This window comes from Amycolatopsis sp. cmx-4-54 (assembly GCF_046548895.1).
In the GTDB taxonomy this organism is placed as follows: domain Bacteria; phylum Actinomycetota; class Actinomycetes; order Mycobacteriales; family Pseudonocardiaceae; genus Amycolatopsis.
Genome location: NZ_JAEBEJ010000011.1, coordinates 222,592 through 333,002, shown reverse-complemented (window position 1 = coordinate 333,002; position 110,411 = coordinate 222,592). Strand labels below are relative to the sequence as shown.

The 110,411-nt window shown below is 68.1% G+C and carries 119 protein-coding genes (2 of these 119 only partly in view); 62 read left to right on the top strand and 57 right to left on the bottom strand.

Features of this window, described 5'->3' with window-relative positions; all coding sequences use genetic code 11:
• The 3 genes in view from ACLJQ7_RS32715 to ACLJQ7_RS32705 are tightly spaced (at most 51 nt apart) and all read right to left on the bottom strand, a layout consistent with a single transcriptional unit that may run on beyond the window.
• On the bottom strand, positions 1-165 hold the start of the coding sequence (locus ACLJQ7_RS32715) for a PHP domain-containing protein (protein ID WP_410651993.1). It extends 699 nt beyond the left edge of the window; 165 of the gene's 864 nt are visible here — the first part of the coding sequence; it begins with the start codon at positions 163-165; its stop codon lies off the left edge, out of view.
• A gap of 51 nt (positions 166-216) precedes the next feature.
• The gene (locus ACLJQ7_RS32710) at positions 217-777 is read right to left on the bottom strand and encodes a PH domain-containing protein (protein WP_276366931.1); all 561 of its coding nucleotides are present in this window, start codon (positions 775-777) and stop codon (positions 217-219) included.
• 24 nt (positions 778-801) lie between these two features.
• On the bottom strand, positions 802-963 hold the full coding sequence (locus ACLJQ7_RS32705) for a hypothetical protein (RefSeq protein WP_005167589.1): 162 nt from the start codon (positions 961-963) through the stop codon (positions 802-804).
• A 186-nt stretch (positions 964-1,149) separates the two neighbouring features.
• On the opposite strand from ACLJQ7_RS32705, the gene ACLJQ7_RS32700 reads away from it, so the two are divergent.
• Entirely contained in the window at positions 1,150-1,578 is a 429-nt protein-coding gene (locus tag ACLJQ7_RS32700; protein WP_410651992.1) for an NUDIX hydrolase, read from the top strand.
• Positions 1,579-1,709: 131 nt separating this feature from the next.
• Here ACLJQ7_RS32700 and ACLJQ7_RS32695 read toward each other — a convergent pair whose 3' ends face one another.
• Together ACLJQ7_RS32695 and ACLJQ7_RS32690 are read right to left on the bottom strand one after the other, a co-directional pair.
• Positions 1,710-2,813, bottom strand: coding sequence for a DUF2332 domain-containing protein (locus ACLJQ7_RS32695; protein WP_410651991.1), 1,104 nt, complete (start codon positions 2,811-2,813; stop codon positions 1,710-1,712).
• A gap of 33 nt (positions 2,814-2,846) precedes the next feature.
• The gene (locus ACLJQ7_RS32690; protein ID WP_410651990.1) at positions 2,847-3,425 is read right to left on the bottom strand and encodes a MaoC family dehydratase; all 579 of its coding nucleotides are present in this window, start codon (positions 3,423-3,425) and stop codon (positions 2,847-2,849) included.
• A 249-nt stretch (positions 3,426-3,674) separates the two neighbouring features.
• On the opposite strand from ACLJQ7_RS32690, the gene corA reads away from it, so the two are divergent.
• From corA to ACLJQ7_RS32675, 3 genes are all read left to right on the top strand, one after another.
• A complete protein-coding gene (corA, locus tag ACLJQ7_RS32685; RefSeq protein WP_410651989.1) occupies positions 3,675-4,763 on the top strand; it encodes a magnesium/cobalt transporter CorA in 1,089 nt (362 codons plus the stop codon).
• Between the two features lie 177 nt (positions 4,764-4,940).
• On the top strand, positions 4,941-5,588 hold the full coding sequence (locus ACLJQ7_RS32680; protein WP_410651988.1) for a metallophosphoesterase family protein: 648 nt from the start codon (positions 4,941-4,943) through the stop codon (positions 5,586-5,588).
• On the top strand, positions 5,585-6,424 hold the full coding sequence (locus ACLJQ7_RS32675; protein WP_410651987.1) for a chromosome partitioning protein ParB: 840 nt from the start codon (positions 5,585-5,587) through the stop codon (positions 6,422-6,424). The genes ACLJQ7_RS32680 and ACLJQ7_RS32675 overlap by 4 nt, the downstream gene beginning before the upstream one ends.
• A 74-nt stretch (positions 6,425-6,498) precedes the next feature.
• Here ACLJQ7_RS32675 and ACLJQ7_RS32670 read toward each other — a convergent pair whose 3' ends face one another.
• Positions 6,499-8,022 (bottom strand): MFS transporter, encoded by a 1,524-nt coding sequence (locus ACLJQ7_RS32670; RefSeq protein WP_410651986.1) that lies wholly within the window; start codon positions 8,020-8,022, stop codon positions 6,499-6,501.
• Positions 8,023-8,144: 122 nt separating this feature from the next.
• On the opposite strand from ACLJQ7_RS32670, the gene ACLJQ7_RS32665 reads away from it, so the two are divergent.
• Positions 8,145-8,822, top strand: coding sequence for a TetR/AcrR family transcriptional regulator (locus ACLJQ7_RS32665; protein WP_410651985.1), 678 nt, complete (start codon positions 8,145-8,147; stop codon positions 8,820-8,822).
• Between the two features lie 67 nt (positions 8,823-8,889).
• Here ACLJQ7_RS32665 and ACLJQ7_RS32660 read toward each other — a convergent pair whose 3' ends face one another.
• The gene (locus tag ACLJQ7_RS32660) at positions 8,890-9,813 is read right to left on the bottom strand and encodes a hypothetical protein (protein WP_410651984.1); all 924 of its coding nucleotides are present in this window, start codon (positions 9,811-9,813) and stop codon (positions 8,890-8,892) included.
• Between the two features lie 199 nt (positions 9,814-10,012).
• On the opposite strand from ACLJQ7_RS32660, the gene ACLJQ7_RS32655 reads away from it, so the two are divergent.
• Complete coding sequence (locus tag ACLJQ7_RS32655) at positions 10,013-10,213, top strand: PspC domain-containing protein (RefSeq protein WP_034313416.1); 201 nt, start codon at positions 10,013-10,015, stop codon at positions 10,211-10,213.
• 7 nt (positions 10,214-10,220) lie between these two features.
• Here ACLJQ7_RS32655 and ACLJQ7_RS32650 read toward each other — a convergent pair whose 3' ends face one another.
• From ACLJQ7_RS32650 to ACLJQ7_RS32620, 7 genes are all read right to left on the bottom strand, one after another.
• Positions 10,221-10,982 (bottom strand): NPP1 family protein, encoded by a 762-nt coding sequence (locus ACLJQ7_RS32650; RefSeq protein ID WP_410651983.1) that lies wholly within the window; start codon positions 10,980-10,982, stop codon positions 10,221-10,223.
• Positions 10,983-11,302: 320 nt separating this feature from the next.
• The gene (locus ACLJQ7_RS32645; protein ID WP_410651982.1) at positions 11,303-12,481 is read right to left on the bottom strand and encodes an ABC transporter ATP-binding protein; all 1,179 of its coding nucleotides are present in this window, start codon (positions 12,479-12,481) and stop codon (positions 11,303-11,305) included.
• A gap of 3 nt (positions 12,482-12,484) precedes the next feature.
• On the bottom strand, positions 12,485-13,327 hold the full coding sequence (locus tag ACLJQ7_RS32640; RefSeq protein WP_410651981.1) for a carbohydrate ABC transporter permease: 843 nt from the start codon (positions 13,325-13,327) through the stop codon (positions 12,485-12,487).
• Positions 13,327-14,277: a carbohydrate ABC transporter permease gene (locus tag ACLJQ7_RS32635; protein WP_410651980.1), complete on the bottom strand. Its 951-nt coding sequence runs from the start codon at positions 14,275-14,277 to the stop codon at positions 13,327-13,329. Before ACLJQ7_RS32635 ends, ACLJQ7_RS32640 begins: the two co-directional genes overlap by 1 nt.
• Positions 14,274-15,596, bottom strand: a complete 1,323-nt coding sequence (locus tag ACLJQ7_RS32630) for an ABC transporter substrate-binding protein (RefSeq protein ID WP_410651979.1) — start codon at positions 15,594-15,596, stop codon at positions 14,274-14,276. Before ACLJQ7_RS32630 ends, ACLJQ7_RS32635 begins: the two co-directional genes overlap by 4 nt.
• 243 nt (positions 15,597-15,839) lie before the next feature.
• On the bottom strand, positions 15,840-16,355 hold the full coding sequence (locus ACLJQ7_RS32625) for a general stress protein (RefSeq protein WP_410651978.1): 516 nt from the start codon (positions 16,353-16,355) through the stop codon (positions 15,840-15,842).
• A gap of 60 nt (positions 16,356-16,415) precedes the next feature.
• The gene (locus ACLJQ7_RS32620; RefSeq protein ID WP_410651977.1) at positions 16,416-17,612 is read right to left on the bottom strand and encodes an acyl-CoA dehydrogenase family protein; all 1,197 of its coding nucleotides are present in this window, start codon (positions 17,610-17,612) and stop codon (positions 16,416-16,418) included.
• 184 nt (positions 17,613-17,796) lie between these two features.
• Here ACLJQ7_RS32620 and ACLJQ7_RS32615 point away from each other — a divergent pair, with 184 nt between their 5' ends.
• On the top strand, positions 17,797-18,186 hold the full coding sequence (locus ACLJQ7_RS32615; protein ID WP_410652031.1) for a DUF4190 domain-containing protein: 390 nt from the start codon (positions 17,797-17,799) through the stop codon (positions 18,184-18,186).
• 50 nt (positions 18,187-18,236) lie between these two features.
• A complete protein-coding gene (locus tag ACLJQ7_RS32610) occupies positions 18,237-18,881 on the top strand; it encodes a DUF4190 domain-containing protein (protein WP_410651976.1) in 645 nt (214 codons plus the stop codon).
• An 18-nt stretch (positions 18,882-18,899) separates the two neighbouring features.
• Here the strand turns inward: ACLJQ7_RS32610 and ACLJQ7_RS32605 are convergent, their stop codons facing one another.
• Together ACLJQ7_RS32605 and ACLJQ7_RS32600 are read right to left on the bottom strand one after the other, a co-directional pair.
• Positions 18,900-19,988, bottom strand: coding sequence for a hypothetical protein (locus ACLJQ7_RS32605; RefSeq protein ID WP_410651975.1), 1,089 nt, complete (start codon positions 19,986-19,988; stop codon positions 18,900-18,902).
• Positions 19,989-20,062: 74 nt separating this feature from the next.
• The gene (locus tag ACLJQ7_RS32600; protein WP_410651974.1) at positions 20,063-20,893 is read right to left on the bottom strand and encodes a slipin family protein; all 831 of its coding nucleotides are present in this window, start codon (positions 20,891-20,893) and stop codon (positions 20,063-20,065) included.
• Positions 20,894-20,981: 88 nt separating this feature from the next.
• Between ACLJQ7_RS32600 and ACLJQ7_RS32595 the strand changes: the two genes are divergently transcribed.
• The 4 genes from ACLJQ7_RS32595 to ACLJQ7_RS32580 are packed head-to-tail and all read left to right on the top strand — an operon-like array spanning position 20,982 to position 24,902.
• Positions 20,982-21,893, top strand: a complete 912-nt coding sequence (locus ACLJQ7_RS32595; protein ID WP_410651973.1) for an aminoglycoside phosphotransferase family protein — start codon at positions 20,982-20,984, stop codon at positions 21,891-21,893.
• Positions 21,894-21,937: 44 nt separating this feature from the next.
• Entirely contained in the window at positions 21,938-23,245 is a 1,308-nt protein-coding gene (locus tag ACLJQ7_RS32590) for a magnesium transporter MgtE N-terminal domain-containing protein (protein ID WP_410651972.1), read from the top strand.
• Entirely contained in the window at positions 23,238-23,747 is a 510-nt protein-coding gene (locus ACLJQ7_RS32585; RefSeq protein WP_410651971.1) for a DUF1003 domain-containing protein, read from the top strand. Before ACLJQ7_RS32590 ends, ACLJQ7_RS32585 begins: the two co-directional genes overlap by 8 nt.
• A gap of 9 nt (positions 23,748-23,756) precedes the next feature.
• Positions 23,757-24,902 (top strand): Mrp/NBP35 family ATP-binding protein, encoded by a 1,146-nt coding sequence (locus tag ACLJQ7_RS32580; protein ID WP_410651970.1) that lies wholly within the window; start codon positions 23,757-23,759, stop codon positions 24,900-24,902.
• An 88-nt stretch (positions 24,903-24,990) separates the two neighbouring features.
• Here ACLJQ7_RS32580 and tatB read toward each other — a convergent pair whose 3' ends face one another.
• Complete coding sequence (gene tatB / locus ACLJQ7_RS32575; protein ID WP_410651969.1) at positions 24,991-25,410, bottom strand: Sec-independent protein translocase protein TatB; 420 nt, start codon at positions 25,408-25,410, stop codon at positions 24,991-24,993.
• A 54-nt stretch (positions 25,411-25,464) separates the two neighbouring features.
• On the bottom strand, positions 25,465-27,006 hold the full coding sequence (locus ACLJQ7_RS32570; RefSeq protein ID WP_410651968.1) for a S1C family serine protease: 1,542 nt from the start codon (positions 27,004-27,006) through the stop codon (positions 25,465-25,467).
• Between the two features lie 161 nt (positions 27,007-27,167).
• On the opposite strand from ACLJQ7_RS32570, the gene ACLJQ7_RS32565 reads away from it, so the two are divergent.
• On the top strand, positions 27,168-27,836 hold the full coding sequence (locus ACLJQ7_RS32565; RefSeq protein WP_410651967.1) for a hypothetical protein: 669 nt from the start codon (positions 27,168-27,170) through the stop codon (positions 27,834-27,836).
• A 9-nt stretch (positions 27,837-27,845) separates the two neighbouring features.
• On the opposite strand, the gene ACLJQ7_RS32560 is transcribed toward ACLJQ7_RS32565, so the two are convergent.
• Positions 27,846-28,523, bottom strand: coding sequence for an anti-sigma factor family protein (locus ACLJQ7_RS32560; protein ID WP_410651966.1), 678 nt, complete (start codon positions 28,521-28,523; stop codon positions 27,846-27,848).
• Positions 28,520-29,140, bottom strand: a complete 621-nt coding sequence (gene sigE, locus ACLJQ7_RS32555) for an RNA polymerase sigma factor SigE (protein ID WP_034313360.1) — start codon at positions 29,138-29,140, stop codon at positions 28,520-28,522. Before sigE ends, ACLJQ7_RS32560 begins: the two co-directional genes overlap by 4 nt.
• A gap of 179 nt (positions 29,141-29,319) precedes the next feature.
• On the opposite strand from sigE, the gene ACLJQ7_RS32550 reads away from it, so the two are divergent.
• Complete coding sequence (locus tag ACLJQ7_RS32550) at positions 29,320-29,970, top strand: O-methyltransferase (protein WP_034313363.1); 651 nt, start codon at positions 29,320-29,322, stop codon at positions 29,968-29,970.
• 23 nt (positions 29,971-29,993) lie between these two features.
• On the opposite strand, the gene ACLJQ7_RS32545 is transcribed toward ACLJQ7_RS32550, so the two are convergent.
• Entirely contained in the window at positions 29,994-31,229 is a 1,236-nt protein-coding gene (locus tag ACLJQ7_RS32545) for an MFS transporter (RefSeq protein ID WP_410652030.1), read from the bottom strand.
• Between the two features lie 105 nt (positions 31,230-31,334).
• Between ACLJQ7_RS32545 and ACLJQ7_RS32540 the strand changes: the two genes are divergently transcribed.
• Together ACLJQ7_RS32540 and ACLJQ7_RS32535 are read left to right on the top strand one after the other, a co-directional pair.
• Positions 31,335-32,219 (top strand): LysR family transcriptional regulator, encoded by an 885-nt coding sequence (locus tag ACLJQ7_RS32540; protein ID WP_410652029.1) that lies wholly within the window; start codon positions 31,335-31,337, stop codon positions 32,217-32,219.
• A gap of 69 nt (positions 32,220-32,288) precedes the next feature.
• Complete coding sequence (locus ACLJQ7_RS32535) at positions 32,289-32,900, top strand: phosphatase PAP2 family protein (protein ID WP_410651965.1); 612 nt, start codon at positions 32,289-32,291, stop codon at positions 32,898-32,900.
• Between the two features lie 7 nt (positions 32,901-32,907).
• Here the strand turns inward: ACLJQ7_RS32535 and ACLJQ7_RS32530 are convergent, their stop codons facing one another.
• The gene (locus ACLJQ7_RS32530; protein ID WP_410651964.1) at positions 32,908-34,371 is read right to left on the bottom strand and encodes a leucyl aminopeptidase family protein; all 1,464 of its coding nucleotides are present in this window, start codon (positions 34,369-34,371) and stop codon (positions 32,908-32,910) included.
• Positions 34,372-34,461: 90 nt separating this feature from the next.
• Positions 34,462-34,629, bottom strand: a complete 168-nt coding sequence (locus ACLJQ7_RS32525) for a DUF3117 domain-containing protein (RefSeq protein ID WP_005155393.1) — start codon at positions 34,627-34,629, stop codon at positions 34,462-34,464.
• 196 nt (positions 34,630-34,825) lie between these two features.
• Between ACLJQ7_RS32525 and ACLJQ7_RS32520 the strand changes: the two genes are divergently transcribed.
• Together ACLJQ7_RS32520 and ACLJQ7_RS32515 are read left to right on the top strand one after the other, a co-directional pair.
• Positions 34,826-35,620, top strand: a complete 795-nt coding sequence (locus tag ACLJQ7_RS32520) for an enoyl-CoA hydratase/isomerase family protein (protein ID WP_410651963.1) — start codon at positions 34,826-34,828, stop codon at positions 35,618-35,620.
• 109 nt (positions 35,621-35,729) lie between these two features.
• Positions 35,730-36,215 carry a hypothetical protein gene (locus ACLJQ7_RS32515; RefSeq protein ID WP_410651962.1) on the top strand — a complete coding sequence of 162 codons (486 nt, stop codon included), beginning with the start codon at positions 35,730-35,732 and terminating at the stop codon, positions 36,213-36,215.
• Here the strand turns inward: ACLJQ7_RS32515 and ACLJQ7_RS32510 are convergent.
• From ACLJQ7_RS32510 to ACLJQ7_RS32480, 7 genes are read right to left on the bottom strand one after another with little or no spacing between them, the layout of a single operon-like run.
• The gene (locus tag ACLJQ7_RS32510) at positions 36,212-36,781 is read right to left on the bottom strand and encodes a DNA-3-methyladenine glycosylase I (RefSeq protein WP_410651961.1); all 570 of its coding nucleotides are present in this window, start codon (positions 36,779-36,781) and stop codon (positions 36,212-36,214) included. The two genes, ACLJQ7_RS32515 and ACLJQ7_RS32510, sit on opposite strands and share 4 nt — an antisense overlap.
• Complete coding sequence (locus tag ACLJQ7_RS32505) at positions 36,774-37,223, bottom strand: SRPBCC family protein (RefSeq protein ID WP_410651960.1); 450 nt, start codon at positions 37,221-37,223, stop codon at positions 36,774-36,776. The genes ACLJQ7_RS32510 and ACLJQ7_RS32505 overlap by 8 nt, the downstream gene beginning before the upstream one ends.
• Entirely contained in the window at positions 37,220-37,522 is a 303-nt protein-coding gene (locus ACLJQ7_RS32500) for a DivIVA domain-containing protein (protein ID WP_410651959.1), read from the bottom strand. The genes ACLJQ7_RS32505 and ACLJQ7_RS32500 overlap by 4 nt, the downstream gene beginning before the upstream one ends.
• On the bottom strand, positions 37,519-38,190 hold the full coding sequence (locus ACLJQ7_RS32495) for a permease prefix domain 1-containing protein (RefSeq protein WP_410651958.1): 672 nt from the start codon (positions 38,188-38,190) through the stop codon (positions 37,519-37,521). The genes ACLJQ7_RS32500 and ACLJQ7_RS32495 overlap by 4 nt, the downstream gene beginning before the upstream one ends.
• Complete coding sequence (locus ACLJQ7_RS32490; protein ID WP_410651957.1) at positions 38,187-38,837, bottom strand: permease prefix domain 1-containing protein; 651 nt, start codon at positions 38,835-38,837, stop codon at positions 38,187-38,189. The genes ACLJQ7_RS32495 and ACLJQ7_RS32490 overlap by 4 nt, the downstream gene beginning before the upstream one ends.
• Positions 38,834-39,499, bottom strand: coding sequence for a permease prefix domain 1-containing protein (locus tag ACLJQ7_RS32485; protein WP_410651956.1), 666 nt, complete (start codon positions 39,497-39,499; stop codon positions 38,834-38,836). The genes ACLJQ7_RS32490 and ACLJQ7_RS32485 overlap by 4 nt, the downstream gene beginning before the upstream one ends.
• Entirely contained in the window at positions 39,496-39,822 is a 327-nt protein-coding gene (locus tag ACLJQ7_RS32480; RefSeq protein ID WP_005155407.1) for a helix-turn-helix transcriptional regulator, read from the bottom strand. Before ACLJQ7_RS32480 ends, ACLJQ7_RS32485 begins: the two co-directional genes overlap by 4 nt.
• Before the next feature lie 140 nt (positions 39,823-39,962).
• Here ACLJQ7_RS32480 and ACLJQ7_RS32475 point away from each other — a divergent pair, with 140 nt between their 5' ends.
• The 4 genes from ACLJQ7_RS32475 (at position 39,963) to cydC (ending at position 45,432) form a co-directional block, all read left to right on the top strand.
• Positions 39,963-41,141, top strand: coding sequence for a cytochrome ubiquinol oxidase subunit I (locus ACLJQ7_RS32475; protein WP_410651955.1), 1,179 nt, complete (start codon positions 39,963-39,965; stop codon positions 41,139-41,141).
• 3 nt (positions 41,142-41,144) lie between these two features.
• Positions 41,145-42,137: a cytochrome d ubiquinol oxidase subunit II gene (locus ACLJQ7_RS32470; RefSeq protein ID WP_410651954.1), complete on the top strand. Its 993-nt coding sequence runs from the start codon at positions 41,145-41,147 to the stop codon at positions 42,135-42,137.
• A 9-nt stretch (positions 42,138-42,146) separates the two neighbouring features.
• The gene (gene cydD, locus ACLJQ7_RS32465; RefSeq protein ID WP_410651953.1) at positions 42,147-43,802 is read left to right on the top strand and encodes a thiol reductant ABC exporter subunit CydD; all 1,656 of its coding nucleotides are present in this window, start codon (positions 42,147-42,149) and stop codon (positions 43,800-43,802) included.
• A 76-nt stretch (positions 43,803-43,878) separates the two neighbouring features.
• A complete protein-coding gene (cydC, locus tag ACLJQ7_RS32460; RefSeq protein ID WP_410651952.1) occupies positions 43,879-45,432 on the top strand; it encodes a thiol reductant ABC exporter subunit CydC in 1,554 nt (517 codons plus the stop codon).
• Here cydC and ACLJQ7_RS32455 read toward each other — a convergent pair.
• Positions 45,418-46,323, bottom strand: a complete 906-nt coding sequence (locus tag ACLJQ7_RS32455; RefSeq protein ID WP_410651951.1) for a glucosyl-3-phosphoglycerate synthase — start codon at positions 46,321-46,323, stop codon at positions 45,418-45,420. The genes cydC and ACLJQ7_RS32455 overlap by 15 nt on opposite strands.
• A gap of 51 nt (positions 46,324-46,374) precedes the next feature.
• Here ACLJQ7_RS32455 and ACLJQ7_RS32450 point away from each other — a divergent pair, with 51 nt between their 5' ends.
• A complete protein-coding gene (locus ACLJQ7_RS32450) occupies positions 46,375-47,049 on the top strand; it encodes a lysophospholipid acyltransferase family protein (RefSeq protein ID WP_410651950.1) in 675 nt (224 codons plus the stop codon).
• Between the two features lie 252 nt (positions 47,050-47,301).
• Here ACLJQ7_RS32450 and ACLJQ7_RS32445 read toward each other — a convergent pair whose 3' ends face one another.
• The 3 genes from ACLJQ7_RS32445 to ACLJQ7_RS32435 form a co-directional block, all read right to left on the bottom strand.
• On the bottom strand, positions 47,302-47,880 hold the full coding sequence (locus tag ACLJQ7_RS32445) for a TIGR00730 family Rossman fold protein (protein WP_410652028.1): 579 nt from the start codon (positions 47,878-47,880) through the stop codon (positions 47,302-47,304).
• The gene (locus ACLJQ7_RS32440) at positions 47,880-48,665 is read right to left on the bottom strand and encodes a TIGR00730 family Rossman fold protein (RefSeq protein WP_410651949.1); all 786 of its coding nucleotides are present in this window, start codon (positions 48,663-48,665) and stop codon (positions 47,880-47,882) included. Before ACLJQ7_RS32440 ends, ACLJQ7_RS32445 begins: the two co-directional genes overlap by 1 nt.
• A 111-nt stretch (positions 48,666-48,776) precedes the next feature.
• On the bottom strand, positions 48,777-50,639 hold the full coding sequence (locus ACLJQ7_RS32435; RefSeq protein WP_410651948.1) for a glycoside hydrolase family 9 protein: 1,863 nt from the start codon (positions 50,637-50,639) through the stop codon (positions 48,777-48,779).
• A gap of 151 nt (positions 50,640-50,790) precedes the next feature.
• Here ACLJQ7_RS32435 and ACLJQ7_RS32430 point away from each other — a divergent pair, with 151 nt between their 5' ends.
• From ACLJQ7_RS32430 to ACLJQ7_RS32405, 6 genes are all read left to right on the top strand, one after another.
• Complete coding sequence (locus tag ACLJQ7_RS32430; RefSeq protein WP_410651947.1) at positions 50,791-52,104, top strand: tetratricopeptide repeat protein; 1,314 nt, start codon at positions 50,791-50,793, stop codon at positions 52,102-52,104.
• A gap of 277 nt (positions 52,105-52,381) precedes the next feature.
• Complete coding sequence (locus tag ACLJQ7_RS32425; protein WP_410651946.1) at positions 52,382-54,649, top strand: M4 family metallopeptidase; 2,268 nt, start codon at positions 52,382-52,384, stop codon at positions 54,647-54,649.
• Positions 54,650-54,792: 143 nt separating this feature from the next.
• Positions 54,793-56,382: a M28 family peptidase gene (locus tag ACLJQ7_RS32420; RefSeq protein ID WP_410651945.1), complete on the top strand. Its 1,590-nt coding sequence runs from the start codon at positions 54,793-54,795 to the stop codon at positions 56,380-56,382.
• 202 nt (positions 56,383-56,584) lie between these two features.
• Complete coding sequence (locus ACLJQ7_RS32415) at positions 56,585-57,640, top strand: chitinase (RefSeq protein WP_410651944.1); 1,056 nt, start codon at positions 56,585-56,587, stop codon at positions 57,638-57,640.
• Between the two features lie 112 nt (positions 57,641-57,752).
• Entirely contained in the window at positions 57,753-59,006 is a 1,254-nt protein-coding gene (locus tag ACLJQ7_RS32410) for a helix-turn-helix domain-containing protein (protein ID WP_410651943.1), read from the top strand.
• Entirely contained in the window at positions 59,003-59,890 is an 888-nt protein-coding gene (locus ACLJQ7_RS32405; RefSeq protein ID WP_410651942.1) for an aminoglycoside phosphotransferase family protein, read from the top strand. Before ACLJQ7_RS32410 ends, ACLJQ7_RS32405 begins: the two co-directional genes overlap by 4 nt.
• On the opposite strand, the gene dapE is transcribed toward ACLJQ7_RS32405, so the two are convergent.
• The gene (gene dapE / locus ACLJQ7_RS32400) at positions 59,883-60,956 is read right to left on the bottom strand and encodes a succinyl-diaminopimelate desuccinylase (protein WP_410651941.1); all 1,074 of its coding nucleotides are present in this window, start codon (positions 60,954-60,956) and stop codon (positions 59,883-59,885) included. The two genes, ACLJQ7_RS32405 and dapE, sit on opposite strands and share 8 nt — an antisense overlap.
• 42 nt (positions 60,957-60,998) lie before the next feature.
• On the opposite strand from dapE, the gene ACLJQ7_RS32395 reads away from it, so the two are divergent.
• From ACLJQ7_RS32395 to ACLJQ7_RS32385, 3 genes are all read left to right on the top strand, one after another.
• Complete coding sequence (locus ACLJQ7_RS32395; protein ID WP_410651940.1) at positions 60,999-61,394, top strand: hypothetical protein; 396 nt, start codon at positions 60,999-61,001, stop codon at positions 61,392-61,394.
• Between the two features lie 28 nt (positions 61,395-61,422).
• Positions 61,423-62,409, top strand: a complete 987-nt coding sequence (dapD, locus tag ACLJQ7_RS32390; protein ID WP_410651939.1) for a 2,3,4,5-tetrahydropyridine-2,6-dicarboxylate N-succinyltransferase — start codon at positions 61,423-61,425, stop codon at positions 62,407-62,409.
• A 293-nt stretch (positions 62,410-62,702) separates the two neighbouring features.
• Entirely contained in the window at positions 62,703-63,671 is a 969-nt protein-coding gene (locus ACLJQ7_RS32385) for a CHAD domain-containing protein (protein WP_410651938.1), read from the top strand.
• On the opposite strand, the gene ACLJQ7_RS32380 is transcribed toward ACLJQ7_RS32385, so the two are convergent.
• The gene (locus tag ACLJQ7_RS32380) at positions 63,647-65,050 is read right to left on the bottom strand and encodes an FAD-dependent monooxygenase (RefSeq protein WP_410651937.1); all 1,404 of its coding nucleotides are present in this window, start codon (positions 65,048-65,050) and stop codon (positions 63,647-63,649) included. The two genes, ACLJQ7_RS32385 and ACLJQ7_RS32380, sit on opposite strands and share 25 nt — an antisense overlap.
• A gap of 78 nt (positions 65,051-65,128) precedes the next feature.
• Here ACLJQ7_RS32380 and ACLJQ7_RS32375 point away from each other — a divergent pair, with 78 nt between their 5' ends.
• Positions 65,129-65,737: a TetR/AcrR family transcriptional regulator gene (locus ACLJQ7_RS32375; protein WP_410651936.1), complete on the top strand. Its 609-nt coding sequence runs from the start codon at positions 65,129-65,131 to the stop codon at positions 65,735-65,737.
• Positions 65,738-65,916: 179 nt separating this feature from the next.
• Here ACLJQ7_RS32375 and dapC read toward each other — a convergent pair whose 3' ends face one another.
• The 3 genes from dapC to ACLJQ7_RS32360 all read right to left on the bottom strand — a co-directional run bounded on the left by dapC (position 65,917) and on the right by ACLJQ7_RS32360 (position 67,646).
• A complete protein-coding gene (dapC, locus tag ACLJQ7_RS32370) occupies positions 65,917-67,008 on the bottom strand; it encodes a succinyldiaminopimelate transaminase (RefSeq protein WP_410651935.1) in 1,092 nt (363 codons plus the stop codon).
• Positions 67,005-67,325 (bottom strand): ferredoxin, encoded by a 321-nt coding sequence (fdxA, locus tag ACLJQ7_RS32365; protein ID WP_016331413.1) that lies wholly within the window; start codon positions 67,323-67,325, stop codon positions 67,005-67,007. Before fdxA ends, dapC begins: the two co-directional genes overlap by 4 nt.
• 111 nt (positions 67,326-67,436) lie before the next feature.
• Positions 67,437-67,646: a hypothetical protein gene (locus ACLJQ7_RS32360; RefSeq protein ID WP_410651934.1), complete on the bottom strand. Its 210-nt coding sequence runs from the start codon at positions 67,644-67,646 to the stop codon at positions 67,437-67,439.
• 53 nt (positions 67,647-67,699) lie between these two features.
• On the opposite strand from ACLJQ7_RS32360, the gene ACLJQ7_RS32355 reads away from it, so the two are divergent.
• The 8 genes from ACLJQ7_RS32355 to ACLJQ7_RS32320 all read left to right on the top strand — a co-directional run bounded on the left by ACLJQ7_RS32355 (position 67,700) and on the right by ACLJQ7_RS32320 (position 73,643).
• On the top strand, positions 67,700-68,434 hold the full coding sequence (locus tag ACLJQ7_RS32355) for a GNAT family N-acetyltransferase (protein WP_410652027.1): 735 nt from the start codon (positions 67,700-67,702) through the stop codon (positions 68,432-68,434).
• A complete protein-coding gene (gene cofD / locus ACLJQ7_RS32350) occupies positions 68,431-69,426 on the top strand; it encodes a 2-phospho-L-lactate transferase (RefSeq protein ID WP_410651933.1) in 996 nt (331 codons plus the stop codon). Before ACLJQ7_RS32355 ends, cofD begins: the two co-directional genes overlap by 4 nt.
• A gap of 37 nt (positions 69,427-69,463) precedes the next feature.
• On the top strand, positions 69,464-70,801 hold the full coding sequence (locus ACLJQ7_RS32345) for a coenzyme F420-0:L-glutamate ligase (RefSeq protein WP_410652026.1): 1,338 nt from the start codon (positions 69,464-69,466) through the stop codon (positions 70,799-70,801).
• Positions 70,798-71,343, top strand: coding sequence for an NUDIX hydrolase (locus ACLJQ7_RS32340; RefSeq protein ID WP_410651932.1), 546 nt, complete (start codon positions 70,798-70,800; stop codon positions 71,341-71,343). The genes ACLJQ7_RS32345 and ACLJQ7_RS32340 overlap by 4 nt, the downstream gene beginning before the upstream one ends.
• 31 nt (positions 71,344-71,374) lie before the next feature.
• Complete coding sequence (locus tag ACLJQ7_RS32335) at positions 71,375-72,040, top strand: hypothetical protein (protein ID WP_410651931.1); 666 nt, start codon at positions 71,375-71,377, stop codon at positions 72,038-72,040.
• Between the two features lie 65 nt (positions 72,041-72,105).
• Positions 72,106-72,900 carry a hypothetical protein gene (locus tag ACLJQ7_RS32330; RefSeq protein WP_410651930.1) on the top strand — a complete coding sequence of 265 codons (795 nt, stop codon included), beginning with the start codon at positions 72,106-72,108 and terminating at the stop codon, positions 72,898-72,900.
• A gap of 33 nt (positions 72,901-72,933) precedes the next feature.
• Complete coding sequence (locus ACLJQ7_RS32325) at positions 72,934-73,341, top strand: GntR family transcriptional regulator (protein WP_410651929.1); 408 nt, start codon at positions 72,934-72,936, stop codon at positions 73,339-73,341.
• Between the two features lie 101 nt (positions 73,342-73,442).
• Positions 73,443-73,643, top strand: a complete 201-nt coding sequence (locus tag ACLJQ7_RS32320; RefSeq protein ID WP_410651928.1) for a hypothetical protein — start codon at positions 73,443-73,445, stop codon at positions 73,641-73,643.
• A 544-nt stretch (positions 73,644-74,187) separates the two neighbouring features.
• Here the strand turns inward: ACLJQ7_RS32320 and ACLJQ7_RS32315 are convergent.
• Positions 74,188-75,084 (bottom strand): DNA-3-methyladenine glycosylase family protein, encoded by an 897-nt coding sequence (locus tag ACLJQ7_RS32315; protein ID WP_410651927.1) that lies wholly within the window; start codon positions 75,082-75,084, stop codon positions 74,188-74,190.
• A 75-nt stretch (positions 75,085-75,159) separates the two neighbouring features.
• Here ACLJQ7_RS32315 and ACLJQ7_RS32310 point away from each other — a divergent pair, with 75 nt between their 5' ends.
• Positions 75,160-75,612 (top strand): adenylyltransferase/cytidyltransferase family protein, encoded by a 453-nt coding sequence (locus ACLJQ7_RS32310; RefSeq protein ID WP_410651926.1) that lies wholly within the window; start codon positions 75,160-75,162, stop codon positions 75,610-75,612.
• A 200-nt stretch (positions 75,613-75,812) separates the two neighbouring features.
• Positions 75,813-76,250, top strand: a complete 438-nt coding sequence (locus ACLJQ7_RS32305) for a hypothetical protein (protein ID WP_410651925.1) — start codon at positions 75,813-75,815, stop codon at positions 76,248-76,250.
• A 67-nt stretch (positions 76,251-76,317) separates the two neighbouring features.
• Here ACLJQ7_RS32305 and ACLJQ7_RS32300 read toward each other — a convergent pair whose 3' ends face one another.
• From ACLJQ7_RS32300 to ACLJQ7_RS32285, 4 genes are all read right to left on the bottom strand, one after another.
• Positions 76,318-77,358, bottom strand: coding sequence for a serine hydrolase domain-containing protein (locus ACLJQ7_RS32300; RefSeq protein ID WP_410651924.1), 1,041 nt, complete (start codon positions 77,356-77,358; stop codon positions 76,318-76,320).
• 58 nt (positions 77,359-77,416) lie between these two features.
• The gene (locus ACLJQ7_RS32295) at positions 77,417-78,280 is read right to left on the bottom strand and encodes a glycosyltransferase family 2 protein (RefSeq protein WP_410651923.1); all 864 of its coding nucleotides are present in this window, start codon (positions 78,278-78,280) and stop codon (positions 77,417-77,419) included.
• A 47-nt stretch (positions 78,281-78,327) separates the two neighbouring features.
• Positions 78,328-79,464: a glycosyltransferase family 4 protein gene (locus ACLJQ7_RS32290; protein WP_410652025.1), complete on the bottom strand. Its 1,137-nt coding sequence runs from the start codon at positions 79,462-79,464 to the stop codon at positions 78,328-78,330.
• A 72-nt stretch (positions 79,465-79,536) separates the two neighbouring features.
• Positions 79,537-80,592: a glycosyltransferase family 4 protein gene (locus ACLJQ7_RS32285; protein WP_410652024.1), complete on the bottom strand. Its 1,056-nt coding sequence runs from the start codon at positions 80,590-80,592 to the stop codon at positions 79,537-79,539.
• 19 nt (positions 80,593-80,611) lie between these two features.
• Between ACLJQ7_RS32285 and ACLJQ7_RS32280 the strand changes: the two genes are divergently transcribed.
• From ACLJQ7_RS32280 to ACLJQ7_RS32270, 3 genes are read left to right on the top strand one after another with little or no spacing between them, the layout of a single operon-like run.
• Positions 80,612-81,523 (top strand): glycosyltransferase, encoded by a 912-nt coding sequence (locus ACLJQ7_RS32280; protein ID WP_410651922.1) that lies wholly within the window; start codon positions 80,612-80,614, stop codon positions 81,521-81,523.
• A 32-nt stretch (positions 81,524-81,555) separates the two neighbouring features.
• Positions 81,556-84,069: a glycosyltransferase gene (locus ACLJQ7_RS32275; RefSeq protein WP_410651921.1), complete on the top strand. Its 2,514-nt coding sequence runs from the start codon at positions 81,556-81,558 to the stop codon at positions 84,067-84,069.
• Positions 84,062-85,150, top strand: coding sequence for a glycosyltransferase family 4 protein (locus ACLJQ7_RS32270; protein WP_410651920.1), 1,089 nt, complete (start codon positions 84,062-84,064; stop codon positions 85,148-85,150). The genes ACLJQ7_RS32275 and ACLJQ7_RS32270 overlap by 8 nt, the downstream gene beginning before the upstream one ends.
• A 163-nt stretch (positions 85,151-85,313) precedes the next feature.
• On the opposite strand, the gene rfbD is transcribed toward ACLJQ7_RS32270, so the two are convergent.
• A complete protein-coding gene (gene rfbD / locus ACLJQ7_RS32265; protein WP_410651919.1) occupies positions 85,314-86,195 on the bottom strand; it encodes a dTDP-4-dehydrorhamnose reductase in 882 nt (293 codons plus the stop codon).
• Between the two features lie 4 nt (positions 86,196-86,199).
• Entirely contained in the window at positions 86,200-87,183 is a 984-nt protein-coding gene (gene rfbB / locus ACLJQ7_RS32260) for a dTDP-glucose 4,6-dehydratase (protein WP_410651918.1), read from the bottom strand.
• A gap of 149 nt (positions 87,184-87,332) precedes the next feature.
• Between rfbB and ACLJQ7_RS32255 the strand changes: the two genes are divergently transcribed.
• The 3 genes from ACLJQ7_RS32255 to ACLJQ7_RS32245 all read left to right on the top strand — a co-directional run bounded on the left by ACLJQ7_RS32255 (position 87,333) and on the right by ACLJQ7_RS32245 (position 90,995).
• On the top strand, positions 87,333-88,871 hold the full coding sequence (locus ACLJQ7_RS32255) for an LCP family protein (RefSeq protein WP_410651917.1): 1,539 nt from the start codon (positions 87,333-87,335) through the stop codon (positions 88,869-88,871).
• An 87-nt stretch (positions 88,872-88,958) separates the two neighbouring features.
• Positions 88,959-90,278 (top strand): LCP family protein, encoded by a 1,320-nt coding sequence (locus ACLJQ7_RS32250; protein WP_410651916.1) that lies wholly within the window; start codon positions 88,959-88,961, stop codon positions 90,276-90,278.
• Positions 90,279-90,287: 9 nt separating this feature from the next.
• Positions 90,288-90,995 carry a TIGR03089 family protein gene (locus tag ACLJQ7_RS32245; protein ID WP_410651915.1) on the top strand — a complete coding sequence of 236 codons (708 nt, stop codon included), beginning with the start codon at positions 90,288-90,290 and terminating at the stop codon, positions 90,993-90,995.
• A 64-nt stretch (positions 90,996-91,059) separates the two neighbouring features.
• Here ACLJQ7_RS32245 and ACLJQ7_RS32240 read toward each other — a convergent pair whose 3' ends face one another.
• On the bottom strand, positions 91,060-91,485 hold the full coding sequence (locus ACLJQ7_RS32240; protein ID WP_007031884.1) for a DoxX family protein: 426 nt from the start codon (positions 91,483-91,485) through the stop codon (positions 91,060-91,062).
• Positions 91,486-91,619: 134 nt separating this feature from the next.
• Between ACLJQ7_RS32240 and ACLJQ7_RS32235 the strand changes: the two genes are divergently transcribed.
• A complete protein-coding gene (locus ACLJQ7_RS32235) occupies positions 91,620-92,072 on the top strand; it encodes a hypothetical protein (RefSeq protein ID WP_410651914.1) in 453 nt (150 codons plus the stop codon).
• On the opposite strand, the gene ACLJQ7_RS32230 is transcribed toward ACLJQ7_RS32235, so the two are convergent.
• The 3 genes from ACLJQ7_RS32230 to ACLJQ7_RS32220 all read right to left on the bottom strand — a co-directional run bounded on the left by ACLJQ7_RS32230 (position 92,020) and on the right by ACLJQ7_RS32220 (position 95,227).
• A complete protein-coding gene (locus ACLJQ7_RS32230; RefSeq protein ID WP_125680198.1) occupies positions 92,020-92,448 on the bottom strand; it encodes a hypothetical protein in 429 nt (142 codons plus the stop codon). The genes ACLJQ7_RS32235 and ACLJQ7_RS32230 overlap by 53 nt on opposite strands.
• Before the next feature lie 946 nt (positions 92,449-93,394).
• Complete coding sequence (locus ACLJQ7_RS32225) at positions 93,395-94,261, bottom strand: SMODS domain-containing nucleotidyltransferase (RefSeq protein WP_410651913.1); 867 nt, start codon at positions 94,259-94,261, stop codon at positions 93,395-93,397.
• Positions 94,262-94,294: 33 nt separating this feature from the next.
• Positions 94,295-95,227: an S-4TM family putative pore-forming effector gene (locus ACLJQ7_RS32220; RefSeq protein ID WP_410651912.1), complete on the bottom strand. Its 933-nt coding sequence runs from the start codon at positions 95,225-95,227 to the stop codon at positions 94,295-94,297.
• Between the two features lie 359 nt (positions 95,228-95,586).
• Here ACLJQ7_RS32220 and ACLJQ7_RS32215 point away from each other — a divergent pair, with 359 nt between their 5' ends.
• The 11 genes from ACLJQ7_RS32215 (at position 95,587) to ACLJQ7_RS32165 (ending at position 104,384) form a co-directional block, all read left to right on the top strand.
• The gene (locus tag ACLJQ7_RS32215; protein WP_410651911.1) at positions 95,587-96,825 is read left to right on the top strand and encodes a helix-turn-helix domain-containing protein; all 1,239 of its coding nucleotides are present in this window, start codon (positions 95,587-95,589) and stop codon (positions 96,823-96,825) included.
• Between the two features lie 5 nt (positions 96,826-96,830).
• Positions 96,831-97,391 (top strand): flavoprotein, encoded by a 561-nt coding sequence (locus ACLJQ7_RS32210; protein WP_410651910.1) that lies wholly within the window; start codon positions 96,831-96,833, stop codon positions 97,389-97,391.
• Between the two features lie 105 nt (positions 97,392-97,496).
• A complete protein-coding gene (locus ACLJQ7_RS32205; protein ID WP_125798323.1) occupies positions 97,497-97,793 on the top strand; it encodes a hypothetical protein in 297 nt (98 codons plus the stop codon).
• A 23-nt stretch (positions 97,794-97,816) separates the two neighbouring features.
• On the top strand, positions 97,817-98,278 hold the full coding sequence (locus tag ACLJQ7_RS32200) for a hypothetical protein (protein WP_410605488.1): 462 nt from the start codon (positions 97,817-97,819) through the stop codon (positions 98,276-98,278).
• Between the two features lie 276 nt (positions 98,279-98,554).
• Positions 98,555-98,830 carry a hypothetical protein gene (locus ACLJQ7_RS32195; protein WP_410651909.1) on the top strand — a complete coding sequence of 92 codons (276 nt, stop codon included), beginning with the start codon at positions 98,555-98,557 and terminating at the stop codon, positions 98,828-98,830.
• Positions 98,808-99,062 (top strand): AMED_5909 family protein, encoded by a 255-nt coding sequence (locus ACLJQ7_RS32190; RefSeq protein WP_410651908.1) that lies wholly within the window; start codon positions 98,808-98,810, stop codon positions 99,060-99,062. Before ACLJQ7_RS32195 ends, ACLJQ7_RS32190 begins: the two co-directional genes overlap by 23 nt.
• A 308-nt stretch (positions 99,063-99,370) precedes the next feature.
• A complete protein-coding gene (locus ACLJQ7_RS32185; RefSeq protein ID WP_410651907.1) occupies positions 99,371-100,939 on the top strand; it encodes an FtsK/SpoIIIE domain-containing protein in 1,569 nt (522 codons plus the stop codon).
• Positions 100,936-101,322, top strand: coding sequence for a hypothetical protein (locus tag ACLJQ7_RS32180; protein WP_410651906.1), 387 nt, complete (start codon positions 100,936-100,938; stop codon positions 101,320-101,322). Before ACLJQ7_RS32185 ends, ACLJQ7_RS32180 begins: the two co-directional genes overlap by 4 nt.
• Complete coding sequence (locus ACLJQ7_RS32175; protein ID WP_410651905.1) at positions 101,322-102,932, top strand: replication initiator; 1,611 nt, start codon at positions 101,322-101,324, stop codon at positions 102,930-102,932. The genes ACLJQ7_RS32180 and ACLJQ7_RS32175 overlap by 1 nt, the downstream gene beginning before the upstream one ends.
• A 10-nt stretch (positions 102,933-102,942) precedes the next feature.
• Complete coding sequence (locus ACLJQ7_RS32170) at positions 102,943-103,134, top strand: helix-turn-helix transcriptional regulator (protein WP_044854561.1); 192 nt, start codon at positions 102,943-102,945, stop codon at positions 103,132-103,134.
• On the top strand, positions 103,134-104,384 hold the full coding sequence (locus tag ACLJQ7_RS32165) for a tyrosine-type recombinase/integrase (RefSeq protein WP_410651904.1): 1,251 nt from the start codon (positions 103,134-103,136) through the stop codon (positions 104,382-104,384). Before ACLJQ7_RS32170 ends, ACLJQ7_RS32165 begins: the two co-directional genes overlap by 1 nt.
• 44 nt (positions 104,385-104,428) lie before the next feature.
• Here the strand turns inward: ACLJQ7_RS32165 and ACLJQ7_RS32160 are convergent, their stop codons facing one another.
• Positions 104,429-105,601: an acyl-CoA dehydrogenase family protein gene (locus ACLJQ7_RS32160; RefSeq protein WP_410651903.1), complete on the bottom strand. Its 1,173-nt coding sequence runs from the start codon at positions 105,599-105,601 to the stop codon at positions 104,429-104,431.
• 105 nt (positions 105,602-105,706) lie between these two features.
• On the opposite strand from ACLJQ7_RS32160, the gene ACLJQ7_RS32155 reads away from it, so the two are divergent.
• The gene (locus ACLJQ7_RS32155) at positions 105,707-107,356 is read left to right on the top strand and encodes a class I adenylate-forming enzyme family protein (RefSeq protein WP_410651902.1); all 1,650 of its coding nucleotides are present in this window, start codon (positions 105,707-105,709) and stop codon (positions 107,354-107,356) included.
• A 72-nt stretch (positions 107,357-107,428) separates the two neighbouring features.
• Here ACLJQ7_RS32155 and ACLJQ7_RS32150 read toward each other — a convergent pair whose 3' ends face one another.
• From ACLJQ7_RS32150 to purE, 6 genes are all read right to left on the bottom strand, one after another.
• Positions 107,429-108,082 carry a DUF3558 domain-containing protein gene (locus ACLJQ7_RS32150; protein WP_410651901.1) on the bottom strand — a complete coding sequence of 218 codons (654 nt, stop codon included), beginning with the start codon at positions 108,080-108,082 and terminating at the stop codon, positions 107,429-107,431.
• Positions 108,066-108,779 carry a WXG100 family type VII secretion target gene (locus ACLJQ7_RS32145; RefSeq protein WP_410651900.1) on the bottom strand — a complete coding sequence of 238 codons (714 nt, stop codon included), beginning with the start codon at positions 108,777-108,779 and terminating at the stop codon, positions 108,066-108,068. The genes ACLJQ7_RS32150 and ACLJQ7_RS32145 overlap by 17 nt, the downstream gene beginning before the upstream one ends.
• Before the next feature lie 2 nt (positions 108,780-108,781).
• The gene (locus tag ACLJQ7_RS32140; protein ID WP_410651899.1) at positions 108,782-109,135 is read right to left on the bottom strand and encodes a hypothetical protein; all 354 of its coding nucleotides are present in this window, start codon (positions 109,133-109,135) and stop codon (positions 108,782-108,784) included.
• Entirely contained in the window at positions 109,132-109,440 is a 309-nt protein-coding gene (locus ACLJQ7_RS32135) for a YbaB/EbfC family nucleoid-associated protein (RefSeq protein ID WP_410651898.1), read from the bottom strand. Before ACLJQ7_RS32135 ends, ACLJQ7_RS32140 begins: the two co-directional genes overlap by 4 nt.
• The gene (locus ACLJQ7_RS32130; protein WP_410651897.1) at positions 109,437-109,877 is read right to left on the bottom strand and encodes a YbaB/EbfC family nucleoid-associated protein; all 441 of its coding nucleotides are present in this window, start codon (positions 109,875-109,877) and stop codon (positions 109,437-109,439) included. The genes ACLJQ7_RS32135 and ACLJQ7_RS32130 overlap by 4 nt, the downstream gene beginning before the upstream one ends.
• 138 nt (positions 109,878-110,015) lie before the next feature.
• Positions 110,016-110,411 carry the 3' portion of a 5-(carboxyamino)imidazole ribonucleotide mutase gene (gene purE, locus ACLJQ7_RS32125; protein ID WP_410651896.1) on the bottom strand. 102 nt of this gene lie beyond the right edge of the window, so the window shows 396 of its 498 coding nt (coding positions 103-498); the start codon falls outside the window, past its right edge; the stop codon is at positions 110,016-110,018.

Genomic DNA, 110,411 nt, shown 5'->3' with positions numbered 1-110,411 from the left:
CAGCCCCGGCGGAAGTGCCTCGGCGGCCGGGGCCCAGCCGGCCGTGGTGTCGTGATCGGTGATCGCGACTACGTCGAGGCCCGCCTTCGCGGCGGCGGCGACCAGCCCGGCAGGGCTGTCGGTGCCGTCGGAGGCGGTGGAGTGGGCGTGCAGGTCGATGCGCATCGCCGCTCAGTATCGACGATGCTCCAGGTCACAGCGACTCCGGGACCTGCGCTAACCGACCTTCTTCTTGCCACGCGCCGCACGCTGCGCCTTGATCATCGAAAAGCGCTCGGCCTGCTTCTGCTTGTCGCCGAAGACGAGCTCGGAAATCGTGTCGTAGAACTCTTCCGGCTTCGGCAGGTAGTCGATGCGGTTCAGCGCCTGGATCTGGCCGGCGGACTCGACCACCATGGTCCCGTACCCCATCATCCGGCCCCACGCCGAACGCTCGTAGGTGAGGTCGGTGACCTTGGTGATCGGCATCATCAGCACTTTCGTGGTGAAGACACCGGTGGTCATCACGAACCGCTTGTCCGTGACCACCAGACGCTCGACCCACCACTCCATCACCACGTACGCGAAGCGCAGGATGATGAGCAACGCGGCATACCAGAGGATGTTCTGGATGATCCACGCGGCGGGCGGCAACAGGTAGGAGACCAGGACGCAGACGGCCAGCAACGCGGCCGTCTCGAAGGTTTCCCACAACAGCACAGCCCAGTGCCGGCGGATCCTGATGACCCGCCGCTCGGTGTCGAGGAGATACTCGTCTGGATCGCGTGGGGCGAACATACCGATAGAGTATCCGCTCCCCCGCTAGCTGAAGACGTTGCTGACGAAGGTGATCACCGATTCGGCCGAGTCACGCAGGAAGCCGATGATGTTTCCCACGAGGCCCGCGGCCTGACCTGGCTGCGCGATCACGAAGAACAGCACCAACGCGATTCCTGCGAAAGTGAGGAGCTTTTTCGCGTTCACAGCGATCAATCCTGTCTCTTACGGTGACTGACTGCGGATACTGACCATTCATTTTGTACCGCACCTTCCACCGGCGCGGGAGGGAAGTCCCGCGCTTGGGTCAGCCGGCGAGGGGAAGTGTACCGTACGGCTACTCTCCGTGTACAGGACAGCCATTGTCAGGAAGCCCGCGTCTACCATTCGGGAATGAACACCGTTTCGGACAGTACGGTCCGCTGCGTCGGCGGCATCGTCCACGATGAACGCGGGCGGATTCTGCTGATCCGGCGCGCGAATGAACCCGGACGTGGCCTCTGGTCGGTCCCCGGCGGGCGGGTCGAACCCGGCGAAACGGACGAAGCGGCCGTTATTCGCGAGATGCGCGAAGAGACCGGGCTGGACGTGATGCCGGGCACACTCGTCGGCAACGTCCGCCGCGGCCGGTACGACATCCACGACTTCGCCTGCGCGGTCGCCGGCGGCACTCTCCGTGCCGGCGACGACGCCACCGACGCGCGGTGGATCGACGCCGGAACCTTGATCGAACTGGACAAAGACGGCCACTTGGCCGAACTGCTGTTCGTCACTCTCCGCGATTGGGGAGTGCTGCCAACCGGGGAGATCCCGCCGTCTTGACACCCGCTGTGCCCGATTCGGCAATAGGCGCGGGGATAAAGCAGTGCGAGAGGTGAAAATTAGCCTTCTCGACGCATTGCCGACATCTCGAAGAGCCGAATGGGGTAAACCGCCGACGGGCCGGCGCGGACCTAAACCGGCAGCCAGGTCATCCGCTGCCCGTGCGGGGCCGTCCTGGCCAGCGCTCGCACGTCCGGCACACCGGCGTCCCAGCGGACGAGCCCGAGCACGGCCTGGTCGAGGGGTTCGGCGAGATCCGTCCTGCCGGGCACCAGGAGTTCCAGCGCGGCGGCGTAGAACTCCTCGCTGACCCACCACAGCGGCCGGTCCGCGGCGAGATTCCGGAGCGCCTCGACGAAGTCGGCCCGGCGCTCGCCCAGGTACGCCAGCACGTGGCTGGTCAAGACCACGAGCGGAGCGTCGGCGGGCAGGGTGGCCGCCGCGGAGGCGAGATCGTCGACGGCGTCGCCCGCGATCAGCTCCGGGCGCTGCTTGCCCTGCGCCGCCGCGGCCGTGCGAAGGAGCCGGATCCGGTCCGGCTGGTCGGCCCAGACGCAGGCTTCGAGCCAGGCGAGTTCGTCCTCGTCGGCCAGGTCCACCGGCGCGCGGTCGAGGCCGGCGCGGGCGGTGATCGTCAGCTTCTTCGGCACCTTCGGCGTGACGGCGCCGGGCGCGAGGTTCAGTGCGCAGTGCAGGCCGACCGCGGTCTTCGCGGGCCCGGCGGTGAGCTGTTCGCCGCCGTCGCACTGGTAGCGGTAGGCGTATTTGTCCATGCCGAGCAGCAGGCCGGCGCTGCAGCCGACTTCGAGCAGCGCGATCTTGCCGCCCGCCTCCTTCGCCGCCGCCGTCATCGCGGGGTAGAGCAGCGCGGCGCGGCGAACCTCGTTGGTCTGCGTGTACCGCGAGGAGATGATCGCCCGGGCCTTGTCCGCCCGTTCCAGCAGGAACGAGCGGAACAGCGGCCACGTCTCCGAGTCCACGCCGTCGAAACCGCCGACGGACGGGTAGTACCGCGACAACGGGTGGATGGGGTCGGCCTGGATGAGCCGGTGCGCCGTCGCCATGAGGAGCGTTCCGCGCGCTTCACCGCCGCGGGCGTCGGTCAGGAGGCCGGCGACGTCGTCGTCCTCGGACGCCTTCGTCGCCAGGTGCTCGTACAGCGGCGAGACTCCGGCCGCTTCGACCGTCGCGAACTTCCGCAGACGGCTCTTGATCTCATCCAGCCCGATGGGCATCGACGCGCTCCCTCTTCCCGTTCGTGACACCCATTATTCGTGCGGGACAGGACGACCGGGCTGTTCACCGCCCCTGGTGTCACCGTACGACCGCTTCGGCACCATCACCTTGCGACGGAAGACACACACGATCGTGCCGTCCTGCTTGTAGCCGCGGGTCTCGACATAGACGACACCGCGGTCGTCCTTCGACTTCGACGGCGTCTTGTCCAGCACCTCGGTCTCGCCGTAGATGGTGTCGCCGTGGAAGGTCGGCTTCACGTGCTTCAGCGACTCGACCTCGAGGTTCGCGATCGCCTTGCCGGACACGTCCGGCACCGACATTCCCAGCAGCAGCGAGTAGATGTAGTTGCCGACCACGACGTTCTTGCCGAAGTCGGTGGACTCCTGCGCGTAGTGCGCGTCGAGGTGCAGCGGATGGTGGTTCATGGTGATGAGGCAGAACAGGTGGTCGTCGTACTCGGTGACCGTTTTGCCCGGCCAGTGCTTGTACACGGCACCGACCTCGAACTCTTCGTAATAGCGACCGAACTGCACCCATTCCTCCTGCACGAGTAACGCGGCGTGAGCCTGGAACGACAGGTCTTCGTGTTGAGGAGTACCCTCGACCATTGGTGTCGGGTCGTCAACGCGACCCACACCACTGCGTAACCGTCCGCCGAGCCGAGGAGGTGAGGAACCCGATGTCCAGTGGCGATAGTCCGCTTCCTAGTAGTCGCAGCGTTTCCGCCTTCACGTCTCGCCTGATCCCCACCTGGCAGGGCTGACGAAACCGGGAACGCTGGCCTAGCCGAGCGGCCCCCCGGCCGCTTGGCCCGTCGTCTTCGCGCATCAACGCACGACGTCTGCCCAGGAGACCCCATGCCTGCCATTCCCTCGCTCGGCGGCCTTCGCGGCCGGAGCAACGGCCGCGCCAAGAGCGTCCCCGAACGCCCGCTGCCCGTCCCCCTTTCGGCGTACGTCGTCGACTGCGCGGTGTACGTGGAGGGCAAGCGCCTGCCCGGCCGCTGGACGCACGCCGAGGCCATCAAAGAGGTGCGCAAGCGGCACGCCGGGTTCGTCTGGATCGGCCTCCACGAGCCCGACGCGGTCCAGATCCAGGGCATCGCGGACACCTTCGGCCTGCACGAGCTGGCCGTCGAGGACGCGCTGGAAGCACACCAGCGGCCCAAGCTGGAGCGCTACGACGACACGCTGTTCATGGTGCTGAAGACCGTCCGGTACGTCGAGCACGAGTCGCCCGCGACGGCGAACGAGATCGTCGAGACCGGCGAGCTGATGGCCTTCCTCGGCCGCGACTTCGTGATCACCGTGCGGCACGGGAACCACTCGGGGCTGGCCAGGCTGCGCCGCGAACTCGACCAGGAGCCGGAACGCCTCGACCTCGGGCCGTCCGCGGTGCTGCACGCGATCGCGGACCACGTCGTCGACCACTACCTCGACGTCACCACCGCCATCGAGTCGGACATCGACGAGATGGAGACGCACGTCTTCGCGCCGCGGTCCAAGGTGAGCGCCGAGCAGATCTACTTCATGAAGCGCGAAGTGCTGGAGCTGCGCCGCGCGGTCATGCCGCTGGGCACCCCGCTGCAGCGCCTCGCCGAGGGGTACACGCGGCTGATCCCGGACGAGGTCCGCTCGTACTTCCGTGACGTCTCCGACCACTTGACGACCGTCGCGGAGCGGGTCGCGAACTTCGACGAACTGCTGACCACCCTGGTCGACGCGACCCTGGCGAAGATCACGCTCCAGCAGAACACCGACATGCGCAAGATCACCGCCTGGGCGGCGATCATCGCCGTCCCCACGGCGCTGGCCGGCATCTACGGGATGAACTTCGACTACATGCCGGAGCTGCATTGGCGGTTCGGCTACCCGGTGGCGATGACGGTGATCTTCGGTGTCTGCATCCTGCTCTACCGAATATTCAGGAAGAACCGCTGGCTCTGACCTCTTCCCGCTTTCGGTAGTACCTGGAGTTCCCCATGCCAAGGATCCTGACCAACCTCAAGTTCTGGGCGCTGGCGTTCTGCGTCGTCTGGCTCGGCATCGTGATCGCGATCATCGCCAAGGACCCCGCGTTCGCCCACGGCACCAAGTAGTGCCTCCGGGCTTACCCTGGAGCGCATGAAAGCGCTGGTGGTCGCGGACGAGGTCGAGGAGCGGTTGTGGACGTCCGCCGTCCGCACCCACCCTGCCGACCTCGTGATCGGCGCCGGCGACCTGCCGTACGACTACCTCGAGTTCCTGGCGAGCGCGCTCGATGTGCCGTGCGTGTTCGTTCCCGGCAACCACGACCCCGACCTGTCCGGCTACACGCGTTACGGCGGGCTGTCCATGAAGGACGGTTTCCCCGCCGTGTGGCCAGGGCCGGCGGGCGGGGTGAACGCGGACGGCCGGATCGTCGACGTCGGCGGGCTCCGGTTCGCCGGGCTCGGCGGTTCGGTGCGCTACAACGACGGCCCGAACCAATGGACGCAACGCCAGCAGGCGCGGCGTGCCCGGCGGTTGGTGCGCCGGGCCCGGTTCCGCCGCTGGCGGGACGGCCGTGACGTTGATGTACTGCTCACGCACGCGCCGCCGCGGCACTGCGGCGACCGCGAGGATCCGCCGCACCGCGGGTTCGACTGTCTCCATCGCACGATCGAGTTGTTGCGCCCGAAGTGGTTGCTGCACGGGCATATCCACCCGCACGGTGAACCCGTGCCGGACCGGGTGGTCGGCGGGACCACGGTCCGCAACGTGGTCGGGCACCGGATCATGGAGTTCTCATGAAGGACACGGGCTTTCCCCGCGCGGACGCGGAGCACGACTTCCTCCGCGCGCGACGGCGTCAGGTGCTGTCCCGGCTGGCGAACTGGCTGCGGCGCGAACCCGACGACGTGAACATCATGCTGCCGTTTCACGAGGTGGTCGACGCGCTCGGCTATCTCGGCGAACGGAAGATCGGGGCGCGGGTGATCCGGCTCGATTCGATCGTCGGCAGCGTCGACCGCGGCCGCGATTTCGACCGCCGCTTCCGCCCGACGTCCGGGCGGGTTCGCGAACGCTGGGAACGATTGGCGCTGGCAACCCGGCGCGGCGAGTCGATCCCGCCGATCGAGGTGTACCGCGTCGGCGAACTGCACTTCATCATCGACGGGCACCATCGCGTTTCGGTGGCGCACGCGATGCGACTGTCCACAATAGAGGCGATGGTCACCGAGGTGCGGACCAAACTGGACCCGAGCGGGATCCGGTACCGCGGCGATCTGATCGTGAAGGACTACCGGCGGCTGTTCCTGGAACGCGTCCCACTATCGGGGCACTCGCGGACTTCGGTGGTGTTCACGGATCCGTGGGACTACGCGCGGCTCGGTGAGCACGTCGAGGCGTGGGGTTTCCGGCTGATGCAGGACGAAGGGGCGTACTCGGATCGCGCGACGCTGGCGCAGCGGTGGTTCGACGAGGAGTTCGTGCCGGTGGTGGCGATGCTGCGGCAGGCGGACCTGCTCGGCTCGCGCACCGACGCCGAGGCGTATCTGTGGGTGGCTTGCGAACGGTACCGGCTGATCCGGACGCACCGGTGGGACGACGAGGTCTTCGAAGCGGTGCGGTCACAGTCCCGCTGACGCGCTCCGCGCGTGCAATGAAAGGTCCCTTCATTGCAAATTTTGCAATGAAGGGACCTTTCATTGCACGCCCCCTACATGTGCACGGCGACCGGAGCACCCTCCGAAGCGCCCTCCGGCGCCTTCGCCGGGGCACCGGACCGCAGCAGCAGCCCGCAGATCACCGCCCCGATGACGAAGATCCACCCACCCCACACGAAAGCGGTCGTGTAACTGTGCACAGCCGCTTCGGCCGCCAGTTGCGGCGAAGGCACCTTCCCGGCCAGGAACGACGTCGACGCGTTTCCGGCCAGCGTGCTCAGCAGCGCGGTGCCGATCGAGCCGCCGACCTGCTGCGCGGTGTTGACCGCCGCCGACGCGACACCGGCGTCGTGCGTGTCGACGCCGAAGGTCGCGACGCTCATCGCGGGCGCCATGGCAAGGCCGATGCCGACGCCCATGACCATCAGCGGGAACAGCACACCGCCGGCGTACGTGCTGGTGGTGTCGATGGCCGCGAGCCAGAACAGCCCCGCCCCGGCGATCAGCATTCCCAGTGACACCAACGGTTTCGCGCCGAACTTCGGCAGCAGGACGGCCGTCGCCGACGTCGCGCTCGCCATCAGGGTGGCCACCATCGGCAGGAACGCGACCCCGCTCTGCACCGGCGTGAACCCGAGGCTCAGCTGGATGTAGAAGGTGAGGAAGAGGAAGATCGAGAACATCCCGATGGCGAGCAGGAACATCGCGAGATACGAGCCGCCGCGGTCGCGGTCGAGCAACACGCGCAGCGGCAGGAGCGGGTGTTCGGCACGCTGCTGGATCACGACGAACGCGGCCAGCAGCACGACACCGGCGGCGAGGAAACCCCATACCGAGATCGCGGACCACGAGTCACGTTCGGCGTTCGCGAAGCCGTAGACGAGCGCGAAGAGACCGGCCGACGCGGTGATCGTGCCCGGGATGTCGAGCTTCGGGCGCGGGCCGTCGGTTTCGGAGTTCTTCAGCAGCACGGCCGAACCGGCGAACGCGATCACCGCGAAGACGATGTTGACGTACATCGACCAGCGCCAGTCGAGGTATTCGGTCAGCACGCCGCCGAGCAGCAGGCCGATCGCCGCGCCGCCACCGCCGATCGCGCCGAAGACGCCGAACGCCTTGCCGCGTTCCTTCGGGTCGGTGAAGGTCGTGGTCAGCAGCGAAAGGGCGGCCGGGGCGAGAAGCGCACCGAAGACACCCTGTGCGGCACGCGCGATGAGCAGCATTTCGATACTGGTGGCGGCGCCGCCGATCGCGGACACGATGGCGAAACCGGCGAGCCCGACGAGGAACGCGCGTTTGCGGCCGAAGAGGTCCGCGAGCCGTCCGCCCAGCAGGAGCAGGCTGCCGAACGCGAGCGCGTAGGCGGTGACGACCCATTGGCGGGCGTCGTTCGAGAAGCCGAGGTCATGCTGCGCCGACGGCAACGCGATGTTCACGACGGTGGCGTCGAGGACGACCATCAGCTGGGCGAGCCCGATCATCACCAGGATCAGCCATCTCCTGGCGTGGTGCGGGTTGGTGTGCTGCGCGGCCGCGTCCCCCGGCGGCGTGGCGACAGCGGTGGATGAGTCAGACATACGGGCGGTTTCCTCACCGATAGTGACGAAGAAGCTATGTGGAGTAGGTATCTCCCCTTTCCGCGCCCAAGGTACACAAGAAGTGGAGAAGTGTCCTCTACTTCGTTTGTTAAGCTGGACCAATGGCTCGGGAACTCGCTCCCGCCGCACCGGCGCGGCCGTTGCGGCGCGACGCTGAACTCAATCGGCAGCGCATCATCGCGGCGGCGCACACTGTCTTCGGCGAGCGCGGGCTCGAAGCGACTCTCGACGACGTCGCGCATCACGCGGGCGTCGGCGTCGGCACCGTCTACCGCCGCTTCCCGAGCAAGGAACACCTGGTCGAGGCCATGTTCGTCGACCAGTTCGAGACGATCCGCGAGTTCGCCGAAGAAGCGCTTCGCGCCGAAGATCCTTGGGAGGGATTCGCGGGCTTCACGTGGCGCGCGGCCGAACTGCACGCCGGTGACCGCGGGTTACGTGAAGTCATGCTGTCGAACGTCTTCGGCCAGGAGCGCGTCGCCGAGGCGAAATCCCGCATGGTGCCGTTGATCACACAGCTCGTCGAGCGGGCTCAGGCGGCGGGGGCCCTTCGCGCCGACTTCGTGCCGACCGACATACCGCTCCTGCACCAGATGCTCGGCTCCGTCATCGAGTTCACGCACGGTATCCAGCCGGACCTGTGGCGCCGGTGCCTCGCGATGCTGCTGGACGGTCTGCGCGCCGAACCCGGCCGCGCCACCCCGCTGCCGCATCCGCCCCTGGACGTCGAGGCGCTGGACGAGGTTATGTGCTCCTTCCGCCTCCCCAGGCTGCGCTAACCCCGCATTTAGTCCTCTGAATGCGTTCCTTGCGCGTGCAACTACCGCAACCAGAGGACTGAATGCGTCAGGGGAGCTTCGGGAAAACGGCGACGGCGACCTCCCGGGCCGCCGCGCAGGTGGCGTCCTCGGGCGCCCCGTCCACCCCCACCACCGAGAGCATCGCCTGCTCGACCCGGTCCGGGGTGCCGGGAATCGGCCGGTGCGTGGTCACCTGGCAGAACGCGCCGGACGTGGTGACCTGGACCTGCCGCCCGCCCAGCGCCTCCGTCGCGCCCGGCGTGGTGTCCGCGCCCACCGACAGCACGAAGCTGACCTTTCCGCGGATGCAGCTGTGCCCGGACAGCGCCGGGGCCGGTTTGGTCTCCGCGCCGGCGGCGGCGTCGAGTTCGTGCTGGTCGAGCGGCGCGCACGGGGCGACGCGGCCCCACGAACGCTGGTCCAGGTTCATTCGCCCGACCTTGCGCGCGCCGATCACCCCGGCCGCGCCGTCGACCGTCGCGTCGGCGATCCGGCAACGGTCGGCCTGATCGGCGGGCGCCGTGTCGTCGGAGGTCACGGTGATGGACAGCCTGATCCCGTCGGCGAAGGTCAGCAGCCGGGTGCAGGCGGTGTCCTCGTTGAACGTCGACCGCTGGACGCTGACGCCTTCCGGCAACGGACCGGCGTATTCGTACGGCTGATTGTTCGGATCCTGCCCGGAAGCGATCGGTCCGGTGGTCACGGTGTAGCGATTGGCACCCTCGACGAATTCGAGGCGGCAGAACTCGAAAGAGGTCAACGGCGGTTTGACCGCGTTTCCGCCGCCGATCACTTTCCGCTGGTCGACCAGGCTGCAGTAATCCAGTGACGAGTACTCCCCGAGCGCCTCGGAAGCGGTCAGGGCCTCTTCACCCGCCGTGGTCGGCGGCGCCACCGCCGGTTCCGGGGTGGAACAGGCCGCGGCGAGGAACAGGCCGCAGAGTACTGCGCTGAGTCTCTTCGAGGGCACCGGAGCAGTATCGTCAAAAGATCGCGGAACACCAGCCCCTACGGGCGAAGAACACAGGGTCCGCCACGTTTTCCCAGGTGAATGCCTCACCGCGATTTCACGCCCTTAAGGGTGCGTTTCGTTCCGCGGTGGGATGCGGTAGGGCCGCCACGCGACGACAATGGGTTTCACACACCGTGACGACCGAGAGGGAAGAACCGTGACGAACCCCGTAGCCGCCCGCCTGACCCGACCGCGCCAGGGCCGCATGATCGGCGGCGTCTGCGCCGGTCTCGCCAAACGCTTCGGCACCACGCCGGGCAAGGTCCGCCTGCTCGCCGTGCTGTCCTGCCTGCTGCCCGGCCCGCAGTTCATCGTCTACCTCGTGCTGTGGCTGGCCCTGCCCGAGAGCGAGTACTGAGCCGGCCTCAGCCGTTGGGATCGAAGGGGATGCCCGCCGGTTTGGCCTTCCCCAGATTGTGTTCGAAGGAGCCGTCCTTGATCGCCAGGCTCGCGCTGCCGAAATCGGCGCGGACGAGCGTGTCACGGATACCGGGCGGGAACCCGTCCCAGCTGACGAGGTCCGGGTACTGCCAGGCGTTGTAGTGGTTCTCCGGCGGTTCGGTCGCGCTCGCGATGCGGAAGCAGTGGGTGCTCGCGCCGTCCTTGTGATAGACGATCTTCGGGTGGGTCCCCTCCCAGGAGACCTTGGAGCGGTCGTAAGTGGAGTAGTTGCCGTGCGCTGACGTCGACACGTACCGGGCCTGGCCCTCGTTGACCCAGACGACGACGTGTTCGATGTCGTGCCGGTGCCCGCAGCAGTCGATGCCAGGGACGGCCTGGTCCTTTTCGAAGTACAGGTCGTAGAGGTGGGCGCACCAGCCGTTGTTGCACTTCGACCGCGCGTAGGAGTTGGTGTTGTCGAGGTCCGACCGGTCGCGGCACTGACCGTTGAGGGCTCCGGAATTCTTGAGCCCGGTGGCGATCGCGCCGGTCGGCGAGATCGCGGGCGTCGGATAACAGCCGTCGGTGTCGTAGTCGAACGCGGGCTGCCACTTGCTGTCGGCTTCGGTCGCGTTCGCCGGCAGGGCCTGCGGCGGTTCGGCCCAGGCGACGGCCGGCGCGAGCGTGGTGATGAGGACCGCTCCGGCCAGGCCCTGCAGGAGACGGCGTGTCAGCTTCTTCGGCAAGGCGGGCGCCCTTCTCTAGGTCCCCGGAGAATTCCCGGTGACCCCATGCGACGTAAACCGCCGAAGGTGGGAATGCCCGATGTCCGAAGTGGACAAAGCGTGACCGGCTCCAACACCGCACACGCGTGTCTGAAGGCGCAACTCGCGTGATTGAACGGCGAACACGACCGAGGTCGGGCCGCTCGAGTGTTCCGGTTTCAGACACGCGAGTTACGCCCTCAATCACGCGAGATCCGGCGCCGGGGCACCTGGATGCGCGTGAAGGCCCCTTCCCTCGGCTCAGCCGAGGGAAGGGGGCCTTCACGCGCTACAGGAAGGAGCTAGTCGGTGTAGGTCAGGTTCTTGCCGCTGGCCCCGTCGAACAGCTTGATCTTGTCCGCGTCGAACCACAGTTCGACGTTCTGGTTCTCCGCCGCCGACGAGGCCGCCGAGAGGCGGGCCACGATCTGCGACTCGGAGCCGGGGACGTCCGAGGAACCGCTGTCGGCGGCGAGATCCGCGAGGTCGGACGACGACGCGGCCTCACCCTCGACCGAGAAGTGCGCGAACTTCTCGGACCCCATCGACTCGAGGACGTCGACGTGGGCGGTGAACGTCGCGCCCTGGCGGGCGGTGGCGTCCACCAGCGCGGCGTCCTCGAAATGCTCCGGCCGGATGCCGACGATGACCTCACGCGGCGCGTCGGCCGCTTCGACCAGTTGCCGGACCCGGTCGGTGAGCGGGATGTCGCCCAGCGCGCTGCGAGCCGTCCCGTTCTCCAGCGTGGCGGACACGAAGTTCATCGACGGGCTGCCGATGAACCCGGCCACGAACAGGTTCGCCGGGTTGTCGTAGAGGAACTGCGGCGACCCGATCTGCTGCACGTAGCCCGCCCGGAGCACGACGACCCGGTCACCGAGGGTCATGGCCTCGGTCTGGTCGTGCGTGACGTAGAGCGTCGTCGTGCCCAGCTGCTTCTGGATCTTCGACACCGACGTCCGCATCTGGCCGCGCAGCTTCGCGTCCAGATTGGACAGTGGCTCGTCCATCAGGAACGCCTTGGGGTTGCGGACGATCGCGCGCCCCATCGCGACGCGCTGCCGCTGGCCACCGGACAGGTTCGCCGGTTTGCGGTCCAGGTGCCCGGTCAGGTCGAGGATCTGCGCCGCCTCCTCGACCTTGGCCCGCACCGTCCGGTCGTCGACCTTGGCCAGCCGCAACGGGAACGCCATGTTCTCCCGCACGCTCATATGCGGGTACAGCGCGTAGGACTGGAACACCATCGCGATGTCGCGGTCCTTCGGGGCCTTCTCGTTGACGCGCTGGCCGTCGATGCGCAGTTCGCCGGAGGAGATGTCCTCCAGTCCCGCGACCATGTTCAGCGTCGTGGACTTTCCGCAGCCGGACGGGCCGACCAGGATGATGAACTCACCGTCGGCGATCGTGATGTCCACTTCGGACACCGCGAGGGCGCCGTCGGGGTACTTCTTGGACACTTTTTCGAGAACGATTTCAGCCATGGGTCAGCCCTTCACCGCACCGGACGTCAGCCCCGCCACGATGCGACGCTGGAAGAACAACACGAACAGGATGATCGGGACGGTGATCACCACGGCGGCCGCGGAGATCGTCCCGGTCGGGTCTTCGAACTGCGACGACCCGGTGAAGAACGACAGCGCCGCCGGGACCGTGCGCGAGGCCTCGGTCGAGGTCAGCGAGATCGCGAACAGGAAGTCGTTCCAGCAGAAGATGAACACCAGGATCGCGGTGGTGAACACCCCCGGTGCCGCCAGGGGCGCGATCACCTTGCGGAACGCCTGCGCCGGGGTCGCGCCGTCCATCTTCGCCGCCTTTTCCAGCTCCCACGGGATTTCCCGGAAGAACGCGGACAGCGTGTAGATCGACAGCGGCAGCGCGAACGTGATGTAGGGCAGGATCAGCCCCGGCCAGGTGTCGAACAGGCCCAGCTCACGTTCGATGTTGAACAGCGGCGTCACCAGCGACACCTGCGGGAACATCGCGATCAGCAGCGACATCCCGACCAGCACCTGCTTGCCGGGGAAGTCCAGCCGCGCGATCGCGTACGCCGCCATCGTGCCGAGGACGACCGCGATCACCGTCGCGATGATCGCGATCCCGATCGAGTTCACCAGTGCCCTGATGAACTCCGTGGTCTCGAAGATGTCCGCGTAGTTCTGCCACGTCCATTCCTGCGGGATGAAGTACCCGTCGTCCAAGGTCTCCTTGGTCTTGAACGAAAGGGACACCACCCAGAGCACCGGGAACAGCGCGAACACCAAAACGAGGAGGTCGACGAGGCCCCATTTGACTTTGCGGCCGGGAGTGACCGCTCCACCGATCGCCATCAGCGCTTACCCCCATTGTCACTGCCGGGTGCGGCCGTGCCGAACACCTTGATGAAGATGAACGCGATGATCGCCACCGTGATGAAGATCAGCACCGCCATCGTCGACCCGATCCCGAGGTTCAACCCCTTGACCAGGTTGTTGTAGGTCTGCATGGACACCGAGGACGTGTCCTGCGCGCCGTTGGTGAGCACGAAGATGTTGTCGAAGATGCGGAACGCGTCCAGGGTGCGGAACAGCAGCGCCACCAGGATCGCCGGCTTCATCACCGGCAGCATCACCTTCGTGAACCGCTGCCACGCCGTCGCGCCGTCCATCGCCGCGGCCTTGAGCAGGTCGTCCGGCACCAGCGCCAGCCCCGCCATCAGCAGCAGCGCCATGAACGGCGTCGTCTTCCACACCTCGGCCAGCACGATGATCGCCAGCGAAGGCCAGTACTCGGTCAGCGGCGCGGTGTCCGGGAAGAACAGGTTGGCCAGGTAGCCCGTGTCCGGCGTCCAGGCGTAGTACCAGGAGAACGCCGCGACCACCGTCACGATGCCGTACGGGATCAGGGCGACCGTCCGCACGAGGCCCCGGCCGACGAGCGTCCGGTGCATGATCAGCGCCAGTCCCATGCCGAGGACGAACTCGATCACCACCGAAACGATGGTCAAGGCCATCGTCGTCCCGAACGCCGTCCACCAGTAACCGTTGGACAGCACCGCGATGTAGTTGTCGAGGCCGACGAACTCCTGCTGCGCCGGGAACCTGAGGTCGTAGCGCTGCAGGGAAAGCCAGATCGAGTAGATGATCGGGTACCCGGTGACCGCGATCATCACGATCGCCGCCGGGGCGCACAGCCACAGCCCGAGCCTGCGCTCGGCCTTCTTTCCTTCGCTGAGAGCGGGTTTCGCTTTCTTGCCCGGTTTGCTCGCGGTCGCCGAACCGGCGGTTTCCTGCACGGTCACGGGATCACCCCCTTCGACTGGAGCGCGTCGGCGAGCTGTTCCTTCAGCTTCTCCCCGGTCGTCCGCGGATCGATTTCAGAAGGCGGGGAAAGGATCTTCGCCATCACGGTCGACGCGTTCTGGTACGCGGGGGTGAGCGGCCGTACCGCGGCGTCCTTGAGCGCGTCCAGGATCGCCTCCCGCATCGGGTACTTCGTGTCCATACTCGGGTTGTCGTCACCGACGGCCGCTGTCGGGTCGAGCGGGACCGTGTCGGTGTAGAGCGATTCGAGCGTCGGCGGGACACCGTCCTTGAGCGCGGAGAACTTCTGGTTCTTCTCGTTGCGCAGGCACAGCGCGACCTCGTACGCCTCGGCCTTGTGCTTCGAAGTCGAGCTGACCGCCAGGTTGTAGCCACCGATCGTGGTCTTGGCGGGCTTGTCCGCTTCGAGCCGCGGATAAGTGGTCCACTTGAAATGCTTCAGCTCGTCCTTCTTGTCCTTGGCGTAGGCGGGATAGACGAACGGCCAGTTGAGCTCGAACGCGGCGTTGCCGCGCTGGAACGCCAGGCGGACGTCGTCCTCCTTCGAGTTGGTCAGCGACGGATCGGTGACCCCGGACGTGGTGACCTTCTTGAGCATTTCCAGCGCCTTGATCGCGCCTTCGTCCATCACGACCGATTTGCCGTCGTCGGAGAGGATCTTGCCGCCCGCCGATTCGACGAGGGTGTTGTAGATGACGACGAGGCCTTCGTACTGCGCGCCGGTGAACACGATGTTCGCCGGTTTACCCTGCGCCTTGAGTGCCTGGGCCTGCTGGATCATCTCGTCCCACGTCTTCGGCGGCGTCGGCGTCAGCCTGTCGTCGTACCAGAGCAGCTGGACGTTGGTGTTCTTGGTCGCCGCGTAGAGCTTCCCGTTCCAGGTGGCGGTTTCGAGCGGCCCCGGCAAGACCCCGGCCGTGGCCTCGTCCTTCGCCTCCCCCGTCCACTCGTCGGCCCAGCCCGCCTCGGCGAATTCGGCGACCCAGGTGACATCCAGTCCCAGTACGTCGAGTGAGTCGTCCCCGGCGGCCAGGCGGCGGACCATCTGCTCGCGCTGACCGTCGGCTCCCCGCGGGAGTTTGTTGTAGACGACCTCGTACCGCCCGCCCGAGGCCTTCGTGCAATCGTCCACAACGGACTGGAAATTGTCTTCGGGCGCGTAGTAGACGTTGATCTTCAGGCCGGCATCCGAACCGCAACCCGCCAGCAGGCCGGCCGTCAGCGCCGCCGCGCCGAGTAGCGAGCCGGTGCGGCCTGGTGAGCGGCCCCTCCGGCTCGCGCTCATCCTCTTCCCCATGAGGCCTCCTCACCCGCGCACGGCCGGGAGCGGCGGCACTAGGACGCGTTGGAGAAGCCCGCGCGCCAGCACCCCGACGTGCTAGTGCTCGGGCGGACACGCTGGAGTACGCGACCGCCCGACTGGTGTTGTGCAACCTATTCCGGGCGATCACCGCCCGCAAGCAGTATCGGTAACGATTCAGCGGACCGCACGGCGAAGAGGTGAACCAGTACCGCCGAATGTCAGTGGTCCGGCCCCGTGTCACCCGGTGGGGCGGCCGCCCAAGGCGAGCTGGGCGAGGAGCTCACGCCCCTGTTCGGCCGAACGCGGCTGGCAGAGCACGTCGTAGCGGCCGGCGACCAGCTGGCTCGCGGAGGAGAAGTCGCGGCGGGACATGCTGTAGCTGATCGCCGCGAAGACCGTCCACGCCAGGATGCCGAGCACGAGCCCGCCGATCATGGGCTGCCAGGCGAACCCCTGGTTGTTGAACATGCCCAGCAGCAACCCGATGATCAGGCCGAACCACGCGCCGGACACCGCGCCCGTCCCCAGCACCCGGCCCCAGCTCAGCCGCCCGACGACGCGCTCGACGAGCATCAGGTCGACGCCGACGATGGTCACGTCGGAGACCCCGAACTCCCTCTCCGCGAGGAAACCGACGGCTTGCTGGGCTTCGCCGTACGTCGCGTAGGAACCGATCGGCCAGCCGGAAGGCGGTGTCGGCAGCCTGGGCAGCCCGCCCGCGGCCCGGCCGCTTCCGCCAAAGGGAGCAGTCACGTGATCACCTCTCGCCCGTCCTGGTCCATCTTCTCAAGGACGGGCGAAAGGCGCGAACGTTCAGGAGCGGGACTTGTACTCGCGGAGCAGGCCCCGGCTGATGATGGTCTTCTGGATCTCGCTGGTGCCTTCTCCGATGAGCAGGAACGGCGCCTCGCGCATGAGGCGTTCGATCTCGTACTCCTTGGAGTAGCCGTAGCCGCCGTGGATGCGGAAGGAGTCCTGGGTGACCTCGGCGCAGTACTCGCTGGCGATCAGCTTCGCCATGCCTGCCTCGACGTCGTTGCGCTCGCCGGAGTCCTTGAGACGGGCGGCGTTGACCATCATCAGGTGCGCGGCCTCGACCTTGGTGGCCATCTCGGCGAGTTTGAACGCGACCGCCTGATGCTCGGCGATGGCCTTGCCGAAGGTCTTGCGCTGCTGGGCGTACTCGACGGCGAGCTCGAACGCGCGGATCGCGATCCCGCAGGCGCGGGCGGCGACGTTGACGCGGCCGACCTCGACACCGTCCATCATGTACGCGAAGCCCTTGCCCGGCGCTTCGCCGAGGACCTTGTCGGCACCGATCTCGTAGCCGTCGAACACGGCCTCGGTGGTGTCGACGCCCTTGTAGCCCATCTTGTCGATCTTGCCGGGGATGGTGAGGCCGGGAGCGACCTCGCCGAACCCCTCGGGCTTCTCGACCAGGAACGTGGTCAGGTTCTGGTGGGCCTTCTCGGCGCCTTCGTCGGTCTTGACCAGCAGCGCGATCAGGTTGGAGCTGCCGCCGTTGGTCAGCCACATCTTCGAACCGTCGATGACGTAACCGTCGTCGGTCTTGCGGGCACGGGTCTTGATCGCGGCGACGTCGGAGCCGAGGTCGGGCTCGGACATGGAGAACGAACCGCGGACCTCACCGGTCGCCATGCGGGGCAGAAAGTGCTGCTTCTGCTCCGGCGTCCCGTGACGGGAGATCATGTGCGCCACGATGAAATGCGTGTTGATGACACCGGAGACGCTCATCCAGCCGCGCGCGATCTCCTCGACCACGAGCGCGTAGGTCAGCAGCGATTCGCCGAGACCGCCGTACTCCTCCGGGATGGTGAGCCCGAACAGGCCCATCTCCTTCATCCCCTCGACGATGTCGGTGGGATAGGTGTCGGAATGCTCGAGCTCCTGCGCGCGCGGGATGACCTCCTTGTCCACGAACTGGCGGACCGTGGCCAGGATTTCGGACTGCACGTCGGTCAAGCCGGCGGTCTGGGCGAGGCGAGCCATCGCTGCTCCCTAAATTCGCGCGCGCCGGGCTCCCGGCGCTGGGTTACCGGTGAGTATGACGCCTGCGGAAAGACCCCGCTATGAGCGCAGTCACGCGTACGCCATCCGTGGCCGGGATCTTCGCGAAGGCATGACACTCGCGACGTTCGCCAGCGATACGGTCCTCGTCTACGAGGGGACCAGCATGACGAATCCGCACGACCCGTACGGGCAGCAGCCGTCCGGGCAGTTCCAGCAGCCCTACGGCCTCCAGCCGTATCAGCCGCCGTCTCAGCAGTACTACGTCCAGCAGCCCTATGTCCAGCAGCCCTACGTGCGGCCGCCGGACCAGGGTATGGCGGTGGCGTCGCTGGTGTGCTCGCTGATCGGGCTGGTCATGTGCTTCCCGGCGATCCTCGGGATCATCTTCGGGCACATCGCGCTCTCGAAGGCCAAACGCGGCGAAGCGGGCGGCCAGGGCATGGCACAGGCGGGCATGATCGTCGGGTACGTCGTCACCGCGCTCTGGCTGATCCCGGTCATCCTGTGGTTCGTTTTCGTCGTGTTCGCGATCGGAGCCGCGAACGTGTCGTGACCCGTCCGGAGGATACGGTGGTGTCCCGCACGAACCAGGGGGCCAACCGGATGAGCAGTTCCGACCCGCAGGACACACCGTCGACGTCGTCCTATACCGACTCGAACACCTTCTCGGACCCGACTTCGGCGTCTTCGGCGTCCGAAACCGTGTCAGGCCCGCAGCCCTTTCAACCGCCGGAACCCTTCACCCCGCCCCCGCCGTTCGAGCCGCCCGCTCCGTTCGAGCCGCCTTCGGCTTCCGCGACGGATCCGGCTCCCGAGCCGGCTTCGGTTCCGGTTCCGGTCGAGACGTGCGGGCAGGCCATCGACCCGCTGACCGCCGAGCCAGTGCCGTCGCCCTACGCGACGCCGGAGCCGCTGGCCCCGCCTATGTACGCGCCCGCGCCGTTGCCCGCCGCGTACCCGCCGCCGCAGCCGTACAACCCGTACGCGGCGGTCGCTCCCCCGCGGTCGCAGGACAACGGGATGGCGATCGCCGGACTGGTGTGCTCGCTCGTCGGGATCTGCTCCTGTGTGACGGTGATCGTCGGGCTGATCCTGGGGCACATCGGGCTGGCGAGGGCGAACCGCGGCGAGGCGGGCGGGCGCGGCATGGCGCTCGCGGCGGTGATCATCGCCTACGTCGTGATCGCGTTGTACGTCGGTTTCATCGGCACGATGATCATTCTCGGGGTGAACGGCGAGCTCGAGTAGCGGCGTCGTCCGGGCGGCCTAGAGGTCGGCCGTCGTCACCGCGTTCTCCAAGGAGTGCAGGGAGACATATCGCTGCCGCTGCACGAAAGCCGAGCCTCGTCCGGTGCCGAGATGAGGCAGTGCCTGCCGCAGCTGCCGGTGGTCGGGATGTCCTGGACCGGTCAGCAGGAAGACCTGATAGCGGCCATCCGTCCAGGTATCGTCCGACGTCTCGATGACCTTCGCGATCTTACGGTCGAAGCGATCCTCCGAAGCACCGAGCCGCGCTGCCTCTTCCGGAGACCACTCGACGTTGTCCCGGCGGTGAAGCACGGCGGGTACATCGAGCTTGACCTCACGGTCCGCGTAGAACGCCACACGCTCGATCGGCCGGAACGCCCGCCCGGATTGGCACACGTAAGCGGAGCAGGTCTCGTACAACGGCCAAGCGTGCTTCGCCGAAACGACGACGGTGTCGTCGATCGTGACCGGTCGCTGCGCGTAGACGGTCATCAGTCCGCTGCACCGCTTCAGCCAGCGCGCGGCATCCTTGTCGATGTACGCGGCCAGGTCGAAGATCTGGCGAAGCTCGAAGGGTATGTCGACGTTGATCGTCGAGTCGTGGTGCGCGAGCCGGTTCCGGAACTTGCGGACCCGCTCGACCGCGACGGCGACCTCCTTTCGCTTTCCCGACGAGTGCGGGAAGGCGCGATGAAGACAATCGCGCCAGAGCTCCTCGTACTTGGGGCCGAGCAGACCTGACCAGAACCCGAAGCTCAATCCGGCGATGATCTGGTGCCGGGTTTCCTTTCGCTGGGGACGCAGCCGCTCCCGCACGGTGGCCACGGCCTCCGCCACATTGTCCCCGCCGGGAGTCGGCAGCAAGAACCACGGGATGCCGCACTGGTCCTCTCGGAAATGCTCGCGAAGACACCGATCCAGAGCGTTACGAAGGAGCACCTCGAGATGGCCGACGACCTCGAAAGCGGCGGAGGATGTTCGCGCGCTCCATTCGTACAACCGCAGGGCCGCGACCTTGTCCCCCGACGCTGCCTCGAGGTAGGGAGCCATCCGGGGTTCGGACAGCAGATTCCAGACCATGGGCTCTTCGGTCTCGACGGACGGCACCCGAAGATGCTACCGTCAGTGACGAACGCCCCAGTGTCGCCTCTGATGCAAGCGCCTGGGGCTTCTTCATGCGCTCAGCTGCCCTCCCTGGGCGCCGGCGCCACCTGACCGTTGCCCTCTGAGACCTCCGGCTCCTTTGCAGGCGTCTCCCGCTTCGGCGTGTTCGCGTCGAGGAACCGCAGCAATTCCACCGGGAACGGCAAGACCAGCGTCGAGTTCTTCTCGGCCGAGACCTGCACGACGGTCTCCAGCAGCCGCAGCTGCAACGCCGCCGGGGTGTCGGCCATGGTCGCGGCCGCCTGCGAAAGCTTGTACGACGCCTGCAACTCGCCGTCGGCCGAGATGACCCGCGCCCGGCGTTCGCGTTCGGCTTCGGCCTGGCGCGACATCGAGCGTTTCATCGACTCCGGCAGCGCGACGTCCTTGATCTCGACGCGGTCGATGTGGATGCCCCAGTCCAGCGCCGGGCTGTCGATCATCAGCTCCAGGCCCTCGTTCAGCCGTTCACGGTTCGACAGCAGGTCGTCCAGGTCGCTCTTGCCGATGATGGACCGCAGCGAGGTCTGCGCGACCTGGCCGACGGCCGAGCGGTAGTCCTGCACGTTGACCGCGGCCAGCACCGGATCGATCACCTTGAAGTACACGACCGCGTCCACCCGCACGGTGACGTTGTCGCGGGTGATGCCGTCCTGCGCGGGGATGGGCATCGTGATGATCTGCATGTTGACCTTCTGCAGCCGGTCCGCGATCGGCACCAGCAGCGCGAGCCCCGGCTCCCGGATGGCGGGTCGCACCCGCCCGAACCGGAACACGAGACCGCGTTCGTACTGTTTCACGACGCGGAGGCTGGTCGCGAGCCAAGCACCGCCCGCGACGGCGACCGCACTGAGAATCTCCACCACCATGGCTGCTCCCGGGGTTGTTCTCGCTGTTCACGGTACGCCCGGCGGGTCACGAGGGAAACACGGTGGACAAGCCTGCCAAGGTGGATCCGTGACCGGTTTCAAGATCCCGCCCAAGTTCCTCGACCGCGCCGCCGACCTCGGGCCGGGAGCCGCCGAGTGGCTCGATTCCCTCCCGTTCCTCGCCGAGAAGTACACCGCCAAGTGGCAGCTGGAATACGACGGCGAGGCCATGCACGGCTTCGTCGGTGTCGCACAGCCCGTGCGCCGCGCGGACGGCTCCCCCGCGATCCTCAAACTCGGCTGGCCGCACGAGGAATCCGACGACGAACCACTCGCACTGTCCACCTGGGCCGGTCAGGGCGCGGTTTTGCTGTACGACAACGTGCCCGAGGACGGCGTGCTGCTCCTGGAGCGGCTCGACGCCACCCGGTCGCTCGAAACGGAGCCGATCCGGGAGGCCGTCGAGACCGTCGGAGCGCTGGCACGACGGCTGGCCGTCCCCGCTCCCGAAACGCTGCGGCGATCCCTGCGCGAGGAAGCCGCCGAGTTGGTCACCGAACTGCCGGAGACCTGGAGCGAGCTGGGTGAACCGTTCGATCGCAAGTACCTCGACGCCGCCGTGGAAATCTGCGTGAACCTCGGACCCGAGGCCGGTGAGCTGATGGTGAACGAAGACCTGCACTTCGAAAACGTCCTCGCCGGGGAACGCGAACCGTGGCTGGTGATCGACCCGAAGCCGCTTTCGGGCGACCTCGAATTCGGCGCGATCTCGATCCTGTGGAACCGGGCGAACGAGTCCACAATGGACGAAAAGATCACGTGGTTCGCCGCCGCCGCCGGGGTGGACGCCGAGCGCGCGCGGGCGTGGACGCTGGTCCGCGCGGTGCAGAACTGGACCTGGCTGTACGAAGACCTCGCCGAGGGCGCCTCGCCCGAGACCATCGCCGAAGACCCGGCCTACGCCGCCGTTCCCGGAATCGCCGCGTGGGCATTGCGGTGATCACACGAATCGTCTCCGGCCTCGGGAGCGGATAACCTTCGGGCATGGCAGCCGTGAACAGGGTATTCGCCGCTCAGCTGGCCGGTTTGCCGGTTTTCGGCCCCGATGGTGAATCGATCGGCAAGGTGCGGGACCTGGTGGCGGGCCTGCGGCTGGATCAGCAACCCCCGCGGATTCTGGGCATCGTGGTCGAGCTGACGACACGGCGCCGCGTGTTCGTGCCGATGTTGCGCGTGACGTCGATCGAGCCCAGCGCGGTCACGCTCGCCACCGGATCGGTGAACATGCGGCGGTTCCATCAACGGCCCAACGAGGTGCTGGTGGTCGGGCAGCTGTTCGACGCGCACGCCACCCTCGCCGGCTCGGACACGCGGGTCACCGTCGTCGACGCGGGCATGGAACCGACGCGCACACGGGACTGGGTGCTCGCGAAACTCGCGATCCGGGAACGGTCGAGCAGGCTCGGCCTCGGCAGACGGCGTTCGGCGATGCAGGTGCTGCCGTGGGCGGAGGTGTCCGGGCTCGGGCTCACCGACCTGACCGGCCAGACCCAGGGCGCGGCGCAGCTGCTGATGCTGTTCGACACCATGCGCGCGGCCGACGTCGCCGCCACGGTCCGCGACCTGCCGCTCAAACGACGGCACGAGGTCGCCGACGCGATGGACGACGAGCACCTCGCCGACGTCATCGAGGAGCTTCCCGAAGACGACCAGAAGGAACTGCTGTCCTACCTCGCCGAGGAACGCGCCGCCGACATCCTCGAAGCGATGGACCCCGACGACGCCGCCGACCTGCTGGCCGAGCTGGCGCCCGCCGAACAGAACCGGTTCCTGGAGCTGATGGAACCCGAGGAGTCGGCACCGGTGAAGCGGCTGCTGGAGTACTCCTCCGACACCGCGGGCGGGTTGATGACGCCCGAGCCGGTGGTGCTGACGCCGGACGCCACGGTCGCCGAGGCGCTCGCGCACATCCGCAACGCGGACCTCCCGGTGGCGCTGGCGAGCATGGTGTTCGTCTCCCGTCCGCCGACCGAGACACCGACCGGGCGTTTCGTCGGCGTCGTCCACTTCCAGCGGCTGCTGCGCGAACCACCCGCGGAGATGGTGGCGAGCGCCATCGACTCCCAGCTGCCGGCGCTGCGGCCGAACGCCACCTTGTCCGAGGTCACGCGCTACTTCGCCGCCTACAACCTCACCTGCGGGCCGGTGGTGGACGCCCAAGACCACCTGCTCGGCGCGGTCACCGTCGACGACGTGCTCGACCATCTGCTCCCGGAGGACTGGCGCGAGACCGGGCTGCACGACATCACCGGCGAGATCCACGCGGAGACCGAGGAGACCGAACGTGCCTGAACTGACTTCCGGGCGGCGGCTCGACCAGCCCCGCGGCCAGAGCCGGTTCAGGCTGAACATGGACCCGGACACCTTCGGCAGGCTCACCGAACGGGTCGCGCGGTTCCTCGGCACCGGCAAATACCTGTTCTGGCAGACACTGACCGTCATCGTCTGGATCGTGCTGAACATGGTGGCGGTCTCACTGCGCTGGGACCCGTACCCGTTCATCCTGCTGAACCTGGCGTTCTCGACGCAGGCCGCCTACGCCGCGCCGCTGATCCTGCTGGCGCAGAACCGGCAGGACGACCGCGACCGCGTCTCCCTGGAGGAAGACCGCAATCGCGCCGCGCAGACGAAGGCGGACACCGAATACCTCGCGCGGGAGCTGGCGTCGCTGCGGATCGCGCTCGGCGAGGTCGCCACGCGGGACTTCCTGCGGGGCGAGCTCGACCGGCTCCGGGAGGATCTCGATGCCAAGCCGCGCAAGGCCAAACCCGACCGCACCCCTACCAGTACGTAACATGGGTGTGTGACCAGTACGCAGCAACTCCCCAGCGTCGACGATGTCCGCACCGCGCTGAAGGCCGTGTACGACCCGGAGATCAAGAAACCGATCACCGAACTCGGCATGGTCAAGGACGTGGAGGTCGGCTCGGACGGTGTGGTCACCGTCGGGATCTACCTGACGGTCGCCGGCTGCCCGCTGAAGGCGACGCTGACCAACGACACCACCGAAGCCGTCAAGAAGCTCCCCGGCGTCAGCGACGTCCGGGTCGAGCTCGACGTGATGAGCGACGAGCAACGCACGGAGCTGCGAAAATCGCTGCGCGGTGACGCCGCGGAGCCGGTGATCCCGTTCGCGCAGCCCGGTTCGCTGACGCGGGTCTACTGCGTCGCGTCCGGCAAGGGCGGCGTCGGCAAGTCCTCGGTGACGGTGAACCTCGCGGCCGCGATGGCCGAACGCGGGCTTTCCGTCGGCGTGGTGGACGCGGACATCTACGGGCACTCGGTGCCGCGGATGCTCGGCGCGCGGGAGAAGCCGACCAAGGTCGACACCATGATCATGCCGCCGCAGGCGCACGGCGTGAAGGTCATCTCGATCGGCATGTTCACCCCCGGCAACGAACCCGTCGTGTGGCGCGGGCCGATGCTGCACCGCGCGCTGCAGCAGTTCCTCGCCGACGTGTTCTGGGGCGACCTCGACATCCTGCTGCTGGACCTGCCGCCGGGCACCGGTGACATCGCGATCTCGGTGGCGCAGCTGATCCCGAACGCGGAGATCCTGGTCGTCACCACGCCGCAGCAGGCGGCCGCCGAGGTGGCCGAGCGCGCGGGCGCGATCGCGTTGCAGACGCGGCAGCGGGTGGCCGGGGTCATCGAGAACATGTCGTGGCTGGAGACGCCCGACGGTCAGAAGATGGAGCTCTTCGGCTCCGGCGGCGGGCAGTCCGTCGCGGACTCGCTGTCGAAGTCGGTCGGGTCGACCGTGCCGCTGCTCGGCCAGGTCCCGATGGACCCGCGCCTGGTCGCCCACGGTGACGCGGGGACGCCGATCGTCCTGGCCGAGCCGGACGCGCCGGCGTCGCTCGTGCTCAAGGAGGCGGCGAAGAAGCTGACCGTCCGGGCGCGCGGGCTGGCCGGGATGATGCTGAACGTCACTCCCGCGGGCCGCTGACCTCCCCTTCTTCCGCGTTCAGTCCTCTGGATGCGGTACTTGCACACGCAAGGACCGCATCCAGAGGACTGAATGCGTGGGGTGGTCGTCAGGTGGCGTCGGGGTCGACCGGCGGGCGCTCGCCCGGCTTCAGCGGCTCCGGCTGCGAAGCGGTCGCCGGGTAGCCGTTGGGCTTGGCAGCCCCGTTGGCGCCGTTGGTCCCGTTGGTGCCGTTGATGTTGTTCATCCCCAGCGGATCCGAATCACCGTCGAACAGGTGCTGGGTGACGACCCGCTTCGGATCGAAGTTCCGCAGGCCCCGCAGGTCCTCCAGCGGCTTGCGCAGCTGATCGAACTCCGGGCCCATTTCCTCGCGCAGTTGCGTCTTGGCCCCGGTCGCGAAGTCGCGGACCTTACGGACGCTCTTCGCCACCCAGGACGCCGCTTCGGGCAGCCGTTCGGGACCGAGGATGAAAAGACCCGCGACGATGATGATGAGGATCTCTCCCCAGCCGACACTCTCGAACACCCGTGTGAACCTCCGCCTCGGCGTCTTCCCGTTCAGGGTACCCGCCCGAACTCGCTAGTCCGAGGCCAGTTTCACGTCCACGACCAGAGAAGACCCATCACGGACAAGGCGGACAGGCACCATTTCGCCGACTTCGCGGGCGCGGACCGCGACGAGCAGCTCCGCCGAGTCGCGCACGAGCCGTCCGCCGACCTCCGTGATGACGTCGCCTTCTTTGATCCCGGCGGAGGCCGCGGGGCCACCAGGGGCGACGTTGCGGACCTGTGCGCCCATGGTGCTGGAGCCCGCGACGGTCGACGAAGCGTTGATGCCGATGTCGGGGTGGACGACCTTGCCGTCCTTGATGAGTGTTTTCGCGATCTTCACCGCGTAGTCGCTGGGGATGGCGAACCCGATGCCGATGCTGCCGCCTTCGGCACTGGAGGAGCGGATCGCGGAGTTGATGCCGACCAGCGCACCGGTCGCGTCGACGAGCGCGCCGCCCGAGTTGCCGTGGTTGATCGCGGCGTCGGTCTGGATGGCCTCGTAGATCACCGGCGCGCTGCCGCCGTCGCCACCGGCGGTCACCGGGCGGTTGAGCGCGCTCACGATGCCCGCGGTGACCGAGTTCTGCAGCGCCAGTGGCGAGCCGACGGCGATCACCGAGTCGCCGACGGCGAGTTCGGAGGACTTCCCGACCTGCAGCGCGGTCAGGTTCTTGACGTCGACCTTGACCACGGCGAGGTCGGTTTTGGGGTCGGCGCCGACGACCTTCGCCTCGACGCGCCTGCCGTCGAAGAACACGGCGGTGACCTTGGTGGCCGCGTCGGCCGTCGCGGCGGAGATCACGTGTTCGTTCGTGAGCACGTAGCCCTGGGTGTCGATGACGACGCCGGAGCCCTGCTGGCCCGCGTCGGCGCCGGGTTTGAACACTTCGAGTGAGACCACGGCGGGCGCCACCCGGTGGGCGATGTCCGCGATCGAACCCGCCGGCCGTTCCTTGGCCGCGTCGGCTTCGGAAATGCTGGCCTGCCCGGTCAGTTCGGTGCCGGTGTCGGCGAACCACCAGCCGATCAGCCCGCCGGCGGCGCCGATGACCAGCGCGACCGCGGCGAGCATCGCCAGCGCCTTCGTCTGCACACGCCGCCCGAAAAGGACCTCCGGCAGGCTCAGCAGGGCACCCTGCGGGCGCTTCGTGTCCTTCTCGTCGTCCGACTCCTGGTGCACGGCGGGCCCGGCGAGCACCGCACCGGACGACGGGTCGCGCCAGGGATCCGAGGTCGTGCTCCAGAGGGGGTCTTCGGCGCCGTTCGCGGACGGTGCGGAGCCGTTGGTGCCGTGCGGCCGCTCCAGCACGACATCTTCGGCGCCCGGCGGGCGGCGGAAGGCCTCGGCGAGCGATTCCGGCGTCGGGGGCGCGAGGTTCAGGCCCGGCGCGGACTGCCCGTTCGTGCCGGGCTGGTACAGCTTGTCGAAGGCACCGTCGACGCCGTGCGGCCTGCCGAACGTGGCCGCCTGCGCCGGATCGACGGCGGGCCGGGCCAGCGGGCGCGGCGCCAGCCGATCCCGCGCCGGGTCACCAGGCTGCTGCGGATTCGCGTTCGGCTGCTCGGTCATCATTCCCCGGGGCTGAGATCAGGTTGGCCGGACGCGAGAGTACGCCAAGCCTTACCCGGGATTCTGCCGTGACCACGGTGAAGTGCGCGTTGATTCCCCGAACCCGGCAAGAAATGTGACACTTGAGGCAACCGTGTCTCACGTCTGGCAGTCTAAGGGGCATGTCGGAGAACCCGGGGGCTCCCTTTCCGCCCCAGAACGTCCCTCACCAGCAATGGCCGCAACAACAGTGGTCCCAGCAGCAGTGGCCGCAACAGGAGGGCTGGCCGCAGCAGCCGCCCAAGAAGAAGGGGCTGTCCACCAAGGTGAAAGTGCTGCTGCTCGTCGCCGCGCTCGTCGTGGTCGGCGGCGGGATCGGCTTCATCTTCGTGATGAAGGCGGCCGTCGGACCGGAGAAGCAGGCCAAGGCGCTCACCGAGGGCGATTGCGTCGTGCTGACCGGCTCCGGCAAGGAGGCCGACGCGGTCAATACGCCGTGCGATTCACCGCAAGCGCCCTACGCGGTGAGCCTCACCGGGCTCGACAAGGGTGAGTGGGACTGCAAGGACGGCTTCTACAAGTACGCCGTCCCGAGGGGGGCGCGCGGGGACGGCGTCGCCCTGTGCCTGGCGATCAACGCCAAGGTCGGCCTGTGTTTCGACGATATCGAGACCAAGACGCCGCCGCCGCTGAAGGACTGCGGCTCGGCGCGGCTGAAGATCAGCGAGGTCTTCCCGCAGATGAGCGTGGTGACCAGCCCGTGCGCCGAGGGCACGGCGGAGGTCATCTCCTACGCCAGCTACGGGACCACGAAGTTCAAGAGCGCGACGATCTGCTTCGTCAAACCCTGACGAAGCGGATCAGCGGGCCGAGACGGGCACGGGCGCGTTCGACGTGCTCGGGCTCGGGGTGGGGCTGCGCGGCGGTTCTGCTGGGGTGCCGCCGCCCAGCTGCGCGGGCAGCAGACCCGCGTTGACTCCCTGCGGCGGGGTGAAACCGGTGTTCGGCTGGTCTTCGGTGCCGTCACCCGAGGTCGCGACGAGGGCCAGCGCGCTCAGCACCAGGCCCGAAACGACGACTCCGGCGCCCTGCGCGTACTTCCGCCGGGCGAGGCCGAACCGTCCGCCGCCGAGGACGTTCGGCGACTGGCCCAGCGGTGCCGTTGATCCCAACGGCGCTGTACCGCCCAAAACCCCGGTGTCGCGAAGGCCGGCGACCCGGTCGGGCCGCTGGATGGCCACCAGCTGACCGTCGGCGGTCATCGCCAGGTTGTCCGGGGTGCCGGGAAGTTCGGTGTTCTGCGGGATGGAGCACAGGCTGGCCAGGAAACCCGCCGACATCGACGGGGCTCCCGCCTGCTTCACGGCCGCGACGGCCTGGCGCTGCGCGGTCACCTCGGCCGCGCACGCCTGGCAGCGGGCGATATGCGCCGAGGCCCTGTCCTGAGCGCCGAGGGACAGCTCACCGTCGACGAAGGCGACGATGGCGTCCGGAAGCAGATGCGACTCGGGGAGCCCCCAACCTCGCGGTGCGGTCATACCCCCACCTTCGCAGACTCCTGCGCCGCGGCGCGACGGCGCTCCAAAGAAGCGCGAAGCGCCTGGCGGCCGCGGTGGATCCGGCTGCGCACGGTGCCGAGCTTGACACCGAGGGTGGCGCCGATCTCCTCGTACGAGAGGCCTTCGACGTCGCACAGCACGACCGCGGCACGGAACTCGGGCGGCAACTCGTCGAGCGCGGCCTGCAGGTCCGGATCGAGATGCGTGTCCGAATAGACCTGCTCGGGGCTCGGGTCGTCACCGACGATGCGGTCGGTGTCCTCGGGGAGGCCTTCCATCCGCACGCGCGAGCGGCGGCGGGCCATGTCGAGGAAGAGGTTCGTGGTGATCCGGTGCAGCCAGCCCTCGAACGTGCCGGGCTTGTAGGACGCGAGCGAGCGGAAGACCCGGATGAAGGTCTCCTGCGTCAGGTCCTCGGCGTCGTGGGCGTTACCGGTCAGGCGGTACGCCAACCGGTACACGCGGTCGGCGTGTTCACGCACGACCTCGTCCCACGAGGGCGGCGTCCATGCGGCCTCGTCCACCGTCACCGGCGTGACCTGGTCCGCGTGCTGGTCCTGCATCGTTTCCTGCATCGGGGAAGTAGGCACCTCCATCAGCGTCTTCTCCCAACTACTCCACCCAACGCGGGCGATGAGCACGGTGTTCCCGTTGTCGAGGACCAGTCTGTCCGGCCTGCTTATGTTTCTAGTGAGACTGGACTGAGAGGAGGCTGAGAAGTTCGGTAGCAGGGAGTCTTCGCTCTTTTGACGATAGGCAGCGCTAACCTCCGCGTGTGAATTCCGGGACGCATGCGGGCTCGCCTGCCGAGGCCGCCGACGCCGACCTCGTCGACGGGTACGTCCCCGACGACGAGGTGCTGGCCGCCGCGCGGGCACGGTCGGCCGATCTGGGATGCGGTCCGCTGAGCGCGGGCGCGGGTGCGACTCTGCGTTTTCTCGCCACGACGCTGCGGGCGAAGGCCGTCGTCGAGGTCGGGACCGGGGCCGGGGTGAGCGGATTGTGCCTGCTCGGCGGCATGGTCGACGACGGGATCCTCACCTCGATCGACATCGAGCCGGAGTACCACCGCGCGGCGCGGGCGGCGTTCCGCGAGGCCGGCTACGCGCCGGGACGGACCCGCCTGATCATGGGGCGGGCGCTCGACGTCCTCCCCCGGCTCACCCCCGGCGGCTACGACCTGGTGTTCGTCGATTCGGCGCCGATCGAGTACCCGAGTTGCTACGAGAAGGCCGTCTCGCTGCTGCGGCCCGGCGGGATACTGGCGTTCCACAACGTTTCGGGGACCAGGGTGACCGATCCCTCACGACGTGATCCGGACACCCTCGCGCTGCGGGAGGTCGCGCGGGCCTTCCGCGAGGACGAGCGGCTGGTCCCGGCGCTGTTGCCGGTGGGCGGCGGGCTGCTGGTCGCCGCGATCGCGTAGCAAGGGACCTTTGCTACCACTTTTCAGACGCGTTCCGTGAAGGCCTCCTTGAGGGACCCAGAGTCCCTCAAGGAGGCCTTCACGGACTTGGGAGTCACCGCGACCACGGCCACCGCGGCGAGGGCGAGCCAGGCGGCGGTGAGCACAATCAGCCAGGTCCACCCCGCGTGCCCGTAGACGGTCGCGCCGACGGCGCCGCCGATGCTGCTGCCGAGGTAGTAGGAAAGCGTGTAGAGCCCGCCCACCTGGCCGCGGGCGTTCTCGGGCGCCTCCGCGGCGGCCCAGCCGTTGGCGACGGCGTGCGCCGCGAAGAACGCGCCGGTCAGCACCACGAACCCGGCGACGACCATGGGCAGCGAGTCGGACAGCGTCAGCGCCGCGCCCGCGATCGTGAGCAGCAGGGCGCCGGCGAGCGACCGGCGGCGGCCGAACCGGCCGACGAGCTTGCCCGCCGTCGCCGACGAGACCGAGCCCATCGCGTACGCGAGAAAGACGAGCGACGCGATCGCGGGCGAGAGGTTCAGCGGCTCGCCGGTCAGGCGGAATCCGGCGGCGTTGTACAGCGCGACGAACGAGCCCATCGCCAGCAGCGCGACCGCGTACTGGACGAGCAGGACCGGCTTCCGCACCGCCGCGCCGAGCCCGGCGAGCACCGCCCTGCCTTGCGCACGCAACCGCTCTGACCTGCGGCGATCCGGCAAAGTGGTAGCAAAGGTCCCTTGCTCCCCCGGCGGCAGCGCCAGCACCGTGACCACCGTGCAGACCAACCCGATCCCCGCGACCACGAGCAGCGCGCCGTGGTAGCCGAACGGTCCGGCGGTGAACCCGGCAGCGAGCCGTCCGATCATGCCGCCGACGGTGTTCCCCGCGATCATCGCGCCCACCGCCGCCGCGAGCCCGGCCTTGCCGAGCCGTTCCGCGAGATAGGCCGCGGCCACTCCGGGGAACCCGGCGATGGCGACGCCCTGCAGCGCCCGCAGCACGAGCAGCGCCGGATAACTGGGCGCCAGCGGCAGCAGGAAACCGAACACGACCGACGCGACCACCGAAGCGATGATCACCGGGCGCCGTCCCACGACCTCGGAGAGCGCCGCGATGGGCAGGACGGCGATCGCGAGCGCGCCGGTCGCGACACTCACCGCGAGCGAAGCGCCACCGGGATCGAGGTGATACTGCTCGGCCAGCTGCGGCAGCACCGGCTGGGGCGCGTAGAGCAGCGCGAACGAGGAGATCCCGGCCGCGGCGACGGCGATCGTCACGCGGCGGGTGGTTCCGGTGGCAGGCACAGTCTCGAAGCTAAGCCTGGCTAAACGATACGTCTAATACGATCATCTGCCACAATCGATACCGTGCTGAATGAAAGGATGACCGCCCAGCTCGCCCCGCAGCTCGCCCTGCTCACCGCACTTCGCCGCACGACGAACGTCACACGCGCGGCCGAGCTGCTCGGTGTCCCCCAGCCCACGGTAAGCCGCCGGATCTCGGCGCTCGGTGACGCCCTCGGCGCCCCGCTCACGGTTCCCGACGGCCGCGGCATCCGGCTCACCCGCGCCGCCGAGCTGCTGGCCGATGCCGCCGAACGCGCGCTCGCCGCCGTCGACGCCGGAGTCCGCCAGGCCCGCGAAGAGGTCGACCCCGAATCCGGGCACGTCGTCCTCGGCTTCCTGCATCTGCTCGGCAGGTCGCTGGTCCCCACGCTGCTCCGCGGCTATCGCGCCGACCATCCGGGAGTCCGGTTCACCCTGGTCCAGGGGTCACGTCAGGACATGGTCGACAGGCTGACCAGCGGCGAACTCGACCTCGCGCTGCTCGCGCCCGCCCCCGTCGACGATCCGCTGCTCGACACCGCCGTGCTCGCCGAGCAGGAGATCTTCCTGTCCGTCCCGACGTCGCACCGCCTCGCCGACCGGCCCAGCGCCGCCATCGAGGACCTCAAGGACGAGGAATTCGTGCTCCTCGAAACCGGCTACGGCCTCCGCACCATCACCGACGACCTGTGCGCGGCGGCCGGCTTCGAGCCGAAGATCGCGTTCGAGGGTCAGGAGTCCGACACCGTCCGCGGGCTGGTCGCGGCCGGGCTCGGTGTCGCGCTGCTTCCCCGTTTCGAACCGGGCAGCCCGGCGGGGGTCGTCGAAGTCCCGCTGGTGTCGCCGGTCGGGCGGACCATCGGGCTGGCCTGGCGTCGCGATGTGGTCCTGCCGCCCGCCGTGCTGCGGTTCCGTGAGCGGGTCCGCGCGCGGCCCTGGTGACTTTCGTCGGGGTCGATCCCTGCCATTCGTCCACCCCGCCCGAGAAGACTTTTCGCTAACTTCGGGTGAATGTACGACGACATCGTGGAGTTGGCGGGCGAGAGCCCGGGCTGGCTTCAGGCATCCGGCGTCCTGTTCACCGACGCGGGATTGCTGATCTTCGCCGCCTTGATGGTCTGGGTGTTCTGGCGGGCGCGCACCTCGCCCTCCCGGCTCGCGGTGTCGCTACTGGTGCCCGCTGCGACCGCGATCGCGTACTTGATCAGCGAAGCGGCGAAGAGCGTGATCCGCGAAGACCGACCTTGCCGGGGCCTCGTCACCCTCGTCGAGTGCCCGCCGACGGGTGACTGGTCCTTCCCGAGCAACCACTCCACGATCGCCGCGGCGGCCGCTGTCGGCCTGGCACTCGCTTGGCGCCGGCTCGCGCCGTGGGTGCTCCCGGGCGGCCTGCTGATGGGGTTCTCGCGGGTCTTCGTCGGCGCGCATTACCCGCACGACGTACTCGCCGGGCTCGTTTGCGGCTCCGTCACGGCGTGGCTCGTGTTCCGGTACCTGAAGGACCCGGCGACCCGGATCGCTCGACGGCTCACCGCCCACGCCGGGGACGCGCCGACCCAGCCCATGCCCAAGGTCGACCTGCGGAGCGGTAGCAAAGGTCCCTTGCTCCCGCCCCGCAGGTAACCGCAGGTCAGGCGTAGGAGGCGACCAGCTCGACCAGCGTCCGCGCCGCGAATCCGGTGGCCCCGGGCACGACGTCGGCGTAGGTCTTGTCGGCCCGCGCGGGGCCGGCGATGTCGAGATGCGCCCACGGCACGTCCCCGACGAACTCCCGCAGGAACAGCGCCGCGACGATGCCACCGGGGCCACCCGGCGCCTGCCGGACGTCACCGAGCGAGCCCTGCACGGTTTCGGCCAGATCCTCCAGCAGCGGCATCCGCCACCAGGCCTCGCCGACCCGCTCGCCCGCCTTCGTGACCCGCTCCGCGAGCGCGTCTTCGGTGGCGAAGACGCCGCCGGTGCGGACGCCGAGCGAGACCTTCATGGCGCCGGTCAGGGTCGCCGCGTCGATCACCGCGTCCGGTTTGTGCTTCTTGATGCCGTAGACGAGCGCGTCGGCCAGGACCATGCGGCCCTCGGCGTCGGTGTTGCCCACCTCGGTGGTCTTGCCGCCGTAGTGCCGGACGATGTCACCGGGCCGGTACGACGAACCGGATACGTGGTTTTCGGCGGCGGGCACCAGCCCGGTCACCTTGACCGGCAGACGCAACGTGGCGATGGCGCGGACCGCGGCGATGATCGCCGCGCCGCCCGCCATGTCGGTGCGCATGAGGTGCATGCCGTCGGCCGGTTTGATCGAAAGACCGCCGGTGTCGAAGGTGATGCCCTTGCCGACCAGCAGCAGATGCGTCGTCGCCCCGCGCGGCCGGTACTCGAGTTCGATCAGCCGCGGCGGCGCGGCCGAGCCGCCGCCGACGGCGAGAACGCCGCCGAAGCCCTGTTCGGCCAGCCACTTCTCGTCCCGCGCCGTCACGGTCAGGTTCGGGATGCCACCGGCCGCCCGGGCGGCCGTGTCGGCGAGCCAGGCGGGAGTCTTGACGTTCGACGGCGTGTTCGCCAGGTCGCGCGCGAACGCGGCGGCCGCGGCGAGTTCGCGGACCCTCTCCAGCGCGCCGACGGCGCCCTCGTGACGTGTGATCAAGCGCACGGTCCGCAGGCTCGGCTTCGGCTCCTCGGCCGTCACCGTGAACCGGTAGCCGCCGAGCAGCAGCCCGAACGCGAGTTCCTCGACGTGCTCGGCGCCCGCGTCCGCCGGCAGCTCGACGGCGAAGGCGCGGAACGCCTTCTCCCCCGCCTTGACGTCTTCCTCCAGCGCTGACGTGACGGCGCGGACCAGCGCGGCACCGGCCTTGCGGTACTGCTTCGGCTCACCGTCGCCGACGCCCGCCAGCCAGCGGACGCCGCCGGTCGGCACGGTCTGCACGTCTCCGGCCTTGCCGGTGGGCCGCACGCCGCCGATCTCCGCGAGTCCGGCGTCACCGTCCTCTTCGGACGGCGCCGCGATCAGCGTGGCCAGCGGCGTACCGCGCTTCAGGTCGTCCGAGACCTCGAGTTCGAGCAGCTTCCCCGGAACGGGGGGTAGCGGGTTACGCACAGTGAGCGACCTCCGGGCGCAGATGAACCGCGACCCCGGCCTCCGAAGGGAGACCGGGGTACGGGTGGTTGAACGGTGGTGCGGTCCGGCTCAGCCGGTGACCTCCTGCAAGGCCGCGCCGAGATCCTTCGCTTCTTCCGCGGAGAGTTCGACGACGAGGCGCCCACCACCTTCGAGTGGTACGCGCATCACGAGGCCCCGCCCCTCCTTAGTCACTTCGAGGGGACCATCTCCGGTCCGGGGCTTCATGGCCGCCATAGCGTGCTCCCTCCGTCTCAACCGGCGCGCCCGGGTCGCGCTCGTCAAAGCCAGCCGGGTCTACTGTCCATTGTCCCTCATCAGCGGCCGAGCGCGAACGCGGACCGATCTTTTGCCGCCGTATCGGTGCTGGTATGCGGCTCGCGAGGCTGAAAGACTTCGTCTCGGACCGCAGTTTCGCCGACTAGGAGATCCCGTGACCACATCCGACGTTCTGCTGACCGCCGACGCCGATGGCGTGCGCACCTTCACGCTGAACCGGCCGCAGGCGTACAACTCGCTGACCGTCGAACTCAAGGAACTGCTGCTGGCGGGCCTGACCGAGGCCGCGGCCGACGACAGTGTCCGCGCGGTCGTGCTGACCGGTTCGGGCAAGGCGTTCTGCGCCGGGCAGGACCTGAAGGAGCACGTCGGGCTGCTGCAGGCGGGTGACCCGGCGCCGCTACACACGGTCAAGGAGCACTACAACCCGATCGTCAAGGCCATCGTCGGGATGCCGAAGCCGGTCATCGCGGCGGTGAACGGCCCCGCGGCCGGCGCGGGCGCGGCCTTCGCGTACGCGAGCGACCTCCGGATCGCCGCGACGTCGGCGAACTTCCTGATGGCGTTCGCGAACGTCGGCCTCGGCCCGGACTCGGGCGCGTCATGGACGCTGCAGCGGCTGATCGGCCTCGGCCGCGCGGCCGAGCTGATGCTGCTGGCGCGCACGGTCGACGCCGCCGAAGCGCTGACGCTCGGACTGGTCAGCGAGGTCGTTTCCGACGAGGAGCTGGCCGCCCGCGCGCAGAAGGTCGCCGCGAAGCTCGCGGCCGGCCCGACGGTCGCGTACGCGAAGATCAAGAACGTCCTGTCCGTCGCCGCCGAGTCGTCCCTCGAAACCGCGCTGGCGGCCGAGGACGAGGCCCAGACCGCGCTCGGCGCGACCGCCGACCACACCGAGGCCGTCGAGGCCTTCGTGGGCAAGCGCAAGCCGAGTTTCCAGGGCAAGTAACCGCCCGCGACGTGCAATGAAGGACGCTTTCATTGCAAAATTTGCAATGAAAGCGTCCTTCATAGCGCGGCCGGGACCGGTACCGGACTGCCGCGACTAGCGTCCGGGAGTGATCCCGACCCCGCCCCACCTTCGGACGGCAGCCGCCGAGCGCGACCTCGGTGACTGCCTCCGCCGCTACCGCCGCAGGCCGGGCGTCATCGGGACCTTCTTCGCCTTCGCGCCGCTGGCGGGCGCTCTGGCCATCGGGATCCGCGAAGGTGATACGACCGGAGCGCTGGCCATGGTGCTGTTCGTGTGGACGCCGCTCTTCCTGTGTTGGTGTGTCTCCACCCGAAGGCGCCTCGACGGAGGTCTTTACGTCTTCGACGGCGGTTTCACCGACGTCCACGGGCGCAAAGTCCGCCACGCGATCACCTGGCCCGAAGTCCGCTCGGTCGAGTACGAGACCCGTTCCCTCTGGGCGGGCCTGATTCCCGTCGCGGCCACCACGAACTGCGTGATCGAACTGCGGAATTCCCGCAGGATCGAACTCGACGGCAGCTACCGCACACTGCGAAGACTGGCCGAAGACCTCCACGCTCGCTCGGTTTAAGCGGCCCGGAAACAGTCCTTCACGTGGTCGTCGACCATCCCCGTCGCCTGCATCAGCGCGTAACAGGTCGTCGGCCCGAGGAACACGAAGCCGCGCTTCTTGAGTTCCTTCGCCATCGCCTTCGACTCGTCGGTGATCGCCGGGACGTCCGCCATCCGCCGCGGCCGGGTAGGCGAGGAAGGCGCGAACGACCACAGCAGGTCGTCCAGCGAACCGTCCAGTTCCTCGATCGCCCGGGCGTTGTTGATCGCCGCCAGGATCTTGGCCCGGTTCCGCACGATCGACGCGTCTTCCATGAGACGAGCGACGTCGTCGTCGGTGAAGGCCGCGACCTTCTTCGGCTTGAACCTCTTGAACGCCTTCCGGAACGACTCGCGTTTACGCAGGATCGTGATCCACGAAAGCCCGGACTGGAACGACTCCAGGCACAGGCGTTCGTACAGTTCTTCGTCGCCGTGGAGCGGGAAACCCCATTCGGTGTCGTGGTACTCGGCGTAGTCCGGGGCCGAGTTGCCCCACGAACACCGCTTGATCCCGTCCGCGCCCAGCAGACCCGCCTCAGCCAACCCGGTACCCCTCCGCGTACTTCACGAATCTCTGCAGGCACAACCGCAGCCCTAGTTCGAAGCCCGGCTTCGCGACCGGCCAGCCGAGCCGCCCGACGACGCCGAACGGCGGCCGCAGATGCTCCGCCCAGACGAACGTCGACGCGTGCGGCCCCTTCTCGATCACCTGGAACACCCCGGTGCCCTGCACGATCTTGCCGGTATGCCGCACGACACAGCGCAGCGGCGGTTCCCAGCTGGTGATCTCCATGGTGTCGGTGAACCCGATCCCGCCCACGCCGGTGAACGCCGACAGTTTCGAGCCCACGCTACGCCCGTTGCCTTCGACGACCTCGACCTCGGTGCCGAGCATCCATTCGCCCTGGCGTTCCCAATCGGTCAGGGCGAGCCAAGCCGTCCCGGCCGTTACCGCGACGTCGACGGAGACGACGACATCGGTCACCTGGCGGCCTCGCGCTCGGCCTCCAGTTCGGCCACCTTGGCGCGCAGCTCCTCGATCTCGACGCCGAGCCGCCGCATCACCCAGTCCACTTCGGACATCTTGTAACCGCGCAGCACCATCTGGTAGCGGACGGCGTGGACGTCCTCGGCGGTGATGTCCTCGGCGGGCAGCCTGGTCGGCGCGCTGCCGGGCGGCAGCGGAGCCAGCTCCTCACCCCGGCCGAACACCACGGCGGCCAGCAGAAACACCACGGCGGCCACCAGCAGCATGACTACGAGGTAGATCAGGACGGTCGTCACGCCACGATCGTGGCACACGAACGCCACGATCGTCGCGCCAGCAACGCGAGTCGCACGCTGACCACCACCCAGAGGATCATCAGCAGCCCGCACGGCACGGACAGGAACAGTCTCGACGCGTCGAGGAAACCGGTGGCGATCACCAGCAGCGCCACCGAAAGCAGGTTCAGCCCGACGGCCTCGCCGATCAGCACGCCGGCGGTCTTGACCAGCCGGGCACCGTCCATCCGCCGGGACAGCCAGCGCATGGAGACGAGGGCGATCACCCCGAGCACCGGCACGATGAAGACCGAACCGTGGGTGAACTGGGCGATGTACTTGTACCAACCCGGCGTCGGCGCGAGCTGCGACCAGTCGCCGAAGGTCCACTTGCGGGCGAACTCCCAGGCCAGTTGCATCAACGGCACGCCGAGGATCAGTTTCCAGAGGGTGCGGGTGCCGCTGTGCATGCCCAGTTCGGCCTGGTAGTCCCGGGCGATCAGGTGCACCGGCCCGAAATCGGCGACGGCGCGCACCTGCGCCTCGTGGTCGCTCCAGCCGCCGTCGCGGTAGGCGTCCGCGGCGTCGTTGAGCCCGTCGCGCGCCTCGCGCAGCAGATCCCGCTTCGCCGACGCCGGGCCGTCCAGCCGCGTGCGCAGCTCCCCGAGATAGGCCTCGATCACCGTCATGCCGTGGTTCTCCGACTCCGCGCGGCGACCGCCAGCCGCATGCTGAACAGGATCCACGTTCCGGACAGGACCGCGCACGGCACGCTGACGAGCATGCGGGCTGGCTCCATCAGCCCGGTCGCGCCGCCGTACGTGGCGACCGCGACCAGGTTCAACCCCACGGCCGCGGCCAGCGTCCACGAGACCGCGCGCGCGACCGGCGGACCGGCCGTCCGCCGCGAGAGCAGTCGTGCCGCGAGCAGCCCGGCGATCGCGACGGCCGGGGACAGCGCCGCCAGCGTGTCGGCCGTGCCGATCGCGCGGTGGTACCAGGACGGCGCGGCGCCGAGCGCCGACCAGTCGGCGAAGGCACGCGCCAGATCCCAGGCGAGGATCAGCAGCGGGACACCGGCGATCAGCTCCCACAACACGCGGATGTCGCGCCGCAGCCCCAGTTCCGCCTGGTAGTCACGGGCGATCAGGTCGGCGGGGCCGAAGTCGGCGACGGCCCGGCGTTCCGCTTCCGCTTCGTCGGCACCGCCCGCGCGGTAGGCGTCGGCCGCGTCGACCAGGCCGTCCCTCGCTTCGGTGAGCAGATCGGTTTTCGCCGACCGCGGCCCGGACAGCCTTCCGTCGAGTTCGCCGATGTAGGCCTCGATCGCGTTCATGCGGCGAGCGCGTGCCGGGACCGGAAGGCGGGCGCGAGCAACCAGAAACTGAAGGCCACCCAGCCGAGCGCCACCATGTTGCACACGAGGCTCACGTTCATCCTCGACGGATCGAGGACCGTGGTGCTCACGGTGAGCAGCAGCAGCGCCAGCAGGTTCGTGCTCGCCGCGGCACCCACCGTCCACCGTGTCACCTTCCCCAGGCTCACGCTGTCGAGCCTGCGCCCCAGCCTTCGGGCCCAGAACAGCGAACCCGCTCCGATCACGGCCGGTACGAGGACCAGGACGCCGAAGACTTCGATGACGGCCGTGTACCACTCCGGATTCGGCTTCCCCGAACGGCTCCAGTCGCCGTAGGTCCAGATCCGCGCCAGCTCCCAGGTCACCTGGATCAGCGGCACACCGACGATGACCTTCCACAGGGTGCCGATGTCGCCGCGCAACGCCAGCTCGGCCTGGTACTCACGGGCGATCACGGCGGCCGGGCCGAAGTCGGCGACGGCACGGCGTTCGGCTTCCGCCTCGCCGACGCCACCTTCGCGGTACGCCTCGGCCGCGTCGACCAGACCGTCCCTCGCCTCGGTGAGCAGATCGGTCTTCGCCCTCGCCGACCCGTTCAGGCGCCTGTCCAGGTCGCCGACGTAGGCCTCGATCGCACTCATGCCGTGCTCCCCCCGAGGACACCACCTATGACAGTGGTGAACTCCTGCCACTCCGCCCGTTCCGCGGCCAGTGCCTTCTGCCCGGAGCGGGTGAGCTTGTACGTACGACGTTTGCGGCCGGACACCACGTCCCATTCGCTGGCGAGGAATCCGGCGCGCTCCAAGCGGCGAAGCGCCGGGTAGACGGTGCCCGTCGGCAGGTCGAGCGCACCGTCACTGCGGAGCTGGAGCGCCTCGATGATGGCGTACCCGTGCAGCTTCCGGCCGTCGAGGACGGCGAGGAGCAGCGCGTCGAGGTGCCCGCGCAGGCTGTCGGCCTTCATAGATAGACAGTCTACACATCGCCGCAGACCAGGGTAGCCGGGACTTTCCCGGACCGGCCTCAGGGAATGTCCCCGAGATCACCCCGATTTCATAGATTTAGTGGCTACATGTAGCCAGCCTACGTATACAGTTCCTCGGCATGGACGCACTCCCGATCGCGAGACTCCAGTTCGCGACGACGACCTCGTTCCACTTTCTGTTCGTGCTGCTCACACTGGGGCTCGTGACACTCGTCGCGGTGATGCAGACACGCTCCGCGTTCGGCGGCAAGCCGGAACTGGCGCGGATGACTCGTTTCTGGGGCAGGCTTTACGTGATCAATTACGCGCTGGGAATCGTCACCGGAATCGTGATGGAATTCCAGTTCGGACTCACCTGGACCGGCCTGTCCGCGGTCGCGGGCGACGTCTTCGGCGCACCGCTGGCCATCGAGACGCTGGTGGCCTTCTTCGCCGAATCGACCTTCCTGGGGCTCTGGATCTTCGGCTGGGGGCGGCTGAACAAATGGGTCCACCTGACGCTGATCTGGCTGGTCACGCTGACCGCGTACGCCTCGGCGCTGTTCATCATGGTCGCCAACTCGTTCCTGCAGAACCCGGTCGGCACGCACGCCGAGAACGGCGTGCTGAAACTCGACGACTTCGGCGCGCTGTTCACCAACCCGGCACTGACGGCTTCGCTGCCACACGTGCTGAGCGCGGCGCTGATGACCGGTGGTTTCTTCGTGGTCGGCGTCAGCGCGTACCACTTCATCAAGCGCACCAAGGAGATCGAGTTCTTCCGGCGCTCGATGCGGATCGGCGTGCTCACCTCGCTGGTCGGCAGCACGCTGGTGATCGGCTTCGGCTTCGCCCAGTTCGGCCCGCTCGGGGAGTACCACCCCGGCAAGCTGGAAGGAGCGGATCCCGTCGTCGGTGCCTCGCTGGGCTTCATGATCCAGATCGGGTTCATCGCCTTCCTGGCCTCGATCCTCGGCACGCTACTGCTCTTCCGGAACTGGATCACGAAGGTGCGGCCGATGCTGTACGTGATGGTCCTGGCCATCCCGCTGCCGTTCCTCGCGGCGATCTTCGGCTGGCTGGTGCGGGAGATCGGCCGTCAGCCGTGGCTGATCCGGGGGCAGCTGAGGACCGCCGACGCCGTCGCGGCCATTCCGGCGGGGCAGATCTTGTTCTCCTTCATCGCTTTCACCCTGTTGTTCCTGGTGCTCGCGATCGCCGACTGGGTGCTGATGTCACGGGTCGCGAAACGCGGCCCGGAACCCGTCGAAGAGGCGGCCGCGCCCCGTACTGAACTTCCCGTCCTGAGCGGAGTCTGACCGATGGTGATCCTCTGGTGGTGCGTGCTCGGTTTCCTGACCGCCGGCTATTTCGCGCTGGCCGGCTACGACTACGGCGTCGGCATGCTGCTCGGCAGGCTGGGCCGCGACGAGGAAGGGCGGCGGCGCGTGCTCGGCGCCTTCGGTCCGTTCTTCCTGGCCAACGAGGTGTGGCTGGTGGCCGCGGTCGGTGTCCTGTTCGGCGCTTTCCCGCATCTGGAAGGAAAGGTGTTCGCCGGGGCGTATCTCCCGGTCGTCACCCTGCTGCTCGGGCTGGTCACGTTCACCGCGGCGGTGCAGTTGCGCAGCAGGCGGCCGGACGCGGGCCGCGGTGCCTGGACGCTGGCGATCACCGCCGGCGCCTGGGTGACGGCGGTGTCCTGGGGGGTGTTCCTCGGCAATCTCGTCCTCGGGCTCCCGCTCGACGCGGCCGGGAAACCGACCGGCGACGTCCTCGCGGTGTTCAGTCCGTACGCGCTGCTCTGGGGCGCGGGGTTCGTCGCGCTGTTCGCCTTGCAGGGAGCGGCTTTCCTCGCCGTGCGGGCTCCCGCCGAGCTCACCGCCCGCGCGAACCGGATCGCCAAGGCGCTGCTCGCGCCGTCGCTCGCGTTCCTGGTCGTGGCGGTCGCCTGGGGCGCCGTCGAGACCACCGCGTCGTGGACCGTGCTGCCCGCGATCGTGCTGGCGTTCGGCGCGCTGGGCGTCGCGGCCGTCGCCTTGCGCGCCGGGCGGCACAAGACGGCGCTGGTCGCCACGATGACGCTGTCGGCGGCACCGGTGCTGGCCGTCGGGGCGGCGCGCCTGCCGGACGCCCTTGTGTCCTCTGTGGACGGCGGTTTCTCGCTGAGCCTGACGGAAGCGGCTTCCAGTACCGAAATGCTCAGCCTGCTCACCTTCGTCCTGCCTCCCGCGCTCGTGGCGATCGCCGCCGTGCAGTGGGTGACCTGGCGCAGGCACGACACCCGCGTCGACCAGCGTTCGCTGCTGCACTTCTAGGAGCCTGAGATGCCTCCTCTTTCCGGGCTGCGACGTCATTTCGGCGTACTGGCCGTCCTCGGAACACTCACCGCCGCGGCGATCCTCGTCCAGGCCGACGGCCTCGCGACGCTGCTCACCGGCGGCGGCGTGACCTGGACCCTCGTGGCCGCCATCGCGGTGCGGGCGGTGCTCGCGGGCGTCCAGGGCTCACTCGGCGGCCGGTTCGCGGCGACGGTCAAGGCCGGGCTGCGCAAACGGCTTCTCGGTGCGGAGGCGGAGGATCCCGGCAAGGTCGCGACCCTGGTGACCAAAGGGATCGACGCGAGCGACGCCTACCTGACCGGGTATCTGCCGACGGTGGTGCTGTCGGCGATCGTGCCGGTCGCGGTGCTCGTCCGGCTGTTCGCCGCGGATCTGTCGTCGGCGCTGATCATCACCGCGACGCTGCCGCTGATCCCGGTGTTCGCGATCCTGGTCGGGCAGCATACGAAGGCGAAGACCGCCAAGCAGTGGTCGCTGCTTTCCAAGCTGGGCGGGCATTTTCTCGACGTCGTTCGCGGGCTCGGCACGCTCAAGGTGTTCGGCCGCGCGGAGGCGCAGGCGAAGACGGTGCGGGCGATGGCGGACGCGCACACCGACGCGACGATGCGCACGCTGCGGGTCGCGTTCCTGTCCGCGCTGGTACTGGAACTGGTGGCGACGCTGTCGGTGGCACTGGTCGCGGTGCCGATCGGCTTCCGGCTGCTCGAAGGCGGCATGGTCGTGCATACGGCGGTCTTGGTGCTGCTGCTCGCCCCGGAGGCGTACCTGCCGCTGCGGGCGGCCGGGGCGAAGTTCCACGCCAGCGCGGGAGGGCTCGCCACGCTGCGCGAAGCACTGGCCGTGCGGTCGGAGGACGTCGTCCGGGGTTCGCGGGTCGCCCGCCGCGGTGCGCCTCGGATCGTGCTGGAGAAGGTGAGCGTCGCGTACGGCGACGAGACCGTACTGTCCGAAGTGGACATGACGATCAATGCGGGTGAGCACGTCGCGCTCGTCGGGCCCAGCGGTTCCGGGAAGAGCACGCTGCTGGCGGTCCTGCTGGGTTTCGTGACGCCGACGTCCGGCCGGGTCCTCGTCGACGGTGTCGATCTGCGCGATCTGGATCCGGCCGCGTGGCGGGCGGGGACGGCGTGGGTGCCGCAGCGGCCGACGTTGTTCACCGGGACCGTCGAGGAGAACATCGCGATGGGCCAGGTGCCGGACGTCCAGGCGGCGGCGCGCGCGGCGGCGTTCGACGGGGTCGTGCGCGGATTGCCCGACGGCTACCGGACGCGGATCGGGGAGCTGGGCGCGCCGCTTTCGGCCGGGCAACGGCAACGGCTCGGCCTCGCCAGGGCTTTGGCCCGCACGGAGGCGGGGCTCGCGCTGCTCGACGAACCGACCGCCAGGCTCGACGCGGAGACCGAAGCCGCCGCGCTCGGCGCGACCCGCGAACTGCTGACCGGCCGGACCGCGGTGCTCGTGGCCCACCGGCCCGCGATGGCCGCGCTGGCCACCCGCGTCCTCGAAGTCCACGAGGGCGCTGTAAGAGCAGTAGGCGGAGCTGAAGTTGCACCTCGGGCGGTGAGCGAACGCGTGAACCCGCCACGGCCGAAGGCCCCGCTATCGCGGTGGCAGGACGCCACCTCCGCATCGGCGAGGTGAATGACCGACCAGCGTCCTGCCGACGTCGATCGCGGACGCGGGTTCACCGACGAACACTGAGAGAACGGGAACCGGTGTGAACGTCTGGGGTGTGTCCACAAAGGACGCCGTACGGCTGGTCCGGGCCGGGCTGATCGGGGCCGGGGCGGAGATCGCCGGGCTGGCGTTGATGGCCACCGCCGCGTGGCTGCTGCTCAAGGCGGCCGAGCAGCCGCCGCTCGCGTCGCTCACGGTGGCGATCGTCGCCGTCCGGACGCTGGCGTTGCTGCGCGGCGGCCTGCGCTACGCGGAACGGCTCGCCGGGCACGAGGTCGTCCTGCGGTATCTCGGCGCCTTGCGGACCCGCGTGTACACGTCGCTGCTGCCGCACCGGGTTTCCCGGCATTCCGGCGGCGATCTCGTCACGCGTCTGGTGTCCGATGTGGACGCCGTGCAGGACGCGATCCTCCGCTGTCTGCTGCCTGCAGGTGTCGCCGCATTCGTCGGCGCGGTGTCGACGGCGGTCGCGCTGATCGCCAGCCCGGCCGCCGGGTTCGTGCTGGCACTCGGGCTCGCCGTCGCGGGGATCGGCTTGCCGTGGCTGTGCGTGCGGATCACTCGCGCTGCGGCGGAAGCGAGCGCTCCGGCCCGCGCGGACCTCGCCGAACGGTCGGTCGAACTGATCACGGGACGGCGTGAGCTGATCGCCTACGGCGTACACGAGTCCACTGTGGACGCCGCGCACACCGCTGTCGACGTCCTCGCTTCGAGGGATCGAGCGACGGCGAATCGCACGAGCCTGCTGAGCGCGGCCGGGATCTTCGTCCAGCTGCTGACCTGCGTCGCGATCGCGCTGACCGCCGGGGTTTCGCCGCCGCTGACGGCGGCACTGGCGCTGGGTGCGCTGGCCGTGTTCGAACTGGTCCTCCCCCTGACCGCGGCCGCCCAGCGCTGGGTCGAGGTCCGCGCGTCGGCCGAGCGGGTGCGCGCACTGCTGTCGGAACCGCCACCCGCGCGCGGCACCGTGCTGCCCGAGCCGGGGCATCTGCGGCTCGAAGGGGTCGGCGTTCGGTTCGAGGGCAGGGCCCCGGCACTGGACTGCGTCGACCTCGACCTGCCGCCGGGCAAACGCGTCGGGATCGTGGGGCCGAGCGGAGCCGGGAAGACGACGTTGCTGAATGTGCTGCTGGGTTCCGTGGCGCCGACGTCCGGGCGCGCGCTGCTGAACGGGATACCACTGGAGAACTACGATCCGGCGCTGCTGCCGTCGGTGATCACGGGCGCGCTCGCGGACGCGCACGTCTTCCACACGACGGTCCGGGAAAACCTGCTGCTCGCGAAGCCCGGCTCTTCGGATGCCGAACTGCTCGCCGCCTGTGAGACGGCCGGTTTCGACCTGCCGCTGGATCGCGAAGTCGGCTCCGACGGTGACGCGCTGTCCGGTGGGCAACGCCAGCGGCTCATCCTGGCGAGAGCAGTGCTCTCCGCGCCGCCCATCCTCGTACTGGACGAGCCGGTCGAGGGTCTGGATCCGGAGCACGGCGACGCCGTCCTGGCCGGTGTGCTCGCGGCCGCGCGCGGCACCGTCGTCCTGGTGACGCATCGCGAGTCGCAGGTGGCCGGGTTCGACGAGGTCCTACGACTCGGTTAGCCCGCGCACGTCCCGCATCGGCGGCCGGTCACTCACCGACACCTCGGCCACCTCCGGCAGCCATTCGTCACCTACTTGCGCGAACTGGGTGAGCTGGGCCGGGTCGTCGGACTTGACGCCACAGCGCGCGAGCGCCGTCCCGAGGATCTGGCGCGCCATCACGCCCAGCTGAAGCAGCGAGCGGTTGCGATGCTTGCGTACGCCGAGGTTGACCTGCGCGAGCCCTTCGAGGCCGTAGCGCGCTTCGGCGTCGAGGATGAGCCCGATCTCGACGCCGTACCCGGCCGCGAAGGGCGTTGACTCGAGAAACTCGCGCGTCGCGGCGTACTCGCCTCCCAGGGGCTGAATGAGTCCCGAGAGCGAAGGGCGCAGCGCCGAAAGGACCGGCCGCGCCAGCAACTCGGTGACCCGGCCGCCGCCGCTGCTCTCCAGCCGCAGCGGCCGCCGGTAGAACCCCTTGACCAGGTGGACGCCGTCTTCGCAGAGCAAGGGCCCGAGCAGGGTCGGCACGAACGCCGGATCCGGGTCGACGAGGTCGGAGTCGAGGAACACGACGACGTCACCGGTCGTCGCGGCCAGCGACCGCCACAGCACCTCGCCCTTGCCCGGCACCGGCGGCAAGTCGGGGAGCACGTCCTCGCGGTGCACCACGCGCGCCCCGGCGCGGGCGGCGAGCTCGGCGGTGGCGTCGGTGGACCCGGAATCCATCACGACCAGTTCGTCGACGACCGTGCCCAGCAGCGGCCGGACCGTCCCGACGACCTCGGCGACGGTGTCCTCTTCGTCGAGTGCCGGTAGCACGACCGAAACCGTCCGGTCACCCTTCGCAGCGACGATGTCTTCGACCGTCCAGCCGGGGTTCTGCCACGTACGCCGCTCGAACCAACTCATGAGTAGTGATCGTGCCATGCTGGAGTCCGACACCCTGTCGATGGAGGAACCGTGCTACCGCTACTCGTCCGATTCGTACTCGGACCGCTGGTCAGAGCCCTGTACCGCCCCGAGATCCGCGGCGTGGAGAACATTCCCGCCACCGGGCCGGTGCTGCTGGCCCCCAACCATCGGGCGGCGCTGGACACCGGCGTGATCACTTTCACGGCGCTGCGGCAGGTCAAGTTCCTCGGCAAGGCGGAGTACTTCACCGGCCGCGGGCTCAAGGGCAAACTGATGGCCGGTTTCCTGGGCGGCCTCGGCTACGTCCCGGTCGAACGCGGCAACGCGCAGGCCGGCCTCGCCGCGCTGGAAGCGGCGCGGAAGGTGCTCGACGCGGGCGGCGCTTTCGCGATCTATCCCGAAGGCACCCGCTCGCTGGACGGGCGGCTGCACCGCGGCCACACCGGCGTCGCGGCCCTGGCGCTGGCGACCGGCGCGAAGGTCGTACCCGTCGCACTTTCCGGCACCGAGAACCTGCAGCCCGCCGGGAAGCGGATCCCGCGGCGGGCGAAGATCACCGTCACCTACGGCTCGCCGCTGGACTTCTCGCGGTACGAGGGGCAGGACTCGTCACCGGCGATCCGGCGCTCGGTGACCGACGAGATCATGTACGCGATCCTGGAACTGTCGGGGCAGGAATACGTCGACTCGTACCACAAACGGCCTGATCAGAGCGCTGCCTGACGTTCTTGCTGGGCCGGAGTGGTAGCAAAGGTCCCTTGCTCTCTTTTCGCAGGTCAGCGCGGCGACCGTGTGGATTTCGGGACATCTGACGTCCCAAAATCCACACAGTCAGCAGGCGCCGCTACACGGAGTGCGGAGACCTTTGCTACCCCCCCCCCGGTGGGCAGCAGCCAAGTCCGTGAAGGGCCCCTTCACGGACCCTAGGTCCCTCAAGGGGGCCTTCACGGACCGCCGGCGGCCAGAACCGAAGCCCTACTTAGCCCACTTAGGCCGAGCCGGAGGCACGTAGTCCGCGAAGCCGTCCAGAAGCACCGAAGCGTCCGAGTCGATCGACAGCATGTCCCGGTACCCAGCCGACAGGAAGCCCTCCGACACCATGTGGTCGGCGAACTTCAGCAGCGGCGCGTAGTACCCGCCGACGTCGACGAGCCCGATCGGCTTCTCGTGCAGCCCGAGCTGCGCCCACGTCCACACCTCGAACAGCTCCTCCAGCGTCCCCGCCCCGCCGGGCAGCGCGAGGAAGCCGTCGGACAGCGCGGCCATCTTCGCTTTCCGCTGGTGCATGTCGGCGACGACGTGGAGTTCGGTCAGGCCGGCGTGCGCGATCTCGACGGAGCCCAGTGCCTCGGGGATCACGCCGATCACCTCGCCGCCCGCGGCGAGCGCGGCATCCGCGACGACGCCCATGGTCCCGACCGAAGCACCGCCGTAGACCAGCCCGATACCCCGCGACGCCAGCAGCGTGCCCAGGGCGCGAGCTTCGTCCGCATACCGCGGGTCGAAGCCCATCGAAGAACCGCAGAAGACGCAGACCCGGCGCGGCGCCGCCATCAGTGGGTGTCCTCCCATGCCTGGTACGAATCCTCGACGACGCGCACGGCGTCGTCGATGTCGTCGGTGACGTGCAGCAGTTCCAGGTCCTTCTCGCCGATCTTGCCCTCGGCGAGCAGCGAGCTGGCGATCCAGTCGTACAGGCCGCCCCAGTACTTGCTGCCGAACAGCACGACCGGGAACTTCGTGACCTTCTTCGTCTGCACCAGGGTGAGCGCCTCGAACAGCTCGTCGAGCGTGCCGAAACCGCCGGGCAGGCAGATGAACGCCTGCGAGTACTTGATGAACATGGTCTTGCGCGCGAAGAAGTAGCGGAAGTTGACCCCGAGGTCGACCCACGGGTTCAGGCCCTGCTCGAACGGCAGCTCGATGCCGAGGCCGACCGAGAACCCGCCCGCCTCGTTGGCGCCGCGGTTCACCGCTTCCATCGCGCCGGGGCCGCCGCCGGTCATCACCGCGAAGCCCGCGTTCGCGAGCGCGCCGCCGATCTTGCGGCCGAGTTCGTACTCCGGGTGGTCCCGCTTCGTCCGTGCCGAACCGAACACCGTCACCGCCCGCGGCACCTCGGCCAGCGCGCCGAAGCCCTCGACGAACTCCGCCTGGATCCGCAGCACACGCCACGGATCGGTGTGCACCCAGTCGCTCGGACCCCGCGAGTCCAGCAGGCGCTGGTCGGTGGTGCTGCCCTGGTCACGGCGATCCCGCCGCAGCACGACCGGGCCCTTGTGGCGCTCGATCGGACGTTCCGGGTACTGGCCGTCGGGGAACTCGCTTGTCTCACTCACCCCGCCAAGCCTACGACGTCGTCACCGTCCGGAGCGGCAGCATCGCCGCGAACAGGAGTTGTCGGATGCGCGAACGCGGGGCCCGCCGGTGAGCGGGCCCCGCGGTCGCGGTCAGGAACGCCCGGTCAGCGCGAACGCGAGCATGGCCGTCGAGGTGAAGTCGATGGCGGGCTCGTTGCTCGGCCACGACGCGAGGTCGTCGGCGTAGCGGGCCTCGGGGGTGTCGAAGGCTTCGAAGGGCTTCTTGCAGTCCTTCGAACCGGGCGGGAGCTCCATGTGCTCGAAGTTCTCCGCTCCGTTGGGGCCGTTCACGACGGCGCCGTAGAGCAGTTTCTCCTCACCGGCGAGGTTCGCCGCCTGATGGTGCGGGCACCGCGGGTACGTGGTGCCGACGCCGACGACCAGCGAGATGCCCCAGGCGTTCGCGCCGAGGGTGAAGTTCCGCTGCTGCGAGCCGAACGCCGCGTACCGGCGGTCACCGGTCAGGTCCGCGTACAACCGTTCGGTCGCGGCGAACCCGAAGCTCTTGCTGGCCGCGTCGAATTCCTTCACCGAGACGGCGGTCCGGAAAGGACTCTGAGCCGCGCTCGCGACCCCTTCGTCGAGCTGACGGCGGAGGTCGCCGATCAGTTCCTTCGGGCCGACCGCGGCACCCGGGACGCCGTGCCGCAGTAGCTTCGCCAGTTCGGCGTGCGCCAGCGCGCTGGTGTCGTACAGGTTGAGCGTGCTCTTCTCTTCGAGGTCGATGTAGGCCTTCGCCCAGTGCGCCGCCTGCCGCGTCCACTCGGCGGACCGCGGATCACGCAGGGCCTTGGCCGCCAGGGCCAGCTGTGTGGCGCCGAGTTCCATGTCGTCCCGCCAGGACGACTCCGGGTAGTACGCGTGCGGGAACGCGGTGACCAGTTCGCCGACGTTCTCGGTCTTGGCCTGCGCGAAGACCGACGAGGCCTCGGCGAGGTATTCCCTTGCCAGCGCGGGGTTCCGCCTCGCCTCGACCTGGGCGCCGAGCGCGAAGGCGGCGGCGACCCGGCCGGCGAGGTTCGGGCTGAGCGCGGATCCGCCGGGGTTCGCCGGGAAGACCGGCCGGTGCTTCACGAAGTACTTGGGGTCACCGGGTTTCACGTCGAGCGGGTCGTCGTCGTGCGGGTTCCGCCAGACGTCGTGGTCGCCGAGGAACCCGAACTTGTCGCTGCCCGTCCCGATTCCGACCTGGGCGTAGAGCGTCTTGCTCTTCTCGTCCCACATCTTGTCGAGCCAGTCGAGGCCGAGCTTGACCTCCTTGGCCAGCGCCCGGTCGTAGTCCTCGCGGAGCACGTAACCCAGCTCCGCCAGCGAGTACGCCGTGTTCGACGTGAACTTGACGAAGTCGCCCGCGTCGACCCAGCCGCCCTCGACGTCGATCGGCCCGCCCGACGGCTTCAGCGGTTCGGTGATCTCGTCGCCGAATTCACCGCCGAACGCGGGCCATTCGTAGACCGTGGCCTGTTTGTCCGCCAGATGCGAGGGTTTGCGGTCGAGACGGCCGGGGATGATGTCGTCGCCGTCGCGCTGCGCCTGGAAGAACTCGTTGGTGGCCCGGACGAGCGGCGTGAAGAGCCGGTCCCTGGTGTCCACCCGGAACGTCGGCGACGTCGCCTTGGTCTCTCCGGTGACCTCGATCCGGTACTTGCCCGGCAGCCAGACCTTCGACAGGTCGAGCTGGTACACCGCCGGGTACTTCGCGTTCCACGCGCCGAGCGACTGGCCGGTCCGTCCACGATGGACGGTCCGGCCGCGTTCGTCGATCACCGAGAACGCGCCCGGCGCGCTGGACAGGAGATAGGCGTGCTTGGTCTCGGTGATGCCGTAGCCGACCTGGTCGACCCGCACCTCACCTTGCACCGCCGCCGCGGCCGAAACCGCCGGAACCGTTAAACCCCCGAGGACCAGTGCCGAAACCGCGGCCACCGTCCGGGACCAGGAACTCACCATCATCGGCGCCCCGCTCACGAATTAGTTAAGAAAGTTTCCTTTTTATGGCGCATGACGTTAGCTCCCGGGACGCCGCCAGTCAATATGTCCGTTTCGCCGGTCGGAAGTCACCGGTTCCGGCCGATGTCGGCGGGTAATCGTCTACCGTGGATCGATGCCGCCCGAGGCAGAACCACTCGGCGCGCGGATCCGGCGGCTGCGCCGGGCACGCGGGCTGACTCAGCGTGAGCTCGCCGAGCCGCGTTACGACCGCGGTTTCCTCGCCAAGGTCGAGTCGGGCCGCCGTCCGCCCTCGGACGACGTGCTCTCCCACCTCGCGCGACGGCTCGGCCTCACCGCGGACGAACTCCGCTTCGACCGGCCACCGGGCGCCGCCGAGGAACTCACCGACGCGCTAGAGACCGCGTACCGCGAGCTACAGCAAGGTGGACTCGAAGCCGCCGAACGCGAGTTCACCCGAGTGGAACACCGGGCGGCCGAGTACCGGCTGCCGGAAGTCCAATGCCACGCGCGCTTCTACCTCGGTGAGGTCCAGTGGCAACGCTACGACATCCCGTTGGCGGACAAGGGATTCGCGCACGCCATGGAGCTCGCCGACGCCGCGTCGCCGCGACTGCGCGCGATGATCGTCAACCGCGTCGCCGCCTGCCGCGCGCTTTCGGGCGACCTGGGCGCCTCGGTCGCGCTCGTGGAGAACGCGCTCGCCGAGCTCCGCGCCGCCGGCGCGAGCGATCCCGACGCCGAGCTGGCGTTGGTGACCGCGTTGCTCCATCCCTTGATCGAAATGGGCGCACTCCGCCGTGCCCGCCGTGCCGCCGAAGAGGGCCGCCGCGTCCTTCCTTCCGCCCGCCGCGCGGACATCGCCGCGCGCTATCACCGGCAGGCGGCGCAACTGTGGCAGGAGATCGGGCTGGTCGACCGCGCGGAGAAGGATCTGTCGCGGGCACTGCGCCTGTTCACTTCCCTCGGCTACGACCGCGACGCCGCCCGCAGCCGCTGGGCGCGCGGCTTCCTCTGGCGACGGCTGGGCAAACTCGACGAGGCCCACGCCGAACTGCGGCTCGCGCGCGATCTTCTCGCCAAGGCCGGATCGCGGGAAGGTGTACTCGGCGCGACCATCGAACTCGCCGATGTCCGCCGCCGCCAAGGAAAGCTCGACGAGGCCGCCGAACTCGCCGAAGGGATCCGCCCGCTTCTGGATCGATCCCCCGATATCGAGGCCAGGGCCGAGGTTCTCCGGTTGCTGGGACTCATCGCCCGCGCGCGCGGCGACCTGCCCGAGGCGACCGCGCTACTCGAAGAAGCCGCGACCGCACAGGAAAAGTCCGAACTGCGCGGCGCGCTCGTCGCCACCTCACTGCATTTGGGCGACGCCTTGCGCGCCCGCGGATTAATCGAAAAGGCGGCGGAGGCCTATCGGCGCGGCGTACGCGCGGCCGCTATGTCCGATTTCGGGCCGACCGGCTGAAAACCATACGAAAGTCGCCATATATCGCACCTGGCGGGAAAACTCTTACTACCCAGGCATTTCATTCCCCGCATGTGGATCTTCACCAGTCCCGCTAGGCCATCCGGCCCATTGACGCACCTTGTGACCGGCTCCTTTACTCGGACGTGTCCATCGGGATAACTCCAGTTATCCGAATGGGCACGCTCCCCGTCCCCCGCCGTGCGCCCGCCAGGTCGAATTCCCCGCCGCGCCTGAAGGCCGGACGGGTACACGGTCCTGCCCATGGAAGGTTCACATGACCGTTCAGCGAGGGCTCAGAACAGGGTTGGCGGCCGTCGCCGGCCTTGCCCTGAGCATGACGTTCCCGGTGACCCCGGCGAACGCGACCACCGCCACCATCCAGCCCGCGAGCCCCGACGCCGTGGCCGCGAGCGCGGCCGACCGGGCCGCCGCGACCGGGGTGGACCAGCTGCGAAGGGGGCCGCAGGAGGACTTCCGCCGCGTCGGGATGACACCCGGTGGCGGCGGACTCTTCTACGCCGCATACGAACGAACCTACCGTGGCCTGCCGGTCGTCGGCGGGGACGCGGTGGTGGTGGCCGACGGCGCCGGGCGCGTCCGCGGCACCAGCGCCGCGGAGACCGCGGCGATCTCGGTCGACACCAAGGCCAGGATCTCCGCGGCGAAGGCGACCGAGGTCGCCCGCGGGCAGCTGTCCAAAGTAGACAGTGTCGTCGCACCGAAGCTCGTCGTGCTGGCGGGGAACTCCCCCAAGCTCGCCTACGAGGTCGTCGTGGCGGGCACCAAGGCGGCGAACCCGAGCAACCTGCACGTCTTCGTGGACGGCGCCACCGGCGCGGTGCTCGAAACCCGTGACGACGTCAAGATGTCCAACTTCCCCGCCGCCGCACCGAAGGCGACGTCGAACGACGTCAGCACGCTGGGCGCCGGGAACAGCTACTACGCCGGCAACGTCACCATCGACACGACGAACTCCGGCGGCACGTACACGATGCGTGACCCGCAGCGCACCAACATCAGCTGCGCCCGCCAGAACGGCTCGCCCTACAGCGGACCGGACGACAACTGGGGCAACGGTTCCGGCACCGATCTGGAAACCGCCTGCGTCGACGCGCTCTTCGGCGTCCAGACCGAGTGGAAGATGCTCGGCGAATGGCTCGGCCGCAACGGCATCAACGGCAACGGCGGCGGCTTCCCCGCCTACGTCGGCCTCAACCAGGCCAACGCCTACTGGAACGGTTCCTCGACCACCTACGGCCGTTCCTCGGACAGCCAGCGTCAGGCCACCCCCATGGACGTCGTCGCGCACGAGTACGGCCACGCCATCTTCCAGACCACACCGGGTGGCGCGGGCAGCGGCAACGAGAACGGCGGCCTCAACGAGTCCACCGGTGACATCTTCGGTGCCGTCACCGAGCACTACGCCAACAACGCCAAGGACGTCCCCGACTACGACGTCGGCGAGGGCGTGAACCTGGTCGGCCGCGGCCCGATCCGCTACATGAACCAGCCGAGCAGGGTCTCCGGCAACCCCGACTGCTACTCGTCGTCCATCCCGAACACCGAGGTGCACGCCGCCGCCGGCCCGCAGAACCACTGGTTCTACCTGCTGGCGGAGGGCACCGCGCCGGTCGGCAAGCCGGCCAGCCCGACCTGCAACAACACCTCGATCACCGGGATCGGCATCCAGAAGGCCGCGAAGATCTTCTACAACGGCCTGCTGAAGAAGACCTCCAGCTGGAACCACCGGGCGGCCCGCAAGGCCACCCTGGAAGCGGCGCTCGCGCTGTACCCGGGTTCCTGCACCGAGTTCAACACCACGAAGGCCGCTTGGAACGCCATCAGCGTGCCCGCCGCGACCGGTGAACCGACCTCGTGCACCCCGCAGGGTGACGACTTCTCCGTCGGCGTCACCCCGGCGGCGGGTTCGGTCAAGCCGGGTGAGTCGGCCACGGTCACGGTGAACACCGCGACCACCAACGGTGCGGCCCAGTCGGTCGCGCTGAGCGCGAGCGGCCTCCCCGCCGGGGCGACCGCGACGTTCAACCCGGCTTCGGTGCAGTCCGGCGCCTCCTCGACGCTCACCATCGCGACGTCGGCGAGCACCCCTGACGGCACCAGCACCATCACGGTGACCGGCACCGCGGCGAGCGGGGCGCACACCGCGCAGTACAAGCTGACCGTCGGCACCGGCGGTGACGTGCGCACCTACAGCAACGACACCGACTTCGCGCTGAACGACTACGGCACGGTGAACAGCCCGATCACCTCGACCGCCACCGGCAACGCGGTTTCGCCGGTGAAGGTGACGGTCACCGGGACGCACACCTGTTCCGAGGACCTCCGGATCAGCCTGAAGGCCCCCGACGGCAGCACGTACTCGGTCAAGGCCACCGGTTCCCTGCCCTGCACCGATCTGGGCACCCGGAACTACTCGGTCCCCGTGACCAACGAAGTCGCGGCGGGCACGTGGACCCTCGTGGTCTACGACGCCTACGCGCAGGACACCGGCACGCTTTCCAGCTGGTCCATCACGGTCTAGCGCCCTCCCGCGCGTGAAGGACTCCTTCCCTCGTCCATCCATGCCCCGCCGCCGCCCTCGACGGACGCGCTGCGCGCGCAGATGGAATCCGACGAGGGAAGGAGTCCTTCACGCGAAACCCCTCCAGAAAGGAACGCCCCGGCATGAAGTGGGGAAAGAGAATAGGAGCGGCCGTCGTCGGCATGGCCGCCGTACTGGGTGTCGTCACGGCACCCGCGCAGGCGGTCACGGCCGCCGCCGCACCGGACATCTCGCTCGCCAACGTCAAGGCGCATTTGAGCGCGTTGCAGACCATCGCCAACCAGAACGGCGGCAACCGCGCCGCCGGACGGCCGGGCTATCCGGCGTCGGTGTCCTATGTGGCGCAGAAGCTGCGCGACGCGGGCTACAACGTCACTTTGCAGTCCTGCACGAGCTGCGCGGGCTCGAACCAGAACATCATCGCGGAATGGCCGCAGGGTGACGCCAACCAGGTCATCATGCTCGGCGCGCACCTCGACAGCGTCAGCGCCGGCCCCGGTATCAACGACAACGGCTCGGGCTCGGCCTCGATCCTCGAAGTCGCGTTGACCCTGGCCCGCGAGAACCCCACGATGGCCAAGCGGGTCCGCTTCGGCTGGTGGGCCGACGAGGAGTCCGGCCTGCGCGGGTCCAAGTTCTACGTCAACAGCCTGCCGCAGACCGAGCGCACGAAGATCAAGACCTACTTGAACTTCGACATGATCGGCTCCGACAACTGGGGCTACTTCGTCTATGACGACGTCGCTTCGGTCAAGGCCGTGTTCGACGAATACTTCCGGACGATCGGCATCCAGACCGAGGGCGACACCGAGGGCGACGGCCGTTCGGACCACGCGTCGTTCAAGAGCGCGGGCATCCCGGTCGGCGGTCTCGCGACCGGCGCCGGGTACACGAAGAGCGCCGCACAGCAACAGAAATGGGGCGGCACGGCCGGAAGGGCGTTCGACAGCTGCTACCACCGCGCGTGCGACACGCTGTCGAACATCCCGGACACCCCGCTGGAGAAGAACAGCGACGCGATCGCGTACGCGCTCTGGAAGCTCGCCGTCGGAACGTCGACCGGACCCGACTTCTCGCTCGGTCTTTCGCCGTCCTCCGGCACCGTCCAAGCGGGACAGTCGGCGACCGTCACGGTCAACACCACGACGACTTCCGGTTCGGCGCAAGCGGTTTCGCTGAGCGCGAGCGGTCTTCCCGCCGGGGCGACCGCGACGTTCAACCCCGCGTCCGTGCAGTCCGGCGGATCTTCGACGCTCACCATCGCGACGTCGGCGAGCACTCCCAACGGCACCAGCACGATCACGGTGACCGGTGACGGGACCTCGGTGGACCGCACGGCGCAGTACACGCTCACCGTCGGCGATGTCAGCGTGCGTACGTTCACCAATGGCACCGATTTCGCGCTGAACGACTACGCGACGGTCAACAGTCCGATCACTTCCAGCGCGACGGGTTCGGCGACCTCACCGGTGAAGGTGTCGATCACCGGGACGCACACCTGCTCCGAGGACCTCCGGATCAGCCTGAAGGCCCCCGACGGCAGCACGTACTCGGTCAAGGCCACCGGTTCCCTGCCCTGCACCGATCTGGGCACCCGGAACTACTCGGTCCCCGTGACCAACGAAGCCGCTTCCGGCACTTGGACCCTCGTGCTCTACGACGCCTACGCGCAGGACACCGGCACGCTCGACAGCTGGACCATCACCGTCTGACCGACCGAATGGCGAGGGCCATCGCACGAGGACACCCGGCCTCGTGCGATGGCCCTCGTGCGTGACGGGATTTCCGGACAACCTTTCGATATCTGGTCTAGACCACCCGATCGTCGGTAGCGCCGCTCGTGCGCGGCGACCTATGTTGAGCCGAACGGCCGCTTCCTGTTCGTTCAAACCGCTTTCGAGATGGGAGCTGGGTATGTTCGGTCGCGTCTCACGGCTGCTCGCAATCACCGGCGCGGCGGTACTCGCCGTCACCACACTCGTCGCCTTGGGTTCGGCGCAAGCGTCTCCCGACGCCGAAGTCTGCGCGGTCAAATCGAAGCCCGCGGGCAAGGTCCTGCAAGGCTATTGGGAGAACTGGGACGGCGCCTCGAACGGCGTCCATCCGCCGATGGGCTGGATCCCGATCACCGACGCCCGAATCAAGGCCAACGGGTACAACGTGCTCAACGCTGCCTTTCCGGTCATCCTGTCCGACGGAACGGCCAAATGGGAGGACGGGATGGACGCGACTGTGAAGGTCGCGACCCCGTCCGAAATGTGCGCCGCGAAGGACGCGGGCGCGACGATCCTGATGTCGATCGGCGGCGCCACCGCGGGGATCGACCTGAACTCGGCCACCGTGGCCGACAAATTCGTCGCGACCATCGTGCCGATCCTGAAGAAGTACAACTTCGACGGGATCGACATCGACATCGAAACCGGCCTCACCGGCAGCGGGAACATCAGCACGCTTTCCGCGTCACAGAAGAACCTCATCCGCATCATCGACGGCGTCCTCGCCGCGATGCCGCCGAACTTCGGGCTCACCATGGCACCGGAGACCGCGTACGTCACCGGCGGCAGCGTCGTCTACGGCTCGATCTGGGGCGCTTACCTGCCGATCATCAAGAAGTACGCGGACAACGGCAGGCTGTGGTGGCTGAACATGCAGTACTACAACGGAAGCATGTACGGCTGCTCCGGTGATTCCTACCAGGCCGGGACGGTCCAGGGCTTCGTCGCGCAGACCAACTGCCTCGACAAGGGCCTGGTGATCCAGGGCCAGACGATCCGCGTCCCCTACGACAAGCAGGCTCCGGGCCTGCCCGCGCAGGCGGGCGCCGGCGGCGGCTACATGTCGCCGAGCCTGGTTTCCCAGGCGTACCGCAGCATCCCGGCCCTCAAGGGCCTGATGACCTGGTCGATCAACTGGGACGGTTCGCGGAACTGGACCTTCGGGCAGAACGTGAAATCCCTGCAGGGCCGCTGATCTGGCGAGTTACGCCGCTGATCACGCGAGTTCGCCGGTTCCGCACGGCGAACTCGCGTGATCGAACGGCGAACTCACGTCCTCGACGGGATCGCCCGTATCGTTCTCGGGCATGGGCGACGAAGTCGGCGGACGGCTACGGCGGCTCCGCGCCGAACGTGGCCTCACCCAGCGCGAACTCGCCGAACCGCACTACTCCGCCGCGTACGTCTCGTCGGTCGAGACCGGTGCGCGGACACCCTCCGGTGACGCGGTGCGCCATTTCGCCGCGCGGCTCGGCGTGGACACCGGCGAACTGCTCGGCGTGACGTCGCCCCGCGACGACGTCCGGCTCGACCTGGACATCGCGGCGGCCGCGACGGACTTCCTGGCGGGGACCGGTTCGGCGCCGAAGATGCGGCGCCTGGCCCGGCGGGCCGAGAAGATCGGCCGCGACCGCCAGGCCGGACTCGCCTGGCTGTGGCTCGCGCGGTTCGCCGAGGGTGACGCCAGGGCGCGGCCGGTGGCCGCCGCCGAAGCCGCGCTCGCCGACGACATCCCGCCGTACTGCGGATTGGCCGCCGCCCTGCGCGCGAACGTCCTGATCGACCGGGGCGAGCCGCATCACGCGATGCATCTGCTCCGGACCGCGCTCGACGCGAGCGTCGGCCGTCATCCGCATCCGGTGCTCCTGGTGACCCTGCACGCATACCTGGCCGACGGACGGCTCCGCCTCGGCGAGAACGCCCAAGCCGCGCATCACGCGGGAGAGGCACTTCGGCTGGCTCGCGGCGGCGAAGAGATCCTCGCCGAACTCGCCGAGAACCAGCGAAGGCTAGCCGAGTCCTATCTCGGCGAAGGACGGCTGGCCGACGCCGTCGCCGCCGTGTCGGCACTGCACGACCTGCTCCACGAACGCGCCCTGCGGCCGGTGCTGGCTCGGTGCCTGTTCGCGCGGGCACTGAACCGGCGTGCCGACGACCCCGAAGGCGCCCTCACGGACCTTCGCGCGTCACGCGCGGCCGCGCCCGATCACGTCGTCACGCTGGAACTCGCCGACGTCTGCCGGGAACTCGGTCGTCTCGACGACGCCGCCGCGCTACTCTCCGAAGCAACCGAAGCCATCCCGGAGGACTCGCCGCTGTCCGCTTCACTCACGTTCCAGCGGGGCTCGCTGGCCCTGGCCCGTGGAGACATCAAAGCGGCCGAAGCAGGCTTCGCGCATGCCATCGACGTGGCCGCTCTCCACGACACTCGCGGCGTCTTGGCCGCTGCGATCGACAAAGCGGGAGAGCTACTTCGCGATCAAGGGCGCTTCGAAGAGGCCGCGGACCTACTGCGGCATGGACTGCTCCTTCTCGGAGCCGAGGAGGACGTTCCCCGATGACCGAAGTGGATTTGGCCGACATCAGCGCCCGTTTGGTGAGCCGATTCGGCGCCGACGCCGACGGATGGCTCGCCGGAGTACCCGCCCTCGCCGAGCGGCTGGCCTCTCGCTGGGACTTCGAGCTCGGCGAACTGTTCGACAGCGGAGCCTCGTCCGTCGTCCTGCGCTGCCGATGGTCCGACGGCACGCCGGCGGTGCTCAAACTCAGCCCGGACGGGGCGCTGCTCACCAAACAGCTCGAAATGCTGCGGGTTTTCGCGCCGTCGGGCCGGGTGCCCGCCGTCCTCGCCGCCGACGCGGACGCCGGCGCGATGGTGCTGGAAGAGATCCGGCCGGGCACCCCCGCCGAGGATCTGCCACTGCCGACACTGCCCGCGCGCTGGGGAGAACTGCTGACCGCCCTGCATGCCGTCGCCCCGCCCGCGGGCTGGCCGTGGAGCCTGCGCGGCCGGTTCGAGGAGTCCTTCGACCGGATCGGCAAACGGATCACCGAACCGGCCATCGCCGCCAGGATCGGCCCGGACACCTGGCAGCGGGCGATCGAGCGCTGCGAGAAGCTGCTGGACACCCAGACCGGCGTCGTGTTGCTCCACGGCGATCTGCATCTCGGCAACGCCTTGGACGGCGGCTCGCGCGGCCTGATCGCGATCGATCCGAAGGCGTGCGTGGGTGATCCGTGCTTCGACGCCGTCGACTACGTGGTGAGCGGCGCCGGGCACGAGGGCGTCGAAGCCCGTTGCAGTTCGGTGGCGGACGCCTGCGGGCTCGACGGGGACAGGTTGTACGCCTGGAGCCGTGTGATCGCCCCCATGTTCGCCATCGCGCACCTGACCTATGGCGGCCCGGAGCAGGCGCTCGACGAACTGCTCGCCCTGACTAGCTGAGGAATTCGCGCAGCACCGCGGCGACCTGCCGGATCTCGCCCGCCCGCACGCTCTCCTGACGGGTGTGCGCCAGCGTCGGGTCGCCGGGGCCGAAGTTCACTGCTGGAATCCCGAGCGCCGCGAAGCGCGCGACGTCGGTCCAGCCCAGCTTCGCGACCGCCTTGCCCCCGGCGGCGGCAACCAGCTCGGCCGCCGCGGGAGCGCTCAAACCGGGCAACGCGCCAGGCGACAAGTCGACAATCTTGACGTCGTAGCCCTCGAAGACCTCACGAAGGTGCGCCTCGGCTTGTTCGGCGCTCCTGTCGGGCGCGAAGCGGTGGTTGATCGTGAGCACGGCCTCGTCCGGGACGACGTTGCCCGCGACACCGCCGCCGATCTTCGTGGCCTGCAGGCCTTCGCGGTAGGTCAGGCCGTCGATGTCGACCACCCGCGGCGTGTACTCGGCCAGCCTGCGCAGCGGTTCGGCGAGCCCGTGGATCGCGTTGACGCCCATCCAGCCGCGCGCGGTGTGCGCCCGGACGCCGTCGACGCGCAGCTCGATCCGCATCGTGCCCTGGCAACCGCCCTCGATCCCGCCGTTCGACGGCTCACCGAGGATCGCGAGGTCGGCTCGCAGCCACTCGGGCAGCTCGCGCTCGATGCGGCCGAGACCGTTCTTCGTCGCTTCGATCTCTTCGCAGTCGTAGAACACGAAGGTGATGTCGTGCCTCGGCTCCCGGAGTGCGGCGGCGAGGTGCAGGAAGACGGCGTCACCGCTCTTCATGTCGACGGTGCCGAGACCGTGCAGGATCTCGTCGTCACCGGTCCCCTCACGGCGCACCGGCAGGTTCTCGTTGACCGGAACGGTGTCGAGATGCCCGGCCAGCAGCACCCGCGAAGGACGGCCGAGGTTCGTGCGCGCGAGGACCGCGTCGCCGTTGCGGATCACCTCGAGATGCGGCGCCTGCACCTGGAGCGCGGCCTGCACGGTGTCCGCGATGACCTTCTCCTCCTCCGAAACGCTGAAGATGTCCACCAGCGCGGCGGTGAGGTCGACGGGATCGGCGTGCAAGTCGAGCGAAGGCATGCCCGCACCGTACCGCCGGGGGCCCGGGACTACCGTGAAGGAGTGCGCATGCGAACGATCTTGGTCGCCCTCCTCCTGGTGCTCAGCGGGTGCGGATCGAGCGAAGTCCCGGTGAAGGTCCGGCCGACCCAGAGCACCGGGCCGGACGTGCTGCCGATCAAGCTCAAGGCGCTGACCACCGATCAGTGCTATCTGGCGCCGGGGACCGAATCGCCTAAGGGCTGCCAGAAGTACGTGACCGAACTCTTCAGCGCCGCGGGCACCGTCCGAAAGCGCCGCCCTGACCTGTCGTCGCACGCCGACGCGCTGGAGCGCCCGATCGGCGCCTTCCGCACCGCGAACTGCCAGGACCAGGCGGCTCCCGGCGGCCCGTGCGGCCAAGCGCTCGGCGACATGGCGGCGGCGCTGACCAGTGTGAAGAGCCTCGTCGACGGCTGAGGAGTGTCACTGGGTTACCGTTCAGGTCGTGAGCGAGCAGACCCCTGACCCCGAAACGACCGGCGCCACCGGCGTCGGACTGGCCACCGTCACGACCGACGGCACGGTACTGGACACCTGGTTCCCGCTGCCCAAGCTGACCGGCGGCACCGACAGCAAGGCCGGCACGGTGCGGTTGACCGCCGAAGAGGCCTCCGAAGCCCTCGGCGAGGCCGCGGCCGCCCAGCTCGGCCCGGACACCGATCGCGGTGTCGAGGTCGTCGCGGTCCGCACGACCATCGCCCGGCTGTCCGACGCCCCCGGTGACACGCACGACGTCTACCTGCGACTTCACCTGCTGTCGCACCGACTGATCCGGCCGCACGGCGCGAGCCTCGACGGCATTTTCGGCCTGCTGGCGAACGTCGTGTGGACGAGCCACGGGCCGTGCCCCGTCGAGGGCTTCGAGGCGACCCGCCTGCGGCTGCGGGCGCGCGGCAACGTCACCGTCTACGGCGTGGACAAGTTCCCGCGGATGGTGGACTACGTCGTGCCGACCGGCGTCCGCATCGCCGACGCCGACCGCGCCCGCCTCGGCGCGCACCTGGCCAACGGCACCACGGTCATGCACGAGGGCTTCATCAACTTCAACGCCGGCACGCTCGGCGCCTCCATGGTCGAAGGCCGGATCTCGGCCGGTGTCGTGGTCGGCGACGGCTCCGACGTCGGTGGCGGCGCGTCGATCATGGGCACGCTGTCCGGCGGCGGCAAGGAGACCATCTCGATCGGCGAGCGCTGCCTGATCGGCGCGAACGGCGGCGTCGGCATCTCGCTCGGCGACGACTCGGTCGTCGAAGCGGGTCTGTACGTCACGGCCGGCACGAAGGTGACCTTCGAGGGCAAGGTCGTGAAGGCGCTGGAGCTGTCCGGCATCTCGGGCGCGGTGTTCCGGCGGAACTCCGGGACCGGCGCCGTCGAGGTCGTCGCGCGCACCGGCGTCGGCATCGAGCTGAACGCGGCCCTGCACGCCAACTGACCTGCGGAAAGGGAGCAAGGGACCTTTGCTACCGCGCCGCGCGACCGAGCGGACAGCAGGTGGGCGACGCTGACCGACCGTGTGGATTTCGGGACGTCAGATGTCCCAAAACCCACACAGTCACCTGAAGACCGAACCGCTGCCTCCGGGTGAGCAAGGGACCTTTGCTCTCGGGTGCCGCGGAACGAGAGCAAGGGACCTTTGCTACCACTCTCCCCCGGAGGGCGGTAGCAAAGGTCCCTTGCTTCTCTCACGGCCTGGACCGCCTTGCCGGTTCACCTAGAATTCACCTTGTGACAGCCGAGACCCTGCCGCGCAAGAACGTCCCTTCGACCACTCCGGCCGCGCTCGGGCTCGGCGACCGTCCCGCGAAAGCCGGGCCGGGCGATCCGGCGGCCACCCACGTCCGGGTCAAACTCGACGTCGAGATCCGCGCACTCCTCGCGCACGAGCCGGGCACCAAATCCGGTGCCGACCCCGAAGATCTGCACCAGATGCGGGTCGCGCTGCGCCGTATGCGGAGCGTCCTCAAGCTCTCGGGCCGCCTTGTCGGCCCGGACGCCGAGCCCGTGCGCGCTGAGCTCGGCTGGCTCGGCCAGTCCCTCGGCGAGGTCCGCGATTACGACGTCCTGATCGGGCATCTCCGCGAGGTCGTCGCCGAGTTCGAGGTGCGCGACCAGCCTGCCGCGCGGCGTCTGGTGTCGAAGTTCGTCACCGAGCGCGGTGTCGCGAAGCGGCGGCTCACCCGCGCGCTCGCCAGCCCTCGGTACGCCTCGATGCTCCAGAACATCGGCCGCCTCGCCCGGCAGCCCGCCACCGAAGAAGCCGATGAAAGCCCCCAGACCTCGGCCGATCTCGTGGCCGGTCTCGCGAAGCCGCACCGAAAGCTCTCGAAGGCTGTGAAGGCCCTTCCCGCCGATCCCCCGGATGACGACCTTCACGCGCTTCGCATCTACGGCAAGAAACTCCGCTACGCCGCCGAGATGGCCAAGCCCGCCGCGAAGAAGAAGCAGGCGGAGCGGATCCAGCGGCTGATCAAGGCCACGAAGGACTTTCAGACCGTCCTCGGAGACCACCAGGACGCCTGCGTCGCCGCCGATCGGATGCGAGGAGCCTTGGACTCGACCGACACCGAACTCGCCTTCATCGCCGGCCGGATCGCGGAGAAGGAACTGCTGCGCCGCGCCGAGGTCCGCGCCGTGTGGCGCGACGTCTGGGCCGAAGTCGACAAAGCCGCTCAGGCGGTGAGCGCGCGGATGTAGCTGTCCGGGCGGATGTGCACCTGCCGCCCGTTCCCGGCTTCATACGCGGTGAAGGCATGCCCGCCGACGTCCTCGAAGTCCGCATCGGACAGCGCGCTGCCCGCGGGCAGGATCCGCCGCGCGCCTTCGGGCGCCGGACCGTCGCCGAACACCAGCACCGTCGCCTGCGGGCCGCGCAGCAACTCGAACAGCCGGACGGACTTGCCGTTCGCGTCCTTCAGTGGCGCGTCCGGCGCGCGGTCTCCCGGCCGGATCCGGCCGGTCGCCGCGGGCGCGAGCGGACCGCCGCGATACCCGATGTCGAGCTGACGCGTGTTCTCGCCGCGCTCGTGCGCGTCTTCCGCGCCTTCCTTGTACTTCTCGAGGATCTCGGTGCTGATCTTCAGCACCCTCGCGGCGACCCCGCGCCGCTCGGGCTCGTAGCTGTCGAGCAGCTCCGGTGAACCGTCGGCGAGCTTCCAGCCCAGGTTGTACGCGTCCTGGACGCCGGTGTTGAGTCCCTGCCCACCGGTCGGCGGGTGGGCGTGCGCGGCGTCGCCCGCGAGGAACACCCGGCCGACCCGGAACCGCTCGGCGAGCCGGATGTTGGGCCGCCACACCGTCGCCCAGGCGAGATCGTGCAGCCGGACCCCGCCGCCGGACAGTTCGTCGAGCCGGGCCTGCAATGTCTCCAGTGACGCCTCGACCTTCTCTTCGCCCAGCGGGGCGCCGAACTGGAAGTGGGGTACCCCGGGCAGCGGCGTGAGCCCGATTCCCGACATCGGATCTTCGGCCTTCGCGAACCAATGCCCGTACGCGCGATCGAGCCCTTCGGCCTGCACATCGCCGAGCAGCATGCGGATCGATTCGTCGGTGGTGCCCTCGAACGCGATCCCGAGCGCCTTGCGCACGAAGCTCTTCCCGCCGTCGGCACCGACGAGGTAGTCGACCCGGACCCGCTCACCCGGAAGCTCGGCCGTCACGCCGCCGGCGTCCTGCTCGAAGCCGAGCAACGGGGTGCCGCTTTCGACCTGGACGCCGAATTCGGCGAGCCGGTCTCGCAGTATTCCTTCGGTCCGTGACTGGCTGAGGAAGAACCCGTTCGGATACGGCACGTCCGGGGTCGGCTCGGCGAGTTCGGCCATCATCCGCTCGCCCACGACCTCGCCGCCCAGGTGGATCTTCATCGGCACCGGCGGCTGCCCGGCGGCCAGGACCGCGTCCAGTACCCCGAGATCCTCGAAGACCTCGAGCGTGCGCGGTTGCAGGCCGTCGCCGCGTGAGCCTTCGAAGAACGTCTCCGCCTTCTCCACGATCCGCACGGCGACACCGCGGCGCGCGAGATCGATGGCCAGCGTGAGCCCGGTCGGCCCGGCTCCCGCGATGAGCACCTGGGTCATCTTCCCTCCAGTGAATTGCAATTCAGTGAATATGGATTCAGCATGGACGTTGCTAGCCTTCCTGTCAAGGAGGTGCCGATGACGGCGACGAGCCGCAAGGAGAAAGCGGCGGAAACCGAGGCCGCGCTCAAGGAGGCGGCGAAGCGCGTTTTCGCGGCGAAGGGGTACCTGAACACCAAGATCACCGACATCACGGCTGAGGCGGGACGCGCGGCGGGCTCGTTCTACAACCACTTCACGAGCAAGGAAGAGCTGCTCGAAGCGCTCCTCGAGGATCTCGCGACGGCGAGTGACGTCAACGCGTCCTCGCCGGAGCACAAAGCCGACTTCACCGATCCGCAAGCGGTGCGCTGGCACGTCCGCGAGTACTGGAACTTCCACCGCGACAACGCCCCGACGATGCTCGCGCTGCGCCAAGCCGCCATGGTCAGCGACGATTTCGCCCGCACGTACGCGCACTTCGGCGCCTCTCAGGCGGCGGACCTCCTCGACCACCTCGGGTACATCACCGCGGCGGGGATGGAACTACCGGCGTCGGAACGGCTCACGCTCGCGATGATGGGCGAGCTGGTCAACGGGTTCGCGCACACGTGGCTGCTCGACCCGTCGGCGGTCTCGGAGGACGAGGCCATCGAGGCGCTGACGCGGTTCGTCTACCGGGGTTTCACGGGCAGCGACGTGAGCTGACACCGCCGACAGGACTTGTCCTTTTCACCACGCCGTGGCCCGAGGTTTCCGCTGCCGATCCATTCGGCTCGTGCGTCGACGCCTGTTGCGAAAGCCACTTTCGCAACGTTCAAGGTTGCGAAAGTGGCTTTCGCAACAGGCCCTGGGCCCACGTGAAGGCCCCCTTCACGTACTTCAGCTCAAGCGGTGAGCCGCTCCACGGCCGCGTCGATCCGCTCGTCCGTCGCCGTCAAGGCGATCCGGACGTGCCGTCCGCCGGTCGGCCCGTAGAACGTGCCCGGCGCGGCGAGGATGCCGCGATCGGCCAGCCAGTCGACCGTGTCGAGCGCGGAATCCCCGCGCGTGGACCAGAGATACAGCCCGGCCTCGGAATGCGAGATCTCGAAACCGCTGTCCAGCAACGCCTTCCGCAGCACCAGCCGACGACGTGCGTAGCGTTCCCGTTGCACGGCAAGCGCTTCGTCGTCCTTCAGCGCGGCGACCATGGCCTCCTGCACCGGCCGCGGCACGATCAGCCCGGAGTGTTTGCGGATCTCCAGCAGCCCGGCGACGAGCTTCGGGTCACCGGTGACGAATCCGGCGCGGTAGCTGGCGAGGTTCGCGGACTTCGACAGCGAGTGGACGGCCAGCAGGCCGTCGAGGGAGCCGCCGCGCACGGACGGGTGCAGGATCGACACGGGCTCGCTTTCCCAGCCCAGCGCCAGATAGCACTCGTCGGAGACCACGACGACATCGCGTTCGCGCGCCCATTCGACGACCTTGCGCAGGTGGTCGACGCCGAGCACGCGCCCGGTCGGGTTGGACGGCGAGTTGATCCACAGCATCGAAGGCCGCTGCGGGCCGAGCGCGAACGTGCTGTCCGCGCGCAGCAGGGAAGCACCCGCCAGCAGCACGCCGACCTCGTAGGTCGGGTACGCCACCTCGGGGATCACGATGAGATCGCCGGGGCCGAACCCCAGCTGCCGCGGCAGCGAAGCGACCAGTTCCTTGGAACCGATCGTCGGCAGCACGGCCGCCTCGGGAACCCCCTCGACGCCGTGCCGCCGCGAAAGCGCGTCGATCGCGGCGGCCCTGAGCTCGGGGATCCCGTGCGTGGTCGGATACCCCGGGATCTCCGAAACGGACGCGAGTGCCGCGCGGACGCTCTCGGGGACCGGGTCCACCGGCGTGCCGATCGACAGGTCGACGAGGCCGCCGGGATGCGCCTGGGCCTTCGCCTTCGCCTCGGCGAGGGAGTCCCAGGGAAAATCGGGAAGAGCGACCCGGCTCATTCGCCCTGCGGGGGAAGAGCCTTGATGAAGGCGGGGTCGTGACTGGTCTTGCCGACCTTGGAGGCGCCACCGGGCGAGCCGAGCTCGTCGAAGAAGTCGACGTTGGCTTTGGTGTAGTCGTTCCACTCGTCGGGGACGTCGTCCTCGTAGTAGATCGCCTCGACGGGGCAGACCGGCTCGCAGGCACCACAGTCGACGCATTCGTCCGGGTGGATGTACAGCATGCGGTCACCCTCGTAGATGCAATCCACGGGGCACTCGTCGATACACGCCTTGTCGAGCACGTCGACGCAGGGCTCGGCGATCACGTAGGTCACTGCGTACTCCTGCTTTATCTCTGCTTCACCAGTCTGCAACGGACATTACGCGCCCACGGGCGCGACCGGCCCGCTTAGGCCACCCTTATCGCCTACCCCGGGTATGGGCTTTCAGCGGTCTTTCCGGCGCGGCGGCGGAGTGGCCCTGCTGTCCCCCGTGATGACGAACGTCGGCGCGGCGGGCTTCGCCGCTACTGTGCCCTTCTCGCCCTTCTCGTCCTTCTCGACGGCCTTTTCCGCGCCCAATGCCCGGTTGAAGCCGTCCGAGATCTCGCGGACGAGGTCTTCGTTGTGCCTGTCGTCCTTGCGCGCGATGCTCATCGGGGTCCCTCCACTGCCTTCCTTGGCACAATCTAACCGTGAACAGTGCGGAAATGCTCGAGCTCGCCTGTAGCCAGGCTTGGACTCCCCTGCTGGAGAGCCGGATCGGTGACTGGAGGCTCCGCTGGGCGGACGGGTTCACCGCGCGGGCCAACAGTGCCCTGGCGATCGGTGACCCGGGAAAACCGCTGCCAGACGCCCTGCGGACGGTCTGTGACTTCGCCCACGATCATGCCATCCCGCCCGTCGTTCAGGTGATCCAGAACACGTCTCTCGAGGACGCCCTAGCCGCCTTCGGCTGGGTCCACTATGTGGAACACCGCCCCGCGCACGAGGTTCGCGTGCTGACCGGGCCGCTCACGCGCGGGACCTCGGCGGGAGCGGTGATCCTGGACGAACCGACGTCCGGATGGTGGGAGATGGCGGCGGGCAGCGCGGATCCGCCGGAGGCGCCGCGCCATGTCCTCGGCACCGGCAAGGTCGGCTTCGGGGTCGTGGAGCTGGACGACGTCACGGCGGGCGCGGTGCGCGGAGCGGTCGTCGGCGAGTGGCTGCACATCGCCCGCTTGGAGGTACGGCCGGAGTTCCGGCGGCGAGGGCTGGCACGCGGGCTGATGAACGCCGTGGGCGCCTGGGGAGCCGCTCAGGGCGCGACCGGGATGCTGCTGCAGGTCGCGGTGGCGAATTCGGGCGCGCTGAAGCTGTACGAAAGCCTGGGCTGTACGGAGCACCACAGGTACCGCTACTGGGCCCCGGCTCCGGGGGCGTGCGAGGATCGCCCGTCGTGAAGGTCGTCATTTTGGTCGGCGGAGTGGGCGGGGCCCGCTTCCTGCTGGGGGTCAAACAAGCACTGGGTCTGCCCGCGAGGGGTTCCGCGCCGGAATCGCCGCATGAGGTGACCGCGCTGGTGAACACCGGGGACGACGTGTGGATGCACGGTCTGCGCATCTGCCCGGACCTGGACACCTGCATGTACACGCTCGGCGGGGGGATCGACGAAGAGCGCGGCTGGGGCCATTCCGGGGAGACCTGGACGGTCAAGGCGGAGCTCGCCGCCTATGGCGCCGAGCCGACCTGGTTCGGCCTGGGCGACAAGGACATCGCGACGCATCTGATCCGGTCGCGGATGCTGCGCGCGGGCTATCCGCTGTCGCAGGTCACCGAGGCGCTGTGCGATCGCTGGCAGCCGGGCGTGCGGCTGCTGCCGATGTCGGACGAGCGGGTCGAAACGCATGTCGTGATCGACGATCCGGAAGATCCGGATCAGCGCAAGGCGATCCACTTCCAGGAGTGGTGGGTGCGCTACCGCGCCGAGCCGAAGGCGCATTCGATCATCGCCGTCGGCGCCGACGAGGCCAAGCCGGCGCCGGGCGTGCTCGACGCGATCGCGGCCGCGGACATCGTGCTGTTCGCGCCGTCCAATCCGGTGGTCTCGGTGGGCACGACGCTCGGTGTCCCGGGAATCCGCGACGCACTGCGGAAGACGCGTGCGAAGGTAGTCGGTGTCTCGCCGATCATCGGCGGGAAGCCGTTGCGCGGGATGGCCGACGCGTGCCTGAGCGCGATCGGCGTGGAGACCTCGGCCGAGGCCGTCGGACGGCATTACGGTTCCCGCAAGGAATCCGACGGCGTGCTCGACGGCTGGCTGGTCTCCGAGGGCGAGACCGTCGACGTGCCGGGAGTCGCCGTCCGCGACGTGCCCCTGCTGATGTCCGATGTGGACGCCACCGAGGCCATGGTGCGCGCGGCTTTCGATCTGGCGGGAGTTTCTGGTGCCTGACAAGAATCAGCCGGAGTTTTCCTTCCCCGAAAAGAAGCTGCCTGACCACGCTTCCGCGAAGATCGAGATCCTGCCGGTCGACGGGCTGCCGGAGTTCCGCCCCGGCGACGACCTGACCGGGGCGCTCGTCGAAGCGGCTCCCTGGCTGCGGTCGGGCGACGTCCTGGTCGTGACGAGCAAGATCGTCTCCAAGGTCGAGGGCATGCTGATCCGCGTTCCCGCCGATCCGGAGGAGCGCGACGCCGCCCGGCGCAAGCTCGTCGAAGAGGAGTCCGTCCGCGTGATCGCGCGGATCAACCGGACGGTGATCACCGAGAACAAACTCGGCATCGTGCAGGCCGCGTCCGGGGTGGACGCGTCGAACGTGGCCTCCGGCGAGGTCGCGCTGCTGCCGTCCGATCCAGACGCTTCGGCGCTCGCGCTGCGGAACGGGCTGCGTGAACGGCTCGGCGTCGAGGTCGCCGTCGTGGTCACCGACACGATGGGCCGCGCGTGGCGGGTCGGGCAGACCGACGCCGCGATCGGCGCGTCCGGGCTGCGGGTGCTGCACTCGTACGCGGGCGAGGTCGACAGCCAGGGCAACGAACTCGCGGTCACCGAGGTGGCGATCGCCGACGAACTCGCCGCCGCGGCGGATCTGGTCAAGGGCAAGCTCGGCGGGACCCCGGTCGCCGTCGTGCGCGGGCTTCGGCTGACCGACGACGGTTCGACCGCCCGCGAACTGCTGCGGCCGATCGAGGAGGACCTGTTCCGCCTCGGTACCAACGAATCCATCGCCCAAGGCCGCCGGGAAGCCGTGCTCGCGCGGCGTTCGATCCGGTCGTTCACCGACGAGCCGGTCGATCCCGAGGTGCTGCGCCGCGCGGTCGGGACGGCGCTGACGGCGCCCGCGCCGCATCACACGAAGCCGGTCCGGTTCGTGTGGCTGCGCGAGGAAGGCTTGCGCCGCAAGCTTCTCGACGCGATGAAGGCGTCGTGGCAGGCCGATCTCGAAGCCGACGACTTCACCGCCGAACAGGTCGCGAAGCGGCTCAGCCGCGGTGACATCCTGTACAACGCGCCCGAAGTCGTGGTGCCGTTCCTCGTCGCCGAGGGCGCGCACACCTACCGCGACGATCGGCGAAACGCTTGCGAGCACACGATGTTCACCGTCGCCGGCGGTGCGGCCGTGCAGGGACTGCTGGTCGCGCTCGCCGCCGAAGACCTCGGCTCGTGCTGGATCGGGTCGACGATCTTCGCCGCGGACATCGTGCGTGACGCGCTCGGTCTGGACGAGCGCTGGGAACCGCTCGGCGCCGTCGCGATCGGGCATCCCGCCGCCCTCCCGCCCGCCCGCGGCCCCGTCGAACCCGGTGAAGGACTTCTCGAACTGTGACCCTGCACGACGACGTCGTATCCACTTTGTCCGGTTGGCGACCGGTGGACGCGGCCCAGGAATCCTTGCGCCAGGCCTATCTCGGCTTCCTCGCCGCCCGCGACGACGTCTGCCGCCGCGAATGCGCGGCCGGGCACATCACCGCGTCGGCAGTCCTTCTCGACGCCGACGCGGAAAACGTGCTGCTCACCCTGCATCCGCGAGTCGGACGCTGGTTGCAGCTCGGCGGGCATTGCGAACCCGGCGACGCGACGCTCGTGGAAGCCGCCCTTCGTGAGGCACGCGAGGAATCCGGCATCGAGGACCTCGTGATCGACCCGGCCCCGGTGCACCTCGACGTCCACCCGATCACGTGTTCGCTCGGTGTGCCCACCCGGCATTTCGACGTGCGTTTCGTGGTGCGCGCGCCACGGGGAGCGCAACCGGTCCAAAGCGACGAATCGGACGATCTTCGGTGGTGGCCGGTGGATTCCCTGCCGGAAGGGTCGGAAGATCTCGCCGAACTGATGGAAGCCGCAGTGCCCGTCACGCCCGGCCGTTAGGGTGTCCGCTGAACGTCCTAAAGGGGGAATGATGCTGACGGCGCTGACGCCATATCTCGACCGGGTCCGGGTCCACAGCAGCGGTGACGGTGACGGCTTCGGCTGGTTTCTGCTGGTCCTGGCGATCATCGTCGTCATCATCGTGATCGTGGTGATCATCGTGAAGGTCAACCAGGCGAAGAAGCCGCCGATGACCTTCCCGCAGAACCCGAACTTCGGCGGTGGCGGCCCGGCCCCCGGCTTCCCGCCGCCCCCGCCCGCCCCGCAGGGGAATTGGCAGCAGCAGCCCGGTTTCCCGCCGCCTCAGCCCGGTTACGGCCAGGCGCCCGGCTTCCCGCCGCCTCCGGCGGGCTTCCCGCCGCCTGGCGCCCCCGCGGGTTTCGCGCCATCTCCGGGCGCCCCGGCGCCCAATCCGTTCGGCGCGGGCGGCATGGCCCAGCCCGGTTTCCCGCCGCCTCCCCCGCGGCCGGGGCCGCCGATCGACGGCAGCGCGGACCGCACCCAGGTCGTGTCCCCGCGGCAGCAAGCGGACGCCGGCGCCGACCGGACCCAGGTGGTCTCACCCGCCGCGGACCGCACGCAGGTCGTCTCGCCCGCCGGCGGCGACCGGACACAGGTGGTCCCCGGTGGCGGCGGTGACGCCACGCAGGTCGTCTCCGGCGGCGATCGGACCCAGGTCGTCCCGCCTCGCCACTAGCCGCTTGCCTTTGTATCAGTGATTGTGCCATCATGGCGATACGATCACTGATACAAGGGGGCGCTGTGGTGGTTCTCGACGAATCCCAACAGCTTCAGCTGACCAGGATGAAGCTGCGGAGCAGGATCAGGGGACAGACGGTCGGGGTGGCCTTGGGCCTGCTCGTGGCCACGTGGGGCAGTTGGCTCTTCCTGAGTCAGGACTTCTTCCTCGAACGCTCGGGTGGCGTCCCCGCACTCATGTCCCGCCGTAACGCGGAGTGGCCGAGACTTTCCGAATCGGCCTCCCTCATCGCGATCCTGGTGACCTTCGTCGTCCTGGCCGGTCTTGTCTGGTGGGCCACCCTCCGGATACGCAAGGCGGAACAGCGGCTGGCGCGGTCGGTGCCACGCCGGATCGCGCACGGAAAGCGGCTCGGTGTGCGTGAAGTGGCCGGCACCGGCACGGTCATGCTGTGGCTGGTCAGCTCCGTCGGCGGCATCGGTCTCGGCCTGACCATCGGGTTCCTCGCCGAGTCACCCGAAAACCGGCTGGTCGGCTTCACCTACGCGGCGGGGATCGCCGTCCTCGGCGTCTTGTCCATCGCACTGGCCCGGCAGGTGATCAGGCAGCCCAGCCTGGCCGTCGACGAGCGCTCCCTGCGCACCGACGACATGCTCCGCAAGAAGGACGCGCAATTGCCCCTGATGCCGGCCGGGATCTACCTGGCCGTCCCCCTGACCTCCGCGATACCGGAGTTCGCCTCGTGGCTGTGGGTCTACTTTCTGGGGAGCCTCGCGATCAGCCTTCTCGCTACGCTCGTGGTCCGGCTTCGCAGGGCACCGCTGGACTCTCCACCACCGCAGCACGCGGTCTTCTGATCAAACCGGCGAGCCGAGAACCAGGAGCACGAAGTGATCATCAGCGTCGACACCAACTCACCGATCCCCCCGTACGAGCAGGTGCGTTCAGCGTTCGCCGCCCAGATCAAGGACCGGACACTGCCGGTCGGCACGAAGCTTCCGACGGTGCGCAAACTCGCCGAAGATCTCGGCATCGCTCCCAACACCGTCGCCAAGGCCTACCGTGAACTCGAGGAGTCGGGCCTGATCGAAACCCGTGGCCGGGCAGGCACCTTCGTCGGCGACTCGGGGGATCAAAACCGGAAGCTGGCCCAGAAAGCCGCCGCCGAATACGCCGCGATCACCCGCAAGCTGGGCTTGAGTCAGGGCGAGGCGATCGCCATCGTCGACGCCGCGCTCGCCGCGAACGTCACGGCCTATCGGACGAACCCGCGCTTGCAGGAGCGCCCCGCCCACTGAGTCTGTGCCCTGTCAGGCCCTGTCCGACACTGTCCTGCCCGAACCGCCAGGATCACGAAGCCCATCGAACAGACTGACCGGACAGCGCCTAGTCTCTCGGCATGGTCTTCCTCTTGGTACTGGTGGTCGGCGTCCTGATCCTGGCCGGGATCGGGGTCGGTGTCTTCTTCCTCGTGAAGTCGAACAGCAAACCGCAGCCGCCGGCTCTCCCGTACCACCAGTACCCGCCGCAGTACCCGCAGCAGCCGCCGCAGTACCCGAGCCAGCAGCAGCCCTACCCTCCGCAGGGCTGGGGCAACTGACATCCGCATTCAGAGGACTAAACGCGGCGACAGACCGTCGAGGTGGTGGTCGCGAGTGGCGATTCGGGTTATCGAGGGGTAAGGAAAACGCGTCGTGGTGTGAGTGCTGTCGCACAGGCCGTTCTCGTCGATTGACAAGGCAGGGTCTTCGCGGCGCAAAGCCGAGCACGACGCCAATCGTCCATAAAGGACGCTAAGACCTCGCTGCATGTCCGATTTGGGCGCTTTGCACGGGGGTCGTGAGTGGTAGCGGTCGTTCTAACCCTCTTTAACACTCACGACCCCGGGCGGCGATGCGCAAAGTTCTCAAATCGGGCACCGAAGTCCGACCTTGAGTCCCTTATGGACAGTCGTAGCCGCGTCAGGGTCTTTGCGGCGACCGGGCCGCTCGAGACACGTTGCCGTACCCCTCAAATAACCCGAAACGCCTCTCACGACCCGCCAGACCAGGGCCGAAAGCTCCTTTCGCCGCATCAGACTCGACGAAGGAGCCTTCAGCCCACCACGACCGCATTCAGAGGACTGAACGCGGCGGAAGCGCGGGTCACATGGCGCGGTAGTCGCGGAGTTCGATCTTCGGCCCGAACCTCGGGCGGCGGAAGCCGGCCGTCGACAGGTAGCGCACCGCGCGCTGCCGCTGGGGTGAATACGGCGACAGCACCTCGGACATCCCCACGTCGTCGAGTTTCGTCCCGACCAGCGCGTGCCCGACCATCGACGGGATGTTGTAGTCGCCGAAGCTCACCGCGTCCGGGTCGCCCCAGGCACGTTGCGCGATCTCCGCCGCGGTCCACACGCCGATTCCGGGCACCTTCCGCAGCCAGGCCCGGCCTTCGACACCCTTCAGTTCGACGGCCTGCTCCAGCCGCGGCGCGACGCGGGCAGCGGCGATCAGCGTCGTCCGCCGTTTCAGGTCCACCCCGGCGCGATGCCATTTCCAGTCCACAATGGATCGGATGGCGACGGGTGTCGGTGGCACACGCAGCCGTGACGGCCCCGGCCCCGGCGCCTCCTCACCGAACCAGCGGCACAGCTCGCCCCACGACCGCAGCGCCTCCGTGCTGGTCACCTTCTGTTCCAGCACGGCGAGCACCAGCGCGTCCCACACCCGGCCGGTCGAGCCGAGGCGCAGCCCCGGGTTCCGGCGCCGCGCCGACGCGACGACGTCGTGGTGCGCGACGAATTCGGAGTCGTCGTCATCCGCGCCCAGCATCGCCGGAACGCCGTCGAGCAGCCTGTCCGCACCGGGCCCCCAGGCCTCCGCCTCGATCTCGCCATCGGCGCGCCGCAGCAGAGCGAGCGTGCCCGCGCCGTCCGCCGTGTTGGCGGCCAGCCAGGTGACCCCGCCCTCGGTGCGGACGACGTTGGGCGAACGCGACCCCCGGCTCAGCGGACCCAGGACCACGTCCAGATCGAGCGAGAACCCAGGACGGAACAGCACACGGGTGAAACTACCCGGCGCTCGGCTAGGGTGAGCGGGCCACCTGAAACCGTAAGCCTATGGAGGACACCGACGATGACCGAGCGACCGGCGAAGGCCTCGATCGTCAGCGGGTACTTCAACCCGCTCCACCAGGGCCATCTCGACCTGTTCGAGGCCGCGCAGGCGCGGTCCGGCTACCTGATCGTCATCGTCAACAACGATCACCAGCAAGTCCTCAAAAAGGGCAGGGTGATCCAGACCGAGGACATCCGGGCCAGGATCGTCCGCGCGCTGCGCATCGTCGACGACGTGTACATCGCCGTCGAGCAGGGACCGGGCATCGACGAATCGTTCGACCAGATCCGGGCGGCGTACCCCGGCACGGAACTCGAGTTCTGCAACGGCGGCGACCGGCGCAGCATCGACGAGCTCCCGGCCGACGAGGTCGAAGCCGGAGCGCGGAACGACATCACGATGGTCTACGGCATCGGCGGCACCGACAAGGCCGACTCCAGCACGCGGATCCTTTCGGACATGGAAGCCTGAGTCCTGGCGGCCCGCCAACTTTTGTCGGAAGACGTTTGCGGGTCTGCTGACGGCAGCCGCACCTAGGGCCTACCCTAGACAACACACAGTCGGCCCTGAACCCAGAGGGCCCCAGGTCAGTCGGGAGGCCTAGGGGAATGGACCCCCGTGCTCGGGCGGACGCCTTGCTCGCACGCGCAAGCGCGCGTGGAGCCTTCGTCGTGACACCGGACAACGCGACGTCTCCGATGGACTCCGCGAACACTCAGCAGATCCCCCGATCGGTGGTCGCGGAGATCGACCGTTCTTCGGACCCGGATACGACCACTCAGCTACCGGCTTCGTTGATCGCCGAGAATGATCACCCGCTCGCGGGACCCGAACCGACGACGCGGCTGGACCTGCCGCCGGCCCGGGGCGAAGGCTCGACTCAGCCGCAGCCGTACCCCCGCCGTCCCGGCGCTCCCCAGCAGACCAGGCCCTTGCCGCAGGCGACGACCCCGCTCACCCGGCGGCCGCCCGCCGCGCCGGTACAGAGCCCGTTGCTCGAGCAGCCGGAGCCCGAGACCATCGAGAACGAGGTCGGCGGCCTGGTGCCGACGGTGAAGCAGAACCCTTCGGGACGGTCGAACCTCTCACGCCGACTGGACGGCATCTAGCTTCTTCACGCGCCATGAAAGGTCCTTTCCTTGCGAAATTCGCAAGGAAAGGACCTTTCATGGCATCTCAGGAGGCTCGGATCACCCGGTCGATCTCCCCGATCGCCGCTCCCCCGCCGAACGTGGCGTTGGACAGCATCGCGACGTCCAGCCCTTCGGCCGGGTAGTGCCGCATCAGCGAGCAGACGCCGACGTTCCCGCCGTCCTTGTAGTAATGCCGCACCGAGCCGTCCGATGCCAGGACGAATTCGAGTCCGAAGCCGTACCAGACACCGCTGCTGTGGAGCACCTGCGGCGTGAGGAACTCCTTCGTGCGCGCAGGGCTCAGGAGCCGTTCCTCGCGGATCGCCCGTAGAAGCCGGACGAGGTCGCCGACGGTGCAGTACGCACCTCCATCGGGTGTCCCGATCGGCGGGTAGCTGAAGATGTTCTGCTTCCAGCCGGTGATCCGCTCGCCGTCGAGGATCGGGTCCCAGCCCTCGGCGACCCTGGGCGCCGGATCGCGTCGGTCGAAGAAACCCGAATCGGTCATCCCCGCGCGGTCGAGCACGGTCTCCCGGACGTGGTCGCGATACGGCCTCCCGGTGATCTCCTCGATCACCAGCCCGGCGAGGACGTAGCCCGAATTGCAGTACCGGCAGCCCGCACCCGGTGCGAAATTCGGTTCCCGGTAAGCGAAATTGGGCAGATGGTCGCGCGTGTCGACCACCGAGTACACCGGCTTGTCGACCCACAACGCCTCGTAACTCTCGCCCGCTTCCTCGTCGGCGTCGTCGGCGATCCCGGACGTGTGCGTGAGCAGTTGCCGCGTCGTCGCCCCGGGCGCGATCGCCGTGCCGTCGAGGTCGATGATCTCGCCGATCGGGCGATCGAGGTCCAGCCGCCCCTCGTCGGCCAGCCGCAGTGCGGCGATCGCGGTGACGACCTTCGTGATCGACGCGGTGTCGTACCGGACGTCCGGCGCGTTCGGCACCGACCAACGGCGGCTGGCCAGGCCGTACCCGTGTTCGAACAGCGTCTCGTCTCCGCGCCGGATCAGCACGACCCCGGAGAAGCGGTCTTCCCCGGCGCGTTCGGTCAGCCAGGTGTCCAGTGCGGCGAAATCCATGCACCGACGGTAACGACGGCAAGGACCCGAGTCGCGTGAATTCCGGTGGCCGGAACGGCTACTTCCGGCGTGTTTCGAACTTGAGCCGCAGCGCGAGACCGGCCTTCACGGCGAGCATGACCGGCTTCCACAGGAGACCGCGGTGACGGTCCGCGAGGTAACGGTACGCACTTTCGTGGTGCACGCGCAGCATCTTCTCCGAAGCCTGCGAAGTCGAGTGCCCGCCGATGTGCATGACGCTCGACGAAGGGGCGTACACGTTCAGCCAGCCCGCGCGGGTCAGCCGGTCACCGAGGTCGACGTCCTCGAAGTACATGAAGTAGCGCGTGTCGAAGCCGTCGACCGAGTCGAAGGCCTCGCGGCGGAGCAGCTGGCAGGACCCGGAAAGCCAGCCTGCCGTGCGCTCGACCGGAGTGCCGGTCTCCTGCCGGTACTGCCGCGTCCACGGGTTGCCCGGCCAGATCTTGCCGAACGCCGCGTGCCCGATCCCGCGGCCGAACGACGGCAGCAACCGGGCCGACGGGTAGACGGTGCCGTCGAGATCGTGGATGAGCGGCCCGAACGCGCCACCGCGCGGCCAGCGTTCGGCCACTTCCAGCAGCGCGTCGAGCGAACCGGGTTCCCATTCGACGTCCGGGTTCACCACGGCGACCCAGCCGTAACTGTCGTCGAGTTCCGCGACACCTCGGTTGGCGGCCGTGCCGTAACCGACGTTCTCGCCGATCCTGAGCAGCTTGACGTTGTCCCGGCGGGCGGCCTTGTCCAGCGCGTCGTCCGTGGAGTCGTTGTCGGCGACGACGACCTGGACGTCCCGGTCCGTCGCCTTTTCGAGCGTGTCGAGGAACTTCTCCAGGGTTTCGCCGGGGAAGTACGTCACGGTCACGACGGCGAGCCCGTCGCCGTAGCTGGGGTGCTCAGTCACGCGGCCATTGTCCACCCGTCACCGAACGCGACCGCGCCGCACCCACCTCAGCCGGCCCGCCGCTGCGCATGCCGGTACCAAGCCTTCGCGTAAGCCTCCCGATGCCGCTCCGCGGTCGTCGCCCACGAGAACTCCTTCGCCCGCCGAAGCGCGGCTTCGGCCAGCTCCGCCCGTCGAGCCGGGGCGTCGAGCAGCTCCGAGATGGCCGCCGCGACGTCTCCGGCGCCGACGCCGCAGTAGGCGACCGCGTCCCCGCCGACCTCCGGCAGCGAAAGCCGCCGGGTCGTGAGCACGGCCGCACCGCACGCCATCGCCTCCAGCACCGGCAGCCCGAATCCCTCGCCGAGGCTCGGGTAGGCGACCATTTCGGAGCCGCCGAGGAAGCCGGCGAGCGTGTCGAACGGCAGGTACCCGGCCCGGATCACCCGCAGCCGGTGCGGTACGGCGTCGAGTGCGCGTTCGACCTGCGAATCCCAGCCCGGTTGCCCGGCCAGCACCAGTGCCGGCGGGTTCGGCCTGCCGATCACGGCGTGCGCGAAGCCGCGGATCAGCGCGGGCACGTTCTTGCGCGGTTCCAGCGCGCCGAGGAAGGCGACGTACGGCGTCTTCCCGAGTCCGACGGCCTGACGCGCGGCCTCGATCTCGGCGGACGAGGGCGGATGGAACCGGTCCGGTTCGACGCCGTGGTGGATGATCTCCACTTCGGCGGTGCGAACTTGCCCGACGCGCTCCAGCTCGGCCGCCGTCGCGATACTCGGCACGATGCACAGCGTCGCGCGGCGAAGCGCCGTCGAGGTCCAAGCGCGGAAGAAGCGCGCTTTCACCGAAGAGTGCAGCACCGCGTCGGTGAAGAAGGTCGCGTCGTGCAAGGTCACCACCGAAGCGGCCGGGCTGGCCAGCGGCATCGTGTAATGCGGTGAGTGGACGACGTCGGCGGAAAGCCGCCGGACCAGCCGGGGCAGGGTCGCCTGCTCCCAGGTCAGCCTGGCCGTCCTGGTCGACGTCGACGGCGAGGTGGGCACGATCCGCGCGCCGGGCGCCAGCCGGTCGTACAGCACCGCGTCCCGCGGCTGGCAGACGACGGTGATCCGCGCGCCGTCCTCGTCCAGCGCCGCGACCAGCGAATCCACGTAACGTCCGACGCCACCCCGGTCCGCGGGGACGGCGGTCGCGTCGATCAGCACGCGAGGCTCTTCGGTCACTCCTAGGAGGGTACGGCGGCGCCCTGGCTCCGCGGTGAGGAACCGACAAACTCCTTAGCGCACGTGAAGACCCCACACGGCGGAAGCGGCACGCTGCCAGGTGAACTCACTCGAACGGCTGAGACCGCTGTCACGCAGCGCTGCCGCACGCTCCGGACGGTCGAGTACGTCGCGAAGGGCATCCGCAAGCGCTTGCGCCTCGCCGATCGGGACCGTCACGCCCGCTCCCCCGGCCACCTCGACCAGGGCCGGGACGGCCGAGTGCACCACCGGCACCCCGGCCGCCATCGCCTCGATCAGCGGCAGCCCGAACCCCTCCGCCCGGCTCGGCATCGCCAGCACCGACGCGCCCCGCAAGGTGGATGCCAGTTCCGCGTCGCTCACCTTCCCCAGCACCCGGACATCGGCGTGGTGCTCGCGCGCCAGCGCCACCGGGTCGATGCCGCCCCAACCCGGCTGACCCGCCAGCACCAGCGGCACCCCGATCCGGCCGGCGGCGTCGATCAGCACGTCGATGCCCTTGCGCGGCTCGATGGTCCCGATCGCGAGCACGTACCGCTCCGGCAGCGAGACCTCGGCGAACCCGGCGTGCGGCCGGACACCGTGCGGGATCACGCGCAGCGGCACCGAGACCGGCACCAGCGCGGTGAGCTCGTCCGCGATCGCTTGCGTCGGCACGATCAGCGCGGTCGCCCGCGACGCTGCCCGCGCGATCACCGCCTTGTGCCACGCGACGCCGCGCGGCGTCAGCGTCTCGGGATGCGTCCAGGGCACGGTGTCGTGCACCGCGACCGACAGCGTCTGCCCCTTCGGCACCCGGGCGGGCGCCAGCGGTGTCGGCGCGTGGACCGCGTCGCCACCCGGCCACCACGGCAGGCCCAGCTGCCAAGCGGCGATCAGCCCCCGGGGCGGGATCGGCAGCACGCGCGGCCCCGCGACCCCCTCGACGATCGCGGCGTCGATGTCGGCGTGCCGAGCGACCACGCTCGACACCGTCCAGCCCGGCGGCGCCGTCTCGGCGAGGGCGCGCAACAGCTCGCCGGTGTAGCGGCCGGTCCCGCCGGGGACCGGTGCCAGCAGCTGCTCGGCGAGCACGACCAGTTCGGGCATGGTCTCTATTCTCTCTGGCATGACCAGCACCACCGTCGTCGTGGTCACCTGGCGCGGCGCCGCGCACATCACCGCCTGCCTCGACGCCCTCGCCGCGCAGTCCCGCCCGCATCGGACGCTGGTCGTCGACAACGCTTCCGACGACGGGACGGCCGCCCTCCTCGCCGCCCATTCCTCGAAGCCCCAGGTGCTCCGGTTACGGCGAAACACTGGTTACGCGGGCGCCATGGCCGCCGCGCTGGCCGAAGTGGGCACCCCGCTGATGGCCTGGCTGAACGACGACGCCGCCCCGGCCCCGGAGTGGCTCGCGACCTGCGAAGACACCCTCGCCAAGGCTCCCCTCGCCGCCGCCGTGAGCGCCCGGCTGACGCTGGCCGACGGGACCGTCCAGTCCACCGGCGTCCGCCTGACCGCCGACGGCCACGGCGCCGACCTGCCGGAATCCGCCGACGAGGTCTTCGGGTTCTGCGGGGGCGCGGCCGTGCTGAACGTCGAGGCCTTGCGTTCCGTCGGCGGCGTCCCGGCGTCCTATTTCTGCTACTACGAGGACACCGACACCGCGTGGCGGCTGCGGCTGGCGGGCTGGGACGTCGTGGGCGCCGAGGCCGAGGTCGTCCACCGGCATGGCGCGAGCACCCGGCCGGGTTCGGTCCCGTTCCACCTGTGGAATGAACGCAACCGCCTGCTGACCCTCCTGCGGTGCGCCCCGCGCTCGGTGGCGATCCGTCAGCTGGTGAAGTTCGCGGTTCTGACCGCGATACTCCCTTTTCGCGGGAGGCCGGACGCGCCGAACTTCCGGCTGAGCCTCCGGTGCCGGGTGCTGGGCGCCGTCGCCGCCCGCCTGCCGCGCACGCTGCTCGAGCGGCGGGCCATCGGGCGGCGGGCGACACTGGGCCGAGGCGCGGTCTGGGACGCGTGGGCGGGCAATTAAGCTTGCCCCAATCGAGAGCAGGGAGTACGGCTTTGGCGCAGGGGGAAACGCAACCGGTCGTCTCGGTGATCGTGGTGAACTACCGCGGAGCGGCCGACACCGTCACCTGCCTGCGCGCGCTCGCCGAACACGATTACCCGAACCTCGAGGTCATCTGCGTCGACAACGCCTCCGGCGGCACCGACGTGGCCGAGATCAGAGCCGCGGCCCCGGGCGTCAAGCTCGTCGAGTCCCCGGTGAACTCCGGCTTCGCGGGCGGCTGCAACCTCGGCGCGAAGCACGCCACCGGCACGGTGCTCGCCTTCCTCAACAACGACGCCCGCCCGGCTCCCGGCTGGGTCGGCACGGCCGTGGCCGAGCTGCGCGCGCAGCCGACGGTCGCCGCGGTGGCCAGCAAGGTCCTCGACTGGGACGGCACCGGCACCGATTTCGTCGACGCGGGCCTCACCTGGTTCGGCATGGGCTACAAGCGCCACGCCGGCAGCCCCCTGGCCGACGTCCCCGCCGCCGAACACGAGATCGCCAAGGACGTCCTGTTCGCGACCGGTTCGGCGATGTTCGTCCGCGCCGGGGTGTTCGCCGAACTCGGCGGCTTCGACGAGCGGTTCTTCATGTTCTACGAGGACGTCGACCTCGGCTGGCGGCTGAACCTGCGCGGCTGGCGCGTGCGCTACGTGCCGGAGTCGCTGACCTATCACCGGCACCACGCCACGATGTCCACAGTGGACGCTCCGGAATCCGGGCGCGAGACGTTCCTGCTGGAGCGCAACGCCTTGGCGGCGCTGTACAAGAACCTCTCCGACGAGACGCTGACACGCGCCCTGCCCGCCGCGCTGGCGCTGGCGGTCCGCCGGGCGACCGCGCGCGGCGGACTCGACGCCACCCGGTTCGATCTCGCCCAGGGCGTCGGCCCGGCCGAAACCGGACCGGTCGAGGTACCGAGGACGACACTGGCCGGTGTGCTGGCGATCGACCAGTTCGTCGAACTGCTGCCCTCGCTCACCGAGTCGCGCGCCGCCGAACAGGCCGCCCGCGTCCGCACCGACGCCGATCTGCTTCCGTTGCTGCGCAAGGCCTTGGAGCCCGCGTATCCGCTGCCGCGCTATCTCGCCGCGCATGACGTCCTGGTCGAGACGTTCGGCATCGACGCGCTCTTCGGCCAGCGCCGCAAGGTACTGGTGATCACCGGCGACGCGATCACCGAACGGATGGCGGGCCCGGCGATCCGCGCGTGGAACATGGCCACGACCCTGGCCACCGAACACGACGTCCACCTGGTGACGGTCAACCCGCTCGCCGATCCGCCGCCCGCCGCGTTCCGGGTCAGCGCGGCAACCCGGCGCGAATTGGAGGCCCCGATCGACTGGGCCGACATCATCGTTCTGCAGGGTCACGTGCTGGAACTCGCGCCCTCACTCAAGAAGCAGTACGCGCACAAGATCGTCGTCGCGGATCTTTACGACCCGATGCACCTCGAACTGCTCGAACAGGGCAAGGGCGTTCCGGACGACAAGCGGGCACTGGACCTCATCGGGGTCACCAAGGTCCTCGACGCGCAGCTGGAACGCGGTGACTTCTTCCTGTGCGCGTCGGAGCGTCAGCGGCATTTCTGGCTGGGCCACCTCGCCGCGATGGGCAGGTTGTCGCCTCGGCTGTACGACGCTGACCCGACCACCCAGTCGCTGCTGTCGATCGTCCCGTTCGGCCTGCCGCCGCAGGCACCGGTCCGCACCGGCCCCGGCCTCCGGTCCACTTTGGACGGTATCGCCGAGACCGACCACGTCGTCCTGTGGGCGGGCGGCGTCTACAGCTGGTTCGACCCGTTGACCCTGATCCGCGCGATCGAACGGCTGCGGCAACGCCGCGGCGACGTCCGCCTGGTGTTCCTCGGGATGAAGCATCCCAACCCCGAGGTCACCGAGATGGACATCGGCGCGCGGACGATGCTGCTGTCCGACACACTCGGGCTCACCGGCAAGCACGTGTTCTTCAACCAGCAGTGGGTGCCGTACGAGGAGCGCCAGAACTGGCTGCTCGACGCGAACTGCGGCGTCACCACGCACTACGAGCACGTCGAGACGACGTTCGCGTTCCGGACGCGGGTGCTGGACTATCTGTGGGCCGGGCTGCCGATCGTCACCACCGACGGCGACTCGTTCGCCGATCTGGTCCGCGAGGAACGGCTCGGTGTCGTCGTCCCGGCCGAGGACGTGGACGCGCTCGCCGACGCGCTCGAAAAGGCGTTGTACGACAAGGAATTCGCCGCGGGCTGTGTCGAGCGGATGGCCGCGGTCGCCCGGCGTTACGCCTGGCCGGAGGCGCTGAAACCACTGGTGGAGTTCTGCCGGAACCCGCGGCCCGCCGCCGACCGGTTGCCCGGCTCCGGCGATCTCGTGGTCTCCGAACCGGTGCGGGGCAAGGAAATGCTGCGCCGCGACGTCGACCTGATCCGCGAGTATCTCGCCGACGGCGGCCCGAAGGAGCTCGCGCGACGCGTCGGCGGCCGCGTGGTCAAGGTCGCCAAGCAGAGGCTCGGCCGTGGCTGACCGCCCCTTGCGCGTCCTGCTCGACGGGACCCCGCTGCTCGGTGCCAGGACGGGTATCGGCCGGTACACCGTCGCACTGTCCGAAGAGCTCGCCTCGATGTCCGAAGTGGACACTCGCGCGGTCGCGTTCACGTTGCGCGGCTGGCGAAGGCTGCGGCACGTGCTCCCGCACGGCGTCCGGGCACGAGGCATGCCGGTGGCGGCGAGGCTGCTGCGCAAGGCGTGGCTGCGTTCGCAACTGCCGCCGGTGGAACTGTTCGCCGGGCCGACGGATGTCGTGCACGGCACCAACTTCGTGCTGCCCGGCCGATTCCGCGCCGCGGGTGTGGTGACCATCCACGATCTGGCCTTTTTGGACGCTCCCGAGGAACTCGCGCCGAGTGACCACGAGCTGCCGCGGCTGGTGCGGCGCGGTGCCCGGCTGGCGGACGCGATCTGCACGCCCACCAACGCCGTCGCCGACCAGGTCGCCGAACGGCTCGACGTGGACCGCGGCAAGATCATCGTCACCCCGCTCGGCGTGAACCCGGCCTGGTTCACCGCCCGCCCGCCGGACCCGGAACGCCGCAAGGAACTCGGGCTCCCGGACAAGTACCTGCTCTTCGCCGGCGCCCCCGGCCCCCGGAAGGGCCTGCACTGGCTTCAGCAGGCGCACGAGGCCGCGCCGGATCTGCCGGATCTGGTGTTCGTCGGTCCCGGTTCGTTCGCCGTCGGCCCTCGGTCGCGCCACGTGGGCTACCTGTCGGACGTGAGCCTCCGGCGGGTCGTCGCCGGGGCCAGCGCGCTGGTGCTGCCGTCGCGCGACGAAGGTTTCGGGCTCCCGGTACTGGAAGCGCTGGCGTCGGACGTCCCCGTGGTGTGCACGGACATCCCGGCGTTGCGCGAGGTCGCGGGGAACTGCGCGAGCCTGGTCCCCTACGAGGACGTCGACGGGCTCGTGGAGGCGCTGCGGATCGCCGTCAGCGACCCGCACGCCGTCGCCACTTCGGCCGCGCGCCGCGCGCACGTCGCGAACTTCACCTGGCGCGCGTGCGCCGAACTCACCGTCGCCGCTTACCGCCAGGCGAGCACGAAGCACTGACGCAAGTTACGCCCCCAATCACGTGTGTCACGCCCCCAATCACGCGAGTTCCCTATCCACGCACGCCGCGCCCTCCGCGCGGAAGGGCGAACTCGCGTGCCTGGGGACGGAACTCGCGTGATTGAAGGCGTAACTCGCGTGTTTGGAGACGTAACTGGCGTGATCAAGAAGCGAAGTACGCCTTCAGCGCGTCCGGCCAGGCCCGAAGCGGCGTAAGACCTGCCTCGCGCCAAGACGCGTTCGACAGCACCCCGTACGCCGGGCGCGCCGCCGGACGGGGGAACTCCGCCGTCGTGCAAGGCTTCACGCGCGCCGGATCCGCGCCCAGCTCCGCGAAGATCGCCTTCGCGAACCCGCACCACGTCGTCGACCCGCCACCCGTGCAGTGCAGCACCCGCTGCGACGGCCCTTCACCGACGGCGACCCGGCCCGCCAGCTCCAGCAGGCCCGCGGCGAGGTCGCGGGACCAGGTCGGCGAACCGGTCTGATCGTCCACTACGGACAGCTCGTCGCGCTCCTTTTCCAGCCGCGCCATGGTCTCCACGAAGTTCGACCCGGTCTTGCCGTACACCCAGGACGTCCGGACGATCCACGAACGGGCCCCCGAACCGAGCAGCGCGTCCTCCCCCGCGGCCTTCGTCCGGCCGTAAGCGTTGAGAGGGCTCAAGAGGTCACTGGTCTCGTACGGCGAAGTCGCGTCGCCCGCGAACACGTAGTCCGTGGACACGTGGATGAGCGGCACCCCGCGCGACGAGCACGCCGCGGCGAGCACCCGGGGGCCGTCGGCGTTCACCGCGAACGCCCGCTCCTCATCGGTTTCCGCCGCGTCCACCGCGGTGTAGGCCGCCGCGTTGATCACCACCGGCGACCTCCCCGCCGCCCGCGCCCGGTCCGCCAGCTCGGTCACCGCGGCGACGACCTGGCCGGTGTCGCGCACGTTCAGCTCCGACGACGACGGGGCCGTGGCGTCGACGGAGTCCACGGCCAGCGCCGCGAGGTCCCGCCCCAGCTGCCCGGATCCGCCCGGTACGAGAATGCTCAGCACTTCGTCACTCCCCCGCACGCTTCTTCAGCGGCTCCCACCACGACCGATTCCCGCCGTACCAGGCGACCGTGTCGGCCAGACCGTCCTCAAAGGACCTCCGCGGCACGTAACCGAGCTCCCGCGAGATCTTGGTGATGTCGACCGAGTACCGGCGGTCGTGCCCCTTGCGGTCCACCACCGGCTCGACGCTGTCCCAGCTGGCGCCGACGGCGTCCAGGAGCCGCTCGGTCAGCTCGCGGTTGGTCAGTTCCGTTCCACCGCCGATGTTGTAGACCTCACCAGGCCTGCCGCCGTCGGCGACGAGCTGGATGCCGTTGCAGTGATCGTCCACGTGCAGCCAGTCACGCACGTTGAGCCCGTCGCCGTAGAGCGGCACCTTCTTGCCGTCGAGCAGGTTGGTCACGAAGAGCGGGATGACCTTCTCGGGGAACTGGTACGGACCGTAGTTGTTCGAGCACCTCGTGACACAGACGGGTAATCCGTGCGTGCGGAAGAACGAACGGGCCAGCAGATCCGAGGACGCCTTCGACGCCGAGTACGGCGAATTCGGCTCCAGCGCGTGGTCCTCGTCCCAGGATCCCGTGTCGATCGAGCCGTAGACCTCGTCGGTGGACACGTGGACGAACTTCCCGACCTGCGCCTCGAGCGCCGCCTGCAACAACGTCTGGGTGCCGAGCACGTTCGTCAGCACGAAGTCGGCCGCGCCGGCGATCGAACGGTCCACATGGGACTCGGCGGCGAAGTGCACGACCAGGTCGACGCCCCGCATCAGCTCACCGACCAGGGCGGCGTCACAGATGTCGCCCTTTTCGAACCGGTAGCGCGGGTTCTCGCGCACGGGTTCCAGGTTCGCTTCGTTGCCCGCGTAGGTCAGCTTGTCGAGCACGATCAGCTCGGCGTCGGCCAAGCTCGGGTACGCACCCGTCAGCACCTGCCGGACGTAATGCGAACCGATGAACCCGGCGCCACCGGTGACCAGCACGCGCATGCCGCGTCCTCCCTCTGCTTCTTCCTGACCGGCCGAGTGTGTCACGACCGGGGCAACCTTTCACCAGCCTACGGACGTCTAACACGAGGATCAGTAGAGTCTTGAGCGAGGCACGCGTGTGCCCTGGGGAGATTCGTGGAGGACCGCACGTGACCGAGTGGCCCGGGCCACCCATTCCAGCGCGCCGTGGTGGCGGCGTCGTGGTGATCGCCCGCCGTGGCGTGAAGGTCGTGTTCAGCCTGGTCTCGATCACGATCCTGGCACTGACCTGGTGGGGCTGGCAGTTCATCGGCGACCCGTCCCAGGGCTTCGCGACCACGAACATCTTCGAGGACAACGGCCACCCGCCGGCGAAACCGCTGGACGGCGCGATCGACATCCTGCTGGTCGGCCAGGACAGCCGCACCGACGCGCAGGGCAACCCGCTGCCGCGCGAGGTCCTCGACATGCTGCACGCCGGTGTTTCGGACGGCGAGCGCCAGACCGACACGATGATCCTGGTGCACATCCCCCAGAACGGCAAGAAGGCGGTCGCGATCTCCTTCCCCCGTGACTCGTGGGTCGAGATCGCCGGGGGTTTCGGCAAGCACAGGCTCAACAGCGCGTACGTGTACGCCTACAACGACACGTCGAAGACGCTGCAGCAGCAGGGCAACACCGACCTCAAGGACGTCGACGCCAAAGCCAAGGACGCCGGCCGCAAGAACCTGATCGCGACGCTGGAGAAGTTCATCGGCAAGCCGAAGATGATCGACCGGTACGCCGAGGTGAACCTGTCGAGCTTCTACGAGATCACCAAGGCGATCGGCGGCGTCGAGGTCTGCCTCAACAACGCGGTCAAGGAGAAGAAGTCCGGCGTGGATCTGCCCGCCGGGAAGTCGACCGTCGAAGGCGTCCAGGCGCTCGCGTTCGTCCGCCAGCGCTACGACCTGCAGAACGGCGACCTCGACCGGATCGCGCGGCAGCAGGCCTTCCTGTCCGGACTGGCGAACAAGGTGCTCTCGTCCGACGTCCTGATCAACCCGGCGAAGATCGCGGACCTGATCGGCGCCGTGAAGAAGTCGGTCGTGCTGTCGGCAGGCTGGGATCTGCCGGAGTTCGCCGCGCAGATGCGCGGGCTGACCAGCGGAAACGTCGAGTTCCACACGATCCCGACCCAGGGCGACGCGATCATCGGCGGCGCCGCCGTGCTCCGCGTGGACCCGGCGCAGGTGCAGGCCGAGGTCGCCCGCCTGACCGCCGACGGGGAGACAGCGCCGTCCGAGACCCCGGCCACCCTGCCGGGCGCGGAGGCGGTGACCGTCGAACTCTTCGACGGGAGCGGTTCGCCCACGGCGGCCATCGAGACCCGGAACCTGTTGCAAGGCAAGGGTTTCAAACTCGCGGCCGATACCAAGCTCAGCATTCGCAACTCGACGGTCATCCGGCACGCGCCGGGCGACGACGGCGCGCTGGCCCTGATCAAGCAGGTCTTCGGTACCGCGGTGCAGGCCGAGGCGGACCGTGACGTCGCGCCGGGGAAGGTGCGGGTGCTGCTCGGCAAGGACTTCAAGGGCGCGTCCACCGGTGCGGCCACGCCCCCGGTGAAGACGTCGGCGCCCTCGAAGCCGGCTCCGCCGCCCTCCAGCGCTCCGGCGGCGCCCGCCACGAAGCCGATCGTCGCGGGCAATGTGCCCTGCGTCAATTAATTCCGGGTACTCAGCGTGGCCGACTCACCGTGGCTTAACCTTCTCCTACGATCGGGACCAGCGACAGCGCCGGGGAGGTGATCAGGGATGAGCGACGAGGACAAGAGCGTCAACGAACGTTCTGAGCACTTGGACGCCGAAGAACCGGAGTCCGAAGAGAGCGGCAATTCGGACACCGAGAGTGACGACAAGTTCGTCCCGACGCCGTACCCGCGGAATCCGCCGCTCCCCCAGCCATCGACCGCGGACGAGGACGAAGACGAATCGATCTCGGGTGTGCTCGACGTGCCCGAGCGCCGTCTGCGCCGCGCCGGCCGGGTCACCCGGCGGATCGCGGTCGGCCTCGTGTCCCTGCTCGCTCTCGGCACGACGGGCTACGCCTACGTCACCAAGGACCAGTTGCAGAACAACGTCCCCACGACGAACGCCCTGAGCAAGCCCGACGATCCCGCCGCGCCGCCCGCCGACGACGGGGCGACCGACATCCTCCTGGTCGGCAGCGACGCGCGGACCGACGCGCAGGGCAACCCGCTGCCACTGCGTGTGCTCAAGCAGCTGCGCACCGAGGAGAAGGCCGGCGTCAACACCGACACCATCATCATCCTGCGCATCCCGAAGAACGGCGGGAAACCGTCCGGTGTCTCGATCCCGCGCGACACCTGGACCGAGATCCCCGGTCGCGGCCCGAACAAGATCAATTCGGCGTACGGCGTCGCGAAGACCAACTACGCGAACGCCCATCGGGGTGAAACCGATCAGGCGAAACTCGAACGTGATTCCGACCAGGAAGGCCGTAAGGCACTGGTCCAGACCGTTCAGGAACTGACGCAGATCCGCGTCGACCACTACGCCGAGGTCAACCTGCTCGGGTTCTACCTGCTGACCGAGGCGCTGGGCGGCGTCAAGGTCTGCCTGAATCACGCGACCGAGGACAAGGACTCGGGTGCGAGCTTCCGCCGCGGCGAACAGACCGTGTCGGGCGGCGAGGCGCTTTCCTTCGTGCGACAGCGGAAGAACCTGCCGCGCGGCGACCTCGACCGCATCGTGCGGCAGCAGACGTTCCTGTCTTCGGCGCTCAACCAGGTCCTGTCGGCGGGGACGCTGACCAGCCCGTCGACGATGGCGGGCCTGATGGACGTCGTGCGCCGGTCGATCGTCCTCGACGAAGAGCTGGACCTGCTGGAGTTCGCGCAGCAGGCGAAGGGGATCGCGTCGGGCGATCTGACGTTCACGACCATCCCGGTGGTGAACATCAACGGCCGCAGCGCGGACGACCAGAGCATCGTCGAGATCGACCCCGCCGCCGTGCGGACCTTCATCTCCGGCCTGGCGGGCCGGGGCGGTGGTGGCGGCGCTCCCGGCGCGGCCCCGGTGCTCGCCGCGTCGAGCGTTCCCTGCGTGAACTAACGTCGTGGTGTGAGCCTCACCGAACTGCTGCTGCGGCCCGTGCTCGGGTCGCCCGCGAAACCGCTGATCACCCATTACGACGACAAGCAGGGCAGCCGCGTCGAACTGTCCGTGGCGACCACGGTGAACTGGGCGGCCAAGACGGCGAACTGGCTGGTCGACGAGTTCGACGTCGAACCTGGGGACGAGGTCGCCGTGGTGCTGCCGTCGCATTGGCAGACCGCCGGCGTGCTGCTGGGCGCGTGGTGGTGCGGCGCCAGGGTGGTGACGGAGACCGCGGGCGCGCGGGTGGCGTTCGTCGCGCCGGGCGGCGCGTCCGACGCGGCCGCCACGGCCGTCGTCTCGCTGCACCCGATGGGTCTCGGGTTGCCCGCCGGATCCGTGCCGGACGGGGCGCTGGACTACCTGACCGAAGCCCGGCTTTCGGGTGACCAGTTCAGTCCGCTGTCCCCCATTCCCGGTGACACTCCGGCACTGAGCTCGTCCACTGTGGACGAAGTGCTCGCCGAAGCCCGCTCTCGCGCCTCCGGTCTTGGGCTTTCAGCCGACGACCGGGTTCTGTCCACTGTGGAATGGGCAGACGAGGAAGGGATTCTCGCCGGGTTCCTGACGCCGCTGGCGGCGGGCGCGCATCTGGTCCAGGTCACCGACGCGGATCCGGCCAAACTCGCTTCCCGGCGCGAAGCCGAGCGGACGACGGCGGATCTTCCCTCCTGAAGTGCCATGAAAGCGTCTTTCCTTGCAAATTTCGCAAGGAAAGACGCTTTCATGGCATCCGGCGTCAGGCGTCCTGGAGCTGCTTCGCCTCACGCTTGCGTCCGAAGAGCGCGTGGTCGAGCGACAGCTTGCCGGCGTTGAAGCCAAGCGCGAGCCCGGCGACCGCCAAGACGAGGACGAGTTCGTAACCGCCCTGGCCGGTGAGGCCGTTGTCGAGGTGCACCGAGAGCAGAGCACCGACGGAGACCACGACGAAGCCGAGGCCCACCAGCGGCGTCAGGAAACCGACGATGAACAAGATCGCACCCACGATCTCCACCGCGATCGCGAAGATCGCCGCGAGCGTCGGCAGCGGGATTCCGGTCTGCTCGAAGAACTTCGCGGTGCCGTCGATCCCGTTTTCCCACTTCTGCAGGCCGTGTGCGAGGAAGACCACACCGACACCGATCCGGCCGAGCAGGAGGGCGACATCCTTGAAACGAGCGAACATCGGGTATCAGCTTTCTGGTCGGTGAATATTCAACTTACCCGGATCACGGTAGGGCACCGGACGGCTCCGAGGGCACCTCCGGAGCGTGATCGACAGGTACCCGACAGGAACTCCTGTACGGCAGACTCTCCTCCGTGACGGACGAACGGCTGACCGGCTTGTGGTCGGATGAAATCCTGTATCCCAGCAGCGTCGAGTCCGTGGACCTGGTGTTCCGCCGCGATAGCTCCGGATGGCTCTACTGGTCGAGCTGGAGCACCGAGTTCGCGGTCTCTCGCTTCACCTGGGCGACCCCGGGCGAACTGGTCTTGAAGTTCCACCGCACTCTCGAGGGCACGTGGTCGATCGACAACGGTGCCACCCGTCACGAAGTCGAATCCGACGAGGAGGAAGAGTCCGTCATCGAGCTGGGATACGAAATCGCGCCCGGCGAAGACCCGTTCGGCACCCCGGTGCGCCTGCTCTCGCTGGACCGTTCGCTGACCGAGCACCTGGCGGGTTCACAGTTCGCGTGGGTCGAGAAACCGGAGTCGCTCAGCGACCCGTCCGCCGATGCTCCGCGGCCAGACCCGTCCAGCCGCCGCTGACGGCCAGCACCTCGAGCACCCGCTCGGCCTGTTCCGCGAACCCGGCCAGATCGGCGTGCAGCAACGCTATCCGCTCCGCGTCGAGCGGGACCTCGTCGTCGGCCCACAGCTCGATCACCGTGCTGACGGTCCACACGAGGAACTGGATGATCCGGATGAACCCCTCCGACGGCTCGTCGACGGCCTCGCGGTAGCCCGTCTCGATCTCGTCGCAGGCCGCGACCAGCTCACGCAACGGCCTGACGACGTCGGCCGCCGTCCCGTCCCACGCCGCCGTCGGCCACGTGCGATCCCCGAGTTCGAGCCACAACCGCCAGCCGGCGATCAGCTCGGCCTCGTCGTGCGGTGTCCACGACACCGGTGCGAACCAGAACATCTTTCGAGAGTGACACCGGCGGTCCATGATCGCCGTACTTCCGTGAAGCATCTCACCGAGGGGCGATCTCACCTGCGCATTTCGTCACCTGAATGCGCGTCCCCGAAACGCGTGAAGGCCCCCTTCACGCGGCTGAGCCGAGGGAAGGGGGCCTTCACGCGGGAACGAGTCAGCCCTTGAGCAGGGCGCGCGCCATGACCATGCGCTGGATCTGGTTGGTGCCTTCGTAGATCTGCGTGATCTCTCGGCCGGTTTCAGCCCACCTGCTGATCTTGCCTAGGAACGGCCTCTGAGCTGTGTAAACGTCTCTCGACAGTTCTCGGTGGATCTTGGCCCTACCCGACGTCTGACGGCCTGTAGACGGCCTGGCTCAGCGTCGATCACGGGTCCGGCAGGGACTCGCAGGTGCCGATCGCGCACCACGCATGCGAGATCCCCCATGTCGCTGCGTACCCTCGCCGGTTCGGCTTTCGCCTCGGGCGCCCCGCGCGCCCGTTGAAGGAGACTGCCCGAAGTATGGCGCGCTGCCCGCTGGTGCTCGACAGGTTTCAGCGGTCCCCGACCTGCCTGTGCCTGTTCTCTCCGCTTCCCTCGCCCCCGCCATCTCTAGCGCCGGGTCGGTCGCGTCAAGGCACGCTTTCCCGCCTTGATGCGGGCGGGCCGGTGTTAGACGCTGAGAAGCGAGGGACCTCCTGGTGACCACTGCGCGTCGGCCGGGTGAGCTGGGAGTTTGAGCCGATGCGCTCCTTGGATCTCCGTCGTCGGCGGCGCGCTGTGCGGTGCTGCTCGTCGGCGGGCTCGCCGCGACCGGCGGCCGGAGCGGAGCGGCAGGCCGTCCGTGTCGCTTCGGGCGGAGCCCGCCGTACGGGTGGTGACGTGCGCGCCGCCGACGGCGGCGCCTTGATCCCATAGAGCCAAGTTCGGCAGCAGGCTCACAACCACCACCTTACCCAGGGAAGTCTTCACCCAGAACTATGCGCCATAGTCTCCGAGCCTCCGACAGATTAGCAACAGATTCCGCTTCGATGGCTTTCTCGCAACGGTTCTTTGCCGCTTCAAAAGACCGGATCACGTCTTGACGAGATGACCAGGTCAAGTAGCTACTCAGGTCTCCACTATGCCCTCCTGGATCTTGAACCACCAGAAAGCTCGGAGCCCACTCAAAAAAGTTCTTAAGCGCAGTGCGCCGATCGGATCCAAGCTTCGTAAATACTGTTGCAGCCATCGTCTCAAGATGAAAAGAGCTAAGACGAGAAGAGTGCTCCCTATTCCATTTCTTTAGCAGTCGCACCAAAGGGCGCAGATTGTTCCCCAGATCCTGATTTCTGCCCGTAAACCACCTGTTCGCCTTAAATGGACTTGTCGTGATCCAACCACCATTTCCAGAAGGAAGAAGATAATCATCTCCTCCTCCAGGAAAGACTGGGGCAACATCTACGTGACCACCCGACTGAAAGAACACTCGAACCGCCTGACCACGTGCGCCCACTTGCTGAGTTGAAACCCCATCGTAAGCCTGGCGGATCCTGTACAGAAAGTTCTTTGAGTCGAACTGATACTTGTAGTACGCATCCTTTTCATTAGAGAAAACAGCTAGCACGTCAATATCATCGATAGGTCTTACTATCGTCTTCTTTTCAGCGGAGCCCATAAGGCTGGCGTGCATGAAAGGCATACTCGACCCGGCGGGAAAAGTTTCCTCCAAATTTTCGATAGCAGACTTTTTTCGCGCCGGTATGAGTGTCTCCAGATGATACTTAGTCGGCTCTATTGTTTCAATAAAGCTAGCGAAAGACTGACTTATCGTAGACACAACCCGACTCCAATTCTGCGCATAATCGATCAGCTAGGCTAGACCACGATCTCTCGCTTCTTCAATAAGATGCCTAGCACTAGCTTGCATCGAATACTCCAATGCGTCTTGTCTGATTGAGTTGATCCAATTTGGTATCGACAGATTCGATTGTCTTGACATGAATATCCTGTCTTGGACGCTGCGGCAGTCTGCATCCGTAACGGAATTCAGATCATCGAGACCTTTTCTCCAAGAGCTGAGTATCTTGACTTCAAGGCTCGCTTTATTTCGACCATTATCCGCGTGACCTCGAACCATCTCGGCTAGTTCGCGAATAGGACCCAATATCGGCGCAATCAGCCCAGCTAACGTTTCAGCAAGTGAAGCATCGATCAGAACACCTAGCCCGATTACGATCGCAATCATGGCGGCCAGTGCAAAACTAAGAACAGTAGCCCAAAGGCGGTGCAGCGATGCACCCCAGCCAACATTACTACGCTGACATATCAGAATATCCAGTGGGCGCGGTACCGACTTTGTGTCGGGATACCAATTCTTTAAGCCAGAGCTAGTGCTTCTACGCTCGGCGCTCGCTACCAATGTTGGCGACGGGCGCTCAGCTAACATATCATTCCAACCAAGCGAGAACACGTATGTATCAAACTCTTCTTGTACTGTTGCAGCCTCCTGACTTCGACGCTTTTCCAGCACGCCACCAAGTACACCTATTAACAGAAGGACAGTGGCCGATATCAAACCAACTAGGATTCGCGCATCCTTGAATATAAGGGTTGCAAGCAACGTAAGTCCTGCTCCCCCAAAGACTGCTACCATGCGAAGGTTGTGAACCACTTTGGAGTCGGAATAGAGCCGCCTTTGCGCAGCAAGCAGCCTCAGGGCCCGAGGCGTGTTCTGTCTGTCGAAAATTGAACCCGTGCGCGATGCCTCGAATTCATGCGACAGTCGGGCGTCTTCATCCTCCATACTCCACCTTGCCGATCATGAGGCTAGCAGTCCTCACTAGTCGTTGCAGCCTCCCGAAGCGTTACACAAGCCCCGTCCAACTAGGTAACCGTAAGGATTCTGAATAATAAAAATTGCGTTTCGGCGCAATAACCCATGGACTCCCAAGTTAACGATCTTCGATTTCAGAAATTTGCCTCGCGTACGCCGATTCAAATAATTCTCGACGCCTCAAAGCCACAACTGACGCTTCACCTCACGGTCCACATTCCCCGCGATCCAAGACTTGAGCTGTTACACAGTTGATGGACTCGGTCTATTCGCCGCTTCCCAGGCCTGCTCCAGGTGGAGCTAGACAATATCCCTGTTAACCTGGGGTCATGCGTGGTGCGGGTGATCAGCTCAGCATCGGGGAGCGTATTGCCTTCTACCGGCGGCGGCGTGGTCTGTCGCAGGCGGTTCTTGCTGACCTGGTGGGCCGTACCGAGGACTGGCTGAGCAAGATCGAGCGCGGGGAACGCGAGATCCGCCGCCTAGATGTGCTGGCCGACGTCGCGCGGGGCCTGCGGGTGACGCTGGGAGACCTTCTCGGCGAACCCGTGCTCATGGAGGACGAGGACAAGAACGACGACGTCCCGGCCATCCGCGACGCCCTGATGGCACCGAGGCGCCTGTCTCGCACTCTGTTCTCCTCGGCCATATCGCCGGAGTACATCGACCCGGCCCCCGTGGCTCAGCTGGTCGAGGGTGCCTGGTCCAGCTACCAGAAGGGCGACCTCGGCCGCGTCGTCGCGGCGCTGCCGGGCCTGATCAAGACCAGCCAGGGCATGGAGTCCGCCTCGGCCGATGACGCGACCTACAGGCGGGCCTGTGCAGCGGTGTCCGCGCGCGTCCACCATCTGGCCGCAACCACCCTGAGCAAGATCGGTGAAGCCGACCTCGCATGGATCGCGGCGGAACGCGCCATGCAGGCAGCCGACGAAGCGGATGATCCGCTGGTGCTGGCTTCGGCTGCCCGGTCGGGCACTCACGCGCTCTTGGCCGTTGGCCGGTTCGATGACGCTCTTGAGCTGGGGGACGTGGCCGCGAAGTGGCTGGTCCCGAGGATGCGCGACGGTGATCCGGCCGCGCTGAGCCTTTACGGGATGCTCTACCTGCGGACGGCCGTCGCCGCTGCTCGGCAACAGGACCGGTCGACGGCGAACGAGCTGCTGTCTCACGCAGGCCGCGCGGCTGATCAGCTCGGCGCGGACGCGAACCACTGGCAAACGGGGTTCGGTCCGGCCAACGTCGAGCTACATCGCCTGTCGGCGGCGCTGGATCTGGGCGACATTTCGCAGGTGATCGAGTCGGCTCCGAGGATCAGCGTCGATCATCTGCCGGTGGAGCGGCAGGTCACGCACCTGATCGACTTCGCGCGGGCGTTGAGCCTGGTCGCGAAGGATGACGAGGCGTTGTCGGCGCTGCTGACGGCTGAGCAGAAAGCGCCGGGGATCGTCCGGCACAGTACGGCGGTGCGGGAGGTCGTGCGGTCGATGTATCGCCGTGCCCCGGCGACGGCTGGTAAGAAGTCCTCGCCCTTGTTGGCGTTGGCTGAGCGCTGCGGCGCGGTGAGGTAGGTCGAGTGGCGTCGCGTGTTCTGGGCCTGGTGGGCTCGGGTGCTGGTGGTGTTGAGGACCTTCTTCCGCGCGTGATCCGGCCCGCTCAGGCGGACGGCTGGACGGTCGCGGTGACGTTGACTCCGACGGCGGGACGCTGGCTGGACGAGAACGGCGGCCGCGCCGAGATCGAGGAGGCCACCGGATTCCCGGTCCGGGTCGAGCCCCGCACGCCGGCCGAAACCAGCCCGCATCCGGCGCCAGACTGCTACCTGGTCGCGCCCGCCTCGGCGAACATGGTCGCCAAGCTCGCGATGGGCATCGCCGACAATCAAGCTCTGACGCAGGTCAACGAGGCCATCGGCACGCTCGGCCTGCCGGTCGTCGTCTTCCCGCGCGTGAACGCCGCGCACGCTCGTCATCCGTCCTGGGAAACCCACATCGAAGCGTTGCGGCGTGATGGCGTGCGTCTCGTGTACGGGGACGACGTGTGGCCACTGCATGAACCGCGGAGCGCTCCGGGCCGAGAACTGCCCTGGTCGGCAGTGCTTTCCGCAGTGAACGAGGCCGTTCCCCTCCCCCGCTAGTCCCTACCCGGACAGTTTGTCCGGGGTGAGGCTGCTCACTGGGTGTCTCCTGTGTTCAGCGCGCCCGACCGGGCTCGCCGAGACCGAGACATCGGGAGAGCACACATGGGCATTCACGTGGTGATTCAGCCCCTCGTCGGCTACGGCGCGGCGGTGGTTTCACCCTCTCCTGGCGTTCGTCAGCTCGTCGCCGGAAGTGAAGAGACCTCCTTCATCGTCCAGGTGCCCGCCCGTATCGGCGGCCTGATGGACACCGCACGGTTCGCGCAGAGTCTCGCGACCGCTGCCAGCGAGTTCAGCGAATGGTGCGAAACCCAGCACCGCACGCGCTCGCACTCCTCTTCCTTCCACGACCAATGGTCCGACGCTGCCGACGACGCCGTCACGCGCAAAAACGACTGATCACACGTATCTAGGAGCAGCAAATGGCTATCTACAAGGGTTTTCGGTTCCCCATCGAGTTCGACGAGGCTTTCGGGCAGGGCTTGGTAATGGTCGGCGAGGTCTCGCCGGACAACGAGTACCAGTCGCGCGAGGACAGGTCGTCGGGTCGTCCGGCGCGTCAGCGGGTCGACGAGGTGACGGGCAAGCGCCAGTGGAAGGTCACGGTGACCGACCCGGACGAGGTCAAGGCGAAGCGCGCATCGTTCGAGATCACGCTGCTGGCGGATGTGCAGCCGGTGCCGACCACGTCGGAGGTGCTGCCGGGTATGCGGCCGATCGAACTGGAGGGCCTGACGGCTGAGCCCAAGGTGGCTGGTCAAGGCGAGTTCAAATACCAGTCCTACATGTTCCGCGCGACCGGCTTCAAGGCTGCGGCCTCGGGTGGGGCGTCGAAGTCGTCGCGGACCTCGGGCGCTGCCGAGTCAACGCCCAAGGCTGCGTGATGCCGGGCGGGGTGCCGGGGAGCCACGGTGTGGCCGTGGTTTCTCCGCATCTGGTCCAGGCGTGGGAGATGGCATACCGCCACTACAGCGCCTTAAGGACACAGACCGCCCAGGTCGTCGACCCCTTGGCGGCGCACGACGTGGGTGTTGCTTCCCTCGCGGTGGCATCTGCCTGGCGGGATCTCCTGACAGAAGGCCATTTGCCGTGGTGGGTGCTCGCGGCCGTGACTGCGGCGGCTGAGGGATTCGAGGAGAACGCGCGGTCATGGGAGATCCGTGCTCTCAGTGAGGAGGGACAAGGCCGTGGCGTTCAACGCGATGTGGAAGCCGGGACGGCAGGCGGTCGCGGGAATGCAGGGCAATGGTTCGGCGAACCCCGCCCTGGTGATCTACCTCGACCCGGACAGCCTGGCGATCCTTCCTCCCTCCGACCCCACCGAGTGGCCGGAGTTCATCCGGCTCCTTCGCCAAATCCGCGACAGCGCGGACGAACTGGCCGTGTTCCTCGGCAAGCACGCGGCGGTGCGCAATGACGACACCAGGCCGGAATGAGCCACAAACCCTCGAAGACGCGCACCTGGTCGCCTCGGCACGACGGCCGAAGCCTGGATCCAACCGGTCGACGTGGTTGAAGTTCCACAAGGAGAACGCGCGCATGTATCAAGCCGTGTCCGATGTGGACCGTGCGCACCACCACGAACTCAAGTACTGGGTCGGCTACGAGGAGCGAAAGGCCAAGGAGGTGGCCGCGCAGATCCAGAAGGAGAAGTCACAAGCCAGCTAGAAACTGAATGACAGAGCGAAAAACGCACGTGAGGACGTGCGGCGTACAAACACGTCCTCAAAAGCTTTTCTTGTCCTGTAAGGCGCAGAAGCGGAATCCGGCTACCAACCTTGCCGCTCCTGCGCTGTCCACAACCTCTGGAAGTGAACAATGACAACGCTAAACGATGGCAACAAGCGGGCGCTAGACGGGGTCACCCGAACGCGCTGCACGGTCTGTAAGCGGTTCGCGAAGCTGCCGCCCTGTGAGACGGAATGCGCTCCCTGTCAGGGAATGCTGCCGCTGGATCTGACCGGCGGTGGTCGTCGATGAACGCGAACGGGATCGGTTTCCTTCTCATCGGCGGCGGAGTGCTCGGCGTGGTGGTGTGGCTGCTGCACAAGATCGGTCGCGCGCTCGCCACGATTTTGGAAGTCCTGGCAGCGGCCGCGCTGGTGTTCATCGCTCTCTGGTGGCTGCTCAAATCGTTGCTGTGGCTGGGAAAGCAAGTCACTACGCGCTGGCGGACCAGTCTTACTGTGGTGGCGTTCATGGCGTGGTGGCAGTACCTCGGGTGGCCGTCCCTGGCGATCGTGACCGGATCGGTCGTCGCCGTGCTGGCGTCATGGCGGCTGATCGACGTGGTGTCCTATGACCAGCACTGCGGCCGGTTCCTGCGGTCCTGGTGGATGCGCTGGGCGGTCTACGCGCGCAAGCTCCCGGCCTGGCTGCACGCCTGCGGGCTGAGCATCCGGGACGAGACACTGCCGGTGGAAGTGACGGTGAACCTGGTCGGCCGTCGACGTTTGCTGTCCCGCAAGGCCGCGTCGGCCTCTCGCGCTGTGCAGGTGCCGAAGGTGCTCAAAGTTCGGTCGGGTCCGTCGTGGGATGAGGTGCGGGTGCAGCTCGTTCCGGGGCAGAAGCCCGAGGATTTCGACGAGGCCGCGCGGGCGCTGGCGGTGGCGCGCAAGGTCAAGCGGTGCCAGGTGCGAGAACTGGAACCCAACGTGGTCTCCATCGACTTCCAGCGCCGTGACCTACTCAAATCCGCGGTGACCTCACTGCCGGTTCCTGACCTGGTGTCCCCCGATGGACTCGGCGTGGACCTGCGGCATGTCTGGTCCGGGACCACGGAGTACGGCTCGGACTGGCGGGTTCCGCTGGTCGGCTCGGGTGCGCACTGCCTGACCGCTGGCGCGACCGGATCGGGCAAGAACTCAGTGATGTGGTGCCCGCTGGTGTCGGCCGCACCCGCCATCCGGTCCGGGGTGGTCCGGGTGTCCGGCATCGATCCCAAGGGGATGGAACTCGCCTACGGACGCGGGATCTTCGCCCGCTACGCGGTGACCGGCAAGCAGGCGCTCGAACTCCTCGACGGCCTGCTTGAGGAGATGGAAGCCCGCAAGCACGAGTTCGCAGGACGCGTGCGGATGATCCCGATCAGCGTCGAGCATCCGCTAGAGGTTCTGGAGTTCGACGAGATCGGCGCGCTGACCAAGTACACCGACCGCAAGACCCGTGACGCGATCGTGGAAAAGGTCGCGCTCCTCACCACGCAGGGCAGGGCCTTGGGGATCACGGTGCGCGGCTACGTCCAGGAACCCACAAAGGACACCGTCCCGGTTCGCGAGCTGTTCCCGCGCCGTGTCTGTCTGCGGGTGACCTCGAAGACGCATGTCGGGATGGTCCTCGGCGACGGCGCGTACGAACGCGGTGCGTGGGCGAACCGGATCGGCAATTCCGAAGCGGGGGTCGGCTACGTCTGGGGCGAAGGTGTTCGCGAACCCCTGCGCGTCCGGGCCGGATGGGTCGCCGACGAAGAGATCAAGGCGCTGGAGAACTACGTGACCAACTGTGGCGCTCACGTAGTTGGACTCTCCGAGGGGAGGGCAGCGTGAACCGGCTGATGGTCTTCCTCGACGCAATCCGCGACCACCTCGACTCGTTCGCGCTGCCTCCGGCCGCGTCCGCGCGGGTTGGGGTGGGGCCTGATCCGATCACGGTGCAACTCGACTCCGACCGTCTGGAGGACGTCGCCCGTGGGCTGCTCACCTGGGCTGCCTCGCTCGACGATGTGACGGCGTCCCTGTGGCGTCCTACGGGCGGCGGGTCGGTGCACCTGGAACTGAGCGGCCGGACTCCCTGCGGAATCCCCGTGGTCGTCTACGGCGGTGTCTGGTTCGACGAAGCGACTTTCCCTGATCTGCCTGCGGGGATGCGGCAGGACATGCCGGTGTTCGTGCTGCGGCAGTGGAACACCCCTGGGGAGGTGGCCGCCTGATGAGCACCCACGAATCCGCGGTGACCATGCCGGCCAAAACCCGGGCCGCTCGAATGCGGGAACCCCTGGCGTCGGACGTGGTCAAGGCGACCGCTGAGAAGCACGGCGTGTGCGTCCGGCCGTTCACGATGGAGGTCGGCGACACCGACACAGGAGAACTCCGCTACGTCCCCGTTCCCTGCGGCTCGACGGTCGAATCGGTGTGCCTGCCGTGTGCTCGCAAGGCGAAGGCGTTGCGACAGGTCCAGTGCCGCGAGGGCTGGCACATGGAGACCGAACCAGACTTCACCCCGGCGCCTCCCAGCGAGACGCAAACGGACCTGTTGGCGTTCCGGGCTGACCTCGTCGCCGCTTACCGGCAACAGACGGACCAAGAGGAAGCCGAGGAACTGCGGGAGGAGATCCAGAGCGTCGACGACGAACTTCGACAACTCGGGATGCGGGGCCGTCTCCCGTCGATCGACCTGCCCGCAAAGAAGGCGGTGAAGCGGTCGACGAAGCGGCGACAGGACGCGCCGAACCTGCCTCGACGCAAGGTCGCCAAGACCACCGTGGGCAGGGAGTACGCGGGCCGCTTCCGGCCGTCGATGTTCGTCACGCTCACCTGCGACACCTACGGCCCGGTCCGCTCCGACGGCGCCCCGGTCGACCCATCGACCTATGACTACCGGCGGGCCGCTCGAGACGCGGTGCACTTCTCCGCGCTGGTGGACCGGTGGTGGCAGAACCTCCGGCGGGTCGTCGGCTGGGACGCGCAGTACTTCGCCACCGTGGAACCGCAACGGCGGGCAGCTCCGCACCTGCACGCGGCTATTCGGGGATCGGTGCCGCACGACGTCATCCGCCAAGTCACCGAAGCGACCTATCACCAGGTCTGGTGGCCTGCGCACGACGAAGTGGTCTACGTCGACCGGATGCCGCTCTGGGACGGCGACCGCCGACTGTTCGTCGACCCCGACACCCGCGAACCACTGACCGCCTGGGACGACGCGGTACAGGCCGTGGAAGATCCGGCGCACGTGGTCACCTTCGGCCGCCAGGTGCACTCCAAGGGCATCCTCGGCGGCTCCGAAGAAGCCGGACGGCACATCGGTTACCTGACCAAGTACCTCACCAAATCCACCGGTGAGGTCGTCGAAGCCGACACCGTGCGGCAACGCGATCACCACGACCGGCTGCACGCGGAACTGTCAGTGACACCCTGCTCGCCTCGCTGCGCAGTGTGGCTGCTGTACGGCATCAATCCCAAGGGCACCAACGGAAAGACCACACCAGGGCACTGCAAGGGGCGGGCTCACCGGCGGACCACCCTCGGCCTGCCGGGGCGGCGGGTGCTGGTGTCACGCAAATGGTCCGGGAAGACGCTCGTCGACCACAAGGCGGACCGCAAAGCCTTCGTCCTGGAGGCTCTGGCGGCGGTCGGGATCGAGAAGCCAGCACCCGATCCGGCACGGCTGGTCTGGCGCAAGGTCGACTCCGGCGATCCGTCCGTGCCACCTCGGGACCACCTGGTGATGCACGCGATCTCCGAACGCATCACATGGAAGGCCGAGTACGACAGAGCGCTACTAGCCGCACAGGATCTTTCGGCAACTCCGCTAGCAGCCTGAGGGGGACGACATGGACAACGTGAGCAAGGTGGACCGGCTCTGGTCGGTCGAAGACGTCTCGGCCTACCTCGGCGTGCCGGTCAAGACGCTCTACCAGTGGAAATGGCTCGGTGAAGGCCCACCAGTCCGCAAGATCGGCCGTCACCTCCGGTACGACCCGACCAAGGTCCGCGCCTGGAGCACAGACGAGGCGGCGGCCTGATGGGACACATTCAAGATCGCTGGTACCGTCCCGCCCGTGACGAGGAGACCGGAAAGGTCATCCTCAACGGGCGGGGCAAGCCCGTGCTCGAAAAGACCGAGTTGCACGGCATCGGCATGCGGTACAAGGTCCGCTACCTCGACCCCGACAACGAAGAGCGCTCGAAGTCTTTCCCGGACAAGCAAAAGAAGCGCGCCGAGAACTTTCTCATCGGTGTGGAGGCAGACAAGCGCGAAGACAAGTACATCGATCCGCGGGCGTCGTTGAAGGTCTTTCGTAAGCAGGGCGAGAACTGGCTCAAGGCCACCTCACCCGACCCGGCCACCCGCGAGATTCTGCGTAGCCGCTTGGAAAGCCAGATCTACCCGACCTTCGGGCATCTGAAGTTCGGCCAGATCAAGCCGTCCACTATCCGTGACTGGGTGGGCGATATGGACGAACGGGGGCTGTCCACGAACTATCAGGTCGTCCTGTTCACCATCGTGGCCGGTGTATTGGACTCAGCGGTGGACGACAGGCTGATTCGAGAGAACCCTTGTCATGCCAAGACGGTTCGTCGACCTGTCGGCGAAAGCCCGCCGGTGATCGTGTGGCCGGAAGATCGAGTGCACACGGTGCGGAAAGGGCTCGCCGAACGGTTCCGAATCGCCGTCCCGCTGGGCTCTGGGCTGGGCCTGCGGCAAGGAGAAATCCTCGGGTACTCCCCGGACGACATCGACCGGGACGCGATGGTCGTGCACGTTCAGCGGCAGATCAAGACCGTCAAAGGCGTGATGATGTTCGCGCCACCCAAGGGCGGCAAGACGCGAACTGTGCCGCTCTCCCCCGCCATGCTCGCCGAGATCGACGACCATCAGGACCGGTTCCCGTCCGTCGCGGTCACGCTGCCCTGGCGGAAGCCGGACGGCGAACCTGTGACGGTCCGGCTCCTGATGACGGGCGAGAACGGACGGCTCTACACCGGAGACCTGTTCACCAAGGTCGTGTGGCAGGGCGCGTTCAGGACGGCTGAGATCGCCTACCGTGGCCGGGCTGACGGCATGCACGCGCTGCGGCACTTCTTCGCCTCGACGCTGCTGTCTCGCGCCGTGTCGATCAAGGAACTCGCCGAGTACCTCGGCCACTCCGATGCCGGGTTCACCCTGCGGACGTACACGCATCTCGTGCCGTCGAGCCACGAGCGGGCTCGGCAGGCGATCGACGCGGTGTTCGGGCGGCCTGGCGCCCATGACGGCCTGGAGGCGGCCTGATCATGAGCAGCCAGCGCCGCCCGAACTACCGGATCAAGATCAAATCAGCCCTTAAGCAGGGCGCGCGCCATGACCATGCGCTGGATCTGGTTGGTGCCTTCGTAGATCTGCGTGATCTTCGCGTCGCGCATCATGCGCTCCACCGGGAAGTCGCGCGTGTAGCCCGCCCCACCGAAGAGCTGCACGGCGTCCGTCGTCACCGACATCGCGATGTCCGACGCGTACGCCTTCGCGGCCGCGGCCATGTAGCCGCCGCGCTTGTCGCCACGCTCGGTCGCCGCGGCGGAGGCGTAGACGAGGTTCCGGGCGGCCTCGATCTTGATGCCCATGTCGGCCAGCATGAACTGAACGCCCTGGAACTCCGAGATCGACTTGCCGAACTGCTTGCGCTCCTTGACGTACGCGATCGACGCGTCGAGCGCGCCCTGCGCGATACCCAGCGCCTGCGCGCCGATGGTCGGGCGGGTGTGGTCGAGGGTGCGCAGCGCGGTCTTCAGGCCGGTGCCGGGCTCGCCGATGATGCGGTCGGCCGGGATGGTGCAGTTCTCGAAGTGGATCTCGCGGGTGGGCGAGCCCTTGATGCCGAGCTTCCGCTCCTTCGAGCCGACGGTGAAGCCGGGGTCGTCCTTGTGCACGACGAACGCGGAGATGCCGTTGGCCTTCTTCTCGGCGTTGGGGTCGGTCACCGCCATCACGGTGTACCAGGACGATTCACCCGCGTTGGTGATCCAGCACTTGGTGCCGTTCAGCACCCAGTGGTCACCGTCGAGCTTCGCGCGGGTGCGCATCGACGCGGTGTCCGAGCCGGCTTCGCGCTCCGAGAGCGCGTACGACGCCGAAGTCTCGCCCGAGGCGATCGACGGCAGGACGAGTTTCTTGAGGTCTTCCGACGCCGAAATGATGATCGGCTGGGTGCCCAGCTTGTTGACCGCCGGAATGAGCGAAGCCGACGCGTCGACGCGCGCGACCTCTTCGATCACGATGCAGGCGCCGATGGCGTCCGCGCCCTGGCCGTCGTAGGCCTCACCGATGTGGACGGCGTTGAAACCCGACTTGACCAGCGCGTTGTACGCCTCGATCGGGTAACGCTCGTCTTCGTCGACCTCGGCCGCATAGGGCTCGATCTCCTTCTCCGCGAGGGCACGCACCGCGGCCCGCAGCTCTTCGTGCTCTTCGGCAAGCTGGTACAGACCCGGGCCGTCAGACACCTTCGTCACCTCTTCTAACCGCGTTTGGGAGTTTGACCGATGTTAGCGCTCGTTCACATTGTGCGACATCGCGAGCGCTTGTGTCTTTGACCGCAAAGTCCGTACGTTCGAGTGATGGAGCTCACCCCGTTCCCCAGGTCGCTCGACTACCCCGAGGTCCCGGTCGGCTCGGTGCTCGCCGGCGCCGCTGCCCGCTGGGGCACCCGCACGGCCTTCGCCCACGGAGACCAGAGCCTCACCTACGCCCAGACGTACAGCGCGGCCTGCCGCTTCGCGAACGCTCTGCGCGCCGAGGGCGTCGGACGAGGCGACGTCGTCGCACTCCACCTGCCGAACTGCCTGGCGTACCCGGTCGCGTACTACGGGACACTGCTCGCCGGGGCCACCTTCAGCCCGGCGAACCCGCTGCTCCCGCCGGACGACCTCGCCTTCCAGCTGGCCGACGCCGGAGCGGTCGCCGCCGTCACCGTCGGCCCCGTCGCCCGGGTGCTCGCTTCGGTCCGTGACCGGACATCGGTCCGGCTGAGCATCGTCGTCCACCCACCCGAGGCCTTGGCTCAGGGAGAGGTCGAGTTCACCGAGTTCTACTCCGCTCACTCCGACGAGCGCCCGGACGTCGAGATCGACATCTACCGTGATCTCGCCCATCTGGCGTACACCGGCGGCACCACCGGTCGCTCGAAGGGCGTGTGCCTGCCGCATCGGAACGTCGTGGTCAACAGCCTCCAGAGTTCCTGCTACCGGCTGGGCGCGATCCCCGCGGTCGACGATTCGGGAGAAGTCATCGTCGACCAGCTCGGCGGCCCGGACGACTGGCCGTCCCGGATCGGCACCGGCGTCGCCCTCAACCTGACGCCGTGGTTCCACGCCATGGGCACCATCGCCGCGCTCAACGTCCCACTGCTCGACGGCGGCACCATCGTCCTGCACGACCGCTTCGACCCGGCCGCGTACGTGGCCGACGCCGAACTGCTGCGGGTCACCACGATCGGCGGGGCACCGGCGCTGTTCGCCGCCTTGCTCGCCTGCCCCGAGTTTCACACAGCCGACCTGTCTTCGGTACTGACCATCGGTTCCGGCGCGGCGCCGATGAACCACGAGATGATCCGTGCCCTGCAGAAACGCTTCCCCGGAGTGATCATCATCGAGGGTTACGGCCTCACCGAGGTCACCATGGGCGCCGTCATCGCGCCGTCGTATCGCTCCGCCACCCGAAAGGTGGGCTCGGTCGGGCTTCCGCTGCCCGACACCGAGATCAAGATCGTTCCGGCCGAAGGCGTCGAAGATCCGTTGCCCGCCGGGGAAAGCGGCGAGGTGTGCCTGCGCGGCCCGCAGGTGATGACCGGCTATCGCAACCGGCCCGAGGAGACCGCGGCCGCGCTTGTCGACGGCTGGCTGCACACCGGCGACATCGGCATCCTCGACGAGGACGGCTATTTGTCCATTGTGGACCGTAAGAAGGACATGCTGCTGTACAAAGGATACAACGTCTTCCCACGCGAACTCGAAGAGCTGCTGATCACCCTGCCCGGCGTCGCCGCGGCGGCCGTCGTCGGCAAACCGGACACCGAGGTCGGCGAGCTACCGGTCGCGTTCGTGGTCCGCAGCGACGAGAACGTCACCGCCGAACAACTCCTGGAGGCCGTCGGCGCTCGCGTCCTGCCGTACAAGCGGCTACGGGCGATCCACTTCGTCGACCAGATCCCGATCTCGGCGGCCGGGAAGGTGCTCAAACGAGAGCTGCGGAAGCAACTCGCCGACTGACCCTCCCGCATTTCGTCCTCTGGATGCGGTGGTTCGATGGCGAACTACCGCATCCAGAGGACGAAATGCGTATCAGCGGCCGCGGAGGTTGCCGATCACCAGCTCCGCGGCCTTGAGCGCCACCGCGCACCGATCATCGCCCCAGTACTCGGACTTGCCGTCGTTGACCTGGGAGTACCGGAACTCCAGCAGTTCGGTGTCCGTGGCGCCGACCTCGACTGTGCACGCCTCGAGCGTCGAGCCGTTGTACTCGAAGACCGGCGGGTTCCCGATCTGTTCGACCGCGGGGAGACCGCTGATCGACAACTCACGCCACCGCGAGAACTTCGACGGATCTCGTTTGTGCTGATCCACCCACTCCTCAAGACTGCCAGTCGCTGCCCGGGGGATCCCAACTATCAACGAGCCCGCGCGGAACTGGTCCCACTTGCAGGCGCGGTCGTATCCGACGGAGTACCGCTCCGCTTTCACCTTGTCCGGCGGATCAGCGATCAGCGCGGCTACCTCCGGTTGATCGAGAACGCTACAAGGGTTCACCTTGAAGGAATCCAAGGGCAGTGGGTTCTGGACTGGCGCGACGGGGACCGCAGGACCCGTCCGCGCCGGGACCGGCCGCTCGTCGAGCACCTTCCCGCTTCCACAACCCGCAAGAAGTGCCGCCGACAAGGTGAGCACACCGGCAAGTCCTACAGCGCGCACGACACTTCCCCTATTCCGGCACGGCATCGGGTTCGATCTTCCACTGCTTCTGATTGTCCATCCCGGTGTTTGTGGGCAGATCAGGAAGCTCGGCAAAATTCGTACCGAGCTGCTCGAAGCCAACCGCAGCACCGACGAACCCGCTCATCTGCTTCGCAGCATCCGCGATCAACTTCACGAAGGATTCAACCAGCGTCCCTAATGCCTCGACGATAGTGTCGATCACATCAGACCACATTATCGCGTTCAAACCCGGCACAACGGTAGCCGCCGCCGCGATCAATGCCTTCACGTCAATGGTCGCGAGTCGCCCGGCACAAATACCCAGGAATTCAATGGCCGCGGCGTACGTGTCGACCACTATCTGCCTTACTTCCACCAGGAAGCCCGACACACCGGCAACCGCCTCTTGCTCCTTCTCCAGAGCATTGGTCACGTTTGACGCGTATGCAGTGAACTGTCCAGCGGCCCGCCCGGACCAAGTTCCCGCCAGGGACTGCACAGCGGCACCTATGTCGCCATGAGCTTCACGCATAGCATTGTTCTTGGCAAACCGGAAGGCCATCTCATCTATCCGAGCAGGATTTCCGAGAAGCCTGTCACGAACGTCGTCGAGCAGCTGAAGAATGTCAGGACGGCCGATAAAGGGAAGGTTCGCGAATTCGCGAATCTTCGCATCCGCCACCTGTGGATACTCCGGCGGAGCGGAAATCGCAGAAGTCACCTTCACTTCCCTCCCTTTTCAAGATCACGCAAACGCTTGAAATACTCGTCATCCTGAGCATCGTAGTAATCGGCCGCCTTGTCCATAGCCTCACCGAGCGCCAGAAGCCGGTCGAAATTCCTCTTGCTTTTATCCTGCATTTCCGTGATCATCTTGGCGAAGGAGCGAGCAATGCCCACCTGATCACCCAGCATTCCGACGTCGTGCGAACCGAGACTCAAGTCGCTCAAGTCATGATCGGCGAAGTCACGCAGGATCCCGCCTGCGTGATAAATCTCCTCGGTCGCTTTACGCAGTGCCTCCGGGTAGACCTCGTAGCCTGAGCCATTGGATCCGAGCGGATCGGAGAGGGTCAACTCTCTCGCCTCCCCGATGCCTCCGTGATCATGGCGTCCCGCCTGGTTGAGGCCGCGCTCTCCGCATCACGGATTGCCCGAAGGACGTGACCGGCCAGGCTGGCGCCCGTCTGCGTCCTCAGCGCGTCCCGATCCAGCTCGATCGACACCAAGGAGCCCGAACCCGCCACGGTGACCGTCCCCAACCCGGCACCGATATTCCTGACCAACGGCAATTTGCGACCGTTCTCAGCGGCTCGTTCTATGGCGGCGACGCGAGCATCGATCTCTTTGGCCAGGTTGTAGAGCCTGTCATAGGTGTTCACCGTTGATCATCCTCCTCGTCGTCCGAGAGGAAATCGACCTCGTCGAAGCTCACCTCGTGATCGGCTTCGTCGCGGGCTGGCCTGCGGTGCGACGTCACGGTCCGATCCGAACGCGGCTGCACAATCGTGTTCTGAGTGAACTCAGTCCGAGCAGCGTGCTGCCCGTGGAACAGCGCGTTCAGCTCCGGAATCGATGCGTCGCTTGCCCCGGTCCTGGCCGCTTGCACGGCCTCCACAATGCTGGCTCCCAGCTTCTGGGCCCGGGTGCCGGTCAGTGCCGCATCTTCGATACGAAGGTCGACCAGGTGCCCATGGCCGGTCACCGTCGCTGTCACTGCTTCATCGGCGGATCGACCGGAGTACCGGGCGGTTGCCAGCTGGCTATCCAGAGCTCCCGCTCTCGCCTGCAAGGCACGCAGGCCATTCGGTGCCGTCATGACGGCATCACAAAGCAAAGCATCGTGCTCCCTCCTCCACCACCGGACGGTTCTGACCGGTAGTGCCCGCATGACACCTTACTGTGACGACCTACACCCGCAAGCAGGTTCCAAACAATCGACGGAAACGGAGCAGATTCAGCCGTCGACGCGTTTGCGCAGTGCGGCGTCCTTGTCGAGCACCAACTGCTCCAGATCCGCCTGGAATCGCGCCATCTTCGCCTGAAGCTCCTCGTCGGACGCCGCGAGGATGCGCACCGCGAGCAGGCCCGCGTTGCGCGCCCCGCCGACGGAGACCGTCGCAACCGGGACGCCCGCGGGCATCTGCACGATCGAGAGCAGTGAGTCCATGCCGTCGAGGTACTTCAGCGGCACCGGGACGCCGATCACCGGCAGCACCGTCGCCGACGCGACCATGCCCGGCAGGTGCGCGGCACCGCCGGCGCCCGCGATGATCACGCGCACACCGCGCGAAGCGGCCGACGTCGCGTAGTCGAGCATCCGCTGCGGAGTGCGGTGCGCCGAGTAGACCCC

Bases quoted from the DNA above. Each gene is read 5' to 3' on its own strand.
- dapE (WP_410651941.1), bottom strand. From the start codon at position 60,956: ATGCCTTCGCTCGACTTGCACGCCGATCCCGTCGACCTCACCGCCGCG.
- ACLJQ7_RS32175 (WP_410651905.1), top strand. From the start codon at position 101,322: ATGAGCACCCACGAATCCGCGGTGACCATGCCGGCCAAAACCCGGGCC.
- ACLJQ7_RS32675 (WP_410651987.1), top strand. From the start codon at position 5,585: ATGAAGGACACGGGCTTTCCCCGCGCGGACGCGGAGCACGACTTCCTC.
- ACLJQ7_RS32375 (WP_410651936.1), top strand. From the start codon at position 65,129: ATGACGGCGACGAGCCGCAAGGAGAAAGCGGCGGAAACCGAGGCCGCG.
- ACLJQ7_RS32355 (WP_410652027.1), top strand. From the start codon at position 67,700: ATGCTCGAGCTCGCCTGTAGCCAGGCTTGGACTCCCCTGCTGGAGAGC.
- rfbB (WP_410651918.1), bottom strand. From the start codon at position 87,183: ATGCGCGTGCTGGTCACCGGTGGCGCCGGGTTCATCGGTTCGCATTAC.
- ACLJQ7_RS32485 (WP_410651956.1), bottom strand. From the start codon at position 39,499: ATGAGTGCGATCGAGGCCTACGTCGGCGACCTGGACAGGCGCCTGAAC.
- ACLJQ7_RS32310 (WP_410651926.1), top strand. From the start codon at position 75,160: ATGACCGAGCGACCGGCGAAGGCCTCGATCGTCAGCGGGTACTTCAAC.
- ACLJQ7_RS32640 (WP_410651981.1), bottom strand. From the start codon at position 13,327: ATGGCGATCGGTGGAGCGGTCACTCCCGGCCGCAAAGTCAAATGGGGC.
- ACLJQ7_RS32690 (WP_410651990.1), bottom strand. From the start codon at position 3,425: ATGGTCGAGGGTACTCCTCAACACGAAGACCTGTCGTTCCAGGCTCAC.
- ACLJQ7_RS32710 (WP_276366931.1), bottom strand. From the start codon at position 777: ATGTTCGCCCCACGCGATCCAGACGAGTATCTCCTCGACACCGAGCGG.
- ACLJQ7_RS32470 (WP_410651954.1), top strand. From the start codon at position 41,145: ATGGTGATCCTCTGGTGGTGCGTGCTCGGTTTCCTGACCGCCGGCTAT.
- ACLJQ7_RS32280 (WP_410651922.1), top strand. From the start codon at position 80,612: ATGACCAGCACCACCGTCGTCGTGGTCACCTGGCGCGGCGCCGCGCAC.
- ACLJQ7_RS32475 (WP_410651955.1), top strand. From the start codon at position 39,963: ATGGACGCACTCCCGATCGCGAGACTCCAGTTCGCGACGACGACCTCG.
- ACLJQ7_RS32630 (WP_410651979.1), bottom strand. From the start codon at position 15,596: ATGGGGAAGAGGATGAGCGCGAGCCGGAGGGGCCGCTCACCAGGCCGC.
- ACLJQ7_RS32665 (WP_410651985.1), top strand. From the start codon at position 8,145: ATGGCTCGGGAACTCGCTCCCGCCGCACCGGCGCGGCCGTTGCGGCGC.
- ACLJQ7_RS32535 (WP_410651965.1), top strand. From the start codon at position 32,289: ATGTACGACGACATCGTGGAGTTGGCGGGCGAGAGCCCGGGCTGGCTT.
- ACLJQ7_RS32230 (WP_125680198.1), bottom strand. From the start codon at position 92,448: ATGTTCTGGTTCGCACCGGTGTCGTGGACACCGCACGACGAGGCCGAG.
- dapC (WP_410651935.1), bottom strand. From the start codon at position 67,008: ATGAGCCGGGTCGCTCTTCCCGATTTTCCCTGGGACTCCCTCGCCGAG.
- ACLJQ7_RS32695 (WP_410651991.1), bottom strand. From the start codon at position 2,813: ATGCCCATCGGGCTGGATGAGATCAAGAGCCGTCTGCGGAAGTTCGCG.
- ACLJQ7_RS32205 (WP_125798323.1), top strand. From the start codon at position 97,497: ATGGGCATTCACGTGGTGATTCAGCCCCTCGTCGGCTACGGCGCGGCG.
- ACLJQ7_RS32560 (WP_410651966.1), bottom strand. From the start codon at position 28,523: ATGACCGCACCGCGAGGTTGGGGGCTCCCCGAGTCGCATCTGCTTCCG.
- ACLJQ7_RS32495 (WP_410651958.1), bottom strand. From the start codon at position 38,190: ATGACGGTGATCGAGGCCTATCTCGGGGAGCTGCGCACGCGGCTGGAC.
- ACLJQ7_RS32420 (WP_410651945.1), top strand. From the start codon at position 54,793: ATGAAGTGGGGAAAGAGAATAGGAGCGGCCGTCGTCGGCATGGCCGCC.
- ACLJQ7_RS32185 (WP_410651907.1), top strand. From the start codon at position 99,371: ATGAACGCGAACGGGATCGGTTTCCTTCTCATCGGCGGCGGAGTGCTC.
- ACLJQ7_RS32680 (WP_410651988.1), top strand. From the start codon at position 4,941: ATGAAAGCGCTGGTGGTCGCGGACGAGGTCGAGGAGCGGTTGTGGACG.
- ACLJQ7_RS32540 (WP_410652029.1), top strand. From the start codon at position 31,335: ATGACCGCCCAGCTCGCCCCGCAGCTCGCCCTGCTCACCGCACTTCGC.
- ACLJQ7_RS32155 (WP_410651902.1), top strand. From the start codon at position 105,707: ATGGAGCTCACCCCGTTCCCCAGGTCGCTCGACTACCCCGAGGTCCCG.
- ACLJQ7_RS32300 (WP_410651924.1), bottom strand. From the start codon at position 77,358: ATGGATTTCGCCGCACTGGACACCTGGCTGACCGAACGCGCCGGGGAA.
- ACLJQ7_RS32480 (WP_005155407.1), bottom strand. From the start codon at position 39,822: ATGAAGGCCGACAGCCTGCGCGGGCACCTCGACGCGCTGCTCCTCGCC.
- ACLJQ7_RS32445 (WP_410652028.1), bottom strand. From the start codon at position 47,880: ATGGCGGCGCCGCGCCGGGTCTGCGTCTTCTGCGGTTCTTCGATGGGC.
- ACLJQ7_RS32590 (WP_410651972.1), top strand. From the start codon at position 21,938: ATGGCAGCCGTGAACAGGGTATTCGCCGCTCAGCTGGCCGGTTTGCCG.
- ACLJQ7_RS32565 (WP_410651967.1), top strand. From the start codon at position 27,168: ATGTCGGAGAACCCGGGGGCTCCCTTTCCGCCCCAGAACGTCCCTCAC.
- ACLJQ7_RS32700 (WP_410651992.1), top strand. From the start codon at position 1,150: ATGAACACCGTTTCGGACAGTACGGTCCGCTGCGTCGGCGGCATCGTC.
- ACLJQ7_RS32200 (WP_410605488.1), top strand. From the start codon at position 97,817: ATGGCTATCTACAAGGGTTTTCGGTTCCCCATCGAGTTCGACGAGGCT.
- ACLJQ7_RS32610 (WP_410651976.1), top strand. From the start codon at position 18,237: ATGAGCAGTTCCGACCCGCAGGACACACCGTCGACGTCGTCCTATACC.
- sigE (WP_034313360.1), bottom strand. From the start codon at position 29,140: ATGGAGGTGCCTACTTCCCCGATGCAGGAAACGATGCAGGACCAGCAC.
- ACLJQ7_RS32285 (WP_410652024.1), bottom strand. From the start codon at position 80,592: ATGCCCGAACTGGTCGTGCTCGCCGAGCAGCTGCTGGCACCGGTCCCC.
- ACLJQ7_RS32405 (WP_410651942.1), top strand. From the start codon at position 59,003: ATGACCGAAGTGGATTTGGCCGACATCAGCGCCCGTTTGGTGAGCCGA.
- ACLJQ7_RS32380 (WP_410651937.1), bottom strand. From the start codon at position 65,050: ATGACCCAGGTGCTCATCGCGGGAGCCGGGCCGACCGGGCTCACGCTG.
- ACLJQ7_RS32130 (WP_410651897.1), bottom strand. From the start codon at position 109,877: ATGACGGCACCGAATGGCCTGCGTGCCTTGCAGGCGAGAGCGGGAGCT.
- ACLJQ7_RS32670 (WP_410651986.1), bottom strand. From the start codon at position 8,022: ATGTCTGACTCATCCACCGCTGTCGCCACGCCGCCGGGGGACGCGGCC.
- ACLJQ7_RS32250 (WP_410651916.1), top strand. From the start codon at position 88,959: ATGAGCGACGAGGACAAGAGCGTCAACGAACGTTCTGAGCACTTGGAC.
- ACLJQ7_RS32190 (WP_410651908.1), top strand. From the start codon at position 98,808: ATGACGACACCAGGCCGGAATGAGCCACAAACCCTCGAAGACGCGCAC.
- ACLJQ7_RS32435 (WP_410651948.1), bottom strand. From the start codon at position 50,639: ATGATGGTGAGTTCCTGGTCCCGGACGGTGGCCGCGGTTTCGGCACTG.
- ACLJQ7_RS32620 (WP_410651977.1), bottom strand. From the start codon at position 17,612: ATGGCTCGCCTCGCCCAGACCGCCGGCTTGACCGACGTGCAGTCCGAA.
- ACLJQ7_RS32600 (WP_410651974.1), bottom strand. From the start codon at position 20,893: ATGGTGGTGGAGATTCTCAGTGCGGTCGCCGTCGCGGGCGGTGCTTGG.
- ACLJQ7_RS32570 (WP_410651968.1), bottom strand. From the start codon at position 27,006: ATGACCGAGCAGCCGAACGCGAATCCGCAGCAGCCTGGTGACCCGGCG.
- ACLJQ7_RS32215 (WP_410651911.1), top strand. From the start codon at position 95,587: ATGCGTGGTGCGGGTGATCAGCTCAGCATCGGGGAGCGTATTGCCTTC.
- ACLJQ7_RS32170 (WP_044854561.1), top strand. From the start codon at position 102,943: ATGGACAACGTGAGCAAGGTGGACCGGCTCTGGTCGGTCGAAGACGTC.
- ACLJQ7_RS32525 (WP_005155393.1), bottom strand. From the start codon at position 34,629: ATGGCGGCCATGAAGCCCCGGACCGGAGATGGTCCCCTCGAAGTGACT.
- ACLJQ7_RS32425 (WP_410651946.1), top strand. From the start codon at position 52,382: ATGACCGTTCAGCGAGGGCTCAGAACAGGGTTGGCGGCCGTCGCCGGC.
- ACLJQ7_RS32165 (WP_410651904.1), top strand. From the start codon at position 103,134: ATGGGACACATTCAAGATCGCTGGTACCGTCCCGCCCGTGACGAGGAG.
- ACLJQ7_RS32240 (WP_007031884.1), bottom strand. From the start codon at position 91,485: ATGTTCGCTCGTTTCAAGGATGTCGCCCTCCTGCTCGGCCGGATCGGT.
- ACLJQ7_RS32490 (WP_410651957.1), bottom strand. From the start codon at position 38,837: ATGAACGCGATCGAGGCCTACATCGGCGAACTCGACGGAAGGCTGTCC.
- ACLJQ7_RS32645 (WP_410651982.1), bottom strand. From the start codon at position 12,481: ATGGCTGAAATCGTTCTCGAAAAAGTGTCCAAGAAGTACCCCGACGGC.
- corA (WP_410651989.1), top strand. From the start codon at position 3,675: ATGCCTGCCATTCCCTCGCTCGGCGGCCTTCGCGGCCGGAGCAACGGC.
- ACLJQ7_RS32455 (WP_410651951.1), bottom strand. From the start codon at position 46,323: ATGAGTTGGTTCGAGCGGCGTACGTGGCAGAACCCCGGCTGGACGGTC.
- ACLJQ7_RS32150 (WP_410651901.1), bottom strand. From the start codon at position 108,082: ATGCCGTGCCGGAATAGGGGAAGTGTCGTGCGCGCTGTAGGACTTGCC.
- ACLJQ7_RS32415 (WP_410651944.1), top strand. From the start codon at position 56,585: ATGTTCGGTCGCGTCTCACGGCTGCTCGCAATCACCGGCGCGGCGGTA.
- ACLJQ7_RS32430 (WP_410651947.1), top strand. From the start codon at position 50,791: ATGCCGCCCGAGGCAGAACCACTCGGCGCGCGGATCCGGCGGCTGCGC.
- cydD (WP_410651953.1), top strand. From the start codon at position 42,147: ATGCCTCCTCTTTCCGGGCTGCGACGTCATTTCGGCGTACTGGCCGTC.
- ACLJQ7_RS32410 (WP_410651943.1), top strand. From the start codon at position 57,753: ATGGGCGACGAAGTCGGCGGACGGCTACGGCGGCTCCGCGCCGAACGT.
- ACLJQ7_RS32335 (WP_410651931.1), top strand. From the start codon at position 71,375: ATGCTGACGGCGCTGACGCCATATCTCGACCGGGTCCGGGTCCACAGC.
- ACLJQ7_RS32320 (WP_410651928.1), top strand. From the start codon at position 73,443: ATGGTCTTCCTCTTGGTACTGGTGGTCGGCGTCCTGATCCTGGCCGGG.
- ACLJQ7_RS32615 (WP_410652031.1), top strand. From the start codon at position 17,797: ATGACGAATCCGCACGACCCGTACGGGCAGCAGCCGTCCGGGCAGTTC.
- ACLJQ7_RS32220 (WP_410651912.1), bottom strand. From the start codon at position 95,227: ATGGAGGATGAAGACGCCCGACTGTCGCATGAATTCGAGGCATCGCGC.
- ACLJQ7_RS32360 (WP_410651934.1), bottom strand. From the start codon at position 67,646: ATGAGCATCGCGCGCAAGGACGACAGGCACAACGAAGACCTCGTCCGC.